Genomic DNA, 83,458 nt, shown 5'->3' on the forward strand with positions numbered 1-83,458 from the left:
CCGCGACGCCGCATGCGCGCTCGACGCGCTCCATCTTCATCGACGAGCACTACCGGCCGAAGGAGATGTGGCGCGAGGCCGGCGGTGCCGCCTTCAACCCGGGCAACTACTACTATGTCGGCGGCAATTCGAAGTTCTTCGGCGCCGTCCTGATCCGTTACCGCAAGGAGGATTTTTCCGAGCTCGAGCATTTCGGCGGCGTCTCGCCGGCCTGGCCGTTTTCCTATGACGAATTCGAGCCATGGTATTCGAAGGCCGAGCAGTTGTTTCGGGTTCGCGGCACGCTGGGCGAAGACCCGACCGAGCCGTTCCATTCGATCCCCTATGCCTTCAAGCCGGTGCCGGACGAGCCGCCGATCGCGCGCGCCCGCGCCGAACTGAAGAGCCTTGGACTGCACCCAGCTTCGCTGCCGCTCGGCGTCGACATCGAGGCCTGGCTGAAAGAAGGCAAGACGGGCTGGGACGCCTTCCCCAACACCGGCCAGGGCAAGATCGACGCCCAGACTGGACCGCTGACGGCGGCGCTCACCGACAAGAACATCCGGCTCGAGACCGGCGCGCATGTCGACTGGCTCGAAACCGCGCCGGACGGCAAGTCGATCGCCGCCATCCACTACACCCAGAACGGCGCCCACAAGACGCTGTCGCCGAAGCTCGTCGTCCTGTCCGCCGGCGCGATCAATTCGGCCGCCATCCTGCTGCGCTCGCCCTCCGCTGCCGGCAACGGCCTCGCCAACAGCTCCGACCAGGTCGGGCGCAATTTCATGAACCACAATTCGAGCGCGATGCTGGCGATCGACCCGCGCCGCCGCAACGATAGCGTCTACCAGAAGACGCTGATGCTCAACGATTACTACCTGTCCGACGGCAAGGACGGCAAGCCGCTCGGCAATGTGCAGCTGCTCGGCAAGATCGACGGCAACATGCTCAAGGCCAATGTGAAGAGGATGCCGAAATTCATGCTCGACTTCATGGCCGGCCACGCCGTCGACTGGTACCTGATGTGCGAGGACCTGCCCGATCCCGAAAGCCGCATCATGGTCGACGGCAAGGAGATCATCATGCAATGGCGGCGCTCCAACATGCAGTCGCTGGATGGCCTGACCAAGGTCATGCGCGAGAACCTTCGCGCCTGCGGCTATCCGATCGTGCTGTCGCGGCCCTTCGACAAGCGCACGCCGTCGCACCAATGCGGCACCGTGAAGATCGGCAACGACCCCGCAACATCGCCGCTCGACCCCTTCTGCCGTGCCTGGGACCATCCAAACCTGTTCGTCGTCGACGGCGGCTTCCTGCCGACATCGGCCGCCGTCAACCCGGCGCTGTCGATCGCCGCGCAGGCGCTGCGGGTTGCCGACTATCTCCGCAGGACGGAGCTTTCTTCATGATAGGCCGGCGCCGCCCCTCATCCGCCTGCCGGCACCTTCTCCCCGTAAACGGGGAGAAGAAGGCTGGCCGCAACGCCGGCACCCACTCTGCAGCTCTGGCGATTGGCGAAGCCGGCGACAAAGGCTTCCTTCTCCCCGTCACTATACGGGGAGAAGTGCCCGGTAGGGCGATGAGGGGCGGCGCTGGCATCCAAAAGGCCAGTCTCCAATGACCCGCCCCGCGGCCATTGTCACCGGCGGCGCGCGTGGCATCGGCCTCGCTTGCGCCGAAGCGCTGGCGGATGCCGGCTTCGACATTTTAATCGCCGATCTTGCGAAGAAGCCTGCAGCCGGACTCGCCGAAAACATCAATACGCGCGGCGCGAAGTTCGCTTACGCCCAATGCGACATCGCTGACCTCGCAAGCCACCCTGCGCTCGTTGATGCTGCAATCAACGCCTTCGCCCGCATCGATTGCCTGGTCAACAACGCCGGCGTCGGCGCCGTGGTGCGCGGCGATCTGTTGGAGCTGAAGCCGGAGAATTTCGACCGCGCTCTGGATATCAACCTGCGCGGTACAGTGTTCCTCAGCCAGGCCGTCGCCAAGGTCATGCTTGCGGCATCCGCAAACGCCGTCCGATCGATCATCACCATCACCTCGGTCAGCGCCGCCATGGCTTCGCCGGAACGTGCCGACTACTGCATCTCCAAGGCCGGGCTTTCGATGTGGGTGAAGAACCTGGCGCTGCGGCTCGCACCCGAAAATATCGGCGTGTTCGAGGTCCGGCCGGGCATCATCCGAACCGATATGACGGCTGGCGTTTCCGCCAAATATGACGCGCTGATCGAGAGTGGGCTGGTGCCGGCAAAACGATGGGGCGAAGCAGGCGATATCGGCACTGTCGTGGCCGCGCTTGCCTCCGGAAAGTTCGCCTTTTCGACCGGATCGGTCATCGATGTCGACGGCGCGCTCTCCGTGCCACGCTTGTGAGGAACCATGGCTGACTACATCATCGTCGGCGCCGGTCCGGCCGGCTGCGTTCTCGCCAACCGGCTGAGCGAGGATCCGTCCAATTCCGTCCTGCTTCTGGAGGCCGGCGGCAAGGACTGGCATCCGCTGATCCACATGCCGGCGGGCTTTGCCAAGATGACCAAGGGCATCGCCTCCTGGGGCTGGTCGACAGTGCCGCAGAGGCACATGAAGGACCGCGTCTTCTGGTACACGCAGGCCAAGGTCGTCGGCGGCGGCTCATCGATCAACGCCCAAATCTACACGCGCGGCAATGCCCGCGACTATGACGCCTGGGAGAAGGAAGAGGGACTGATCGGCTGGGGCTATCGCGATGTGCTGCCCTATTTCAAGCGCGCCGAGAACAACCAGCGCTTCGCGAACGATTTCCATGGCGACCAGGGACCGCTCGGCGTCTCCAACCCGATCTCGCCGCTGCCGATCTGCGAGGCCTATTTTCGCGCCGGGCAGGAAATGGGCATTCCGTTCAACCCCGACTTCAACGGCGCCAGCCAGGAAGGCGTCGGCTACTATCAGCTGACCCAGAAGGATGCGCGGCGTTCATCAGCCTCCGTGGCCTATCTGAAGCCGATCCGCAGCCGCAAGAACCTGACGGTCAGGACCGATGTGCTCGTCACCCGCGTCGTCGTCGAGAAGGGCCGCGCCGTCGGCGTCGAGATCGTCGACAAGCCGGGCGGCGAGAAGACCATATTGCGCGTCGAACGCGAGGTGATCGTCTCGTCGGGCGCGATCGGCTCGCCGAAACTTCTGCTGCAATCAGGCATCGGCCCGGCCGATCATCTGAAGTCGGTTGGCGTCACGCCCGTGCATGACCTGCCCGGCGTCGGCTCCAACATGCAGGATCATCTCGACCTTTTCGTCATCGCCGAATGCACCGGCGACCACACCTATGACAATTACGCCAAGCTGCACCGCACGATGTGGGCCGGCTTGCAATATCTGCTGCTCAAGAAGGGCCCCGTCGCCTCAAGCCTGTTCGAGACCGGCGGCTTCTGGTACGCCGACCCGACCGCCGCCTCGCCCGACATCCAGTTCCATCTCGGCCTCGGCTCCGGCATCGAGGCAGGCGTCGAGAAGCTGAAGAATCCGGGCGTGACGCTGAACTCCGCCTTCCTGCGCCCGCGCTCGCGCGGCACGGTGCGATTGAAGAGCGCCGACCCCGCCGACCACCCGCTGATCGATCCGAACTACTGGTCCGATCCTTACGACCGCGACATGTCGATCAAGGGCCTGCGGCTGGCTCGCGAGATCATGCGGCAGAAGGCGCTGCAGCCCTATGTGCTGCGCGAGGTGCTGCCCGGCCCTGCCCTGCAAAGCGACGCGGACCTTTTCGACTACGCCTGCCGCACGTCGAAGACCGACCACCACCCCGTCGGCACCTGCCGCATGGGGCATGATGCGATGGCCGTGGTGACGCCGGATTTGAGGCTGCGCGGCATCGACGGTCTCCGCGTCTGCGATGCGTCGGTGATGCCGCGCGTTCCCTCCTCCAACACCAACGCGCCCACCATCATGGTCGGCGAAAAGGGCGCCGATCTCATCCTCGGCCGCGAGCCGCTGCCGCCGGCCGTGTTCAAGGGCAATCAGGCGGCATGAGCATCAACGATGATCCGGCATTGCGTCTTTGTCCGCTTTCGCAACGACGTTCCTGAAATCGAGCGCGCGGCGATTCACGCTGATCTCGAAGCCTTGCGCGCCATTATCGAAGGCATGGACAGGGTGCAGTTCAGCGCCAATGTCAGCCCGGAGCCGTTCGGGCGCGGCTTCGACCACGGCTTCACCATCGACTTCCGCGATGCCGCCGCGCGCGACGCCTACCTCGTTCACGAGGCGCATCAGCGCGCCGGCGCGCGCCTGGTCGCCGCGCTCGAAGGCGGCACCGACGGGCTGATGGTCATCGATCTGGAGGTGACGCAAATGTGACCGCTCGCCAGCTCAAATCCGGCGGCCGTCCCGTTCTCTTTTGCCCGCCCTGGAACATATCGTGCTTTCGGGGGATGCAAAAGGAGCACTGCCTTGAACCTCACCCCCGAGCAGAAGAAAACCGTAACCGCATCGTTCCTCGGCTGGACGCTCGACGCTTTTGATTTCTTCCTTCTGACATTCCTGCTCACCGATATTGCCGCTGAATTCCAGACCGACGTGCCGGCGGTCTCCAAAGCACTGTTCCTGACACTGGCGACGCGTTTCATCGGCGCGTTCTTCTTCGGCGTGCTTGCCGACAGATACGGCCGCAAGCCCATTCTGATGCTCAATATCGTCAGCTATTCGGTGATCGGCGCCTTGGCCGCCTTCTCGCCCAATCTCGGCATATTCCTGGCGCTGCGTGCCCTGTTCGGCATAGCCATGGGAGGCGAATGGGGTCTGGGCAGCTCGCTCGCCATGGAATCCATTCCGCCAAGCGCGCGCGGCACGGTCTCGGGCATTCTGCAATGCGGCTATCCGGCCGGCTATCTGCTGGCCGCGGTCGTCTACGGGCTGCTCTACGGGCAGAAGATCGGCGACTTCACCTTCGGTTGGCGCGCCATGTTCCTCCTGAGCTTCCTGCCGGCGCTGATCGTGCTCTTCATCCGCTCGCATGTGCCGGAATCGCCGGCCTTCGTCGAAGGCCGCGCCCAGACGCGGCCCGGCCTTTTAGAAACGTTGCGGAAGCACTGGCGGATCGCGCTCTACGCCGTGGTGCTGATGATGTTCTTCAACTTCTTCAGCCATGGCACGCAGGACCTCTATCCGACCTTCCTGAAGAAGCAGCACGGCTTCGACACGCACACGGTGAGCTGGATCACCATCGTCGCCAATATCGGCGCGATCGTCGGCGGCCTGGCCTTCGGCGCGCTGTCCGAGAAGATTGGCCGAATCAACGCCATCACGCTCGCTTGTGTGATCGCCCTGCCGGCAATCCCGCTCTGGGCCTACACGACCACGCCCTTCATGCTGGCGATCGGCGCATTCATCATGCAGGTCGCGGTGCAGGGCGCCTGGGGCGTTATCCCGGTGCATCTCAACGAATTGTCGCCGGGCTCGGTGCGGGCGACGCTGCCCGGCTTCATCTATCAGGCCGGCAACCTCGCCGCTTCCTATGGCGGTCCCTATCAGGCCGGCATTGCCGAAGCGCCGGGAAGCAGCTACGGCTTTGCGCTGGCCCTGTTTGCCGGCGTGGTCGCCGTCTGCCTCATCGTCGTCATCCGCTTCAGTCCGGAAAAGCGCGGCCAGGTAATGACCGTCCTCGGCTGAGGGTCTGTCTTCAACCCATTCTGAGCGCCGCGACGCCGGCAACGATGCCGAGCGCCGCGGCAGCGCGCCAGACGGTCATCTTCTCGCCCAGCGCCAGCACCGAGATCAGCATGGCAAACAGGATCGAGGTCTCGCGCAGCGACGCGACCGAGGCGATCGGCGCCTTGGTCATTGCCCACATCACGATCCAATAGGCCGCGCCGCTGAGCACGCCGGTGAACAGCCCGGCCTTCCAGTCGCGCGCCAGCACAGGCAGCGACCGCGGCCCGCGAAAGAAGATGCACAGCAAAAGCGCCCACGTCGCATCGCAGACGAACAGCCAGGCCGCATAGCTTTGCGCGGTTGCCGCCAGCCGCGCGCCGCTGCCGTCGGAGAGTGTGTAGCTGGCGATGAAGATCGATGTGCCGAGCGCGAAGCCGACTGCGCGCAGATTGAGCTTCTCCAGATGCGCCCCGCCCCGAAACGACATGACCAGCGTGCCCGCCGACAGAAGCACGATGCCGAGGATGGCGAATGGCGCCGGAACCTCGCCGATCAGGACGATGCCGCCGAGCGCCGAGAGCAATGGCGCGGTGCCGCGCGCCAGCGGATAGGTCTGAGCGAAATCGCCGGCCTTGTAGGCGCCGATCAAGAAAGTGCGGTAGCCCATGTGGAAGATCACCGAGGCGAAGATGTAGGGCCAAACTTCGGCCTTTGGCACCTCGACGAAGGGAAGCGCGACCAGCGCCGCAAAGCCCATGCCGAGCGTCATCAGTGTGATCGACAGGAAGCGGTCGAGATGCACCTTGACCAGCGCGTTCCAGATCGCATGCATGGCCGCCGCCGAAAGCACCGCCAGGACGACGAACAGCGTCATGCCTGCCTCACCTGCCCGCCAGGCCTGACGCGATGCCCGGCATTTCCAGATCGATATCGATCCTGAGCGGGAAATGGTCGGAAGCCACCTCGCCGATATCGGCGCTCACAGAACGCACCCGCCCGGCCAGCATGCCGCCGACGAAGCAATGATCTAGCCGTCGTTTCGCCAGCCTGCCGTCGATGATCTTTTCGTGCGTATGGAAGTCCGGCCCCTGCTCGCTGGCGACGGCCGCGGCATCGACGAAGCCGTCGATATAGGCAGCGCCGCGATGGTAGGGCGTATCACCGACGATGCGCTGGTATTCGGCGCTGCCCGGCTCCATGTTGAAGTCGCCCAGCCAGATCGCCGCCAACGGGTTTTCCGGTTCCGGCTGACCGTTCGACCAGTTGCGCTGCGGCTCGTCGTCGACGCCGCTCCAGGGGCCGCCGTCGGACGGCGCGCGGCGATGTTCGGCAAGCAGGTAATCGATCTGCTCCAGCCGCTCTTCAGCCGCGATATGCGCCAGATGCAACGAAAGCACCCGCACCGGTCCCGCCGGCGTGCGGATCATGCATTCGAGCGCCGCATTGCGGGTGTTGAGCGGCCTCAGCGTCCGCCGCTGCGGCAAAGTGTGCAGCCGCGACCAGACGATCGGCAGCTTCGACAGCACCATCGTGCCGAACTGCCGCCGGCGGTTGACGAGACGGCCATCGCGCTTCTCGCTGGCATCCATGTCGAAGGCGGGGCCGTAGGCCCAGTAATAGCCGGGCAGCAAGCTGGACAGGATCTCGGGCTGGTCGTCTTCGTTGCTGCGCTGCCAATGCCGCTCGACTTCCTGCAGCGCGACGATGTCGGCGCCGTCCACCAGCCTGGCGCAGCGGCTGAGATCGTAGCGCCCGTCGCTGCCGTAGCCATACTGGATATTGTAGCTGATCAGCTTCATTGATTAACCGGCTCACTTCTGGTGATCGCAGTAGCGCCCCGCCCCTTGCGTTGCAATGGACCGGCGGGGCAAGCGGAATAGTCCAGTGGAAATCGGCGAACCGGCGCTCTAATAAGTCGTCAGCGGCTGGAAGCTTCCGGCGGGCGACGCCGCAAGTTCCGACCAGTCGATCTCCTCCTCCAGCCGGTGATAGGCTTCGTCGCCGATCGTGCCGTTGCTGCGCAGTTCCTCCAGCGTGTCGCGCTGCCGCTTGATGGCGTAGAGGCGCAACCGGTCGTATTCCGTCGCGGCCTGCGCGTCGTCGGGATTTTCGGCGATCCGCCGCTGCGCCTCGTACTGTTCGCGCACGACGGCGGCAGCCGACGAGGTCTTGCGGCTCAGCACATCGAGCGCGGCCTGCATGATGGCGACGCGCGCTTCGGCCACCTCGCGATCGATCGTCGTATCGCGCGGGAAATTGAGCCAGCGCAGCAGAACCTTCAGGCTCATGCCTTGCAGCACCAGCGTGCCGAGCACGACCGCGAAAGCGGCAAGCACGATCGGGTCACGCCCGGGAAAGCCGGCCGGCAAGGCAATGGCGGCGACCAGCGTCACCAGCCCGCGCATGCCGCACCAGCCGACAAGCGCGGCACCGGCAAATGTCGGCGCATCCTGCTTTTCTTCCTCGCTGTCGTTGCGGGCAAACCATCGGATGATCGCGACATACCCCGCCACCCAGACGAGGCGCGCCACGATGACGACGGTAAGAACCGTCGCGGCGAAGACGAATGCCTTGCCCTGCCCATCGTCGGCCAGCCGGCCGATGATCGACCGTGCCTGCAGGCCCATCAGCACGAAAGCCAGCACATTGAGCACGAACACCGCCGATTCCCAGACCGAATAGGCGCTGACGCGGCGTCTGGCCGACATGCGGCGCGGCGTGGTGCGCGCGATGGTGATGGCATAGACGACGATGGTGATGATGGCGGAGAGGCCGAGCTTGTCGGCAATGATCCAGACGGCGAAGGTTCCGGCGAACTGCACCACGGTGCTGCTTGCCGCGTCCTCGATGCGTGTCAGCGTGAGCCGCGACACTCGGCCGAACAGATAGCCGGCGATAACGCTGCCGACCGTTGCAAGCAGGATGACGGGCACTGCGTCTTTGAGCATGAGTGTGCCGATGGCGGCTGAAACCGATATCCGGTAGATCAGCAGCGCCGTGGCATCGTTGAGCAGGCTCTCGCCCTGCAGGACGGCAGTCAGACGGTGCGGCACCTTGAACTGATTGAGCACCGCGCTTGCGGCGACCGCATCTGGCGGCGCGACGATGGCGCCGAGCGCGATCGCCGCCGCGATCGGCAGGCCGGCCATCTTCCAGCCGATAAAGGCAACGACCACCGCCGTGAAGACGACCGCGCCAAGCGCCAGCAAGGCAAGCGACAGCCGGTAGCGCTTCAGGTCGCGCAACGAGGTGTCATAGGCAGCGTCGAGCAGCACCGGCGCGATGAACAGCGCCAGCGCCAGTTCCGGATCGATCTCGATCATCGGCGCGCCCGGCACGAAGGCAAGCCCAACGCCGGCAAGCGCCAGCAGCGACGGGTAAGGTACCTCCAGCCATCGCGATACCGCCGTCAGCGCGACGGCGATGAGCAGCAGGACAAGGGTGAGTTCGAACAGCGCCATGGCTCATCGTAGCGGCGAAGCGCGAAGCTTGTCAGTACCCTGAGACAGGATACTGTTGATTTATCCGGCAAACCCGCGCCGCCTCATAGGGGTGCTCGCAGGACATGCCGATGACGGCCGTATATCACCGAGAACCGTCTGGCATGTCTTATCGGCATCAGGACGGGCCAGAGCCGTCAATGCAGAACCAGCATGTCGCCCGATGAGAAGGAGATGTCCGCCTTGTCGCCTACGGCAGGGGGCGGTGTCGCCGAGTTGTTGAAGGTATCGAGCGATACCGTGTTGCCGCCGATGCCGACGCGCACGCGGATGACGGAACCGAGGAAATGCACTTCGGCGATCTCGCCCGACAGGCTGGTGTCGTGGCCGGGCTGGCGCCCCAGCGAGATGGCTTCGGGCCGCAGCGCCAGCGACAGCGTGTCGCCTGACTTCGAGCCGTTGAGCTTGCCCTTGAGCGACACTTCCTGGGCGTTGACTTGCACCTTGCCGGACGCGGCGTCGGTGACCTTGCCTTCCAGCACGTTGAGCGTGCCGACGAAATTGGCGACGAATTTGGTGGCCGGCCGGTTGTAGATCTCGAACGGCGTGCCGACCTGCTCGGCCTTGCCGCCATACATCACCGCGATGCGGTCGGAGATCGACAGCGCCTCTTCCTGATCATGCGTGACGAAGATGGTGGTGATGCCGAGCTTCTTCTGGATCGATCGGATTTCCTCGCGCAGCGACACGCGCACCTTGGCGTCGAGCGCCGACAGCGGCTCGTCGAGCAGAAGCAGCTTCGGCTTCGGCGCAATCGCCCGCGCGAGCGCGATGCGCTGCTGCTGGCCGCCGGAAAGCTGGTAGGGATAGCGGTCGGCCATCTGCGGCAGCTTGATGATGTCGAGCATCTCGGCGACCCGCCTGTCGGCATCGGCCTTCGGCATGCCACCGACCTTCAACCCGAAGGCGATGTTCTGCGCCACCGTCAGGTTCGGGAACAGCGCGTAGGCCTGGAACACCATGCCGACATTGCGCTGATTGGGCTTCAGCCTGGTTATGTCCTTGCCGCCGACGACGATCTTGCCGGCCGAGGGCTCCTCGAAGCCGGCGACCATACGCAACACCGTGGTTTTGCCGCAGCCGGACGGCCCCAGGAAGGAGACGAATTCGCCCGGCTCGACGTCGAGATTGAAGTCCTCCACCACGGTGGTGGCACCGAAGGATTTTCGAACGTGCTGGATGGAGAGGAATGGGTCGGCCATGGCGTGGTTCTCTCGATCAATTTGGGCGGTTCGCCGATTTCGGCGCGAAGCGGGACAGGATCTGGATCAGCGACATGCAGCCCCAGGTGATGGCGAAGGCGATGATCGCAAGCGCAGCCGGCTCATAGGCACGATTGGCGCCGATATTCTGCAGGTAAGGGCCGAATGCCGGCCGATTGAGCAGGCTTGCCATGGTGAATTCGCCGATGACGATGGCGAAGGTCAGGAAGGCACCCGACAGCACCGCGATCAGCACATTGGGCAGGATGACGCGGGTGATGATCGTGCCCCAGCCGGCGCCGAGGATTTGGGCTGCTTCCGTCAGCGTTCTGACATCGATGGTACGAAGGCCGGTGTCGACGGCGCGGTACATGTAGGGTAGCGCCAGCGTCGCATAGCCGATCACCAGCAAGGCGCTGGCGCCGAGATCGCTGGCCAGGAACGGCAGCGGCGAATTCGAGCCATACATACGGATATAGCCGAAGACGATGACGATCGCCGGAATGACCAGCGGCAGCAGCGTGATGAATTCGACGATCGGCCTGATTTGAGGCAATCGGAGACGGATCCAGTAGGCGGCCGGCACCACGATCAGCACGCCGAGAATGATGGTGAAGATCGCGGCGACCACCGAATACAGGAACGTCGCTTGGAAGCGTGGATCGCCGAGCACGACTTGATAGGCGTCGAAGGAATGGACGCCGCGTCGCATGCGCAACGAAAACTCGAACGTTGCCAGCAGCGGGATGAAGAAATAGGCCGTGCCAATACCGAAGACGACCCAGGCCCAGAATTTGCCAGACTTCATTTCAGCCACCTCTCGGAACGGGTCCGGAACCAGATGTAGAAGACATTCGCCAGTCCGGTGATGACGATCATGCCGAAGGCGATCGCGTAACCGAGTTGCGGGTTGTGCAGCACGTCGCCGTTGATCTGCGAATAGAGCTTGATGGGAACGATGTTGAGCTGCGGGCCGGCGAACGCATAGGCCGTTGCGATGGCGCCGAAGGCGTTGGCGAACAGAAGGATAACGGTGCCGAGGAAACTCGGAAACAGCACCGGTATCACCACCATGCGCCAGTACTGCCACTGGGTGGCGCCAAGCGTGGCGGCCGCCTCGTTCCATTCCTTCTTCAAGCCGTCGATCGCCGGCACGATGATCACCACCATCAGCGGGATCTGAAAGAAGAGATAGACGACGATCAGCCCCCACGTGGTCAGGAAATTGAACCCCAGGGCATAGATGTTGAGGTTGAATATGTCGCGCAGCAGCACCGTCACGATGCCGACGCGGCCGAGCGTTGCGATGAACGCAAAGGCAAGCGGCAAGCCGGCAAAATTCGAGGCGACGCCCGAGAAGGTCAGCGTCGCGGAGCGAACCCAGCTGGGCAGGCCGCCGCGCACGATGGCCACGGCAATCGCCAGTCCGGCAAAAGCGCCGACGATGGCCGACCAGAAGCTGATCTTGATCGAAACCCAATAGGAATTGGCGATCGAAGGATCGCTGACCAACTGCAGGACGTTGTCGAGCGTAAACCCGCCTTCCCCGGTCTGAAACGCGCCGATGACGAGATAAAGCGTCGGCATGATCAGGAACATAAGGGCGAAGACGAAGAACGGCGCCACGCCGATCCATTGCGTCGGCAGGCGGAAAGCAGTCGCTTCGGTCGGCGGCGCGGGCTTGGTGGCAATAGACTGATTTGAAAGCGATAGATCGGTCATGTGCCCGGCACCGTCTTCGAGGGAAAGCCGGGCGGCCAGGCGGCCGCCCGGTGCATTTCAAGTCTTTACTTGACGTTGGCGCCGACAGTGGCGTCCCAGTTCTTGCTGATGGCTTCCTTGGCCTTGCCCTGCTCGTCGAGCGTCGGGAAAGCCGCCGAGGCATAGGACTCAGCCGGCGGCAGCTTGGCCAGCACGTCCGCCGGGATCTTGCCGTTCTTGGCGAGATCGTTGAAGCGGATCGGGTGGCAATAGCCCTTCAGCCAGCCGATCTGGCCTTCGTCGGAATAGAGGTATTCCATCCACAGCTTCGCGGCATTCGGATGCGGCGCGAAGGCGCTGATCGCCTGCACATAGACGCCGGCGACGACGCCGGTCTTCGGCACGATCACGTCGACGGGCGGGTTGCCCTTCAGCGTGTCGCGGCCGGCGAGCGCGTTGTAGTCCCAGTTGATCAGGATCGGCGTCTGGCCCTGGGCCAGCGTCGCCGGCTTGCCGACGACCGGAACGAAGTTGCCGGCGGCGTTGAGCTTCTTGAAGAACTCGAGGCCGGCTTTCCCGGCAGCTTCGCCAGCGGCGGCACCCGACGACAGGCCGGAGGCATAGACCGCCTGGATGGCCTGGTTCGACGCGCGCGGGTCACCGGCGAGCGCGACCGAATTGGCGAATTCCGGCTTCTGCAGGTCGGCCCAGTCGGTCGGCGATTCCTTGACCAGGTCCTTGTTCACCATGAACGACAGCACGCCGTAATAATCGCCATACCAGGCACCATCGGCATCCTTGGCGCTGTCCGGGATCGAGTCCCAGGTCGACACCTTGTAAGGCATCAGCAGGCCGTCGGCCTTGGCGGTCGGGCCGAAGGACAGGCCGACGTCGATGACGTCGGGCGCCTGCGGGCCCTTGTTGTCCTTGTTGGCCTTGATCGCCTCGACCTCGTCGCCCGAGCCGGCGTCGGGATTGAGCTCGTTGATGGTGATCCCCGGATACTTAGCCTTGAAACCGTCGATCACTGCCCCGTAGCCACACCAGTCATGCGGAAGCGCGATGGTGGTGAGCTGGCCTTCAGCCTTCGCGGCCTTGACGAGATCGTCCAGCGAATCCGCGGACGAAATCACCGTCGACGCAAAGAGCGCCGCGGCCGAGAGGGAAAGCACTTTCCCCGTGAACTTGAACATGTGTTCTCTCCGTTGAACTGGCGCGTTTAAGCGCCTGCGATGCGGGTATCGTTTTCGTGTGACAGCCGGATGAAGGCTTTTTGAAACCCGATCCCCGCGGCGAAAAAAGTTAACTCTTTTTAACGGACTGTAGCAATTAGCCCGCGCTTAATTTTCCGGCTAATGGTTATTCACCTTGCCCTTTGCCCTCTCCTTCCCCTTTGGAACGTCTCTTCAGTCAACTCTTCGGCATTGAAAGCCGGCTCTCAGACGGAGCCGGCGATCGCATTTTCGAGCAGCGTCAGCGCCGCCTTCTTGGTGAGCCTGACCGGGTTGCCGCCGGCCGTAGGATCGACCACCGCCATGTCGGCGATCAGCGTCTTGCGCTTCTTGTCCATGTCGAGGCCCTTGATCAGGCCGGGCAACGCATGCGGCACCTTGAGTTCCTTGCGCAGCTTGACGATCGCCTTGGCGAAGCCGTCGAAGCCGCCCTTGATGCCGCAATAGGCGGCGAGCCTGGCGATACGCTCGTCGATCGCCTCGCGGTTGAAGGCCAGCACATAAGGCATGAACACGGCATTGGTCATGCCGTGATGGGTGTCGTAGAGCGCGCCGATCGGATGCGACAGCGAATGGATGGCGCCCAGCCCCTTCTGGAAGGCGGCAGCGCCCATGGCGGCGGCGCTCATCATATGGGCGCGGGCAACCAGATCCTTGCCGTTGACGAAAGCCTTGGGCAGGTTCTCGAACACCAGCCGGATACCTTCCACCGCGATGCCGTCGGCCATCGGGTGATAGCCCGGCGCGCAATAGGCCTCGAGACAATGTGCAAGCGCATCCATGCCGGTGCCGGCGGTGATGAAGGCCGGCATGCCGACCGACAGCTCCGGATCGGCAATGACGATCGCCGGCAAAAGCTTCGGATGGAAGATGACCTTCTTGGTGTGGGTCTCCTCATTGGTGATGACGCCGGCGCGGCCGACCTCGGAGCCGGTTCCCGCCGTGGTCGGTACCGCGATGATCGGCGCGATCGCGTCCGAGTTGGCCCTGGTCCACCAGTCACCGACATCCTCGAAATCCCATACCGGGCGCGTTTGCCCGGCCTGGAAGGCGATCAGCTTGCCGAGATCGAGCGCCGAGCCGCCGCCGAAGGCGATGACACCGTCATGCTTGCCCTTCTTGAACACGGCGATGCCGGCCGTGAGATTGGACTCGACCGGGTTCGGCTTCACCTCCGAAAAAACGCCGTAGGGGACCTTGGCGTCGTCGAGGATCTTCAGCGTCGAAGCGACGACCGGAAGTTTTGCCAGGCCCGGGTCGGTGACGAAGAGCGGGCGCTTGATGCCCGCGGCAGCCAGCACGTCCGGCAGTTCCTTGATACGCCCGGCGCCGAAACGGACGGTGGTGGGGTAGTTCCATTTGGAGATCAGCTTGGACATGTCTTGTCTTTCAAAAAGTCAGATTGCTTCGCGCAGGTGATAGGATTTCGGCCGGGTCAGATTGTCATAGCCGATGGCCGAGAGCGCGGCGCCCTTGCCGGTGTCCTTGACGCCGGTCCAGACCAGCGCCGGGTCGAGATAGTCGCAGCGGTTCATGAACACCGTGCCGGTTTCAACGCGGTCGCCGATGGCCACCGCGCGCTCCGTGTCGCGCGTCCAGATCGATGCCGTCAGTCCGTAGGGGCTGTCGTTCATCAGCGCGATCGCCTCCTCGTCATTGCTTACCTTCATGATGCCGACGATCGGCCCAAAACTTTCTTCGCGCATGACGCTCATCTGGTGGTCGACCCCGGTCAGCACTTCCGGCGCCAGATAGGGCGAGCCTGGCCTGTCGTTCTCGACCTTCATGTCGATATGCGCCTTGGCGCCCTTGCGCAGCGCCTCGGCCTTTTGCTCGCGGATCAGGTCGGCGAAACGCGCCTGCGCCATCGGCCCCATGGTCGTCGCCTGCTCCAGCGGATTGCCGACGACATAATTCCTGGTCTCGGCGACAAAACCCTCGACGAACTCGTCATAGACCTTTTCGTGCACATAGACGCGCTCGATGCCGCAGCAGCACTGGCCGGAATTGAAGAAAGCGCCGTCGACCAGATTGGCGACCGCATGATCCATCTTGGCGTCGGGCAGCACATAGGCAGGGTCCTTGCCACCGAGCTCGAGGCCGAGCGTCATGAAGGTGCCGGCCGCGGCCTTCTCGATGGCGCGGCCGCCGCCGACCGAGCCGGTGAAATTGACATGGTCGATCTTGCCGGAGCCGAGCAGCTTCTCGGTCTGGGCGTGGTTCATGACCAGGTTCTGGAACAGCCCCTTTGGCAGGCCGGCCTTGTCGAAAGCCTGTTGGAAGCGCTCGCCGACCAGCAGCGTCTGCGCGGCATGCTTGAGGATAACGGCGCTGCCCGCCATCAATGCCGGCACGATCGTGTTGACCGCTGTGAGATACGGATAGTTCCAAGGCGCGATCACCAGCACGACCCCGAGCGGCACCTTCTTCACATAGCGGCGGAAGCCGTCCTTCGGGTTGGAGGCCAGGACCGGCTTCAGCGCGGCTTCGGCGATCTCGACCATGTAGTTGGTGCGTTCCTTGACGCCGCCGAACTCGCCGCCATAGCGTACCGGCCGGCCCATCTGCCAGGCGATCTCGGGCACGATCTCGTCGGTCATCGCAACCAGGGCTTCCAGCATCGCCAACATGTATTTGCCGCGCTCGACGACCGGCGTCTCGGCCCATTTTTCTTGCGCCGCCCTGGCGCGCTCGACCGCCGCGTTGATCGCCTGGTCGCTCGCGACCGGCCGCTCGGCATAGATCGATCCGTCGATGGGGGATTTGAGTTTGACCGTTTCGGTCATTTCTTCCTCGCAGTTTTACAACAATCGAAAATCACTTGGCTTTGGCGCCGCCCCTCATCCGCCTGCCGGCACCTTCTCCCCGTATAGTAACGGGGAGAAGGGAGAAGCTCCTGCGCGGGCGACCCCCTCTCCCCGTTCTTCACGGGGGAAGGGTAAGGGTGAGGGCGGCGCCGACCCTAACCCAGCCCCCTAGTACCTCTCAAAGCCCCTGTGCAGCTCCCAATCCGTGATGCGGCGGTCATATTCGAACTGCTCCCAGCGGGCGGTGTGCACATAGTGCTCGATCACGTCGTCGCCGAAGGCCTGCTTCAGCATCTTCGACTTCGAAAGTGTCTCGGTGGCGTCGCGCAGCGTCTTCGGGATCTCGGGCAGACGCGAGGCCTGATAGGCGTCGCCAACGAACGGCTTCTGCAGCTCCAGCTTCTCGTCGATGCCGGCAAGGCCGGACGCGATCAGGGCGGCGAAGGCGAGATACGGATTGAGATCGGCGCCGCCGATGCGGCATTCCATGCGGATGCCCTTGGTGCCCTCGCCGCACAGCCGGAAGCCGGCGGTGCGGTTGTCCTCGCTCCACATGATCTTGGTCGGCGCGAAGGTGCCGGCCTGGAAGCGCTTATAGGAGTTGATGTAGGGCGCTAGGAACCAGGTGAATTCCTTGGCGTATTTGAGCTGCCCGGCCGCCCATTGTTGGCCGAGGCTCGACAGCGTCCAGTCGGCCGTCTTGTCGAAGAACAGCGGCGTCTTGCCGTCCGCGCTCCACAGCGAATTGTGGATATGGCTGGAATTGCCGGCCAGCCCGTAATTGTACTTGGCCATGAAGGAGATCGCCTTGCCCTCGGAATCGGCGATCTCCTTGGCGCCGTTCTTCAGGATGACGTGGCGGTCGGCCATCTCGAGCGCTTCGGCATAGCGCACGTTGATCTCTTCCTGGCCGGGACCCCACTCGCCCTTGGAATTCTCGATCGGAATGCCGGCGGCCTCCATCTCGTTGCGAAGCCGGCGCATGACGCCTTCTTCCTTGCTGGTGATGCCGATCTGGTAGTCGCCGATATAGGGCGAGGCGCTATCGAGCCCCTGCCAGTGCTTCTTGCGCGCGGACTCGTAGGTTTCGCTGAACAGATAGAATTCGAGCTCGGAGGCGAAATAGCCGATATAGCCGCGCTCCTGCAGGCGCTTGACCTGCTTCTTCAGGATCGCGCGGGGTGAGTGGGCCAGATCCTCATGCGTGTGATGGTCGAGCACGTCGCAAATGACCAGCGCCGTCTTCTCCAGCCACGGAATGCGCCGCAGCGTCGACAGGTCCGGCTTCATGACGAAATCGCCATAGCCCTTCGACCAGCTCGCCGCCTTGTAGCCCGGCACCGGCTCCATATCGATGTCGCAGGCCAAGAGATAGTTGCAGCCATGCGTTTCGCCATGTGCGGAATCGACGAAATACTGAGCCAGGAAGCGCTTTCCCGCGAGCCGGCCCTGCATATCGACGATGCAGGCCAGCACCGTGTCGATCTCGCCGTTCGAGACCGCTTTCTTCAACTGATCGAACGAGAAATTCCCGGCCATTCCTTTGCCACTCCAGCGCTTGTCGATTAAAAGGGAGAAACAAAACCATGGCCGGCGTTGCGCCGGCCATGGCCATGAAGCGAAGTATCAGTGGCCGGTCTCGCCAACCGCCACTTCGGCTGCCGCAATTTCCGCCTGACGGCGAGCAATATCGGCCCCGATCGGCGGGCCCTTGAACCGCTTGGATTCTATGCCGAACCACAGCACCGCAAGAAGGATGATCAAACCGATGGCATAGTTGATCAAGATATCGAAGGGCGGCTGGATACCCGCGTACATCAACACCAGAACGCCGAGGATGGTGATAATGGCGAACGGCTTGGACCACACGCCCAGGCGGAACGGGCCGAATTCGGTCCAGCTTTTGCCTTCAGCAAGAAGGCCAGCCGCCACCGGCATCGCATAGGACACATAAAGGAACAGGGCACAGCCGGCCGCCAAAGCCGCGAAAGCCGGCGAGTAAAGCGTCGCTGCGACCGAGAGGACGGCTCCGAGCCAGATCGCCGCCACCGGCGTGCGCCATGTCGGGCTGACGGTTTTCCACATGGAGGAGCCGGGCAGCCCGCCATCACGCGCGAAGGCGAATATCATGCGCGAGGTGGAGGTCAGTCCAGCCAGCGCGCAGATGTAGTTTGCTACCACGATCGCGATGGCGATGATGCTCTTCAACCAAAACGGCGCCGGCAGATTATTGAAGAGATTGAACCAGGCGTTCGCGCCGTCCTTGGCAGTCGCCGCCAGATCCGGGCTTGCCAGCACGAAAGAGACGGCCATGACGAAGCCGAAGACCAATGACCAGAGGACCGAATGGATCATGCCGCGCGGCACTGCCACCCGAGCGTTGTGGGTCTCCTCCGAGGTATGGGCGGAGGCATCAAAACCGGTGATGGTGTATAGTGGGTAGAGAAGACCGATCAGGAAGGCGACCAGCGCCGTCCGTGCCGTCGGCACATAGCCGCCACCCGCATCGCCCGTGTTGTTGACGAAAGTGGTCAGTCGCGAAAAATCCCAGCTCGCGCCCCAGATCAGGAACATCGCGGTCAACACCACCGCAACGACCAGGATGAGATAGCCCGAAAAGTCGGTCAGCGCTGTGGTCAACTTGATGCCGAAATGGTTGAATAGCGCCTGCGTCACCGTGATGATCACGACCCCGATCACCTGCTCCTGATAACCCCAAGCCGACACATCGTGGCCGAACACGCCGGCCCAAACGAGGTCCTTGAAGAGCGCATAGACGCCGACATTGACCGAAGCGACAACGAAGATCAGCCCAAGCAGGTTGATCCAGGCCGTCGCCCAACCCCAGCCGCGCCCGCCCAAGATCGACGACCAATGGTAAAGCCCGCCGGCGGTCGGATAGGCCGAACCGATCTGGCCGAGCGAAGCCGCGACCACAAGGGCGAACAGACCGCCTATAACCCAGCCGATGGTCGCTTCGAAACCGCTGCCGGTGGCCATGGCCAGGGGGAACGAGGTGATGCCACCCGCCAGGATGCAAATGATCGAGAAGGAAATGGCAAAGTTAGAGAAGCCGCTCATGCGGCGAGCCAATTCCTGGGCATATCCCATGCTGTGAAGGACTTTTACGTCCTCAGACTTGTCGATTTCTTCAGGTCTCATTTTGGAAGTCCCCTATCTGGTTCTTAGCTGGCCGATTGTACTGACTTTCCCATTGCGCGTTGTCGGGAGCCCCTGGCCTCGTCAGGCTCCAGATTCGAGAATATGCCGGTGAGCAGATCCGCCCATTTTCGCTGCCCGGTCTCGCCGGAGATTTCGTCGTTGCGGATTTCGATCATCGCGCAGGCAAGGCCGCGCGAACGCGCGTGCCGTTCCAGCGTGAAATAGACGCGGTCGGCCGGCGAATAGGGTTCGTTCACGCCGACGGTGACGCCGGAGAGCCGCTGCAGCGCCGATATCAGCGGCGCCGCCAACCGGCGATCCTCGTCATGGATGATGCCTATATGCCATGGCCGGCTCTTGCCCTTATAGACCGGCGTGAAGGAGTGCACCGACACCAGCCGCGTCTCCTGGCCGCGCGCCAGCCGCCCGTCGATGATCTGGGCGATCGTGTCGTGGAACGGGCGCCAGGCAAGGTCGACGCGCGCGGCGCGCTGCTTGTCGGATAGATCTGTGTTGCCCGGGATGGCCGTCGTCTCGCTAATCGGCGGCACGAGATCCGGCGCGTCGAGCGGCCGGTTGCAATCGATGACGAGCCGCGACACGCGGGTCTCGATCAAAGTCGCATCGAGCGCTTCGGCCATGCGGCGGGCGACGGGAAGCGCGCCCGGGTCCCAGGCGATATGGCGCGAAAGCTCCGCAGCCGGCAGGCCGAGCGTCCCGAACTCGGCGGGCAGGACGTTGGAAGCGTGATCGCAGGTGAAGACAAAGGGGCTTGAGCCGCCGGGGTTCGTCACCCTCACGGTTTCAGACGGTGCAAGGCTGGCGGGCCGTGCTCTCTCCATACTGCCGTCCCCTGGGGGCGCTGTATCGAATGTTACGTATTTTGTCTCATTGCGTCCCTATGAATGATTTCATACAGTTTGACCGGCTTTGTCAAACGCGAATTCGGGAAAACGGCGGCGGGGCGGCCAACGGGCGGGGGAAAACCATGATTTCCAGCATTGCCGAACTGATCTCGGACCGCATCGGGACGATGCCGGCCGGCGAGCGCCGCGCCGCCCAGACGCTGATTGCCAACTATCCCTTGACCGGGCTGAAGACAGTCGCCGAATTCTCGGCCGCGGCCGGCGTGTCCTCGCCGACGATCCTGCGCTTCGTGGCCAGGCTCGGCTTCCAGAACTACCCCGAATTCCAGTCGGCGCTGCAGGATGAGCTGGCGGCGCAATTGCAGTCGCCCGCTTCGCGCACGCTCGATCCAAGCTCGGCCGGCGGCGCCATCTCGCCGATGCTCGAGGCAACGCTCGACAACATGCGCGAGACCTTCCGGCACCTCACCGACAGACAGCTGGCAGACATTGCCACGAGACTTGCCGAGCGGCGCGGCAAGACCTTCCTCATCGGCGGCCGTTTCACCGATCCGCTGGCGCGCTACATGGCCGCTCACCTGGCCATCATCCAGCCGGATGTCTATCACCTCGCCGGCCAGGAGAGCATCTGGCGCGACCGGCTGATCGACATGGGCAAGCGCGACGTCCTGGTGATCTTCGATATCCGCCGCTATCAGGAAAGTCTCGTGCGCTTTGCCGAGAAGGCTCACCATCGCGGCGTGCAGATCATTCTCTTCACCGACCAGTGGCTTTCGCCGATCGCCCGCTTCGCCCGACACGTGATCGCCGGACGCACCGCCGTGCCCTCGGCCTGGGATTCGTCCGCCGCACTCTTCGTCGTCGCAGAAACGCTGATCGCCGCCGTGACGAGGCAATTGGAAGCCGCCGGCGCCAAGCGCATGCGCGACCTGGAGAGCTTGCGATAGAGCCGGATGATTTCAGGTCGGACAGACCTGAAATCTGAATCCGTCTCCAAGCCGCCTATATCGACGCGGAGCCGGCCGAGCAGCTACTTTACGATCCTGCCCTCGATCGACCAGCGCGCCGCCAAAAAGTTCAGCACGGCGGCCACCACGACGCCGAGGATCTTGGCCGGCCAGACGCCGACAACCCCCGCCAGTACAGCGATCGACAGGCTCGAAACACCGAGCGAAATCAGCGCCCCGAGCGAGACGAAACGCAGGAAGGACCGATGCAGCCGGATGTCCGGGTCCCGCTCGAACGACCAGAAGCGGTTCGCTACGAAGGAGAATAGCACCGCGACGAACCAGGCACCGACATTGGCGGCCAGAGCCGGCACCACGAGCTTGAGCAGCAGGAAAAATGCGGTGAGATCGATGCCGGTGTTGACCAGCCCGACCAAGGCGAAGCGGACGATCTTGTTGCCGGTCGAACGCCGCGGCTGACCGGCGCTCATGCTTTGCCGTCCATGACGCGCACTCCGGCCCGTTCGAGGCTGGCGCCGAAATCCTCAGAAGTGAGAATCGTGAACTCGACCTCACGCGCGCCCTGCATCGGGTCTCGCGCCCGTAAAATGTCATCGACTTGACCCGGATGACACATGAACACCCCTTGTTCGGGCAAGGTGTCGACCGCCGCGCGCAGCGTCGGACCGAATTTTTGCGGCTGCCGCCAGTCATAGATGCCGCAGAGCGGCGTCATCACGTTAAAGCCGGCCCGCTGCATCGACCTGTTGAAACCCGCGGCCAGCGTGGCGATCGCCGCGATCTTGGCCGCCGCGTCCAGGCCGCCAAGGCTCGGCGCGCCGCGCAGCGCCGGCTTGTGTGCGCTGCCTCCAAACCGGGCGAGCAACCAATTCCGTACCACGGGAAGAAAATGCACGTGCTGGTGCCCGTCGATGTGATCGGGCGGGCCGGCCAGCGCGTCGGTGAAGAGGTCGTACTGGGCGTCGAGCTCGGCATGAATGTCCCGCTCGTCGATGCGCCCGCGACGGACCGGCAGCGCAAGAGAGGCAAGCCCAGGCAATTTGCCGTCTGGCGCCAAACTGGACGAGCCGGTTGCGGCGGTCTGATCGGTGAGGGTCAGGTGCAGCCCGATGGCGGCCCGTTGACGCAACGGCCTGATGCGCGCCGCCGCCTCTTCCCATTCGGCAAACCCGGTCATGCAACTGGTCCCGGTCAGGCGGCCGCGCTCGATGAGGTCGAGGATCGCGCTCGATACCCCCGGCGCAAGTCCGTAATCGTCGGCAATCAGGCGGATCGGCCGCGTCATTTGCCGGGGGCAACCTGCTCGGCGGCATTGCCATGCAGCACGTCACGCACGATATAGACGGGCCGGTCCTTGCTTTCGCTGAGCGTGACCCAGACATACTCGCCGATCAGGCCGAGCAGCGCCAGGTTGAGGCCTCCAAAAAGCACGACGGCGACCATGATGCTGGGGTAGCCAGGCACGGCGATGCCGTAGAACAGCACTTCGAACAGCACCTTCACGCCATAGGCCAGGCCTGCGAATGCCGCGAGCAATCCGATGAGGCTGATGACGCGCAGCGGGATCACGGAAAACGAGGTGAACCCTTCAAGCGAGAACGCGATCAGGTTGAACCTTGTCCATTTCGACGTGCCGCCGCCGCGGTTTTCCGGCGAGTAAAGCACAGCCTTCTGGCGGAAGCCGGCCCAGGCGAACAGACCCTTGTTGAAGCGGCGCTTGTCGCGCACGCTGGTCAAGGCACGCGCCACCGCGCCACGCATGACACGGAAATCTCCGGCATTCTCGGGAATATCGAAGCGCTGGCTGCTGTTGATCAGCCTGTAGAAGAGCCGCGCCAGTTGGCTGCGCCGCCAGCTCCCCTCGCGCCGGTCGTTCTGCGCGTAGACGACATCGATCTGCGGATGCTCGACCAGCTCGCCGATCATCCTCAGGCTGATATCCATGGAATGCTGGAGGTCCGAGTCCATGATCAGGACCATGTCGCCACGGGAATGATCGAGCCCGGCGAGCACCGCCGCTTCCTTGCCGAAATTACGGCTGAGCCGCACGATCTCCCAGGAGCCGGAGAGCGCGGCCGCGAACGTCTCGGCGCTGCCATCGCGGCTGCCGTCGTCGACGAGTATCTTGCGGACCGTCATGCCGAAGCGCTCCGCCACGGCCACTTCCAGCTTGTCGAGCAGCCCGACAAACGCGATAGCGGATTCGGCCTCGTTGAAAAACGGCGCGATGATGTCGAGCATCTCAGCCATGCGCGACGGCCCCGGCGGCAGGCGCCTTCTGTCTGTCTTGCGTCCAGAACCAGCCTACGAGCACGCAGGCGATTATGCTGACGCTGATCGGCCGGAACCACGGGTGGAAAAGATCGTGCAGTTGCAGGTTGGCACTGGTCAGTCCTGTGACGAAGAGGAACGCCGCCAAGAACCAGCACATGGCCCCGGCTCCCTTCTCCCGCCAAAGTAGGGCGATGGAGAGACCGGCAGGCACCGCCACCATGGCGTAAGTGTTCTGCTCGACCCGCGGATTGAAGACGCACATGTAGAATGCCGCGGCGAGGAAGATGGCGAGTCCGCTGATGTTGGCGTCCAGCCTGCGATCGAGCTGGAGCACCAGCCAAAGCGTGAGCAAACCCGCGACGACGCGCACGATCGTCGCGTCAAACTCGGAAATCGGGATGCCAAATCGCATGAAAGGCGCCGTGAAGTCGGCCGGAACGAAGGGGCCGGTCGGGTCCACCGTCATCGAAGTCAGAAGCCGGAAGAAATCATGATATTGCGCGTTGACGTAGTCGCTCGACGCAAAGCCATAGGGTATCGCGAGCGCGACCAGCACCGCCAGCACCAGCACCGGTATCAGCCGGGGACGCAGCGCCCCCGTCAGAAACAGTATGATGATCGCGGTCGGCTTGGCGATGATCGCAAGCATGGCCCAGAAGAAGCTTTCGGCCCGGCGCCCCTCGAGTGTCGACAGTGTAAGGAACCAGCACGCCCCTGTGAGCAGGATCGTCGCCTGGCCATTGCGAAGCGCTGCCAGCGCCACCGGCAAGGCAACAAAAAGACCGAAGGACAGCAGCCATGTCTGTTCCTGGCCGCCAAGCTTGCGCACCTGACGCATTGCGGCAAAGGTCAGGACGCTGAAGCCCAGCATGTGCCACAAGATATTGCCCAGATACGGCCCGAGCTTCAGCAGGGGAACATAGAGGACGGCGAAGGCGGGAGCGTATAGATACCCCATGGCAACTTCGACCTGATACAGCGGTTGGCGATCCAGAAAAGCTTCACTGCCATGCCTGTAGATATGGACCACCGAACGCGCATCGGGCGACCATAGCGCCAGACCAAGCACAAGCAGAAACGACCCGATCCAAAGCCAAAGCCCCAAACGGTCGAAAACCGGCTTGGTTACCATCATAGCGCACCCCGAATTCCGACCAGGACTTTCCCATCGCCGCCTGGTTTTTTACCGCCGGCGAGATATCACATCGAATGGAATAAAACATCCGAACGTGGCTGTTACCGGCGCGAGGCAATGACGGCGCAACAGCGGCTTTTTTCCGCCGCTGTCGGGTTGATCACAGCTTTGTGTTCAAGGCTTTGGTCTGGTCTGAACAACTGCGATCGGCGCTCGATTGCCTCACGGCCTGATGAACACCTTTCCGTTTGGCTTGGCGAGCTCGGCCGGCAGCCTCGCCATCGCTTCGTCGAGGGGCACGACCGCGGTGACGTCGGTCGACCAGCGTCCGTCGGAAAAGCGCTTCTGCGCTTCCAGCACCGCCGGGCCTAGCCTGTCGCGGAACTGGCGCATCCATTCGGCCAGCCAGAACCCTTCGACGCGCTTGTGCTGGAAGATCAGTTGGCCGGGCTCGCGGATCACGGTCGGCTCGGCGTCGAGCCTTCCATAGACGATCCAGCGCGCGCGTTTCGGCATGGCATTGAAGATGGTCGAAGCCAGCAGGCCGGTGACCGCGTCGAGGAAGATGCGCGGCTGCTCGGCCTTTATCGCCTCGCGCAATGTCACCTCGAAATCCGCCGCTTTCTCGTTGAGCACATGGGCGGCGCCGAGCTCCTTCAGCTGTGGAATCTGCTCGTCGCGACGCACGGTGACGATCGGGCGGAAACCTTCCTCCTTCGCCAACCCGATGATCAGCTTGCTGAGCTGGCTGGCGCCCGCGGTCATGATGAAGGATTTCTCGCCCTCCTCTCTGACGATGTCGAACATGGCCAAGGCGGTCAGCGGATTGACGATCATCGCTGCGCCGTCCTCGTCGCGCACGGTGTCGAGAAGCGGAATGCAGGACGCGGCCTCGGCAACCGCATAATCCGCCCATGCGCCCCAGTTCGACACGCCGGTGGCGAAGGCGACGCGTTTCCCTGCAAGGTTCCTTGCATAGGGATCGTCGCCCGTGGCGACGACGATGCCGACGCCTTCGAAGCCCGCCGGCCGGCCCTTTACCCGCGGCTGGCCGTACTGGCCCTTGATGAAGGCGATGTCGGACGGGTTGATCGAGGCGAGGCTGACCTTGATCAGCGCCTGCGAGGGACCGGGCGCCGGCACCGCGATGCTGCCGGGCTGGAGGTAAGGCTCCATCGCCTCCAGCGCGGCCGCCGACGGCGTCCTGGTGTAACCGTCGCCGACAAGCAGCAGACCCCGCATTTGCGAAGGAAGCGTCATGGCCGTCAGACCTTTTCCTGCGTGTATTTCTTCAGTTCCGTGCGCGCCACCTGCCGCCGGTGCACCGCGTCCGGCCCGTCGGCCAGCCGCAATGTCCTCAAATGCGTCCACGAGCGGGCGAGCGGCGTGTCCTGGCTGATGCCTTGCGCACCGAACATCTGGACTGCCTCGTCCGTGACCTTCAGCGCGACGCGCGGCGCCACCACCTTGATCTGGCTGATCCAGGGCGCGGCCGTGCGAGCGTCCCCCTGATCGATCATCCAGGCAGCCTTGAGGCATAAGAGCCGCGCCATCTCGATCTCCATCCGGCATTCGGCGATGATGTCGAAATTGGCGCCGAGCTTTGCCAGCGGCTGGCCGAAGGCCTCGCGCCGCACCGAGCGTTGGCACAGCATCTCCAGCGCCATCTCGGCCTGGCCGATCGCGCGCATGCAGTGATGGATGCGGCCAGGCCCTAGCCGCCCCTGCGCGATCTCGAACCCTCTGCCCTCGCCGAGGATCAGGTTCGTCGCCGCCACCCGTACATTGTCGAATCTCAGATGCATATGGCCGTGCGGCGCGTCGTCGTCGCCATAGACCTGCATGGGCCGCAGCTTGGCGATGCCCTTGCTGTCGGAGGGCACCAGGATCATCGAATGCCGACGATGCTGCGGCTCCTCGTCCGATCCCGTCCTGACCATGACGATATAGATGGCACAGCGCGGATCTCCCGCTCCGGAAGCCCACCATTTTTCGCCGTTCAGCACATAGTCCTCGCCTTGCCGCTCGCAGCGCATCGAAATGTTGGTGGCGTCCGAGGAAGCGACGTCCGGCTCGGTCATCAGATAGGCCGAGCGTATTTTCCCCTCGAGCAGCGGCTCCAGCCAGTCGCGCTTGTGCGCTTCCGAGCCGTATCGCTCCAGCACCTCCATGTTGCCGGTGTCAGGCGCCGAGCAGTTGAAGGTCTCGGCGCCGAGATGCGCCTTGCCCATCTCCTCCGCCAGATAGGCGTATTCGACGGTGGAAAGGCCGTAGCCGCGCTTGGAATCGGTGAGCCAAAAGTTCCACAGGCCGCGCTCGCGCGCCGTCTTCTTCAAGCCGTCCAGGATTTCCGTCTGCCTAGCGGTATAGGCCCAGCGGTCGCCATTCCTGCCGACTTCGGCGAGGAACTCTTCGCCGAGCGGCGCGATCTCGTCGCGCACCATCGCCGCCACGCGCTGATGGAGCGGCTTCAGCCGCTCGGTCATGCCGAGATTCATGTCCGCCATCGCTTCCGGCCTTTCCGAAGATAAACCTTTACCCGTGGCAAGGATGACCGTACTTCGGCTAGCCTTGTCAACGCGAGTCCTTGGGCGAGTCCCGGCCGGCCGGATGCGGAGAAACACGATGAGCTATCTGGACAAGCTGTTCTCGGTCGCCGGCAAGACTGCGCTGGTGACGGGTGCGGCGACCGGCATCGGCCGCATGGTGGCGACCGGGCTGGTGCGCGCCGGCGCTCAGGTGATGATCGCCTCGCGCAAGGGCGAGGATTGCGCAAAAGTCGCCAACGAATTGAACGCGCTCGGCGGCTCCGGCCATGCCGAGGGCTTTGCCGGCGACGTGTCCAGCGAAGCTGGCATCGCCGCTTTAGTCGCCGAGGTCAAGGCGCGCACGGAACGCCTGCACATCCTTGTCAACAATGCCGGCATTTCCTGGGGCGCGCCGCTGCAGGATTTCCCCTACCACGCCTGGGCCAAGGTGTTCGGCGTCAACGTCACCGCCGTCTTCCACCTGACGCGAGAGCTCTTGCCGCTTCTCGATGCCGCCGCGAGCGACGAGGATCCTGCCCGCGTCATCAATCTTGGCTCGGTGATGGGCACCCAGCCGTTGGCCGACGACGCCTATTCCTACGCCGCCTCGAAAGCGGCGGTGCATCATTTGACGCGCACGCTGGCGATCGAGTTCGCCGCCCGCCGCATCACCGTCAACGCCTTTGCGCCCGGTCCTTTCCAGAGCCGGATGACGGCCTTTGCCACCGCGACCGAGGAGCAAGCGAAACATGTTGGTAACCATGTTCCGCTCGGCCGCATCGGCGCGGCGGATGACATTGCCGGCGCAACGCTTTATTTGTGCAGCCGTGCCGGAAGCTATGTCACTGGCGCCATCCTGCCTATCGACGGCGGCCAGTCGGTGCAGCATGGCATGACTTTGTTCAAGGAATAAGGTGCCCGGTTCGAGGAATCGCGATCCGGGCGGGTTGCGGAGGACATCAGTGTGGAACCGATCAGTCTCGATACGCTTCTGGCAAGCGTCGGCAAGGAGGTCGGCGTCTCGCCCTGGCGAACGGTGACTCAGCGCATGATCGATCAGTTCGCCGATGCGACCGACGACCACCAGTTCATCCATTGCGATCCTGAGCGCGCCGCGCGCGAGACGCCGTTTGGCGGCACCATCGCGCATGGCTTCCTGTCGCTGTCGCTTTTGTCGGCAATGACCTTCGAGACCATGCCGCCACTGGAAAACAGCAAGATGGGCGTCAACCACGGCTTCGACACGCTGCGTTTCCTGGCGCCGGTGAAGACGGGCTCGCGCATCCGCACCCGCTTCGTGCTGGCTGACGTCAAGGTCAGGCCGTCCGGCTGGGTGCAGACGGCGCATGACGTGACCATCGAGATCGAAGGCTCGAAGAAGCCGGCGCTGACGGCGCGCTGGCTGACCTTGACGCTGATCGAGCGCCAACCCGAGAACGCATGAGCGGCGAGGCCGGCGCCATAGACCAGGCGGCCCTTGCGCCCTACCTCGAGGCGCATATCCCGGGTTTTGCCGGCCTGTCGGCGATTGAAAAATTCAAGTCCGGGCAGTCCAATCCGACCTATTTTTTGACAGCCGCCAGCGGCCGCTATGTGTTGCGCGCCAAGCCGCCGGGACAGTTGCTGAAATCCGCGCATCAGGTCGACCGGGAATTCCGGGTGATGCAGGCGCTTGCCGGCACGGCGGTGCCGGTGCCGCGCATGCTGCATCTTTCCGGCGAGGACTCCCCGATCGGCCGCATGTTCTACGTCATGGAATATCTCGACGGCCGCATCTTCTGGGATCCGTCACTGCCGGACGCATCCGGCAATGGCGAGCGCGCCGCGATCTACGATGCCATGAATGCGACGCTCGCCGCCTTGCACGATATCGATGTGGACGCCGTCGGACTTGGCGATTTCGGCCGGCCCGGCAGCTATTTCGAGCGCCAGCTCGCGCGCTGGACCAGCCAGTACAAGGCCTCCGAAACCGAAACCATAACCGACATGGACAGGCTGATTGCCTGGCTCGAAACGCATATGCCTGCCGATGACGGCCGCGTCTCGCTTGTCCATGGCGATTACCGGCTGGACAACATGATGTTCGCGCCGGGCGCGCCGAAGATCATCGCGCTGCTCGACTGGGAGCTGTCGACGCTCGGGCATCCCTTCGCCGACCTTGCCTATCAATGCATGCAGTGGCGTCTGCCGCATGCCTCGGGCTTTCGCGGCCTCGGTGGCATCGACCGCGCCGCTGCCGGCCTGCCTTCCGAGCAAGCCTATGTCGAGGCCTACTGCAGACGGCGCGGCATCGAGAAGATCGACAACTGGACCTTCTTCCTCGCCTTCTCCTTCTTCCGGCTGGCGGCGATCTGCCAGGGCGTCTACCGCCGCGCGCTGGACGGCAACGCCTCCAACCCGGAAAAGGCAAGGACCTACGGCCAGGCGGTAAAACTGCTCGCCGCGCTCGCGGTGGAACTGATTGACGAGAACAGCTGAACGCGGAGAAGCCGAGCAATGGGCCGTTTCGATGGGATGACGGTGCTGATCACCGGCGCGACCGGCGGTCTCGGCAGCGGCGCGGCAAAGGCCTTCGCCGCGGAAGGGGCACGGCTGGTGCTCTCCGATCTCGACGAGGCTGCGCTCGGAAGTTTCGCCGCAACGCTCGACACCGAGACCGCTCACCTTGCCGGCAACATCGCCGACGAAAAACTCTCGGAGGATCTTGTGGAGCTTGCCGTTCAAAAGTTCGGCCGGCTCGACATCGCCGTCAACAATGCCGGCATCGTCCACTCCTTCGTACGCCTGCCGCAGGTCACCTCGGAGGAAGCGCGCCGCGTGGTGGAGGTCGACCTGCTCGGCGTCTTCTATGCCATGAAACACCAGATTCCTCAGTTGGAACGGCAATTCAGGGAAAGCGGCAAGGGCGGCGTCATCGTCAACATCGCCTCGGTCGCCGGCCTCTCAGGCGCGCCGAAGCTTTCGGTCTATGCCGCCGCCAAGCACGGCGTCGTCGGGCTGACGCGCTCGGCTGCCGTGGAATACGCCAGCAAGGGCATACGCATCAACGCGGTCTGCCCGGCTCACACCCGCACCGCGATGGTCGACGGCTTCGTGCGTTTCACCGGAGCGCCCGAAGCCGAAGCGATGGCCGAGCTCACGCGCGGCGTGCCGATGAAGCGTGTCGGCGAGGTCGACGAGATCACCACCGGCATCCTGTTCCTCGCCGACCCGGCCAATTCCTTCATGACCGGCCACGCTCTGGCGCTCGACGGCGGCATTGGCGCTATCTGAGCAATTTCAGGAAAAGTGCCTTAGCGGTTTTTCGTCCGCAATTGCGTTAAAACGCAGAGCGCACGCAAGGGAACTGGAGGCGCCCTTGTCCGTTTCCGTACGGCGTATATAATTTCGTCAGGCAACCAATCACAAAGGCAAGCATATATTGGCGCTAAGCGTTCAGAAGCGCCGCGAAAAACAGAAGGCGGAGCTTCGCTCCGAACTGGTCGCGGCGGCTCACAAGCTGGTTCAGGAAGAAGGCTATGAGGGCCTGACCATCCGAAAGCTGGCCAAGCGGGTCGGCTATGCGCCGATGTCGGTCTATTCCTATTTCGCCGACAAGCAGGACATTCTGTTCGCCCTCGCCGAGGACGCCTTCGAAACGCTCGCCCGCCGCATCGAGGAGCACCCCGCCGACGATCCGATCGAGGCGCTCAAGGCGGTGATGACCGAATATGCCGCCTTCGGGCTCGGCAATCCCAATGAATACCGCACCGTCTTTATGACCGAGAAGACCAAGCTGCCTGAAGGACGCAGCTACGCGGACATGGAAGAAGGCAATCCGGCCATGAAGGTGCTGATCAAACGCGTCGAGGCGTGCGTGGCCGCCGGCAGGCTCAAGGGCGACCCGCGCGCCATCGCCACCATGCTGTGGACCGTGGGCCACGGCACGATTTCGCTGTTGATTACCTTTCCCTTCTATCCATTCGGCGACGCCCAGGCCTATGTGAAGCGCATGTGCGATTTCACGCTGACGGGGTTGCAGGCGCAGGATATTCCGCCGCTGACCGCAACGCCCGTCAACTGCTAATCTCTTTGATCGTCGGCTTGCACCGCTTCGCTTGATTTGCGGCGCCGAATTCCTGTGTTCAAAAAAATTTGTCGTACACGTACAGATTCCTCCTTGAATTTCGACTTCATTAACCGTATTTGTACACCGTATCGTACGCGTACGGAAAAGATTGACTGGAGGACGGAAAATGAAGAACACGATCCTTGCTCTCGCCACCGTGCTGGCTTTCTCGGGTACCGCTTTCGCTGGCGCAAGCCAGCCGGCCAAGCACGCCCCCGCGGCTTGCGCTCAGACCAACGCCAGCGTGAAGCTCGACTGCACCTCGACCGGTTCGGTGGAAAAGGCCGACGCCAACAAGACGACGAAGAGCCCGCGGCTCGGCATCGATGTCAGTCCCTGGTTCGTGCCCGGCCTCTGAGCACTATTGGCAAGACTTCGAACGAAAACGGGCGGCATTTGGCCGCCTTTTTCGTTTCTGCCAGCGCCCCTGAGGACCTGCTCGAGCCTATTTCTTGCGCGGTTTCGTTCCTGCCGCGGTCCTGGCCTTATTCTGCTTTGCCGGTCCGCCGGGAATGGAAGTGCTGGTGATCGATACCGGGTCGCTGGCGGGAAATGTGTCCTCGAGGCCTTCCTCGAGTTCCTCTTCCTCGACCTCGTGGCGCCGCTCCTGCTCCAGCGAACGGACTGCAGCTGTCTTCTTGGACGACTTCGGCGCGGATTTGGACGGCATCGGCAATCTCCCTCGCAAGCCGCAGAAACGGCATGGACTGGCGATGGTTCCTTGAAACCGACGCCGCGAAACTCAGTTCGCCGCGTCGCCCGCCGCTTCCGAAAGCAGAGTAAAGACATAGTCCGAGAAGGAACGCCAGCATTCCACCCGGAACGTATCGGCCGCGCTGCGCAGGAGCACGATCTCGGATTTGCCGAGAATGGTGCGCGAGGCAGCACCGACCGGGAAGGCCTCGTGCGACAGGTCCTGCGGGCAACCCGAATTGACCGCCGCTGCGGCCGCCGGCCCGACAACCGAAATCGCGACATTGCGGTGCGAGATGCCGACCGCCGAATGCAGCATTGTCACCTTGGCGCAGTCGGCGAGCGGATCCTTGCCCGCCTCGTCGATGATCATCCATTCGTCGGGCCCGAGCCACAGCGCCGTGCGCCCGTCCCTGGTCGCCGAAGTCTTGGGCTTTGTCGGCAGCGTGAGGCCGAGCGCCTTGGAAAGCGCGGCAAGCGACGCCTGGGGGGCGCGCAGCGAGATGCGTTCAGCCGGCGGCAGCATCTCGACCTTGACGCCCGGCACCGACAGCGTGCGGCCGGCAAGCGCGGGCCGACGCTCGACGGAGGTGGAAGCAGCAGCGGCTTTTGTCTTGGCGGCGGCCTTAGCCATTGAGGCGTTCTCCCTTTTCGTCGACGAACACCATGCCGGTGACTTCCACCTCGATCGTGCCGTTCGGCATCGGCACATAGAGCGTCTGGCCCATGCGGTCGCGGCCGCCAGCGACGAGCGCCAGCGCGATCGAGCGTCCGCAATTCTCCGACCAATAGCTGGAGGTGACGTGGCCGATCATCTTCATCGGGATCGCCTGCTTCGGGTCGGCGACGATCTGCGCGCCCTCTTCCAGCACGACCTTCGGGTCCTTGGTCTTCAGGCCGACCAGCTGCTTGCGGCCCTTGGCTACAAGGTCCGGCCGGGTCAGGCCGCGGATGCCGACGAAATCGGTCTTCTTCTTGCCGACCGCCCAGTCGAGCCCTGCATCGTTCGGCGTCACCGTGCCGTCGGTATCCTGGCCGACGATGATGTAGCCCTTCTCGGCGCGCAGCACGTGCATCGTCTCGGTACCATAGGCGGTCGCGCCATGCTTCTGGCCTTCGGCCCACAGCGCTTCCCACACAGCCTCGCCGTAATCGGCCGGCACATTGACCTCGAAGCCGCGCTCGCCAGTGAAGGACATGCGGAACAGCCTCGTCGGCACGCCGCAGATCCTGCCCTCGCGCACCGACATATGCGGCATCGCCTCGTCCGACATGTCGATGCCTTCGACCAGCGGCGCGATGATGTCGCGCGACTTCGGCCCCTGCACCGCGATCACCGCCCATTGTTCGGTGATCGAGGTCAGCCACACATTGAGATGCGGGAACTCGGTCTGGAGGTAATCCTCCATGTGGTTCATGACGCGCGGCGCGCCGCCGGTCGTGGTCGTCACGTGGAAGCGGTCCGGCGCCAGCCTGCCGACGACGCCGTCATCATAGATGAAGCCGTCCTCGCGCAGCATGATGCCGTAACGGCAGCGGCCGGTTTCGAGCTTCTCCCACGGATTGGTGTAGAGCAGTTCCATGAACTTCGCCGCGTCCGGCCCGACCACCTCGATCTTGCCGAGCGTGGAGGCGTCGAACAGGCCGGCGGCCTTGCGCACCGTCACGCATTCGCGGTCGACGGCGGCATGCATGTCCTCGCCCGCTTTGGGGAAATACCAGGCGCGCTTCCAGTGGCCGACATCCTCGAACACCGCACCTTGCGACGCGGCCCAGCCATGCGTTGCCGTGCGGCGGGTCGGGTCGAACAAGGCGCCGCGCGCGTGGCCGACGATCGAGCCGAACGTCACCGGCGTGTAAGGTGCCCGGAAGGTGGTGAGGCCGACCTGCGGGATCGGCTTGCCGAGCGTCTCGGCGGCGATCGCCAGGCCGTGCATGTTCGACGTCTTGCCCTGGTCGGTCGCCATACCGTTGGTGGTGAAGCGCTTGACGTGCTCGATCGAGTGCATGCCTTCATGCACCGCCTGGCGGATGTCCTTGGCAGTGACGTCGTTCTGGAAATCGACAAAGGCCTTGACCGTCGTGCCCGGGCCGGCACCGGGCGCGGCGCCCAACATACCGCGCGACCAGTTCTCGCCGGCGTCGACCTTGGGCTTGGCGCCCTTGCCAACCTTGCCGTCGGCCTCCTTCGCCGCCTTGGCGCCCGCCGCGTAAGCCTCGTCAACTGAGGCGGCCAGCCCGTCGGTACCGTTGCAGGCGCCGACCGAGACGCAGTCCTGCGCGTAGGTGCCCGGCACGAAGCGCTTGGTCTCGTCGTTGAAGGCGACCTTGCCGCGCGATTGCGAGAACAGATGCACCGATGGCGTCCAGCCGGCCGACATGAGGATCGCGTCAACCGGGATGGTCCGCTCGCCGCCACCATTCTTCGGCTGCACGGTCATTGACGACACACGCAATTTGCCGCCGGCGCTGACCACCGCACGGCCAAAATTGATCTCGATGCCGAGCGCCCTCGCCTCGTCGATCACCGGTCCGGCCGGGTTGTCGCGCAGGTCGACGATCGCCGCGATGTTGATGCCGGCCTTCTTGAGGTCGATCGCGGCGGCGTAGGCGGAATCATTGGCCGTATAGACGCCGATATTCCTGCCGACCGCGACGCCATAATGGTTGAGGTAGGTGCGCGCCGCCGAAGCCAGCATAACGCCTGGACGGTCGTTGTTGGCAAACACCATGTGGCGCTCGATGGCGCCGGTGGCGATCACGACGCGCTTGGCGCGAACCTGCCACAGGCGTTCTCGCGCAAGCTCCCGGCCCGGGCTCTTGAGATGGTCGCTGACTCGCTCGACCAGTCCGACGAAGTTCTGCGCGTAATAGCCGAAGGCGGTCGTGCGCGACAGCACGCGCACATTGTCCATCACCTTGAGCTTCGCGATCGCCGCTTGCGCCCACACATAGCCGTCCTGGCCGTCGATCCTGGCGCCGCTCTCGAAGCGCAGGCTGCCGCCGAATTCGGCTTGCTCGTCGGCGACGATCACCCGCACGCCCGTTTCGGCCGCGGCGAGCGCGGCCGCGATGCCGGCGGCGCCGCCGCCCAGCACCAGCACCTCGCAATGCGCGTAGCGCGCGGCATAGTGGTCGGGATCCGGCTTGTCCGGCGAAACGCCGAGGCCCGCGGCAGCGCGGATCTTCGGCTCGTAGAGGTCCTTCCAGGCCCATTTCGGCCACATGAAGGTCTTGTAGTAGAAGCCGGCCGAAAACATCGGTGATGCGATGTCGTTGACGGCGCCGACGTCGAAGGCAAGCGACGGCCAGCGGTTCTGCGAGTTGGCCGTCAGCCCGTCATAGAGCTCCTGCACTGTCGCCCGCACATTCGGCGTCTTGCGCGCATCGTCGCGCACGATCTGCACCAGCGCGTTGGGTTCTTCCGCGCCGGCCGACAGGAAGCCGCGCGGACGGTGATATTTGAACGAGCGGCCGACCAGGTGCACGCCGTTGGCGAGCAGCGCCGAGGCCAGCGTGTCGCCCTCGATGCCGATATACGGCTTGTCGTCGAAGCTGAAGGAGGCAGTCTTCGCCTGGCTGAGGCGACCGGCGCCGGAAATGCGGAAGGCGGCGTTCATTTTGAGGCTCCCGGCAGCTTCGCGGGCTTCGGCTCGCCGGCCTTGTAGGTCATGACGAACCTGTCGGTGACCGTATCGCGCACCGCGTTGAAGAAGCGGGCGCAGCCATGGATGTGCCGCCAGCGCTCATAGATGACGCCCTTCGGGTTGGCGCGGATGAAGAAGAATTTCTCGAAATCGTCGTCGCTCTCGGCGGCGATGTTGGTCGGGCGCGCAATATGCGCCTCGCCGGCATTGCGGAACTCGAGTTCCGGGCGCTCTTCCTCGCAATAGGGGCAGCGGATGAGAAGCATTTTCGGTGGATCCTACAACTCGCCATGGCCGACGCGGACGCCGGCCGGTTGATCGCAAAGCGGCATAAGGGTCATTTGGCCCATCGTCAGTGCGCCACAGCCGCCGCGGCGGCCTCGTCGATGAGACGTCCCGTGCGGAAGCGCTCAAGCGTGAAGGGCGCGTTGATCGGGTGCGGCTCGTCCTTGGCGATCGTGTGCGCGAAGACGTTGCCCGAGCCGGGCGTCGCCTTGAAGCCGCCCGTGCCCCAGCCGCAATTGACGTAGAGGCCCTGGACCGGTGTCTTCGCCAGGATCGGCGAACGGTCGGGGGTCACGTCGACGATGCCGCCCCAGGAGCGCAGCATCTTCATGCGGGTGAAGATCGGGAACATCTCGCAGATGGCGTCGAGCGTGTGCTGCAATATGTGCAGGCCGCCGGTCTGCGAATAGGAGACATACTGGTCGGTGCCTGCGCCGATCACCAGCTCGCCTTTGTCCGACTGCGAGATATAGGCGTGCACCGTGTTCGACATCACCACGCAAGGCACCACCGGCTTGACCGGCTCCGACACCAGCGCCTGCAGCGGATAGCTTTCGAGCGGCATGCGCACGCCCGCCATGTTCATGATGACGGAGGAATGGCCGGCGGCGACCACGCCGACCTTCTTGGCGCCGATGAAGCCGCGCGTCGTCTCTACCCCGCTCACAGCGCCATTGGCCGCGCGCTTGATACCGGTGACCTCGCAATTCTGGATGATGTGCACGCCGCGCGCCGAAGCGCCGCGCGCATAGCCCCAGGCGACCGCGTCATGACGCGCCGTGCCGCCGCGGCGCTGCAGCGCGGCACCCATCACCGGATAGCGCGCCTCCCTGGAGATGTTGAGCGGCGGACAGAATTCCTTCGCCTCTTCCGGCGTCAGCCATTCATTGTCGATGCCGTTGAGGCGATTGGCATGGATATGGCGCTTGAACACCTGGACGTCGTGCACGTTGTGCGCCAGCATCATGACGCCGCGCGGCGAATACATAACGTTGTAGTTGAGTTCCTGACTGAGCCCGTCCCACAGCTTCAGCGCATGATCGTAGATGCCGGCGCTTTCGTCATAGAGGTAGTTGGAGCGGATGATGGTGGTGTTGCGGCCGGTGTTGCCGCCGCCGAGCCAGCCCTTTTCCAGCACCGCGATGTTGGTGATGCCGTGCTCGCTCGCCAGATAATAGGCCGTCGCCAGGCCGTGTCCGCCGGCGCCGACGATGATGACGTCGTATTCCTTCCTCGGCTCGGGCGACGTCCACTGCTCTTCCCAGCCTCTGTGGCCGCGCATCGCCTCGCGGGCAATGGCGAATACCGAGTATTTCTTCACGTTAAGCCTCGCGCCAAAAATCGCGGATGTCGTTCGGGCCTCTCCCGTCACGCGAGGTGTATCACTAGCGAAACCGCGATGTCATCCTTGCGCTGTTTGCGACGGCGCTTGCCGTTTTGCGCCACGGTCAAAACGAAGCGTCTGCTCTGGCTTCCGAGATTCCGTTCGGCGACACTCCTGCCGCGTGATGCTGGAGGACGACAATGGGTAATGCCTGGTGGAATCTGACCCTGCGCTTCCTGCTGGAACTTGCAGCGCTGCTTGGGCTCGGCATGGTCGGCTGGAGCTTTGCTGTCGGTTTAAGCCGTTGGATTCTTGCCGTCGCCTTGCCGCTCGTCGCGGCGGTGCTGTGGGGCACTTTCGCCGTGCTCAATGATCCGAGCCGGTCGGGTCGAGCTCCGGTGCCTGTGCCCGGCGCCCTCAGGCTGGCGCTGGAACTCGTCATCCTGTGCGGCGGCGCCGCGGGATTCTATCTGACCGGTCACGCGGCCATTGGCATCGTTATGGCTCTGCTGATTGCCTTCAGCTACGCCTTCTCGCTGGATCGGTTGGCTTGGCTGTTGCGGCAGTAGGGCAATGGCGCCTTTGCCGGTTTCGGGTGGCCGCCCTAATCCTCATCTGCGACCAAGCATCCAACCACCGGCAAGCCCGGTACAGAGGAAGGATGCAAAGACATGTTCACCCTTACAAACAAGGTCGCCATCGTCACCGGCGCGAGCTCCGGCATCGGCCGCGCCACCGCCAAACTGTTTGCCGAGCAAGGCGCATCCCTGGTCGTCGCGGCTCGGCGTCAGGCCGAGCTCGACGTGCTCGTCGGCGAGATCGAAGCGACCGGCGGCACGGCAGCTGCGCTTGCCGGCGATGTGAGGGAGGAGGCCTATGCGAAGGCGCTCGTCGAATTCGCCGTCGCAAGGTTTGGCGGCCTCGACATCGCCTTCAACAATGCCGGCGCCGTCGGCGTGATGGGACCGGTGACCGATATGTTGCCAGCCACCTGGCACGAGACGATGGACACCAATCTGACCAGCGCCTACCTCGCCGCAAGGCACCAGATACCGGCCATGCTGGAGCGCGGCGGCGGCTCCCTGATCTTCACCTCGAGCTTCGTCGGCTACACCGCCGGGATGCCGCGCATGGCGGCCTACGCCGCTGCCAAGGCCGGACTGATCGGCCTGACGCAGGTGCTCGCTGCCGAATACGGTCCGCAAGGGCTGCGCGTCAACGCACTGCTGCCCGGCGGCACCGACACGCCCGGCGCAACCACGACCACGCCCGAGGCGCGCGCTTTCGTCGAAGGCATTCATGCTTTGAAGCGCATGGCGCAGCCGGAAGAGATCGCCCGCTCCGCGCTTTACCTTGCCTCGGATGCGTCGAGCTTCACCACCGGAACCGCGCTGTTTGCCGATGGCGGTGTCTCGATCAACCGGACATGATCTATTTTGGCAGACGACAGACATGCCCATCCGCCAAAATGTTGCGATGCGGCCTTGCATTCCCGTTCATTTTGACGATTTTCGTTTCCGTCGAAATCGGACCGGAACGATGCTGCTGATCAGAACCTATGTTGCCCAGAGCGCCATCGAAGGGGTCGGGGTCTTCGCCGCCGAGCCGATCCGTAAGGGCGCTTCGATCTGGCGCCTCGATCCGGATTTCGACCGGCTGATCCCGATGGATAAATATGAGGCGGCGCCGCCGCATCTGCGCGAGTTGCTCGACCGCTATGCCTATCCGAGCCCGGACAAGCCCGGCTTCATGGTTTATGAGGTGGACAATGGCCGCTTCATGAACCATTCGGAGCGGCCGAACACGGATTTCTCGCAGTATGGCGGCGCCACAGCCATTCGCGACATCGCTGCAGGCGAGGAAATCACTTGCGATTATGGTGAGTTTTTCGAGGACTTTGCGCGCCACCATCTGGCGACCGCGTAGCGCGAGCAAACATGCGGGCGCAGCGCTCGGGTTTTTGATCGCCGTTTCGCGCAATCGGAGGTGGACATCCCAGCCTGATTCTGCTATCAGCCGCCACAATTCGCGGTGCAATTCGCCGCGGAGGCATGTCAGCTATGGCTGTTTGCCTAATGATTTCAAACCCGAAGACAGGATTGCCCGTGCAGGTACTCGTCCGCGATAACAACGTTGATCAGGCGCTTCGCGCGCTGAAGAAGAAGATGCAGCGCGAAGGTATTTTCCGCGAAATGAAGATGCGCGGTCACTACGAGAAGCCGTCCGAGAAGCGTGCCCGCGAGAAGGCCGAGGCCGTGCGCCGCGCCCGCAAGCTGGCCCGCAAGCGCGCCCAGCGCGAAGGCCTGCTGCCGATGACCCCGCGCCCGGCTCCGGCTGGTGCCGCCGGCGCATCGCGCTCGCCGCGCTCATAACGCCTATTTTTCGTCCTTTTCGAAGGATACCGAAGGTGGCGCGATGCGGAATCGCCGCCACCTTTTTGTTTATGTATTGGAGCCGGTTCGGAGAGGGAACGGACTGACGGCGCTGCGGCAGTGAGGACAAAGATGAACGCAATTACCGTGGAGCGCAAAACCGCTTTTCGCGGCTTCGCCCTGACGGCGGCCCTGCTTTCGGGTCTGACGCTTGCAGCATGCCAGACGACCCCGACGGGTGAGTTCAACTCGATCGACAAGGCGCAGGCGTCGAGCGAGAACATCTCCTCGCTTTCGGCGGTCATCCTGCGCAATCCGCAGGATCCCGAGGGCTATAACGTGCGCGGCTCGGCCTATGGCCGCGGAGGCCAGTACCAGGCGGCGCTCAAGGACTTCAACCAGGCGATCCAGCTCAATCCGAACTTCTACCAGGCCTATTCGAATCGCGCGCTGATCCAGCGCTTCCTCGGCAATCAGGAAGCCGCTTTGGCCGACTACAACCGCTCGATCCAGATCAACGCCAACTACGACGCAGCCTATATCGGCCGCGGCAATCTCTACCGCAAGGCGGGCCGCACCCAAGATGCCTTCAACGACTTCCAGAAGGCGATCCAACTCGACACCACCGATGCCCGCGCCTACCACAATCGCGGCCTGATCTATCAGAGCCAGGGCCAGCACAAATTCGCCATCGAGGATTTCTCGACCGCGATCTCGCTGGCGCCGGACGCCGCCGAGCCCTACAACGGCCGCGGCCTCTCCTATCTGGCGACAGGCGACGAGGACAACGCCTTCTCCGACTTCAACATGGCCATCAAGCTCGACGGCAAGAACGCCGAGGCCTGGGCCAACCAGGCGTTGATCTACGAAAAGCGCGGCGACAAGGGCAGGGCCGCCAAGTCCTACCGCGAGGCTGTCCACCTTGACCCCAACTACCAGCCGGCCAAGGACGGTCTGTCGCGCACCGGCGGCAACGCCAGCTGATCTCAAGCCGACGCCGGAAGGGTGTATTGCACGGCGCCTAGGCGTCGTTCCCGGTCGCCGTCGGCGGCCGCGATGATGCGCTGCGGAGGCGCCGATAGCGATCCGTTAACCGCCCAGGGCAATGCGTTAACCCTTGCCATGTTCGCGTCAAAGTTTCGGCGGAACGCTCCGTGCACCTCGATCGTTTAAGCCGGGGCCAAGATTTTCGCGAAAGGGACTTTCCAATGATCAAGACACTTGCCTGTGCCGCTGCCGCGCTTGCCGCCACGGTCCTCGCTTCTCCGGTCAGCGCCGGCACGCTCCGGCTCGGCACGCTCGATTGCACCATCGACGGCGGTGTCGGCTATGTCATCACGTCGAACAAGGGCGTCTCCTGCGTCTTCCGCCCCTCCCATCACGGCCCGGCCGAGATTTATACCGGGATGATCTCCAAGCTTGGCGTCGACGTCGGCAAGACGCATCAGGGCCAGCTCGTCTGGGCGGTGCTTGCCGCCACCCGCAGCCATGACGCGGGCGATCTCGCTGGCAGCTATTACGGCGTCAACGCCGAGGCGAGCGTGGTGACCGGCGGCGGCGCCAACGTCCTGGTCGGCGGCTTGGACAGCGCCTTCATGCTGGAGCCGCTCAGCGTCCAGGCACAGACCGGCCTCAACCTGGCCGTCACCGTAGCGTCGCTGGACCTCGTCCACTCCTATAAGTGAGCCCTCGGCTTTCAAATTCATTGCGCCGCACTCGGCCCGGAACATCTGTTCCGGGCCGAGTGCTTTGGAAAGCCGGATCCCTTCGGCGCAAATGGTGGCTTGCCTCGAAATCCGCGAAAAAGCCTCTTGAGCTCAACTGCGCTTGAGGTTCTACAAGCCCTGCCGAACTGGATCTTGCCCCTCGTTCGCAACGCGGATGAGGTGCGCAAAACAAGCAGGAGATCGGCGTGACGGCAGCGAGCGGCAACAAGGTGGCCAGCAACAGGGTGGCCAGCAAGAGGGTGGCCAGCAAGAGGGTGGATTGGCGGGCGCTGTGGGCGAGCGGCGATCTGGCGCGCTTCTGCTTCGTCAGCCTCGGCATCCTGTTGCATGCCACAAACGAGACGATGGTGGCGACGGTGATGCCCGCCATGGTCGGCGAACTGGCGGGCGTGCAGCTGGTCGGCTGGTCGCTGGCGATCTACGAGCTCGGCGCGATCGTCGCCGGCGCCGCTGCGGGCCGGCTGGTCAGTTATGTCGCCCTGCGCTCCAACATGATGGTCGCGGCCCTGCTCTATGCGACCGGCGCGCTGATCTGCGCCGCGGCGCCTTCCATGCCGTTGTTCCTCGTCGGGCGACTGGTCGAAGGGCTTGGCGGCGGCGCGCTGGTATCGCTGGCTTTCGTCTCGGTCGAGCGCCTGTTTCCACGCAACATCTGGCCGCAGCTCTTCGGCATCATGTCCGCGATCTGGGGCGTCGCCGCCTTCAGCGGCCCGATGCTCGGCGCTCTCATGACCGAATTCCTGTCGTGGCGCTGGGCTTTCGGCGTATTCACCTTCGGCGGCGCGGCGATGGCGCTGGCAAGCTTCGTCGTGCTCACGCCTGAAGCGAGGAAGCCGCAGGCGAGCAGCGGCAAGGCACCGCCCTTTCCCTATCCCGCGCTTGCCTGTCTCGCCCTCAGCGTCGTGCTGATCGCCGCCGCCGGCATCGATATCGCCCTGTTGCGCTCGTCGCTGCTCCTCTTCCTCGGCCTGATCGGCCTGGCGCTTTTCTTCCACGTGGATGCGCTTAGACCGCAATCCCGGCTCTTCCCGTCGCCTCTGTTTTCATGGCGCTCGCCGCTTGGCAGCGGCATGACGATGGTTGCGGCTTTCTCCGTGGCGACCTGCACCTTCACCATTTACGGGCCGCTGCTTCTGACCACGTTGCACGGCATTCCGATCCTGACCACCGGCTACATCATCGCCGCAGAATCGATCGCCTGGTCGATCCTGTCGATCCTCATCGCCAATGCACCGCTGGAGCGCGAGAGGCTGATCATCGTCGTCGGCGCCTTGATGATCGCCTCCGGCCTCGCCGGCTTCGCCTACACAATCCCGGGAGGCTCGATCCCGCTGATCCTGCTCTGCGCCCTTTTGCAGGGCGGCGGCTTCGGCGTTTGCTGGCCCTTCCTCACGCGCGTCATCGTCGCCTCGGCCCGCGACGGTGAGCAGACCATCGCCTCGGCCGCCGTGCCGACCATGCAGCGCATCGGCTATGCCGTAGGCGCAGCGCTTGCCGGCATCGTCGCCAATGCCAGCGGCTTCTCGGAAGGTCTGAACCGTGGAGCGGCCGCAGGCGTCGCCAGTTGGCTGTTTCTGGCATTCGTGCCCCTCGGCGTGTTCGGCTGCCTGGCGGCGCTGAGGATATTTTCAGCGACAAACCGGCCGAGATTGGCAGCGGGTTGACGGGGATGTCAGGGCGGCCGCGGCCGAGGCGCCGGCTTGCCGCTCGGGCTCAGACGACGACAGTCTGCTGCAGCCGCTCGGCAATCAGCGCGGCGAGCCGCGCCGCCACTTCGTCCTTGCCCATTTCCGGCCATTCCTCGACGCCGGTCCTGGACACGATGCGCACCTTGTTGCGGTCGCCGCCCATCACGCCGGATGGACCGATGCCACTTTCGTGCGAGACGTCGTTGGCAACGATGAAGTCCGCGCCTTTCTTTTTCAACTTGGCCTCGGCATTGGCGATCAGATCCTGCGTCTCGGCGGCGAAGCCGACGACGAGGCTTGGTCGCTCCGCGTGATGGCCGATGCCGGCGAGGATGTCGGGGTTCTCGACCATCCGCAGCGAAGGCGGTCCCTTGCCCGCAACCTTCTTGATCTTCTCGCCGGCGGCGTTTTCCGTGCGCCAGTCGGCGACGGCGGCAACAAACACGGCGGCATCCGCCGGCAGCAGGCTCTCGACCGCTTGCTTCATCTGCGCGGCCGTTTCGACGTGGGTGGTCGCAACACCGGCCGGATCGGCAACGGTGACCGGGCCGGAGACAAGCCTGACATCGCCGCCGAGCTTAGCCAAGGCGGCCGCGATGGCATGGCCCTGCTTGCCGGACGAGCGGTTGGCGATGTAGCGCACCGGATCGATCGGCTCATGCGTCGGGCCGGAGGTGACGATGATCCTGCGGCCGGCAAGCGGTTTCGGCTTCTCGTCGAGCATCGCCTCGATCGCGGCGACGATCTCCAGCGGCTCGTCCATGCGGCCCTCGCCCACTTCATTGCTTTCGGCCATCTCGCCCTTGGCGGGGCCGACAAAGGCGACGCCGTCCTTCTGCAAGGTGGCCCGATTGCGCCGCGTTGCCGGATGCCCCCACATCTTCGGGTTCATCGCCGGCGCCATCAGCACCTTCTTGTCGGTGGCCAGAAGCACCGTCGAGGCAAGGTCGTTGGCATGACCGTTGGCGAGCTTCGCCATCAGGTCCGCGGTTGCCGGCGCAACGACCAGCAGGTCGGCCTCGCGCGACAGCCTGATATGGCCGACATCGTGCTCGTCATTGCGGTCGAACAGCTCGGTGAAGACATGGTCGGCCGAAAGCGCGCCGACCGACAGCGTGGTGACGAATTCCTGCGCGGCCGACGTCATCACCACCCGCACCGAAGCGCCCCGCTCGCGCAGCCGCCGGATCAGATCGAGCGCCTTGTAAGCCGCGATGCCGCCGCCGATAATGAGCAGGATGTGCTTTCCGGAGAGCGAGCCTCGCGAAACTGATTTCGCGGATGCGGTGACAACTGGCGCCGCCTGCTCCTTTGAGCCTGTCAGCGCACGCAGCTTTTCTTCGATCTGACCGATGCGGTCGGCCTGCCCTGCCCGGCCTTCGACCGCGGCGCGTATCATCGCTCGTGCCTGCTCCTCCATCGAGCAGCCATTTTCGGCCGCGAGTTGCCGGAGCAGGTCCTTGACCCCGTCATCCAGATTGCGGATCGTGATGCTGGCCATGTGATTGCACTCGCGTGAGGTGGCGCTTGCAATGATAGCAATGCAATCAATCGGCGACAAGCCGTGTGGCGGTCAGAGCAATTTCCATGCTACGTAGATCAGCGTCAGCGCGATCACCCACAGCGCCACGCGGCCGGAGCGGGTGTGGCGCGCTTCTGCTCTCCCTATCGCGCGCGCGGTCGCTTCGTCGAAGCGCAGGCCGTTTTCCGCCATCAAATCGATCTCGCGCGACAGCCGCTCGGTGCGTGCCACAAGATCCGGCGCCTGCCTTGCCAGCGACACAAGGGCTCTGCCCGCGTCGCGCGCGTCGGTGAGCATGCCGCGCGGGCCGAGATTGCCCGCGATCCAGTCGCTGACCACAGGCTCGGACGTCTTCCACATGTTGAAGGCCGGATCGAGCGTGCGGGCGACGCCTTCGACAACCACCATGGTCTTCTGCAAAAGCACCAGCTCAGTCCGCGTCGCCATATCGAACAGCTCGGTGACTTCGAACAGCAGCGTCAGCAGCTTCGCCATCGATATGGTCTCCGCCGACTGGCCGTGGATCGGCTCGCCGATGGCGCGGATCGCCTGCGCGAAGGCCGAGACATTGTGCTGGCGCGGCACGTAGCCCGCCTCGAAATGCACCTCGGCGACGCGCTGATAGTCGCGCACGATGAAGCCGTAGAGGATCTCGGCGAGGAAGCGCCGCTCCTTCTTGCCGAGCCGGCCGGCAATGCCGAGATCGACCGCGACGATGGTGCCGTTCGCCTCGACGAACAGATTTCCGGGATGCATATCGGCATGGAAGAAGCCGTCGCGCAACGTGTGCCTGAGGAACGACTGGACCAGATTGGCGGCGATCGCCTTGAGGTCGTGGCCGGCGTCGGCAAGGCCGGCGAGATCGTTCATCTTGATACCGTCGATCCACTCCATGGTGAGGACATCGCGTCCGGTCCGCTCCCAGTCGACCGCCGGCACGCGGAAGCCCGGATCGTCCTTGGTGTTCTCGCCGAGTTCGGAAAGCGCGGCTGCCTCGAGCCTCAGATCCATCTCGATTCTGGTGGTCTGTGCCAGCGTCTCGGTCACTTCGACCGGGCGCAGGCGACGCGACGCGGGGATGTATTTCTCCTGCAGGCGGGCGGCAAGGAAATAGCTTTCGAGATCCTGGAAGAAGCGGTGCCGCACGCCGGGCCGGATAACTTTCACCGCCACCTGCGAAGCGCTACCCTCGCGCACGATTTCGGCGCCGTGCACCTGCGCGATAGAGGCCGCCGCCACCGGTTCGCCGAAGCTCGAATAGAGATCGTCGATCCTGCGACCGAGCGAGGCTTCGATCGCATGGACCGCCTCCGCTCTCGGGAAGGTATGCATCTTGTCCTGCAAAAGCGCGAGGTCCAGCGCCATGTCGTTGCCGACGACATCGGGCCGCGTCGCCAGGAACTGGCCGAGCTTGACGTAGGAAGGTCCGAGCCGCACCACTGCCCGCGCCAGCCTGTCGCCCCGCTGATAGCTCAGCGCCCGGCGGCGGGTGAAAAGCCGCGCCACGCGCCAGCCGAATTTCGGCATTCCGGAAAGCTCTTCGCCCGGCAGCGCCGCGACGACGCCCTCGCGGACCAGCACCCAGCCGGCCCTGGCGAGCCTGAAGGCGGCAGCGACGCTGCTCATAGCGCTGCCTGCTTCAAAGCGGCCTGCTGCAAGGTGCCGCGCCTCAAAGCTTCCAGCCGGAATGAAGGGCGGCGATGCCGCCCGAATAGTTGCGGAAGGTGACGCGGTCGAAGCCGGCGCGGGTGATCATTGCTGCGAAATTCTGCTGGTTGGGGAACTTGCGGATCGATTCGACGAGATAGGAATAGGGCTCGCCATCGCCGGTCACCGCCTTGCCGATTTTGGGGATGGCGTTGAACGACCAGGCCTCATAGGCCTTGTCGAGCAGCGGCATGTCGACCTCCGAGAACTCCAGGCACAGAAACCGTCCGCCCCGCTTCAGCACCCGATAGGCTTCGTCAAGAGCGACCTCGATGCGCGGCACGTTGCGTATACCGAACGCAACCGTATAGGCATCGAAGCTGTCGTCCTCGAACGGCAATTCCTCGGCATTGGCCTCGACGAAGTCGGTGCTTGCGGCAAGCCCCAGCTTCTCGGCGCGGTCGCGGCCGACGGCCAGCATCGAGCCGTTGATGTCGAGCACCGTGGCATGGGCCTGGCGCTGGCTGGCCTCGATGATACGAAAGGCGATATCGCCGGTGCCGCCGGCGACATCGAGCACCTTCCAGCCTGCCTTTTTGGGAGGATTCAGCCAGGCGACCATCGCGTCCTTCCACAACCGATGCAACCCGGCCGACATCAGATCGTTCATCAGGTCGTATCGATTGGCCACCTTATGGAAGACGTCGTTGACCAGGGGCTGCTTCTCGCCTTCCCCGACCTTCCTGAAACCATAGGAGGTTTCCATGCCGCCCGCGGCCGTGGTTCTCTCAACCGACATTATTTTGATCCGCCATAAAACCGGCGGGACCATAGCCGATCGATGGTGCCGACGCTATTGTCCAAGGCGCGGTTTTCGGCCGCGCCTTCAAAACCCGGCAGGGAAAGGCCACGCATGATTTTCCGGCCAGAATCTGCGCGAGAGCAGCACATCGGACGGGATGACCGCATGATTTTGAAGGCCGAACTGCACTGCCACATCGAAGGGGCGGCGGCGCCCGAGCTCGTCGTCGCCCAAGCCCGCAAATACGGCAAGGACCCTTCGCCCTACATCCGGGACGGCTCCTTCGTCTGGCAGGACTTCACCTCGTTTCTCGCGGCTTACGATTTCGCTTCCGACCTGTTTCGCACGGAGGAGGACTATGCCCGCCTCGCCGACTACTATCTGACCAGCCTCGCCCGCGACGGTGCCATCTATTCCGAGATTTTCACCTCGCCGGACCATGCCAAAAAGGCCGGCCTGTCGCCAAAAGCCTATACGGATGCGCTGGGCGAAGGCATGACCCGCGCCAAGGCCAAGACCGGTATCGAGGGCCGCATGATCGTCACCGGCGTGCGCCATGTCGGGGTCGAGGCGATCGAGCAGGCGGCGCGCTTCGCGGCACGCTGCGGCCACCCGCTGGTGACCGGTTTCGGCGTCGCCGGCGACGAGCGCATCGGCGACTTCGAGGATTATGTGCGCGCCTTCGAGATCGCGCGCGAAGCGGGTCTCGGCATCACCATCCATGCCGGCGAGCTGATGGGCTGGGAAAGTGTGGCGGCCGCCCTCGACCAAATCCGCCCCTCCCGCATCGGCCACGGCGTTCGCGCCATCGAGAACCCTGACCTGGTCCGCCGCATCGCCGCCGAAGGCGTGGTGCTGGAATGCTGCCCGGGCTCCAATATCGCGCTGAAAGTATTCGACAGCTTCGCCGACCATCCCTTTCCGGCGCTGCGCGCAGCCGGCTGCAAGGTGACGCTCAACTCCGACGACCCGCCCTACTTCTGGACCTCGCTGAAGCGCGAATACGATATCGCCGCCGAGCATTTCGCCTTGAACGACAAGGCGCTCGCCGGGATCACCAGAACGGCTATCGAAGCGGCCTTCGTGGACAAGAAGACCAAGGCGGTGCTGCTAAGCCGGTTGGACGCGAAGGTGCGGTGAGTGAGTAGGGGAGTAGGGGAGTAGTCGGTAGTCAGTAGTTATGCATTTGGCCGAGCGCGCATAGATCGGTTGAAGGCCGGAGCTTTCCCCGAGGCGAGGACTCGCAAATCGGCTCACTATTCACTACTCACTACTGACTACTGACTACTGACTACTACCCCGAACCAGTCGGAGCACATCATGCAGGGCGTCACCGTCGTCGACCATCCCCTCGTCCAGCACAAGCTGACCATCATGCGCAAGAAGGAGACCTCGACGGCCGGCTTCCGGCGGCTGCTGCGCGAGATTTCGCTGCTGCTCGGCTATGAGGTGACCCGCAATCTCGAGCTGACCACGACCATGATCGAGACGCCGATCGAGGAGATGGAGGCACCGACGCTGGAAGGCAAGAAGCTGGTCTTTGCTTCGGTGCTGCGCGCTGGCAACGGCCTGCTCGAGGGCCTGCTCGACCTGGTGCCGGCCGCACGCGTCGCCCATATCGGCCTCTACCGCGACCACGAGACGCTTGAAGCGGTCGAGTATTTCTTCAAGGCGCCGAGCGATCTTGCCGACCGCCTGGTGATCGTCGTCGATCCGATGCTGGCGACCGCGAATTCCGCGATCGCCGCGATCGATAAGCTGAAGGGGCGCGGCGCCACCAACATCCGCTTCCTCTGCCTGCTTGCCGCCCCCGAAGGCATCGAGCGCTTCACCAAGGCGCATCCGGACGTGCCGATCTTCACCGCCTCGATAGACCGGCAGTTGAACGACAAGGGTTACATCATGCCGGGCCTCGGCGACGCCGGCGACCGCATGTACGGCACAAAGTGAGCGCCGTTCTTAACTGGCCGTTTACGCAAGCTTGCGGTTCCCCACACGCGTTAAAGTCGCACACACCATATCGGCATAAGGATGCAGGCCTTCGGGAGCAATTCCAGCAAAAGTGTGAAGCGGTTTTCCTTTCGGGATTGCTCCAAACCAAAGGGATAGAGCGGTTCAACGTTTTCGTGAAACGGTGAAAACGCTTTAGGGGCATCCATGCTGCGCAAGCTTCTCATCCTCGGCATCTTTGCCGGAACTTCGGCTTCTATTCCGATCGTCTATCAGGCTAACCCGCATCTGGTGGACGGGCTCCTGGAATCGGTCGTCGCCCCGCAGCCGGCGGCCCCGGAGGCTCAGCCCCTGGTCAATCTCGCTTCGGTCCCGAACAAACCAGCCGCGCCGATGCCGCTCGGCCGCCAGGTGCTGGTCAACGCCGATGCGCGCGGCCACTTCACGTCGCAGTTCAAGCTCAATGGCCGCCAGATCGATGGCATGATCGACACCGGCGCGACGCTGGTCGCCATCAACACCTCGACGGCGCGCAGGATCGGCGTCTCGCTCAATCCGTCCGACTTCAATCGACAGGTGAACACCGCCAACGGCGCGGTAAAGGCCGCCGTGGTGACGGTAGACCACCTGCAGATCGGCAAGATCTCGGTCGATAACGTCCAGGCGATGGTGCTCGACGACAGGGCGCTGCAGACCAACCTGATCGGCATGAGCTTCCTGCAGCGGTTGCAGAAATACCAGGTCCAGGACGGCTCGCTGCTGCTCGTTCAGTAAATCCGACGTAAACAATTCCAGGAAAAGTGCGCAACGGTTTTCCGTCCGGAATTGCGTCAGCCACAAAGGATAGAGCAGTTCACCGTTTCCGCGAAACGATGAACTGCTCTAGCGCGGCAGTATCCGCCTGAGCACGGTCTTTTCGGCGGGCGGTTTGGAACCGCCGATCGCATAAGCAGCTCGCACGGCCGCCGCCGCTGCCTCGGCCTCCGCATTGGTACGGGCATGCACCAGCGCCAGTGCCTCGCCCGGGCGCAGCTCGGCGCCGACCGGCAACAGCCGGGTCAAGCCGACGGCATGATCGATCGTGTCGTCCGGACGGGTACGGCCGCCACCGAGCGTGACGACGGCAAGCCCGATATCGCGCGTGGCGATGCCGGTCACGAACCCATCCTGTTCCGCCTTCACGGCCAGTTCGACGGGCGCAGTCGGCAAATATTTTTCCGCGTTCTCGATGAAATCGGCGGGACCGCCAAGTGCGGAAACCATTCGCGCGAAGACGGCCGCCGCACGGCCTCCGGCAAGCGCTTCGGTGGATCGCCTGATGCCGTCCTGGTTGGACGAGACGAGCCCCGCCGACTGCAGCATCTCGGCCGCCAGCGCCAGCGTCACCTCCTCCAGCCGCCGGTCGCGATATCGCCCGGTGAGGAAATCGACGGCATTCTTCACCTCGACCGCGTTGCCGGCGGCCGAGGCCAGCGGCTCGTTCATGCCGGTCACCAGCGCTGAGGCGCTCAAGCCGGCGCCATTGGCGACCTCGACCAGGCTGTTCGCCAGAGCGACGGCATCGCGCGACTTCTCCATGAAGGCGCCGTTGCCGACCTTGACGTCGAGCACCAGCGAGCCCAAGCCCGCGGCAAGCTTCTTCGACAGGATCGAGGCGGTGATCAGCGGGACCGATTCGACCGTTCCGGTGACGTCGCGGATCGCGTAGAGCCTGCGGTCGGCCGGCGCGAGATCGGCGGTCTGGCCGATGATGGCGCAACCGGTCTCGAGCACCGTCTTGCGGAAAAGCGCCACGTCCGGCTGGCTGGCATAGCCGGGGATGGCATCCATCTTGTCCAGCGTGCCGCCGGTGTGGCCGAGCCCGCGGCCCGAGATCATCGGTACACAGGCGCCGCAGGCCGCGACGATCGGCGCCAGCATCAGCGAGACATTGTCGCCGACGCCGCCCGTGGAATGCTTGTCGGTGACAGGGCCCGGCAGGTCGGACCAGTCGAGCACATCGCCGGAATCGCGCATCGCGATCGTCAGCGCCACCGCTTCCTCGCGGCTCATGCCGTTGAGGAACACGGCCATCGCGAAAGCGCCGACCTGGCCCTCGGAGATGATGCCTGCCGTCAGCCCCGCGACGAAGGCCGCGATCTCGTCGGCCGAGAGCTTGTGGCCGTCGCGTTTGCGGCGGATGATCTCCTGCGGCAGCATCAGTCGGGCAAGCCGTCCTGGAAGACGCGCCGCAGGATCGTCGCCAGCCGCGCGCCGCCGATAGGCGCCATATCCTTGGTTTCCTGGTGCGAGAGCTCCGCTCCGGTCATGCCAGCCGCCAGGTTGGTGATGACCGAGCAGGCAGCGACCTTGAGCCCGAGGAAGCGGGCAAGGATGACCTCCGGCACGGTCGACATGCCGACGGCGTTGGCACCCATGACGCGCGCCATGCGGATCTCGGCCGGCGTCTCGAAGCATGGCCCGGAAAACCACATATAGACGCCCTGGTGCAGCGCAGTTCCCGTTGCCTTCGCCGCTTTCTCGATCGCGCCGCGCAAGCCGGCGTCATAGGCCTCGGTGAGGCCGACGAAGCGGCGGTCGCTCGGCTCGCCGATCAGCGGGTTGGAGCCGGAGAAATTGATATGGTCGGTGATCAGCATCACCGAACCCGGCCCCATTTCAGGATCGACGGAGCCGGCGGCATTGGTGAGGATCAAATGCGAGATGCCGATGCCGGCAAGCACCTCCAGCGCCGGCCGCATCGCCGCGGCATTGCCATGCTCGTAATAATGCGCGCGCCCCGACAGCATCAGCACCGGCGTGCCGGCGAAATGCCCGGCAACCACCTCGCCGGCATGGCCGGAAACACCGCTGCGCGGGAAGCCTGGCAGTTCGGCATAGGAGATGCGCCTGGTATCCTTGACCTGGTCGACCAGCCCGCCCAGGCCCGAGCCCAGCACGAGCGCCGCGGTCGGCGCCAGTCCGTCCAGTTTCTCGACCAGATGATCCAGCGCTTCCTTCATTTCAACCCGCTCTTCATTTCAAGATGTCGCCCCTGAAGCCGTAGGGCAGCATGTCGCCCATGGTCACCGTCTCGGCCACGCCGGCGTTGTCGCAGAGATAAAGCTTCGTGTCCGGCCGGCAGAATTCCGCCAGCCGCTGCCGGCAGCCGCCGCATGGCGAGCATTTGGCCATGCGTTCGGCGATCACCGCGATCTCCACGATCCTGCCGCCGCCGCCCATGATGTAATGGCCGAGCGCCGTCGTCTCGGCGCACCAGCCTTCCGGATAGGATGCCACCTCGATATTGGCCCCGGTGAAGACGCGCCCGTCCTCGGTACGCAGCGCTGCCCCCACAGGGAACTTCGAATAGGGCGCATAGGCCTTTGCCATCGCCGTCTTCGCCGCCTCGAAAAGATCATGCGACATCCGGTTCTTCTCTCCCACGATCTTGTTCAAATACCGGTCGCCGCCGCACGAAAATCCCGCCCCGGCATTCTTCGACCTCAGCGTTCCTTCACATAAGGCACGCCGCCGGCGCGCGGCGGGATGGCTTTGCCGATGAAGCCGGCGAGCAGGATGACGGTCAGCACATAGGGCAGCGCCTGCATGAATTGCACCGGCACCTTGCCGATGATCGGCAGCGGCGAGCCCTGTAGGCGGATCGCCGCAGCATCGAGGAAACCGAACAACAGGCAGGCGAACATGGCGTTGACCGGCTTCCATTTGGCGAAGATGAGCGCGGCCAGCGCAATATAACCCTTGCCCGCAGTCATGTCCTTCACGAAGCCGCCATTCTGCACCATGGAAAGATACGCGCCGGCGACGCCGGTGAGGATGCCGGTGCAGATCAGCGCGCGGTAGCGCAGCCAAGCGACCGAGATGCCGGCGGTGTCGACCGCGGCCGGGTTTTCGCCGACCGCGCGCATCCTGAGACCGAAGCGGGTGCGAAACAGCACCCACCAGGTGAACGGCACCATGGCGAAGGCGAAATAGACCAGGATCGAATGGCCGGAGATCAGCTCGGCATAGATCGGGCCGATGATCGGCACGTCCTTGATCGCCTCGGCGCCGGGCCAGACGATCGCCTCGAAGCGTTCGGCCGGCTGCAGCGCCGGCGTGCGCCCGCCCTGCTGGAACCAGGCCTGGCCAAGGATGATGGTCGATCCGGCAGCGATGAAATTGATCGCCACGCCGGAGACGATCTGGTTGCCGCGATGCGTGATCGAGGCGAAGCCGTGCACCAGGGCGAAAGCGACCGAGATCAGGACCGCCGTGCCGAGGCCGATCAGCGCCGAATGGAAGACGGCGGCGGCCGATGCGCCGGCAAAGGCGCCGACCAGCATCTTGCCTTCCAGCCCGATGTCGAAGATGCCGGCCCGTTCCGAATAAAGACCCGCCAAGCAGGCGAGCAGCAGCGGCACCGAAAGGCGGATGGTCGAATCCAGCACCTGGATGATGGCGTTGAACATGTCCATCTCAGGCCCCCTTACCGTTCACTGCCTGCATGCCGACCGATTTCGGGCTGACCGAGGCGAACAGCGCCTGGATGTAAGGCCTGAACATGTGTTCGAGCGCGCCGGCGAACAGGATGACCAGCCCCTGGATGATGACGATCATGTCGCGGCTGATCGCCGGCATCTCGAAGGCAAGCTCCGCGCCGCCCTGGTAGAGCATGCCGAACAGGATCGCCGCCAGGACGATGCCGACCGGATGCAGCCTGCCCATCAACGCGACCGCGATGCCGACATAGCCGGCGCCGGACACGAAATCGATCGCGACATTGTGCTGGTCGCCCATCACCGGGTTGAGCGCCATCATACCGGCCAGCGCGCCCGAGATCATCATCGCGGTGATGATGATGCGGGTTTCCGATATGCCGGCGTAGCGCGCCGCCTTCGGGCTGTGGCCATAGGTGCGCATCTCATAGCCGAGCCTGGTGCGCCAGATCAAAAGCCAGACCAGGAAGGCCATGACCAGCGCCAGCAGGAAGCAGATGTTGAGGGGTGCGGAACGGATCTTGGCGCCGAACAATTCGATGATCCAGTTGAGCTTCGGCAGCTCGGCGCCGGCGAGGAAATTGCGCGTCTGCGGCGCCTGCGAGCCGGCCGGCTTCAGCGCACCGACCAAGAGATAGACCATCACCGAGGCGGCGATGAAGTTGAACATGATGGTGGTGATGACGATGTGCGAGCCGCGCTTGGCCTGCAGATAGGCGGGGATCAGCCCCCACAGCGCGCCGAACGCCGCCGCGGCCACGATCGCGATCGGAAAGATCGCCCACCAGGGCAGCACGCTGTCGAGGCTCAGGCAAACGAGCGCGATGCCCAGGCCGCCTATATAGGCCTGCCCCTCGGTACCGATGTTGAAGAGGCTGCAATGTGCCGCCACCGCCACCGACAGCCCGGTGAAGATGAAGGTCGTGGCGTAGAAGAGCGTGAAGGCGATGCCTGTGCCCTTGCCGAAGGCGCCTTCGACCAGGATGACGGCGGCACGGAACGGATTTTCGCCGACCAGCATGACGACGAAGCCGGCAACGATGAAGGCAACCGCCAGGTTGATCAGCGGAATCAACCCATAATCGGCCCAGGCAGGCAGCTTGGCGTAAGGCGTGCTCATTCGGCGGCCTCCTGGTGCTCGACGCCGGCCATCAGCAGGCCGAGCTCGCCTTCGGTCGCGTCAGGGCCGCGCTCGCCGACGACACGGCCGGCGAACATTACCAGGATGCGGTCGGACAGCGAGCGGATCTCGTCGAGCTCGACCGAGACCACCAGCACCGCCTTGCCCTGGTCGCGCATGGCGATCAGCCGCTTGTGGATGAATTCGATGGCGCCGACATCGACGCCGCGCGTCGGCTGGCCGACGATCAGCACGCCGGGATCCTGCTCCATCTCCCTGGCCAGCACGATCTTCTGCTGGTTGCCACCGGAGAAGTTCGCCGTCTTCAGCCGCGGATTGCCGGGGCGGATGTCGTATTTCTCGATCTTGTCCTTCGCGTCGGCCATGATGGCATCGACGTCGAGGAACGGCCCCTTGAGGTACCGCTCGTCGTCGTGGTAGCCGAGGATCGAATTCTCGTTCTCCTCGAAGGCGAGCACCAGCCCGACATGGTGGCGATCCTCCGGCACGTGGGCAAGCCCACGGTCGCGCAATTCGCCGGGATCGGCCTTGCCGGTAAGATCGATCGGCTTGCCTTCCAGCATCACCTCGCCGGAAACCGCATGCCGGATGCCGGAGATTGCCTCCAGCAGTTCGGACTGGCCGTTGCCGGCCACGCCGGCGATGCCGACGATCTCGCCGCCGCGCACGTCGAAGGAGACGTTGTCGACCATGGTGACGCCGCGCGAATCCTTCACCGTCAGGTTCTTGACCGAGAGTTTTACGGCGCCAGCGTCCGACTGGCCCTTCTCGACCCGCAGAAGCACGCGCCGGCCGACCATCAGCTCGGCCAGTTCGCCGACCGTGGTCTCCTTCGTCACCCGGGTCGCCACCATCGTGCCCTGGCGCATCACCGAAACCGTGTCGGTGATCGCCATGATCTCGCGCAGCTTGTGCGTGATGAGCACGATGGTTTTTCCTTGATCCTTCAATTGCTTGAGGATGCGGAAGAGGTGGTCGGCCTCGGCCGGCGTCAACACTCCCGTCGGCTCGTCGAGGATCAGGATCTCGGCGCCGCGGTAGAGCGCCTTGAGGATTTCGACGCGCTGCTGCAGGCCGACCGGCAGCTCTTCGATGACGGCGTCGGGATCGACCTCGAGCCCGTATTCGCGCTCCAGCCGGTCGAGTTCCGAGCGCGCTTTGGCGATGCTGCTCTTCAGCAGCACATCGTTTTCGGCGCCGAGGATGACGTTCTCCAGCACCGTGAAATTGTCGACCAGCATGAAATGCTGGTGCACCATGCCGATGCCGAGCGCGATGGCGTCGTTCGAGGTGTTGATCGACACCGGCTTGCCGCCGACATGGATCTCGCCGCTGTCGGCCTGGTAGAAGCCGTAGAGGATCGACATCAGCGTCGATTTGCCGGCGCCGTTTTCGCCGACGATGCCGTGGATGGTGCCGCGCGCCACCTCCAGGTTGATATCGCGGTTGGCGCGCACTGCGCCAAAGCTCTTGTTGATGCCTATGAGCTCGATTGCGGCTTGCGCCATGCAGCCTGTTCCCACTGTTATTTTTTATCGCTTGGTCAAAAGGCCTAGCATGATGCCCCGCTTATGCCAATCGGCCGTTCACTCTCGACAAATCGCCGCGCCCTTGTCAATTTCGAACCTGAGCAAGTTCCGCAAAACTGTCCACGGTTTTGCGATCAGAACCTGCGAGAACCAACAGGGCCTAAGCAGATATTCGGGCATCCCACGAATATCTGCTTGGGTGGAGGCTTCACATTCGAAGGGTCGGTTTTGCATGGCCATGCCTGACGATCGGTTGACGACGCTGGAAATCCGCGCCGCCGAGCAGGAAAAGACCATCGAGGAACTGTCCGGCCAGATCGCCGAACAGTGGAAGGTGATCGAGCGCATGGAGCGCAAGCTCGCAGCCCTCGCCGACCGTTTCCTGGAATTGGAGGAGCAGACCGCCTCCGACGTGCCGGTGACCAAGCCGCCGCATTGGTGAGAAGCCATGGGGAAAGACGGCCATGTCCAGTGAAAGCGACAATGTCGCCAGGGCCGGCGATTATGTCTTTGGCCTGATGAACGACAGGGAACGCGCCCGCGCCGAGCGCGACCTCGAGATTGATCCCGCCTTTCGCGACACGGTGCTGCGGCTGGCCGAGCGCTTGCGCGCCTTCGATCCCGCGGCACCTGAAGGGCGCGACAATCGCTGGGAGCTGGTCACGCAGCGCCTTGCCGAATTGCCGCAGATGCAGGCACGGCTCGCCGGCATTGCCGCCGAGGCCGAACCGCCGCCGCCGATGATCCACCGGCTCGAGCGCAAGCCCTATCGCGTCGGCCTCCATCCGCGCGGCAGGCTTGGCTTTGTTATTGTGCTTGCCCTGCTGGCCGCCTTTGCGCTCGGCTATCTCGCCGGCACGCTATAGCTCATGCGACATGAGAAGCATCGGCGCGCCGTCCTGCTCGAAGGTCTCGACCGCCGTCCATCCAAGCGCCTCGTAGAAGCCGCGCGCCTGCCAGGTGTAGAGATAGAGCTTGCCGATACCGGCCGAGACAGCATGAGCCTCAACGGTTCTGACCAGCGCCGTGCCAACGCCGCTGCCGCGATATCCATCCTCGACGATCAGCCCGGCCAGCCATGGCGAGAAGTCGTGCGGCGAACTGATTTCGCTGCGGACGAGCAGGCAGCTCCCGATCGGCCGGCCACGGTCGCGCGCAACGAAGGCTGCCTCGGAGCCGTCGCCGGCGATCAACCCGCGCAACCCGGCCATGTCCTCGTCGAGTGTCCGGTCCGTGCCTTCGAAGAAAGCCGCGAGGCGAAGCCCCGCGATTGCTTCGACGTCGCCTTCAGCCATGGCCTCGATCGTCGGCCGCATCGTTCCCTCTCCAAAGCGAAACCGCCGGGCGTTGGCCCGGCGGTTCAAACCTTGCTTCAGCCGCAGATCAATACGGGCAGGCGTTGTCGGTGGTGTAGTCGTGCACCTGGACCTTGCCCGAGATGATGTCGGCCTTGGCCTTTTCGACGGCCGCCTTCATCTCATCGGTCACCAGCGCCTTGTTGTTGTCGTCCATGGCGTAGTCGACGCCGCCTTCCTTGAGGCCGAGATTTTCGACGCCGCCTTTGAAGGTGCCGTTCTTGCCGTCCATGAAGGCATTGTAGACGGCAACGTCGACGCGCTTCAGCATCGAGGTCAGCACCTTGCCGGGCTGCAGGCCGTTCTGGTTGGAATCGACGCCGATGCCGAGCTTGCCCGCATCCGCCGCCGCCTGGAGCACGCCGACGCCGGTGCCGCCGGCAGCCGCGTAAACCACGTCGGCGCCCTGGTCGATCTGCGTCTTTGCGATCTCGCCGCCCTTGGCCGGGTCGTTCCATGCGGCCGGCGTGTCGCCGGTCATATTCTGGATGACGTCCGTCGCGCCGGCCGACTTGGCGCCGCCGACATAGCCGCATTCGAACTTGCGGATCAGCGGGATGTCCATGCCGCCGACGAAGCCGACCTTCTTCGACTTCGACGCCATCGCCGCCAGGATGCCGACGAGGTAGGAGCCTTCATTCTCCTTGAACACCAGCGAGCGGACATTGGGCAGGTCGACGGCATCGTCGATGATGGCGAAGTTGAGATCGGTATATTCGGCCGCGACCTTCTTCAGCGCGTCCTCCCAGGCAAAGCCGGCCATGACGATCGGGTTGCGGCCGTCCTCGGCGAAGCGGCGCAGCGCCTGCTCGCGCTGCGAGGCGTTGGAGACCTCGAATTCGACATAGGCGATGCCGGTTTCGGCCTTGAACTTCTCCGCGCCATGATAGGCGGCCTCGTTGAAGGATTTGTCGAACTTGCCGCCCAGATCATAGAGGATGGCCGGCTGGACATCCGCGGCGAAAGCCGGAAGAACCATTGCGGTTGCGGCCAGAAGGCCGAGAACGATACGTTTCATGTGATCCACACCCTGTCGGTTATTTTTCCGTTATGCGCCGCCTGCCCGCCCGGTTCTCCGGCAGGCTTGCGGTGCCAGGCAGGAAGTGTTTTGCCCCTCCCGCTCGCGGTCAATCTGGCACGGCGCGAAACAAAATTCACGTGGAATTTTGACCTGTTGGAAAAAGCGGTTACCGGCGATTTCGCCGTGGCCGTCCGTCCGCAACAGCGTCAAAACAAGAGCCTTCAGGGACTTGGGGCGAATTCCGCGCCGCGGCGCTTGCGCCGGTAGCCGATGGCGTAGAGCAGGAAGGCCAGCACCGCGAAAACAGCAAAACCTGGTTGTGCGAGCACCCATGCGACGGCGCCGTCCCAGACCAGCGGGCTTGCCTTGGTGCGCACGAAAGTCTCGAAGGCCGCACGGGTATCGGGCGAGACCGCGAGCCAGCTTGCATTGAGCGGCGTCAGCACCAGCGAGGAGGCTGCGACCGAGCGTGTCGTATCGATCACCGCCATGATCACCGAGATCGACAGCGCAACCATGGCTGCCAGCCGAAAGATGAAACGCAACATCGACGCTCTCCCCGGGAACGCTCCCGCCTGCCCCGTAAACCGACATAGAGCGTGCGTGGTTTCCGCGCAATCGCGGCCCGTGAAATTAGCGAGCCCGCGCAGGCTTGCGCCGGTTCACCCGCCAGATGGCGAAAATGCCGCCGGCGACCGCGCCGACGATCAGGCCGCCCAGGCCGACAAAAGCCGCGAAAAATCCGCAGGCGCCCTCGAAACAGCTCATATGCGTTAGGTTCGCTATCAGCGAACCGGCGAAGAAACCGGCGCAGGCGCCGATCGCGCCGCCAAGGATGATGCCGAGCAGCGCGGCAAGGATCGAGACGAAGACCGGCGGCCGCTCGGTCTCCGGATTGGCGTAGATCGTCTCGGCGCCGGCCCCGTTGCGCAGCAGGTAAATGCAAAGTAGGCCGATGGCGATCTCGGCGACGGTGAAGCCCAGCGCCTCGGCCGAGAAGACGAAGTCGGACACGAGCAACACATAGGCCTGGCGCACCAGGAGCCAGATGATGATGGCGATCTGCCAGATCGTGTAATGGCGAGGAAAGCGGGCCGACCGGTTGAAGGCAAGGCCAAGCAGGTACAGCCCCCACAGGATGGTGATGACGCCGCCCGTAAGGCCGCCATAGACCAGGAAGAACACGCTGTCGGGCAGGCTGAAGTCGCCGATCAGCCGCCAGGAGGAGATCAGCCCGTAGGCCGACAGCCCCATAACGATGACGAGCCACGCCACCGGGATGAGGGAAAGCCCGCCGTCCGGCCGCCCCGCGGGTTGCTGGTCGATCGATGCCATGTCGGGACGATGCCCCTCGCCCAGGCAATTCCGGGAAAGCCGCCTGGCGACTTTCCGGCGGGAATTGCAAAAAACCGAACCGGCAATTCCAGGGAAAGCTCGCAAGCGTCCGCCGGGACTGCATGAAACAAGATTTGGCGCAGTCGACAGCCGAGCCGAGGCGAAGTCAAGCGTCGCCGGCGCGCCGCCATCGGCCTGTGCACATCATTCGAACGCATCGCCCCCTGAACCCGCCTTTGCGCCCATACACGGCAAAAGCCGCGGCAATGCCAATATGGCTTGGCATTCGCTTTAGGATCGACTAGATGAGCCCCGCGCCTGTTTGCCTAGACGGCTAGCGGTGCCGGGAAGGGTTGCCTGCCGGTTGAGGGCACACCAGATATCTGTTGAGGACTTCCCATGGGAGCATCTCCCCAACCCGCGCGGCAAAACCGGCCGACGCGAGATGCCAAGACGGAGAGGTGGCCGAGTGGTTGAAGGCGCACGCCTGGAAAGTGTGTTTACGGGAAACCGTAACGCGGGTTCGAATCCCGCTCTCTCCGCCATTAACTTCATTGATTTCTATATTTTTTCGGAGCAGGCCGAGTTTTCATGCTCGACCAGGTGATATCTGAAACGGTCGCGAACGAATTCGTTGAAGAACTGCCCTTTTGAGAAGGCCGCCTTGAAAGCCGTGTAGACCTCGGGTCCTACGTCCTCATAGTCATAGCGCTTGCCGGTCGGGACGAACCATACCGAGAGGACCCGCCTCGACGGATCGTAATGGATAGCCCGGATCGCGGTGGAAGGCATGTGCCGCCTCCTGCTTCCAACGCTTAATTCTTCGTGCGCCGCGAGGTTCCGCCGTGCCGGCTTGCACAAGGGGCCCGATTGCCTATCTGAGCCGCATGACATCATTGAAAAACCGAGCTGCCGGCGACGCTTTCCAGGGCGATCTGTTCGGTGGGCCTGCAAGCCAGCCGCCCATGCCCGTGGGCTTCTCCTACCAGCCGGATCTGATTGCCCGCGACGAAGAGCACGAGCTGGTCCGTCATATCCGGGGCCTGCCCTTCAAGCCGTTCGATTTCCACGGCCATCTTGCCAACAGGCAGGTCGTCGGCTTCGGCTTGCGCTACGATTACGAACGCCGCCAGGTCGTGGAAGCGCCGCCCATACCGGACTTCCTGCTGCCGCTTCGCGCCAAGGTCGCCGCTTTTGCGTGCATCCCCGCAACAGAGTTCGCGCAAGTGCTGATCAACGAATATCGCCCGGGCGCGGGCATAGGCTGGCATCGGGACAAGCCGCATTTCGAGCTGGTCGCCGGCGTTTCCCTGCTGGCGTCCTGCAGCTTCCGGCTGCGCCGCAAGAACGGCGCGGCGTGGGACCGTGAAACGATCAAGGTCGAGCCCAGATCGCTCTACCTCATGGCAGGCCCGGCCAGGCACGAGTGGGAGCACAGCATTCCGCCAGTCGAACGCCATCGCTATTCGGTGACGTTGCGGACAATGCGGGCTCTTTAAGCAGCCGCGCCGGCGATTATCCGGGAACCATCGCCGGGCGCCAGGGTTGTGTCGTCAGATTTTCCAGATGGAAAGGAAAGACGATGCGCATGTTGACGATGGTCCTGACGCTGTCGGCAATGGCATTGGCGCAACCCGCTTCCGCTCAACGCGCCGATCCGCAGCCGCCGCAAGCGACGCCCCCTGCCCAGGAACCCATCCCCGGCCAGCCGCAGCCCGGCCAGGACGATGCCGCCCAGAACGTCACCAACATCGTCGTGGTGGCGATGGAGGACCTGCCCTCGGAAGTGAAGGCGCAGGCCGAAGCCATAGTCACCAGGACGACCGCCAAGGAACTGGCCAAGCTGCAGAACTCGGTCGACGCCTCGCCCGAGGCGACGTCGGTTCTGCATGCGAACGGACTGAATTCCTCGCAGGTCGTTGCCGCCAACATCGACGGTGACGGCACGCTGACGCTGATCATCCAGACGACGGCTTGACCTTTGGGGGCATGACGCAGCCGAACGGCGGCCGACGGGCCGCGGTTCGCCTTCGATCCTCACTCTTGCGGAGGCTGTCATGACCGAAGCCGCGGTCCGCAACTTCATGCTCAACTTCGGGCCGCAGCACCCGTCGGCGCATGGCGTGCTCAGGCTGGTGCTGGAACTGGACGGCGAGATCGTCGACCGCGCCGATCCGCATATCGGCCTGCTCCATCGCGGCACCGAGAAGCTCATCGAATACAAGAACTATCTGCAGGCCCTGCCTTATTTCGATCGGCTCGACTACGTCGCGCCGATGAACCAGGAGCATGCCTTCTGCCTTGCCGCTGAAAAGCTGCTCGAGCTGTCCGTTCCCCGGCGCGGCCAACTGATCCGCGTGCTGTTTTGCGAGATCGGGCGGCTCTTGTCGCATCTTCTCAACGTCACCACGCAGGCCATGGATATCGGCGCCCTGACGCCGCCGCTATGGGGTTTCGCCGAACGCGAGAAGCTGATGGTGTTTTATGAACGCGCCTCAGGCGCGCGTATGCACGCGAACTATTTCCGCGTCGGCGGCGTCCACCAGGACCTGCCGGAAAAGCTGCTCGACGACATCTGGGATTTCTGCGATCCGTTCCTGAAGGTCTGCGACAATCTCGAGGGCCTGCTCACCGACAACCGCATCTTCAAGCAGCGCAATGTCGATGTCGGCGTGATCTCGCTCGACGACGCCTGGGGCATGGGCTTCTCCGGCCCCATGGTGCGCGGCTCGGGCGCCGCCTGGGATCTGCGCAAGGCGCAGCCCTATGAATGCTATCCCGAAATGGATTTCGACATCCCCATCGGCAAGCACGGCGACTGTTACGATCGCTATCTGGTGCGCATGGAAGAGATGCGCCAGTCGGTGCGGATCATGCGGCAGTGCCTGGAAAAGCTGCGCTCATCCGATGGCCGGGGCCCGGTCGCGGTGCCCAACCAGAAGATCACGCCGCCGCCGCGCGCCACCATGAAGCGCTCGATGGAAGCGACCATCCATCATTTCAAGCTTTATACCGAAGGCCACCGCGTGCCGCCCGGAGAGGTCTATGCCGCGGTCGAGGCGCCGAAAGGCGAGTTCGGCGTCTATCTGGTCTCGGATGGCAGCAACATTCCCTATCGCTGCAAGATACGCGCGCCATCCTTCGCCCATCTCCAGGCGATGGATTTCCTGTCGCGCGGGCACATGGTGGCCGATGTCGCGGCGATCATCGGCTCGCTCGACATCGTGTTCGGCGAGATCGATCGCTGACGCGGAGGAGAGCCCGGCGCCTCTCCTTCGTCTGCGTCAGCCAGCGAGCCCGACGCGATCCCGCCGACGGAACCGCTCTAGCGCATGAACACCGCTCTCAGCCACGCAAGAATGCCGGCGCCCGGGGAGATCGCCGCGCGCACGCGCGAGGCCGCCCAGCGGGCCGGCATGTTGGCGCCGACATGGCAATGACAGACGACTTCATGCAGCTGCCAGTCGCTCATTTCGAAGAAGCGCTTGGCTTCGCCGTAAGTGTCGTCCCGCAGGCCTTGCGCGCGGAAGATCGGATCCTCGAAAGCGATGGTGATCGCCGAGCCGTCGATACGCATTCTTTGGCGCACATCGGCTGAGGCGTATTCGGTGCCCGCCAGCGCCGTGAGGCGGCGGCCGGGATTTTGTTCAAGAAGCTGCGCCCAGCGCTCGAGGCGCTGACCGCGATTGGCGATGAGAGCCGGTGCTTCGGTGTGAACGTCGGCAACGGCGTTGATCTGATCAAGGGTTTGGTGCTTCACGGCCGTCTCCTGTGTCGGCAGATGGCCCCCGTCCACAACGGGATTTAAGGCGCCGACAGACGCCGGCAAGAGCCGAAACAGGCAGGTGGAATCATTTGATCATTGTCTGCCGCCGTCGCGCGCCGCGATCGTGTTGGAACCATCCGCGGGCGTGGCCGTTCTGCCAGCTTGCGCCGCCGATCGCTCCAGACGAAGCGTCTGAATGCAGCGATCACTCCATCAGTTCAGGTCGGGCAGGACATCCCCGTTTTTGGGATTCGCAGCAGGCCTTGCCAAGGCATCGAACGGAAGGAAAACGCGATGGCCATTCTCCCCAATCCGGACCCATCTCCCACGCCCGTGCCCACGCCGCCGCCCATCCCGGAACCGAAACCGGTGCGCGAGCCGGAGCCGGATCGGCTGCCCGACGAGGAGCCGATCCCCAATCCCGATGAGAATGACGCGCCGCCCAGGCATTCCGCAACCAGGCGGCGCCGGATTTGAACGGCTCGCGGGAGGCGCCTGATGCGCCTCCCGCAGCCTGATCATTCCCCGCGCATCGTCGCCTGGAAGGTCGGCAGGTGCTTCTTCTGCGCCTCGATCATGCGTTCGCGGTAGACGCCGTAGATGACGTCGGTGTCGTGCAGCGTCACGCCCGCAATGGTCGGCGAGGCGAAGACCGGCAGCTCGATGCCGCGCTTCGACAATTGCTCGGCCGTGCGGGCGAGCAGCTCATGCGCCATGATCATCGCCAGCACCGTCGACGAGCCCGACACCGGACGGCTCCAGCCTTCGATCGGCACCACCGCGTCCTCGATCGGCGAGCAGGTGTCGATGACGAGGTCGGCGGCGTCCGCCAGGCGCTTGCCGGAGGAATGCGTGGCCGGCTTGTCGAGATTGTTCTTGCTGGTGACCGCTACGACGAAGATGCCGCGCTTCTTGGCATAGAGCGCGGTGTCGATGCCGGAGGAATTGCGGCCGCTATGGCCGAAGATGATGATGGAATCACCCTTGTTCAGCGGCTGATGGTCGAGGAACTTCTCGGCATATTTCTCGGTCCGCTCCAGCCACAAAAGCTCGCGCACGCCGCCGGCGCCGAGCACGTTGTGCCACATCACGCGCGGGTCGGTCAGCGGATTGAAGCCGACGAAGCTGCCATAGCGCGGGAACATCTCCTGCGCCGGCAGCACCGAATGGCCCGAGCCGTAGAGATGGACGAGCCCGCCGTTTTGCAGCGTATCGGCGAAGCGGCTCGCCGCCCGGCCGAAGGCTTCTTCATTGGCCTTCGATGCCTGTTCGATGAGGACGGCGAGACGGGGAATGTAGAGATCGGACACTTCGGTACTCCTGTTGATCGTGTCAGCTTCTGGTGTTTGGGAGACGGCCGGCGCGCAGCGTCGAGCGTATCTCGTAGCGGTCGCCGCGCATGATCGAGACGGTGAATTCGAACGGGCCGCGCTCGTCGATGGTGATGCGCTCGACGACGAAGGCGGGACTGCCCGCGGGCAGGTCGAGCAGCTCGGCGTCGGCGGCGCTGACCGCGCCGACGCGGTAGTTCTCGCGCGCCTCGGCCGGCACGATGCCGTACTGACGCTCCAGCGCCTCGTAGAGCGAGCCCTTGAGCAGGCCGGCATCGAGAAAGCCCGGCACGCGCGCGGCCGCCAGTTGCGCCGTCTGGATGCCGATCGGCTCGTTATTGCCGAGCCTCAATCGCCGGATCCGCACGACAGGGTCGCCCTCCTCGATCTCCAGCGCGCCGGCCGCCGCCGCACTCGCCGTCGTCAGGCTGCAGTCGAGCAGGCGCGAGCCGGCGACCACGCCGATATTGCCCATTTCCTGGGTGAAGGAGGTGAGCTCGCGCGTGCCGGCGACCAGCGTCGCCGAGCGCACGAAAGTGCCCCTCCCATGCTCGCGCCTGAGCAGTCCGCTTTCCTCAAGATTGCGCAGCGCGTGGCGAAGCGTGATGCGGCTGACGCCGAATAGCGCGCAGAGCCGGTCCTCGGCCGGGATCTGGTCGCCGGTCGCCCACTCGCCGCTCTTGACGATGGCGCGGATCGCCTCCTCGACCTGATACCAGAGCGGCTCCGGCCGCCTGCGGTCCGGCTGCTGAAAGCTCGCTTCGCTCATCGGATCTGTCTCCACCCGCTTCCCGCCTGTCCGGCAAGCGCAGCACCGACCAGGCCGGCGCGGGGGCCGAACAATCCAGGCCTAAGTTCGATGCCGCGCAGATGCGGCGGCAATTGACGCCGTAGCGCCGCGAGCAATGGCGGCGCAATCACATCTAGCGCGTCGGCCAGGCCGCCCGAGACCAGGATGACGCCTGGATCGAGCAACCCGACCGCGCCGGCCAGCACCGTGCCGAGTTGGCGCGCCGGCACATCGAGCAGGGTCTGCGCGGCAAGCTGGCCTGCTTTGGCGGCGGCGATCAGTTGGCTGCCGTCGGCCAGTCCGATCTGTGCGGCAAGGGCGTCCAGCGCACGGCCGGAGGCGACACGTTCCAGCCAGCCGCTGCGATCCTCGCCGTGGTCCCTGACGTCGGCGCTGGCCCAGCCGAAGGAGCAGGCGCCGCCATGCGCGCCGGCGACGATGCCGCCATTGGCCAGCACCGCCGAGCCGATGCCGGTGCCGATGGCCAGCAGGATCGCATCGGAAACATCCTTGGCCGCGCCGTGCGCCGCTTCCGCGAGCAGCGCGATCTGCGCGTCATTGCCGACCGCCACGCGAAGGTCGGGAAACAGCGCCGCGACGTCGACGCCGTCGAGCCAAGGCAGATTCGGTATCCAGCGGCATGCGGAGCCCTCGACAAGTCCCGGCACGGCCAGCCCGAGCGCTTCGGCCTCGCCTGCGGCCGCAAGCGTGCGGACGCGCGTCACGAACGCGTCGAGGCTCGGCGGCGCCGGCTCACGGACCTGGGGCACGAGGGCGCCGATATCGCCCGTATGGACCGCGGCGCGCAGATTGGTGCCGCCGAGATCGATGGCGAGGATCCGTGTCATGTATGGCGGCTCCGGTCAGCATTTCTTCAGATGTCATTATAACGACATGATGCCGCTCGCAAGAGCCACAAAGACGTCGACGGCTACCCTATTGATCGGCGATCGGCCAGGAAACCGCATCTTATCCTGCTGATCTATTTACGCAATCTGAATGGATCGACATCATCGAGTTTTTCATTTGCAAGCATGATCCGCACGTTCGTGTGCGAGAGGGCTTGCGCCTTTGCTGAAAGTTGTCATAACGTCATCCACTCTGGTATGGCTTATGTGGAGGACGCCGATGTCGCTTGCCTGGATCTCGAAGCTTGGATTCGCCGCGGGGCTCATTGCGCTGCCCGCGACCGGCTGGGCGCAATCGGTCAACATCTCCTACCTGACGCATTGGTCGCCGGAGACGGTGGCGCTGCTCGAAGCGGCGGCCAAGGATTTTTCCAAGCAGCACCCGGATGTCGCCGTCACCGTGCGCGCGGTTCCGTTCGGCGATCTCTTGACCACGTTGCGCTCGCAGGGCGGCTCGTCCGATGGTCCGACGATCGGCGGCATCTACGATCTGTGGCTGCCGGAACTGGCAAAGGACAAGCTCGTCGCCCCCGCTCCCGATGCGGTGGCAGCCGAGGTGAAGAGCGCCTGGCCGGCGGGCGTCGTCAGCGCCGCCTCGGTCGGCGGGACGCTCTACGGCATTCCGAACGAGATCGACGTCTACGCGCTGAACTATAACAAGGCGCTGTTCAAGGAAGCGGGCATCGCCGCTCCGCCCAAAACCTGGGCCGAACTCAAGGACACCGCCGCGAAGCTGACCGACAAGGCCAAGGGCCAGCAGGGCTTCGGCATGATCAACTCATGGGCGGCGGGCGTGGTCCATCCTTTCGCCTCGCTGCTCGTCTCCAATGGTGGCAACCTGGTCAAGGATGGCAAGCCGGCGCTGGACAGCTCCCCGGCCGGCGAAACCTTCGCGCTCTATGAAGACTTGATAAAGTCCGGCGCGAGCAATCCGGCGATGGCAACGGCGGACGCCAACACCACGGGCCCGTTCCTCGACAATTTCGTCTCCGGCAAGACCGGCATGATCATCATGGCCAACTGGTGGGAAAGCGCGCTCAAGACCGGCATGGGCGACAAGTTCGCAAACATCGCCACCGCTCCCATCCCTGTCGGCCCAAGCGGCGACAAGCCGCATTCGATCTCCTATTCCTGGATGACCGTCGTCAACGCCAAGGCGGCCGAAGCCGAGCAGAAGGCGGCCTGGGAATTCCTCGCCTGGCTGAACAGTCCGAAGTCCGGCAAGAACGGCGCTTCGGCCATGTCCGACATCTTGATGTCGATGGGCATCCTGCCGTCGCGCACTTCCGACATCGAAGCGCACAAGGACAAGCTCGGCTCGGAGTTCCTGTCCGGCTATGTCTCCGTGCTCGCCGATGCGCGGCCTTTCCCGGTCGTGCTCGGCGGCCAGGAGTTCTCGGAATCCCTGCAGCAGACGCTCGAGGCGTTGCAGTATGGCCAGGTCTCGGCCAAGGATGCGCAGGCGAACGCTCAGGCCGACGCCACGTCGATCCTGGAGCGCGCCGCCAAGTAAGTTCGGGTCGCTGACCGGAAGCAGGTGAATGGCCAAAGCTTTTCGTGCCTCGGCGGGCATCATGCTTGCGCCCGCCGTGACATTGATCGGCGTGTTCGTGCTGTTGCCGATGCTGCTCACCATCTGGCTGTCCTTCCAGGACTGGTCGACGCAGACGCCCTTTTCCGAGGCCAGCTTCGTCGGCCTCGGCAATTTCCACGAGATCTTCGGCCCCACCTCGGTCGGCCATGACTTCAAGACGGCGCTCCTCAACACCGCGATCTACACCGCGCTGTCGGTCGTCCTCATCCTGCCGCTGTCGGTCGTCTTCGGGCTGCTGGTCTATCAGCGCGAGGTCGCCGGCGGCACGGCGCTGCGCACGGTGCTGTTTTCGACCTACATGGTGCCGATGATCGCCGTGGCGCTGGTCTGGTCGAAGCTCTATTCGCCGAGCGAGGGTCCGCTCAACCAGTTGCTCTGGCTGGTCGGCATTGGCCCGCAACCCTGGCTCTCCTCGCCCCGGTCGGCATTGATCTCGATCGTGCTCCTCAATGTCTGGCAGCAGGTCGGCTATTTCACCGTATTGGCCATCGCCGGGCTGACGCAGATCCCCGGCAGCCTCTATGAGGCGGCGACGCTCGACGGCGCCAACGGACGCGAGCAGTTCCGATTCATAACCCTGCCCTTGCTTCGCCGCACGCTGCTGTTCAGCGCCGTCATCGCCATCATCAATGCGGTGCAGGTGTTCGAGCCGGTGGCGCTGATCACCCAAGGCGGGCCGGTCGGCTCGACCAATGTGCTTACCTACCATATCCGCCGCGTCGGCATCGAACGCGCGCAGGGCGGACTGGGCTCGGCCATGGCGGTGATGCTGATGCTGTCACTGATCGTCTGCGTCTCGGCGCTGTTTGCCTTTGCCAATCGCAAGGACAGCGAATGAGCGCTCCAACCCGATCGCTCACCCGCAAGCGCCCTTCGGGCCGCAAGGCGCTGCTCGCGACCGCAATGCTTCTAGTCGCCGTCGCCTCCGCCTTCCCGCTGGCCTGGATGGTTCTCTCCAGCCTGAAGACGCCGGCCGAGACCATGCAGGTGCCGCCGGTCTGGATCCCGCATACGCCGACCCTGGAGGCCTATGGCAAGGTCGCCGGCGTGATCAATGTCGGACGCTCGATGTGGAATTCCTTGGTCATCGCCACGATCACCACCGCCGGCATCCTGGTCACCAGCACGATGGCCGGCTACGCCTTCGCCAAATATTCTTTCCCCGGCCGCTCGCTGCTCTTCTCGCTGCTGATCGCCACCATGTTCCTGCCGCCGATCGTGACGCTGATCCCGCTCTACCGCATGGTCGGCTCGATCGGGCTGAGCGCCAGCCTTGCCGGCATCATCGTGCCCAACCTCGCCAACGCCTTCGGCATCTTCCTGATGCGCCAGTTCATCGCCGGCGTGCCGGACGAGTTGATCGAGGCCGCCCGCATGGACGGCGCTTCCGAGCTGCTCATCCTGTTCAAGATCGTGGCGCCGAGCGTGGCGCCGGCCATCGCGGCGCTGGCTCTGTTCGCCTTCGTCTATCACTGGAACAGCTATCTGTGGCCGCTGACCGTGCTGCAGGGCAACGCCGACGCCTATCCGATCGTCATCAGCCTCAGCCGGCTGCTCAGCTACAACCGCGGCGCCGTCAACACCGGCCTGGTGATGGCCGGCGCCACGCTCGCCGTGCTGCCGCCGCTCATCCTCTTCGTCTTCCTGCAGCGCTTCTTCGTCGATTCGATCGTCGGCTCGGCAATCAAGGGGTAGCTTGCGAGAGTCGCTCAGCCAGCCTCATCGACATTCGGCAATTCAAGCGCGGAACGCAGTAAGCCGCGATCCCGGCGGTAGAGAGTAGAATATGTGATCGGCTCCAACAAATCGGCGTGAGGCCGGAAATCCGCGATGCGCTTGTTGAAGGGTATGGTCCCGCAGCCTGGAACCAGACAATCCCGATTTCCCTTCGGACAGCGGTTGAAGGAGCAAAGCCGGCCAAGGTAACGGTCAGTGCCGGGCTCGAACAGGAAGACGTCGAGCTGATGGTCAGCGACACTGATGCCAAGCCCGGCCTCGAACGCCTGCCGCAGCGCCGCGGCGCCCTTACGGCGCAACTCGCCAAGCCGGTGTTGCGAGTCGACCCAGACAGCGAGGTCGAGGTCGCTGCATTCATGCCAAACTTCGATACGCGCGCGGCGGAAGTCGCTGAACCTCGGAATCTCCTTCCAGAGTGGTTTTGCCACTGATCCTATGACAGCGATCGCCTCGATCTCGGGGAACGCCATCCAGGACTGCGTGACGACATCGGCCGCTTGGCGGAATTCGCGCTGGCGCCGCAGGAGGTAACGGTTCTGCTCTTCGATCTGCGCGCGCTTCATGGTTAACCGAGGCAGCTTCATCCAACTGCGTTTGCGGCCATCGGAGACTGAGTTCGGCAAAGCCGTCAAGAGTGCGACTGTCCTCACCCAAACCTCGCCGCCGTCCAAGCCCCTCCCGCCGCGTTCGACTCCACCGCGGCGGCAACAAACTTCACGCCGCGCGCGCCGTCGACCACGTCGGGTACCTGCGCCGCGCGCCCGGCGTCTACGGCACCGCCCGAGCGATGCGCGCGGATGATCTCGGCGGCGTCGCGGTAAAAATTGGCGAAGGCCTCGATATAGCCCTCGGGATGCGCCGCCGGCATGCGCGAGACGCGCCGGGCTTCCGCCGTCGAGCCATGGCCCCCGCGCACCAGGGTGCGGGTTTCCTCGCCATAGGGCGAGAAGCGCAGTTCCTCCGGCCGCGATCCAAACCATTCGAGCCCGGCCTTCTCGCCATAGATGCGCACCGAAAGGTCGTTGTAGTGGCCGGGCGAGGTCTGGCTGGCGAGGATCGTGCCGCGCGCCCCGCCCGCCCAGCGCAGCAGCACATGCGCGTTGTCGTCAAGCCGCCGTCCCGGCACGGCGGTGAAGAGGTCGGCCGAAACCGCCTCGGCCTCGAAGCCGGAGACGAAGCTTGCCAGGTTAAAAGCATGTACGCCGATATCGGCGAGCACCGCCGACTGTCCGGCGCGCGCCGGATCGGTGCGCCATTCCGCCTGCTTCTGGCCCTCGGCGTCGATCGGCCTGGTTAGCCAGTCCTGGATATAGGCGCCATGCACCGACACGATGCGGCCGAGCTCGCCCGCCGCCACCATTTCGCGCGCCTGGCGCACCATGGCATAGCCGGTATTGTTGAGCGTGACGACAAAACGGCGCTGCTTCGCTTTTGTCAGCGCAACCAGCGCCTCGGCCTCGGCAAGCGTCGTCGACAGCGGCTTGTCGCAGATGACGTCGATGCCGGCCTCGAGGAACGCGGTGGCGATCGGCGCGTGCAGATGGTTGGGCGTGACGATGACGACCGCCTCGATGCCGTCGGCTCGCGCCGCTTCGGCCTTCGCCATGGCGTGGTAGTCGGCATAGCTGCGCTCCGGCGCGATGCCGATCTCCGCGGCGGAGGCGGCTGCGTTCTCCGGATCGGAGGACAGCGCACCGGCGACCAGCGCGATCTGGTCGTCGAGCCGCATCGCCAGCCGGTGCACGGCGCCGATGAAGGCGTTGCGGCCGCCTCCGACCATGCCGACCCGCAGGCGTTGACGCGAGGTTCCGTCGGCAGTTGCATAGACCATGACTGCGATTCTCCCAAGGTTCGGCATGCCGGCCGGCGCGGATGTTTTCGAAATGATATTTCTATTTTTTGTTTTGTAAAACGATTGTGCCGCGTTAGCTTTTTAACCCTAGGACCAGGCGATCGGGCGCTTCCGGAGGACAGGATCCGATGACGCATCCGACGGTTGGGTCACGATGAGGCGTATTCCTATGAGCGGCCATCGCGGAGCGGCTGACGAACCGTCCACAGATAGTCTGGAGACGGCGGCAAGAAAACGGAGCCGTTCGCTGGCGGCACTTGGCTACACGAAGCCGCAAACGCACGAGGAATTGCGGGCGGTGCTTGCGTCGGGAACCGTGCATTTCCCGAAGCGGCTTCGCCAGGTGGCGATCTTCCTCTGGCAGCATCCGAGCGAAGTGGCGTTGGGCACGATCGCGCAAGTGGCGGACCAGGCCGGCGTGCAGCCTTCGACCCTGGTGCGCTTCGCCCAGATCTTCGGCTATTCGGGCTTTTCCGATTTCCAGCTCCTGTTCAAGGACCGCATGAAGGGCTCCTGGCCGGACACGCAAGGTGGCCAGGACAAGGCCGCGGAGCCGAACGCCAACCTGCATTTTCTCAACGGCATGGTCGGTGCCTGCCAGGCCTCGCTCGGCCGCATCGGCAATGATTTCGATATCGTCGCTTTCGAGACGATGGTCGATCACCTGGCGGCGGCCGAGCTGATCTATGTCATCGGCAGCAAGCGCGCCTTCCCCGTCACCACCTATCTGTCGCTGACGCTGTCGCAGCAGGGCGTGCGCAACGTGCTGGTCGACAATGTCGGCTCGACCGCGCTCGACCAGGTCGGCTGCATCACGCCGCGCGACGCGGTGCTGGCTGTCTCCTTCAGCCCCTACAACTCGATCACGCCCGATCTTGTTGCCGTCGCGCATGAGCGCAAGGCGCGCATTCTCACCATCACCGACAGCACCTTTTCGCCGCTGGCAAAACTCTCCGACACCTGGCTTGAAGTGGTCGAGCAGGACTTCGGCGGCTTTCGCTCGCTTGCCGCCTCGCTCGCGGTTGGCATGGCGTTGGTCCACGGCGTCGTCGCGCAGCGGACAGGCTGACAAGAGCAATTCCAGGAAAAATATGAGCGGTTAAGTTCGGCGTCTTCGCCGTAACCTTCCGTCCGGAATTGCGAAAGACAAGGAGATAGAGCGGTTCACCGGTTCCATGAAAACGGTGAACCGCTCTAGCACGATTGACTAAAGAGAACCGTCGTTCCATATTTGGAAAAATGGAAACTTTGTTCCGGGAGGAGGAATGGAGGTTCGTCTCGACGGCAAGGTGGTGCTGGTCACCGGCGCGACGCAAGGCATCGGCCGGGCGATCGCTGAGATACTTGCGCGCTCCGGCGCCGCCGGATTGCTGATCACCGGGCGGGACCAGAAGCGTGGCAATGCTGTCACCGCCGAACTCTCGGCCATGGGCACTCCCGTCGCCTTCGCTGCTGCCGATCTCGGCGATCCCGAGGCCCCGGCGCTGCTGGCGCAAGCCTGCATCGACCACTTCGGTCGTATCGACGGCCTGGTCAACGCCGCCGGCCTGACCGATCGCGCCTCCTTTATCGACGCCAGCCTCGACGATTGGGCATCGCTGTTTGCCGTCAACGCCCGTGCGCCCTTCTTCCTGATGCAGGCGGCAATCGCCGATATGAAGAAACGCGGACAGGGCGGCTCGATCGTCAACATCCTGTCGATCAACGCGCATTGCGGCTCGCCGGAGCTTGCCGTTTATTCCGCCACCAAGGGCGCGCTGGCGACGCTGACCAAGAACGCCGCCAACGCCCACCGCTTCGACCGCATTCGCGTCAACGGCATCAATGTCGGCTGGACCGACACCCCGGCCGAGCGCGTCATGCAGGCCGAGACGCTCGGCCACGGTCCGGGCTGGCTCGACGCGGCCAATGCGACGCAACCCTTCGGCCGGCTTTTCTCCGTGACCGACATCGCCAATCTTGCCGTCTTCCTGCTTTCCGACGCGGCGGGCCCTATGACCGGCGCGCTGATCGACCAGGAGCAATGGGTGATCGGAGCCAATCGGTGAGCGCCGAGAAGCTCAGCCCTGCCCTGCTCGGCCGATTGCCGTTAGAGGTCCGCAAGCCGGCTTACGACCGCGCTGCGCTGAAGCCAGGCATCGCCCATATCGGCGTCGGCGCCTTCCACCGTTGCCATCAGGCCGAATACACCGACGATCTTCTGGCGAAGGATTTCGACCGCTGGGGACTGGTCGGCATCAACATTCGCCCTCCCCTGCTGGCCGGCACGCTGGGGCGCCAGGACGGTCTCTACACGCGGCTCATCCGCCAGAACGACGAGGTCGAGGCGCGCGTCATCGGCAGCATCGTTCGCGTCGTCGACAGCCAGGACAGCGCGGCGCAGGCGCTGGATGTGCTCGCCTCGGCCGACATCGCGACGGTCACCATGACGGTGACCGAGAAAGGCTATTGCCACATCCCCTCGATCGGCGCGCTCGACCTCGACCATCCCGATATCGTGCACGATCTCGCCAGCCCCGAGACGCCGCGCAGCGTTCCCGGCATTCTGGCAAAGGCGCTGGAACTGCGCATGGCCACGCATAGCCGGCCGGTGACGCTGTTGTCCTGCGACAACATCCCGACCAACGGCATCATCCTCGGCAATGTCGTACGCACATTCGCCGAACGGCGCGGCGGCAAGCTGGCGGACTGGATCGAAGCCAATGTCGCCTTTCCCTCGGCCATGGTCGACCGCATCGCGCCGGCGACGACCGAGGCCGATATCGACGCCGTCGAGCAGCGCTTCGGCTACCGCGACAGCGCCGTGGTCGTCGGCGAGCGCTTCCGCCAATGGGTGATCGAGAACCGCTTCGCCGGCCGCGCCCCCCGCTGGGACATTGTCGGCGCGACCTTCGTCGACGACGTTACGCCATTCGAGCATCTCAAGATGCGTGTGCTGAACGGGGCCCAGACGACGCTCAGCTATCTCGGGGTGTTGGGCGGCTTCGAGCACACGTTCGAGACGATGGCCGACCCGCTTCTGGCCCGTTTCGTCCGGCGCATGCTGACCGAGGAAACATTGCCGACGCTGACGCCCGTGCCCGGCATTCAGCCGGCGGCCTATGTCGAGCAGAGCCTGTCGCGCCTCGCCAACACGGCGATCCGACATCGCAACCACCAGATCGCCACTGACGGCTCGCAGAAGATCGTGCAGCGCCTGCTCAACCCGATCCGCGAGCGGCTGGCGAAGGGCGGGAGCATCGCGCTCCTCTCGGTGCCGGTCGCCGGCTGGATGGCTTATCTGATCAAGGCTTCTTCCCGCTTCGGCCGCGCCTGGCAGGTGTCCGATCCTTTTGCCGACAAGATCGCCGCCATCGCCGACCGCATCGGTGCCGACAGCAAAGCGCTCGTCGATTCGATCCTCGCCATCGACGCTATCTTCGACCCGGCCTTGGCCGCCAACGCCAAATTCCGTGCCCATGTCGTCGCCGGGCTCGATGGTTTGCTTTCGGGCGATCCGATGGGCTTTGTCGGACAGGTCTGCGCTGGGCCAACCGATGCGCGGTTGAAGCAGCCGGCGCGATCTGCATAGTTAGCAACCGGGAGGGATCATGAAGCTTGGACTGCTGACAGCACCATTCCCCGACACGCCGCTCGGCCAAGTCGCCGACTGGGCGTGCTCGGCCGGCTTCGAGGCGCTGGAAATCGCCTGCTGGCCGAAGACTTCCGGCGCCAGCCGCCGCTACGCCGGCACCAGCCATATCGACGTGGACGTCCCGGCCGCTGAGGCCAAGGACATCGCGGCCGAGCTCGCTGGCAAGGGACTGGCCGTCTCGGGTCTCGGTTTCTATCCCAATCCGCTCCATCCCGACCAAGCGCATCGCGAAGCGGTGATCGACCATCTGAAGAAGGTGATCGTGCTTGCCAGCCGCATGGGCGTGCCGCTCGTCAACACCTTCTGCGGCGGCGATGCTTCGAAGACCATCGATGCCAACTGGGAGGATGCGCAGAAAGTCTGGCCGGCGATCATCGCCCATGCCCGCGAGCACGGTGTAAAACTCGCCTTCGAGAACTGCCCGATGATCTTCAGCTATGACGAATGGCCGGGCGGGCACAACATCGCCTACTCGCCTTATGCCTGGCGCCGCATCCTGGAAGCCTGGGGCGGCGATGTCGGCATGAACTTCGATCCTTCGCATCTCGTCTGGCAGATGATCGACAAGGAGCGCTTCATCCGCGAGTTCGGCGCAAACATGCTGCATGTGCATGCCAAGGACCTGATGATTGATCATGATGGTTTGTACGAGCGCGGAATCCTTTCGGCTGGCATAGGCTGGCAGGTGCCGCGCATGCCGGGGCTTGGGGACATCGACTGGAGCAGGATTTTTTCGGGCCTCTATCGGGCCGGCTATGACGGGCCGGTCGTCATCGAGCATGAGGACCGGCGCTTCGAGGGGACGGATGAAAAGGTCAAGCGCGGTTTCCTGCTGGCCCGCGACGTGCTGCGCCCCTTCATCAAATGACGAAAGCTTGGCTCCGACTGAATCAGAGCCTGGAACCGAACTGAAAAGATCAATGTGGAGGAGTACTGAAATGAAAAGACATCTGACCGTGGCCTCGCTCCTTGCCGGCGCCGCGCTGCTTGCCTCGGTGGGCGCCTCGGCCGCCGCCGGCAAGTACACGATCGGCATTTCCAACACCGTGCAGGGCAATGGCTGGCGCGAGGAAATGATCTGCGCGATGAAGGCGCAGGCGCTCGCATCCGGCGAGGTGGCGAAGCTCAACATCGCCCATCGCAACACCGATGCCGCCGGCCAGCTCGAGGACATCCGCAACCTGATCAGCGCCAAGGTCGACGCCATCGTCGTCAACCCGGCCGATCCGGCAGGCATCAAGGCCGGTCTCGAGGAAGCGACAAAGGCCGGCATCGTCGTCGTCGCCGTCGACCAGGCGGTGACCGAGCCGTCCGCCTACATCATCTCCAACAACCAGGAACAATATGCCTATCTCGGCGCCAAGTGGCTGTTCCAGCAGATGGGCGGCAAGGGCGAGGTGCTCTACATGCGCGGCGCCGCCGGCGCTTCGGCCGACTCGGATCGCGACAAAGGCTTCAAGAAGGCGCTCGCCGAATTCCCCGACGTGAAGGTCGCGCAGGAGGTCTTCACCGGCTGGCAGCAGGATCAGGCCAAGCAGCAGATCCTGTCCTTCCTCGCCACCGGCACCCCGATCAACGGCATCTGGACCTCGGGAATCGACAACGTCATCGTCGACGCGCTGGTCGAGCAGCAGGCGCCGATGGTGCCTGTGGTCGGCGCCGACAATGCCGGCTTCGTCGGTCAGTTGAGCTCGGTCAAGGGCCTGGTGGGCGCGGCCGTCACCAATCCCGGCTCGATCGGCGGCGCCGGCGTGACGCTGGCGCTCCAGATCCTCGACGGCAAGAAGCCGGCGCAGCAGACCGTCCTGGTCGAGCCGCAGCTTTGGGAAAACGCCACCGACGAAGGCAAGGCCAAGCTGAAGAGCGTCGTCGACCCCTCGCTCAGTCCCGAATGGCCTGTCTCGATCTCGATCCCGGATTGGACGACCTACACCAAGGATCAGATCATCGCCTGCAAGGGCCCGGGCGAGTAAGGGACGACGCCTTCTGCCTTCTCCCCTCGTGGGAGAAGGTGGATCGGCGCATAGCGCCGAGACGGATGAGGAGTGTTCCAGGGAACGCCAACGTCTCACGCCGCTGGAACACCCCGCGCCTTCGACCACACCTTCTCCCACAAGGGAAAAGGGGAGTCGGTTGCTTCAGCCACCGCCTGCATTAATTTCTGGAACGAGAACCACACCATTTGACAACAAACCCGTTGCCGCAAAGCCCTCTCCTCGACGCCACCGGCGTAGCGAAGAACTATGGTGCGGTTGCCGCGCTGCGCAACGCCTCGCTGTCCGTGTTGCCGGGCGAGGTGCACGCGCTGATGGGCGCCAATGGCGCCGGCAAGTCGACGCTGGTGAAGATCCTGACGGGTGCGATCAAGGCGGACGCCGGGCGCATCCTGATCCGCGGCCAGCAGCTCGATGTCCGCTCGCCCGCCGCCGCCCGCCGCGCCGGCCTGCTGCCGGTCTACCAGGAACCTTCGCTGATCCCCGACCTCGATGTCCTATCCAATCTGCGGCTCACCGGCACGCCGATCGAGCCGTTCCGTGCATGGGTGCGCGAGCTCGGCATTCCCGACCTCGATATCCGCGAGACGGCGCGTCATATCCCCTTGGCCATCCTGCGCGTGCTCGACTTGGCGCGCGCGCTCGCCGTCGAGCCCGACGTGCTTCTTCTCGACGAGATGACCGCCGCACTACCGGCGAACCTCGCTGAGAAAGTACTGGAAGTCGTGCGCCGCCAGGGCGACGCCGGCCGCTCCGTCATCTTCATCTCGCACCGTTTCGTCGAGATCTCCGCGCTCTGCGACCGCGCCACCGTGCTGCGCGACGGCGCAACCGTCGGCGTCGTCGACATCGAGCCGGGCATCGAGGAAAGAATAGTCGAGATGATGCTCGGCACCCGCATCGAGAAGACGCGCGTCGCCGCGCGCGCGGCGAATGAAGGGGCGGTTGCCGGCGACGGTCGTCCGCGATTGTCGGTCCGCAACCTGCAGCTAGGCACCAAGCTCAACGACGTCTCCTTCGATCTCGCCAATGGCGAGGTCGCCGGCGTCTTTGCACTCGAAGGTCAGGGCCAGGACGAGCTCTTCGCCGCGCTTGCCGGCTCGATCCGTCCGACCGGCGGCAGCATCGACGTCGACGGCGCGCCGGTCAAATTCTCGCATCCGAGCGACGCCATCCAGGCCGGCATCGCCTATGTGCCGGGCGACCGCGCCGAGGCCTTGGCCATGCAGCGTTCGGTGCGCGAGAACATCGCGCTGCCCTTCAGCGCAGCGCCGCGCAAATGGGGCCCGATCCGCATGCGCCGCGAGCAGGTGGTGGTGTCCGGCGCCATCGGCAGGTTGCAGATCGACACCCGCGCCCAAGGCGAAGTGCAGCGCCTGTCCGGCGGCAACCAGCAGAAGGTGACCATCGCTCGCTGGATCGCCGCCAACGCCCGCACCATCCTTTGCTTCGACGCGACGCGCGGCATCGATGTCGGCACCAAGCAGGAAATCTACAAGCTGCTGCGCGAGCTCGCCGGCCAGGGTAAGTCGGTGCTGTTCTACACATCCGAGATGGAAGAGGTGCAGCGTGTCTGCGACCGGGTCATCGTCATCTTCGGCGGCCGCGTCGTCGACACTTTCCAGGTCGAAGAAGCCGACGAAGCGGCATTGATGCGGGCCGCCTACGGCCTGCCGCGCGGCGCCAGGGCGGATGTCGGCATCCTTGCCGAGGTCAAACCCGGTTCCAGCGCCGAGGCCGCGTCATGAGCCGCTTCTTGCGCAACCAAGGCTGGGTGGCAGGCCTGTTCGCCCTGCTGATCTTTGTCTTCGTCGTCACCAAGCTGATCCAGCCGGGCTATGGCAGCGGCGACTTCGGTTCGCTGGCGCGGGCGGTTCTGCCTTACGCCTTTGCCGTCGCGGCCCAGACCGTCGTCGTCATCGCCGGCGGCATCGATCTGTCGGTCGCCGCCATGATGGCGCTGACCAGCGTGACCGCTGCCTCGATGATGAACGGCGCCGGCGAGGAATATGCATTGTTCGTCGTGCCCTTCGTGCTGGCCATGGGGTTGGTGCTCGGCGCGCTGAACGGCGTGCTTATCGTCGTCACGCGCGTGCCCGACATCGTCGTCACCTTGGCCATGCTGTTCGTGCTGCAGGGCGCAGCGCTGCTGGTGCTTGGTGCTCCCGGCGGCGCCGCCGCCGAGTGGCTGAAGGCAAGCGTCATCGGCACCGCGCCCATCCCCGGCCTGCCGGACTGGGCCGACGCCTGGGTTCCGAAGGCCCTGGTGCTGCTCGTCGTCTGCCTCTGCATCGTGTGGATTCCGCTCAGGCGCTCGCGGCTTGGCCTCTCCATCTATGCCATCGGCAGCGACGAGCTCGCCGCCTTTCGCAGCGGCGTGCCGGTGGCGCGCACCAGGATCGTCGCCTATGCGCTCTCCGGCCTGTTCGCCGCGATGGGCGGATTGTCTCTCACCATCAGCACCGGCATCGGCGCGCCCATTCCCGGGCCTTATCTGCTCGCCAGCGTCGCCGCCGTCGTGCTGGGCGGCGTCGCGCTCGGCGGCGGCAAGGGCGGCCTGCTCGGGCCGATCATCGCCGTCTTCGTGCTGCGGCTGGTGCGCACCGATCTGACGCTTCTGGCCATCGATCCGAACGTTACCGCCATCATCGAAGGCGCGATCATGGTTGCGGTCGTGATGTTCGGCGCCTTCGTCACCATCCGCGGCCGTCCGGTGGGAGCAACGCCATGACCGACATCGCGACCATGCCCCAGCCGGTCTCCTTCGGGCGCCGCTTGAAGCGCTTCATGGCGGACCGGCCGCTCATCCCGCTGATCATCCTTTTGATCGTCCTCGTGGCGATCCTGCAGGTCCTGCGTCCGGGCATCGTCAACGAGCGCTGGATCGCCAACACGGCGAAATTCGCCATCCCGCTGGCGATCCTCGCCGGCTGCCAGACCATGACCATGCTGACCGGCGGCATCGACCTTTCGGTCGGCACCGTGGCGACGATGAGCGCCTTCATCATGGCGACGCAAATCGTCAACCAGGATCCCGCGGTGGCTTTCCTGCTGGCCATGCTGCCCGCCGTGCTGATCGGCTTCGTCAACGGCATCGGCGTCGGCGCGTTTCGGGTGCATCCGCTGATCATGACGCTCGGCACCAGCCTGATCGGCACCGGCTTCCTGCAGGTCTACCAGCGCACCGTCATCGCGTCCGGCGCGAAAATCCCGGATTTCCTCAACTGGTTGGGCACCGGCCTCACCTACGGCTTTCCCAACGCGCTCTTCCTGTTCGTGCCGGTGGCGGTGCTGATCGTCTTCATGCTGAACCGCACCGGCTTCGGCCGCCTGCTCTATGCCGTCGGCGACAATGAACGCGCCGCGCGCCTGTCAGGCGTCCGCTATTGGCAGGTGATCACGGCGCTCTATGTCCTCTCCAGCCTGCTCGCCGGCATCACCGGCCTGCTCTATATCGGCCTGATCAAGGCGCCCTCGCTGTCGCTCGCCGAGCCGCTGGTGCTGCCTTCGGTAGCGGCGGCCGTCATCGGCGGCACCTCGATCTTCGGCGGTCGCGGCGGCTACACGGGCACCATCGTCGGCGCGCTGATCCTGACCGTGCTGACGACGCTGCTCACCATCCTGCAGATGCCCGAAGGCGGCCGCCGCATCCTGTTCGGTTTCATCGTGCTGTTCGTGACGGCGGCGTATTTGAGGATCATCGAGGATCGATAAAACGGGTCGCGACGGGCACAGCTCACTCAGCCGCTTGCACTCGGCGCGACTCGATGATCGCCCTGATCTCCGAGCGGCATGAGCCGCAATTGGTGCCCGCGCGCAGCGTCGAGCCGATCGCTTCGAGGCTGTCGCATCCCGCGGCGACCGCCGAAGCGAGCTGGTTGGCGCCGACATGGAAGCAGGCGCACACGACGCGCCCGATCGCAGGCATGGGCACCGGCGAGCGACCGGACAGAAGCGCGTGCCTGTCTGTAGCCGAGAGCGGCTGGCGCGTGGCGAGCAACGACACCAGCCAGTCGCGCATGGGCAACTGGTCCGGAGCGGCGACCAGCAGGGCTTCGGCCATGGCGCCGCCTTCCTCGATGGCGGCGGCGCGATAGGCGAGCCCGCGACGGTCGGTGTATTCCAGGAGCTGATCCCGTCGCTGCGCGCCGAGCAGCTTGCGCGCCAGGAGAATGCCCTGGTCCGGCGGCTCGGTTCCGGTGAGCTCGTAAACCCATCCGCCCTCGACAGCATGCCGGCTCCAATGGACGAAACCGGTCGGCCTGAGATCGCGCCGCGTGATGAGCACACCCGCCCAGCCAGCCTCTTCCCGCGCGATCCTGGCGGGGACATGCTTGAGCTCCGGCTGGCCGGAATGCGGATCGGTGACCGGTGAGGACAAGAGGCCGGCTGCTGCCCTGGCCGCGAACTGGCCGCTCCAATGCATGGGCATGAAGGCTTGGCCGCGCCGCTGTGCGTCGGCCACGCGCACCCTGGCGCGGACAAAGCCGAAGCGGGTTGAAAGATGAGCGAGATCGCCATCCTTGAGCTGATGCGCGGCCGCGTCCGCCGGATTAAGATCGACCGCGGGCTCCGGCGCATTCGCCATCAAACGCGGCACGTTTCCGGTGCGCGTCATAGTGTGCCACTGGTCGCGCAGCCGGCCGGTGTTCAAGGCAAGCGGATAGTCCGCGTCGACCGTGAAGGCCGTCGCCTCCTGCCGCACCGGCACGAAACGCGCGCGGCCGTCTTGTGTCGGGAAACGGCCATCGGAGAAAAGTCTCGTCTGCTGCTCGTATCGCTCCGACGCGGGCCAATGGCGCGGCGCGAAGGCGGAATAATCTTCATCGCTGAGATCAGCCACACCGCCAAGGTCGAACAGACGCTTGCCGTCGTTCTCGAAGGCGGAGAGCGCTGCATGCTCGCGGAAGATCGCGGCCGGCGTCCGGTAGGCGAAGGCCTCGCCAAAGCCCATGCGCGCGGCGACCTCGCAGATGATACGCCAGTCGGCTTTCGCCTCGCCGGGCGGCGGCAGGAACGGCCGCTGGCGCGAGAGGCGCCGTTCCGAATTGGTGACGGTGCCGTCCTTCTCACCCCAGGCGGCGGCCGGCAGCAGCACGTCGGCATAGCGCGTGGTGTCGGTGCGGGTCACGTCGGAGACCGCGACGAAATCGCATTTGGACAACGCAGCGCGCACGCGCGAAGCGTCGGGCATCGAGACGGCGGGATTGGTGCCCATGACCCACAAGGCCTTGACGCGGCCGTCCGCGACCGCCTGGAACATGTCCACGGCTTTCAAGCCGCCGCGCCGCGCGACGTTCGGCGCATTCCAGAAGCGGGAAACCCGGTCGATATTGGCCTCGTCTCCGAAATCCATGTGCGCGGCGAGCTGGTTGGCAAGCCCTCCGACCTCGCGCCCGCCCATGGCGTTCGGCTGTCCGGTGACCGAGAACGGCCCCATGCCGGGCCTGCCGATGCGGCCGGTGGCGAGATGGCAGTTGATGATGGCGTTGACCTTGTCGGTCCCGTGCGCCGACTGGTTGACGCCTTGGCTGTAGACGGTCACCGCTCGCTCGGTCTCGACGAAGAGATCATAGAAGGCCTGGACGTCGGCTGCCGCCAGCCCGCAGCCCTTTGCCACGCGCGCGACCGACGGCGCATCGGCACCGGCCAAGGAAGCTGCGGCATCAAAGCCCGCTGTATGGTCGCGGATGAAACCGGCATCGGTCTTTCCGGTATGCGCGAGATGCGCGAGCAGCCCGTTGAACAACAGCACGTCCGTGCCCGGATCGAGCGCCAGATGCAGGTCGCATTCGTCGGCGGTTGCGGTGCGGCGCGGGTCGATGACGACGATCCTGGTTCCGCGTTCCTTTCGCGCCGCGAGCATGCGCTGATAGAGCACCGGATGGCACCATGCGGTGTTGGAGCCGGTGAGCACGATGAGGTCGGCGCACTCGAAATCCTCATAGACACCGGGAACGAGGTCCTCGCCGAAAGCGCGGCGATGACCGGCGACGGACGACGCCATGCAGAGCCGTGAATTGGTGTCGATATTGGCCGAGCCGATGAAGCCCTTCATCAGCTTGTTGGCGACGTAATAGTCCTCGGTGAGCAACTGGCCGGAGACATAGAAGGCGACAGAGTCCGGGCCGTGCTCGGCTACAGCCTGCGAGAATTTCGCGGCCACAAGGTCGAGCGCTTCGTCCCAGCTCGCCGGCCTGCCGCCGATTTCCGGCTGCAGCAAGCGGCCTTCGAGGCCGA

General features: G+C 64.4%; 83 protein-coding genes and 1 tRNA gene (1 of these 84 cut by a window edge). 40 read left to right on the forward strand and 44 right to left on the reverse strand.

All coding sequences use genetic code 11. The features are described from left to right. From LB520_RS06015 to LB520_RS06035, 5 genes are all read left to right on the forward strand, one after another. Nucleotides 1-1,388, forward strand: the 3' portion of a protein-coding gene (locus LB520_RS06015) for a GMC oxidoreductase (protein ID WP_224636805.1). It extends 115 nt beyond the left edge of the window; the window shows 1,388 of its 1,503 coding nt (coding positions 116-1,503); the start codon falls outside the window, past its left edge; the stop codon is at nucleotides 1,386-1,388. Nucleotides 1,389-1,596: 208 nt separating this feature from the next. Continuing rightward, nucleotides 1,597-2,358, forward strand: a complete 762-nt coding sequence (locus tag LB520_RS06020; protein WP_224636806.1) for a 3-ketoacyl-ACP reductase — start codon at nucleotides 1,597-1,599, stop codon at nucleotides 2,356-2,358. A gap of 6 nt (nucleotides 2,359-2,364) precedes the next feature. Beyond that, nucleotides 2,365-3,993 (forward strand): GMC family oxidoreductase, encoded by a 1,629-nt coding sequence (locus LB520_RS06025; RefSeq protein WP_224636807.1) that lies wholly within the window; start codon nucleotides 2,365-2,367, stop codon nucleotides 3,991-3,993. A gap of 9 nt (nucleotides 3,994-4,002) precedes the next feature. Beyond that, on the forward strand, nucleotides 4,003-4,320 hold the full coding sequence (locus tag LB520_RS06030; RefSeq protein ID WP_224636808.1) for a Dabb family protein: 318 nt from the start codon (nucleotides 4,003-4,005) through the stop codon (nucleotides 4,318-4,320). A 93-nt stretch (nucleotides 4,321-4,413) separates the two neighbouring features. Further along, nucleotides 4,414-5,631, forward strand: coding sequence for an MFS transporter (locus tag LB520_RS06035; RefSeq protein ID WP_095766301.1), 1,218 nt, complete (start codon nucleotides 4,414-4,416; stop codon nucleotides 5,629-5,631). Between the two features lie 10 nt (nucleotides 5,632-5,641). On the opposite strand, the gene LB520_RS06040 is transcribed toward LB520_RS06035, so the two are convergent. The 12 genes from LB520_RS06040 to LB520_RS06095 form a co-directional block, all read right to left on the reverse strand. Further along, nucleotides 5,642-6,487: an EamA family transporter gene (locus LB520_RS06040; protein ID WP_095766300.1), complete on the reverse strand. Its 846-nt coding sequence runs from the start codon at nucleotides 6,485-6,487 to the stop codon at nucleotides 5,642-5,644. A gap of 7 nt (nucleotides 6,488-6,494) precedes the next feature. Further along, a complete protein-coding gene (locus tag LB520_RS06045; RefSeq protein ID WP_224636809.1) occupies nucleotides 6,495-7,412 on the reverse strand; it encodes an endonuclease/exonuclease/phosphatase family protein in 918 nt (305 codons plus the stop codon). Between the two features lie 108 nt (nucleotides 7,413-7,520). After that, nucleotides 7,521-9,074 (reverse strand): cation:proton antiporter, encoded by a 1,554-nt coding sequence (locus tag LB520_RS06050; protein WP_224636811.1) that lies wholly within the window; start codon nucleotides 9,072-9,074, stop codon nucleotides 7,521-7,523. A gap of 176 nt (nucleotides 9,075-9,250) precedes the next feature. Further along, nucleotides 9,251-10,315: an ABC transporter ATP-binding protein gene (locus tag LB520_RS06055; protein WP_224636813.1), complete on the reverse strand. Its 1,065-nt coding sequence runs from the start codon at nucleotides 10,313-10,315 to the stop codon at nucleotides 9,251-9,253. Nucleotides 10,316-10,331: 16 nt separating this feature from the next. After that, nucleotides 10,332-11,123, reverse strand: a complete 792-nt coding sequence (locus LB520_RS06060; RefSeq protein ID WP_095766296.1) for an ABC transporter permease — start codon at nucleotides 11,121-11,123, stop codon at nucleotides 10,332-10,334. Beyond that, nucleotides 11,120-12,037 carry an ABC transporter permease gene (locus LB520_RS06065; RefSeq protein ID WP_095766295.1) on the reverse strand — a complete coding sequence of 306 codons (918 nt, stop codon included), beginning with the start codon at nucleotides 12,035-12,037 and terminating at the stop codon, nucleotides 11,120-11,122. Before LB520_RS06065 ends, LB520_RS06060 begins: the two co-directional genes overlap by 4 nt. A 65-nt stretch (nucleotides 12,038-12,102) precedes the next feature. After that, nucleotides 12,103-13,209, reverse strand: a complete 1,107-nt coding sequence (locus LB520_RS06070) for an ABC transporter substrate-binding protein (RefSeq protein ID WP_095766294.1) — start codon at nucleotides 13,207-13,209, stop codon at nucleotides 12,103-12,105. 245 nt (nucleotides 13,210-13,454) lie between these two features. Then, nucleotides 13,455-14,627 (reverse strand): iron-containing alcohol dehydrogenase, encoded by a 1,173-nt coding sequence (locus tag LB520_RS06075; RefSeq protein WP_224636814.1) that lies wholly within the window; start codon nucleotides 14,625-14,627, stop codon nucleotides 13,455-13,457. A gap of 18 nt (nucleotides 14,628-14,645) precedes the next feature. Then, complete coding sequence (locus LB520_RS06080) at nucleotides 14,646-16,034, reverse strand: aldehyde dehydrogenase family protein (protein ID WP_224636817.1); 1,389 nt, start codon at nucleotides 16,032-16,034, stop codon at nucleotides 14,646-14,648. A 189-nt stretch (nucleotides 16,035-16,223) separates the two neighbouring features. Further along, nucleotides 16,224-17,594, reverse strand: a complete 1,371-nt coding sequence (locus LB520_RS06085) for a glutamine synthetase family protein (protein WP_224636819.1) — start codon at nucleotides 17,592-17,594, stop codon at nucleotides 16,224-16,226. 87 nt (nucleotides 17,595-17,681) lie between these two features. After that, nucleotides 17,682-19,217, reverse strand: a complete 1,536-nt coding sequence (locus LB520_RS06090) for an amino acid permease (RefSeq protein WP_095766291.1) — start codon at nucleotides 19,215-19,217, stop codon at nucleotides 17,682-17,684. A 23-nt stretch (nucleotides 19,218-19,240) separates the two neighbouring features. Further along, nucleotides 19,241-20,059: an N-formylglutamate amidohydrolase gene (locus LB520_RS06095; protein WP_224626525.1), complete on the reverse strand. Its 819-nt coding sequence runs from the start codon at nucleotides 20,057-20,059 to the stop codon at nucleotides 19,241-19,243. Nucleotides 20,060-20,205: 146 nt separating this feature from the next. Here LB520_RS06095 and LB520_RS06100 point away from each other — a divergent pair, with 146 nt between their 5' ends. Beyond that, nucleotides 20,206-21,030 (forward strand): MurR/RpiR family transcriptional regulator, encoded by an 825-nt coding sequence (locus LB520_RS06100; RefSeq protein ID WP_224603301.1) that lies wholly within the window; start codon nucleotides 20,206-20,208, stop codon nucleotides 21,028-21,030. 83 nt (nucleotides 21,031-21,113) lie between these two features. On the opposite strand, the gene LB520_RS06105 is transcribed toward LB520_RS06100, so the two are convergent. The 6 genes from LB520_RS06105 to LB520_RS06130 form a co-directional block, all read right to left on the reverse strand. Further along, a complete protein-coding gene (locus tag LB520_RS06105; RefSeq protein ID WP_095766288.1) occupies nucleotides 21,114-21,521 on the reverse strand; it encodes a GtrA family protein in 408 nt (135 codons plus the stop codon). Next, nucleotides 21,518-22,336: a ChbG/HpnK family deacetylase gene (locus LB520_RS06110; RefSeq protein WP_224636821.1), complete on the reverse strand. Its 819-nt coding sequence runs from the start codon at nucleotides 22,334-22,336 to the stop codon at nucleotides 21,518-21,520. The genes LB520_RS06105 and LB520_RS06110 overlap by 4 nt, the downstream gene beginning before the upstream one ends. Next, nucleotides 22,333-23,301 carry a glycosyltransferase family 2 protein gene (locus LB520_RS06115; protein ID WP_095766286.1) on the reverse strand — a complete coding sequence of 323 codons (969 nt, stop codon included), beginning with the start codon at nucleotides 23,299-23,301 and terminating at the stop codon, nucleotides 22,333-22,335. Before LB520_RS06115 ends, LB520_RS06110 begins: the two co-directional genes overlap by 4 nt. Next, nucleotides 23,294-24,460 (reverse strand): glycosyltransferase 87 family protein, encoded by a 1,167-nt coding sequence (locus tag LB520_RS06120; protein ID WP_224636823.1) that lies wholly within the window; start codon nucleotides 24,458-24,460, stop codon nucleotides 23,294-23,296. The genes LB520_RS06115 and LB520_RS06120 overlap by 8 nt, the downstream gene beginning before the upstream one ends. 222 nt (nucleotides 24,461-24,682) lie before the next feature. Next, nucleotides 24,683-25,720 carry a zinc-binding dehydrogenase gene (locus LB520_RS06125; protein WP_224636824.1) on the reverse strand — a complete coding sequence of 346 codons (1,038 nt, stop codon included), beginning with the start codon at nucleotides 25,718-25,720 and terminating at the stop codon, nucleotides 24,683-24,685. A gap of 5 nt (nucleotides 25,721-25,725) precedes the next feature. Then, complete coding sequence (locus tag LB520_RS06130) at nucleotides 25,726-26,967, reverse strand: acyl-CoA dehydrogenase family protein (protein ID WP_224636825.1); 1,242 nt, start codon at nucleotides 26,965-26,967, stop codon at nucleotides 25,726-25,728. Between the two features lie 118 nt (nucleotides 26,968-27,085). Between LB520_RS06130 and LB520_RS06135 the strand changes: the two genes are divergently transcribed. The 6 genes from LB520_RS06135 to LB520_RS06160 all read left to right on the forward strand — a co-directional run bounded on the left by LB520_RS06135 (nucleotide 27,086) and on the right by LB520_RS06160 (nucleotide 31,454). Continuing rightward, nucleotides 27,086-27,901 carry an SDR family oxidoreductase gene (locus LB520_RS06135; RefSeq protein WP_224543437.1) on the forward strand — a complete coding sequence of 272 codons (816 nt, stop codon included), beginning with the start codon at nucleotides 27,086-27,088 and terminating at the stop codon, nucleotides 27,899-27,901. Nucleotides 27,902-27,952: 51 nt separating this feature from the next. Further along, nucleotides 27,953-28,432 (forward strand): MaoC family dehydratase, encoded by a 480-nt coding sequence (locus tag LB520_RS06140; protein WP_095766281.1) that lies wholly within the window; start codon nucleotides 27,953-27,955, stop codon nucleotides 28,430-28,432. After that, nucleotides 28,429-29,466, forward strand: coding sequence for a phosphotransferase family protein (locus tag LB520_RS06145; protein ID WP_224543440.1), 1,038 nt, complete (start codon nucleotides 28,429-28,431; stop codon nucleotides 29,464-29,466). The genes LB520_RS06140 and LB520_RS06145 overlap by 4 nt, the downstream gene beginning before the upstream one ends. A gap of 18 nt (nucleotides 29,467-29,484) precedes the next feature. Further along, nucleotides 29,485-30,261, forward strand: coding sequence for an SDR family NAD(P)-dependent oxidoreductase (locus LB520_RS06150; RefSeq protein ID WP_224543441.1), 777 nt, complete (start codon nucleotides 29,485-29,487; stop codon nucleotides 30,259-30,261). Nucleotides 30,262-30,409: 148 nt separating this feature from the next. Further along, complete coding sequence (locus tag LB520_RS06155; protein ID WP_224543442.1) at nucleotides 30,410-31,054, forward strand: TetR/AcrR family transcriptional regulator; 645 nt, start codon at nucleotides 30,410-30,412, stop codon at nucleotides 31,052-31,054. Between the two features lie 169 nt (nucleotides 31,055-31,223). Further along, a complete protein-coding gene (locus LB520_RS06160; RefSeq protein ID WP_224636826.1) occupies nucleotides 31,224-31,454 on the forward strand; it encodes a DUF680 domain-containing protein in 231 nt (76 codons plus the stop codon). Nucleotides 31,455-31,541: 87 nt separating this feature from the next. On the opposite strand, the gene LB520_RS06165 is transcribed toward LB520_RS06160, so the two are convergent. From LB520_RS06165 to LB520_RS06185, 5 genes are all read right to left on the reverse strand, one after another. Beyond that, a complete protein-coding gene (locus LB520_RS06165) occupies nucleotides 31,542-31,766 on the reverse strand; it encodes a hypothetical protein (protein ID WP_224636827.1) in 225 nt (74 codons plus the stop codon). 72 nt (nucleotides 31,767-31,838) lie between these two features. Next, a complete protein-coding gene (locus LB520_RS06170; RefSeq protein ID WP_224636828.1) occupies nucleotides 31,839-32,423 on the reverse strand; it encodes a sarcosine oxidase subunit gamma in 585 nt (194 codons plus the stop codon). After that, entirely contained in the window at nucleotides 32,416-35,409 is a 2,994-nt protein-coding gene (locus tag LB520_RS06175; protein ID WP_224636829.1) for a sarcosine oxidase subunit alpha, read from the reverse strand. Before LB520_RS06175 ends, LB520_RS06170 begins: the two co-directional genes overlap by 8 nt. Then, nucleotides 35,406-35,702 (reverse strand): sarcosine oxidase subunit delta, encoded by a 297-nt coding sequence (locus LB520_RS06180; RefSeq protein ID WP_140541913.1) that lies wholly within the window; start codon nucleotides 35,700-35,702, stop codon nucleotides 35,406-35,408. The genes LB520_RS06175 and LB520_RS06180 overlap by 4 nt, the downstream gene beginning before the upstream one ends. Before the next feature lie 86 nt (nucleotides 35,703-35,788). Beyond that, nucleotides 35,789-37,042: a sarcosine oxidase subunit beta gene (locus LB520_RS06185; protein WP_224631095.1), complete on the reverse strand. Its 1,254-nt coding sequence runs from the start codon at nucleotides 37,040-37,042 to the stop codon at nucleotides 35,789-35,791. A gap of 203 nt (nucleotides 37,043-37,245) precedes the next feature. Here LB520_RS06185 and LB520_RS06190 point away from each other — a divergent pair, with 203 nt between their 5' ends. From LB520_RS06190 to LB520_RS06220, 7 genes are all read left to right on the forward strand, one after another. After that, nucleotides 37,246-37,614 carry a YrdB family protein gene (locus LB520_RS06190; protein ID WP_224543449.1) on the forward strand — a complete coding sequence of 123 codons (369 nt, stop codon included), beginning with the start codon at nucleotides 37,246-37,248 and terminating at the stop codon, nucleotides 37,612-37,614. Nucleotides 37,615-37,716: 102 nt separating this feature from the next. Then, the gene (locus tag LB520_RS06195; protein ID WP_224636830.1) at nucleotides 37,717-38,475 is read left to right on the forward strand and encodes an SDR family oxidoreductase; all 759 of its coding nucleotides are present in this window, start codon (nucleotides 37,717-37,719) and stop codon (nucleotides 38,473-38,475) included. Nucleotides 38,476-38,584: 109 nt separating this feature from the next. Next, complete coding sequence (locus LB520_RS06200; RefSeq protein ID WP_095766271.1) at nucleotides 38,585-38,971, forward strand: SET domain-containing protein; 387 nt, start codon at nucleotides 38,585-38,587, stop codon at nucleotides 38,969-38,971. A 179-nt stretch (nucleotides 38,972-39,150) separates the two neighbouring features. After that, nucleotides 39,151-39,417, forward strand: coding sequence for a 30S ribosomal protein S21 (gene rpsU / locus LB520_RS06205; protein ID WP_027165252.1), 267 nt, complete (start codon nucleotides 39,151-39,153; stop codon nucleotides 39,415-39,417). A gap of 132 nt (nucleotides 39,418-39,549) precedes the next feature. Continuing rightward, a complete protein-coding gene (locus tag LB520_RS06210) occupies nucleotides 39,550-40,401 on the forward strand; it encodes a tetratricopeptide repeat protein (RefSeq protein ID WP_224636831.1) in 852 nt (283 codons plus the stop codon). Between the two features lie 224 nt (nucleotides 40,402-40,625). Beyond that, complete coding sequence (locus LB520_RS06215) at nucleotides 40,626-41,102, forward strand: DUF992 domain-containing protein (protein ID WP_140541919.1); 477 nt, start codon at nucleotides 40,626-40,628, stop codon at nucleotides 41,100-41,102. A gap of 281 nt (nucleotides 41,103-41,383) precedes the next feature. After that, complete coding sequence (locus tag LB520_RS06220) at nucleotides 41,384-42,808, forward strand: MFS transporter (protein WP_224636878.1); 1,425 nt, start codon at nucleotides 41,384-41,386, stop codon at nucleotides 42,806-42,808. A 49-nt stretch (nucleotides 42,809-42,857) separates the two neighbouring features. Here the strand turns inward: LB520_RS06220 and coaBC are convergent, their stop codons facing one another. The 3 genes from coaBC to ubiE form a co-directional block, all read right to left on the reverse strand. Then, a complete protein-coding gene (gene coaBC, locus LB520_RS06225; protein ID WP_224636832.1) occupies nucleotides 42,858-44,333 on the reverse strand; it encodes a bifunctional phosphopantothenoylcysteine decarboxylase/phosphopantothenate--cysteine ligase CoaBC in 1,476 nt (491 codons plus the stop codon). 72 nt (nucleotides 44,334-44,405) lie between these two features. Beyond that, nucleotides 44,406-45,980 carry a 2-polyprenylphenol 6-hydroxylase gene (gene ubiB / locus LB520_RS06230; RefSeq protein ID WP_224636833.1) on the reverse strand — a complete coding sequence of 525 codons (1,575 nt, stop codon included), beginning with the start codon at nucleotides 45,978-45,980 and terminating at the stop codon, nucleotides 44,406-44,408. 43 nt (nucleotides 45,981-46,023) lie between these two features. Continuing rightward, a complete protein-coding gene (ubiE, locus tag LB520_RS06235) occupies nucleotides 46,024-46,800 on the reverse strand; it encodes a bifunctional demethylmenaquinone methyltransferase/2-methoxy-6-polyprenyl-1,4-benzoquinol methylase UbiE (protein ID WP_224636835.1) in 777 nt (258 codons plus the stop codon). A gap of 168 nt (nucleotides 46,801-46,968) precedes the next feature. On the opposite strand from ubiE, the gene LB520_RS06240 reads away from it, so the two are divergent. From LB520_RS06240 to LB520_RS06250, 3 genes are all read left to right on the forward strand, one after another. Continuing rightward, the gene (locus LB520_RS06240) at nucleotides 46,969-47,943 is read left to right on the forward strand and encodes an adenosine deaminase (RefSeq protein WP_224636837.1); all 975 of its coding nucleotides are present in this window, start codon (nucleotides 46,969-46,971) and stop codon (nucleotides 47,941-47,943) included. A 180-nt stretch (nucleotides 47,944-48,123) separates the two neighbouring features. Then, nucleotides 48,124-48,753 carry a uracil phosphoribosyltransferase gene (upp, locus tag LB520_RS06245; protein WP_027165262.1) on the forward strand — a complete coding sequence of 210 codons (630 nt, stop codon included), beginning with the start codon at nucleotides 48,124-48,126 and terminating at the stop codon, nucleotides 48,751-48,753. Nucleotides 48,754-48,960: 207 nt separating this feature from the next. Beyond that, nucleotides 48,961-49,527: a TIGR02281 family clan AA aspartic protease gene (locus LB520_RS06250; protein WP_224636839.1), complete on the forward strand. Its 567-nt coding sequence runs from the start codon at nucleotides 48,961-48,963 to the stop codon at nucleotides 49,525-49,527. Between the two features lie 108 nt (nucleotides 49,528-49,635). Here LB520_RS06250 and deoA read toward each other — a convergent pair whose 3' ends face one another. The 6 genes from deoA to LB520_RS06280 all read right to left on the reverse strand — a co-directional run bounded on the left by deoA (nucleotide 49,636) and on the right by LB520_RS06280 (nucleotide 55,880). Continuing rightward, complete coding sequence (gene deoA / locus LB520_RS06255) at nucleotides 49,636-50,952, reverse strand: thymidine phosphorylase (protein ID WP_224636840.1); 1,317 nt, start codon at nucleotides 50,950-50,952, stop codon at nucleotides 49,636-49,638. Continuing rightward, nucleotides 50,952-51,755 (reverse strand): purine-nucleoside phosphorylase, encoded by an 804-nt coding sequence (locus LB520_RS06260; RefSeq protein WP_224636841.1) that lies wholly within the window; start codon nucleotides 51,753-51,755, stop codon nucleotides 50,952-50,954. Before LB520_RS06260 ends, deoA begins: the two co-directional genes overlap by 1 nt. A gap of 13 nt (nucleotides 51,756-51,768) precedes the next feature. Beyond that, on the reverse strand, nucleotides 51,769-52,161 hold the full coding sequence (cdd, locus tag LB520_RS06265) for a cytidine deaminase (RefSeq protein ID WP_095766692.1): 393 nt from the start codon (nucleotides 52,159-52,161) through the stop codon (nucleotides 51,769-51,771). A gap of 77 nt (nucleotides 52,162-52,238) precedes the next feature. Next, complete coding sequence (locus LB520_RS06270; RefSeq protein WP_140846328.1) at nucleotides 52,239-53,210, reverse strand: ABC transporter permease; 972 nt, start codon at nucleotides 53,208-53,210, stop codon at nucleotides 52,239-52,241. Between the two features lies 1 nt (nucleotide 53,211). Next, on the reverse strand, nucleotides 53,212-54,351 hold the full coding sequence (locus tag LB520_RS06275) for an ABC transporter permease (protein WP_224636842.1): 1,140 nt from the start codon (nucleotides 54,349-54,351) through the stop codon (nucleotides 53,212-53,214). Then, nucleotides 54,348-55,880, reverse strand: a complete 1,533-nt coding sequence (locus tag LB520_RS06280; RefSeq protein WP_140846326.1) for an ABC transporter ATP-binding protein — start codon at nucleotides 55,878-55,880, stop codon at nucleotides 54,348-54,350. The genes LB520_RS06275 and LB520_RS06280 overlap by 4 nt, the downstream gene beginning before the upstream one ends. A gap of 253 nt (nucleotides 55,881-56,133) precedes the next feature. Here LB520_RS06280 and LB520_RS06285 point away from each other — a divergent pair, with 253 nt between their 5' ends. Together LB520_RS06285 and LB520_RS06290 are read left to right on the forward strand one after the other, a co-directional pair. Then, on the forward strand, nucleotides 56,134-56,343 hold the full coding sequence (locus LB520_RS06285; protein ID WP_140901446.1) for a SlyX family protein: 210 nt from the start codon (nucleotides 56,134-56,136) through the stop codon (nucleotides 56,341-56,343). Nucleotides 56,344-56,365: 22 nt separating this feature from the next. Continuing rightward, nucleotides 56,366-56,767: a hypothetical protein gene (locus LB520_RS06290; RefSeq protein WP_095766258.1), complete on the forward strand. Its 402-nt coding sequence runs from the start codon at nucleotides 56,366-56,368 to the stop codon at nucleotides 56,765-56,767. Here the strand turns inward: LB520_RS06290 and LB520_RS06295 are convergent. The 4 genes from LB520_RS06295 to LB520_RS06310 all read right to left on the reverse strand — a co-directional run bounded on the left by LB520_RS06295 (nucleotide 56,762) and on the right by LB520_RS06310 (nucleotide 59,612). Next, the gene (locus LB520_RS06295) at nucleotides 56,762-57,217 is read right to left on the reverse strand and encodes a GNAT family N-acetyltransferase (protein WP_140846324.1); all 456 of its coding nucleotides are present in this window, start codon (nucleotides 57,215-57,217) and stop codon (nucleotides 56,762-56,764) included. The two genes, LB520_RS06290 and LB520_RS06295, sit on opposite strands and share 6 nt — an antisense overlap. 67 nt (nucleotides 57,218-57,284) lie before the next feature. Beyond that, nucleotides 57,285-58,274 (reverse strand): BMP family protein, encoded by a 990-nt coding sequence (locus LB520_RS06300; protein WP_095766256.1) that lies wholly within the window; start codon nucleotides 58,272-58,274, stop codon nucleotides 57,285-57,287. 224 nt (nucleotides 58,275-58,498) lie between these two features. Then, on the reverse strand, nucleotides 58,499-58,825 hold the full coding sequence (locus LB520_RS06305; RefSeq protein WP_224636843.1) for a hypothetical protein: 327 nt from the start codon (nucleotides 58,823-58,825) through the stop codon (nucleotides 58,499-58,501). Between the two features lie 85 nt (nucleotides 58,826-58,910). Further along, nucleotides 58,911-59,612 carry a hypothetical protein gene (locus LB520_RS06310; RefSeq protein ID WP_224636844.1) on the reverse strand — a complete coding sequence of 234 codons (702 nt, stop codon included), beginning with the start codon at nucleotides 59,610-59,612 and terminating at the stop codon, nucleotides 58,911-58,913. Nucleotides 59,613-60,067: 455 nt separating this feature from the next. Here LB520_RS06310 and LB520_RS06315 point away from each other — a divergent pair. Then, nucleotides 60,068-60,157, forward strand: a tRNA-Ser gene (locus LB520_RS06315). Nucleotides 60,158-60,173: 16 nt separating this feature from the next. On the opposite strand, the gene LB520_RS06320 is transcribed toward LB520_RS06315, so the two are convergent. Beyond that, nucleotides 60,174-60,404 (reverse strand): KTSC domain-containing protein, encoded by a 231-nt coding sequence (locus LB520_RS06320; RefSeq protein ID WP_224636845.1) that lies wholly within the window; start codon nucleotides 60,402-60,404, stop codon nucleotides 60,174-60,176. 95 nt (nucleotides 60,405-60,499) lie between these two features. Here LB520_RS06320 and LB520_RS06325 point away from each other — a divergent pair, with 95 nt between their 5' ends. The 3 genes from LB520_RS06325 to LB520_RS06335 all read left to right on the forward strand — a co-directional run bounded on the left by LB520_RS06325 (nucleotide 60,500) and on the right by LB520_RS06335 (nucleotide 62,860). Beyond that, a complete protein-coding gene (locus tag LB520_RS06325) occupies nucleotides 60,500-61,111 on the forward strand; it encodes an alpha-ketoglutarate-dependent dioxygenase AlkB (protein WP_095766252.1) in 612 nt (203 codons plus the stop codon). 83 nt (nucleotides 61,112-61,194) lie between these two features. Further along, nucleotides 61,195-61,590, forward strand: coding sequence for a hypothetical protein (locus tag LB520_RS06330; RefSeq protein ID WP_095766251.1), 396 nt, complete (start codon nucleotides 61,195-61,197; stop codon nucleotides 61,588-61,590). A 79-nt stretch (nucleotides 61,591-61,669) separates the two neighbouring features. Next, nucleotides 61,670-62,860: an NADH-quinone oxidoreductase subunit D gene (locus LB520_RS06335; RefSeq protein ID WP_140846319.1), complete on the forward strand. Its 1,191-nt coding sequence runs from the start codon at nucleotides 61,670-61,672 to the stop codon at nucleotides 62,858-62,860. Nucleotides 62,861-62,937: 77 nt separating this feature from the next. On the opposite strand, the gene LB520_RS06340 is transcribed toward LB520_RS06335, so the two are convergent. Beyond that, a complete protein-coding gene (locus tag LB520_RS06340; RefSeq protein WP_095766690.1) occupies nucleotides 62,938-63,372 on the reverse strand; it encodes a hypothetical protein in 435 nt (144 codons plus the stop codon). Nucleotides 63,373-63,672: 300 nt separating this feature from the next. On the opposite strand from LB520_RS06340, the gene LB520_RS06345 reads away from it, so the two are divergent. Then, a complete protein-coding gene (locus tag LB520_RS06345; RefSeq protein ID WP_095766249.1) occupies nucleotides 63,673-63,855 on the forward strand; it encodes a hypothetical protein in 183 nt (60 codons plus the stop codon). A gap of 41 nt (nucleotides 63,856-63,896) precedes the next feature. Here the strand turns inward: LB520_RS06345 and LB520_RS06350 are convergent, their stop codons facing one another. The 3 genes from LB520_RS06350 to LB520_RS06360 are packed head-to-tail and all read right to left on the reverse strand — an operon-like array spanning nucleotide 63,897 to nucleotide 66,347. Further along, entirely contained in the window at nucleotides 63,897-64,688 is a 792-nt protein-coding gene (locus tag LB520_RS06350; protein ID WP_224636846.1) for a sugar isomerase domain-containing protein, read from the reverse strand. Nucleotides 64,689-64,710: 22 nt separating this feature from the next. After that, entirely contained in the window at nucleotides 64,711-65,478 is a 768-nt protein-coding gene (locus LB520_RS06355) for a GntR family transcriptional regulator (RefSeq protein WP_140846317.1), read from the reverse strand. Further along, nucleotides 65,475-66,347 carry an ROK family protein gene (locus tag LB520_RS06360; protein WP_224636847.1) on the reverse strand — a complete coding sequence of 291 codons (873 nt, stop codon included), beginning with the start codon at nucleotides 66,345-66,347 and terminating at the stop codon, nucleotides 65,475-65,477. Before LB520_RS06360 ends, LB520_RS06355 begins: the two co-directional genes overlap by 4 nt. 280 nt (nucleotides 66,348-66,627) lie before the next feature. Here LB520_RS06360 and LB520_RS06365 point away from each other — a divergent pair, with 280 nt between their 5' ends. The 3 genes from LB520_RS06365 to LB520_RS06375 are packed head-to-tail and all read left to right on the forward strand — an operon-like array spanning nucleotide 66,628 to nucleotide 69,696. Next, a complete protein-coding gene (locus LB520_RS06365) occupies nucleotides 66,628-67,920 on the forward strand; it encodes an ABC transporter substrate-binding protein (protein WP_224636848.1) in 1,293 nt (430 codons plus the stop codon). 28 nt (nucleotides 67,921-67,948) lie between these two features. Continuing rightward, on the forward strand, nucleotides 67,949-68,839 hold the full coding sequence (locus LB520_RS06370) for a carbohydrate ABC transporter permease (protein ID WP_224636849.1): 891 nt from the start codon (nucleotides 67,949-67,951) through the stop codon (nucleotides 68,837-68,839). Further along, a complete protein-coding gene (locus LB520_RS06375; protein ID WP_224636851.1) occupies nucleotides 68,836-69,696 on the forward strand; it encodes a carbohydrate ABC transporter permease in 861 nt (286 codons plus the stop codon). Before LB520_RS06370 ends, LB520_RS06375 begins: the two co-directional genes overlap by 4 nt. Before the next feature lie 14 nt (nucleotides 69,697-69,710). Here the strand turns inward: LB520_RS06375 and LB520_RS06380 are convergent, their stop codons facing one another. Beyond that, nucleotides 69,711-70,301, reverse strand: coding sequence for a hypothetical protein (locus tag LB520_RS06380; RefSeq protein ID WP_224636852.1), 591 nt, complete (start codon nucleotides 70,299-70,301; stop codon nucleotides 69,711-69,713). An 83-nt stretch (nucleotides 70,302-70,384) separates the two neighbouring features. Beyond that, nucleotides 70,385-71,569: a Gfo/Idh/MocA family protein gene (locus tag LB520_RS06385; RefSeq protein WP_224636853.1), complete on the reverse strand. Its 1,185-nt coding sequence runs from the start codon at nucleotides 71,567-71,569 to the stop codon at nucleotides 70,385-70,387. 190 nt (nucleotides 71,570-71,759) lie between these two features. On the opposite strand from LB520_RS06385, the gene LB520_RS06390 reads away from it, so the two are divergent. From LB520_RS06390 to LB520_RS06425, 8 genes are all read left to right on the forward strand, one after another. Then, nucleotides 71,760-72,659: a MurR/RpiR family transcriptional regulator gene (locus LB520_RS06390; protein WP_224636854.1), complete on the forward strand. Its 900-nt coding sequence runs from the start codon at nucleotides 71,760-71,762 to the stop codon at nucleotides 72,657-72,659. Nucleotides 72,660-72,855: 196 nt separating this feature from the next. Then, complete coding sequence (locus LB520_RS06395; RefSeq protein ID WP_224636855.1) at nucleotides 72,856-73,638, forward strand: SDR family oxidoreductase; 783 nt, start codon at nucleotides 72,856-72,858, stop codon at nucleotides 73,636-73,638. Beyond that, on the forward strand, nucleotides 73,614-75,161 hold the full coding sequence (locus LB520_RS06400; protein ID WP_224636856.1) for a mannitol dehydrogenase family protein: 1,548 nt from the start codon (nucleotides 73,614-73,616) through the stop codon (nucleotides 75,159-75,161). The genes LB520_RS06395 and LB520_RS06400 overlap by 25 nt, the downstream gene beginning before the upstream one ends. A gap of 19 nt (nucleotides 75,162-75,180) precedes the next feature. After that, nucleotides 75,181-76,092, forward strand: a complete 912-nt coding sequence (locus LB520_RS06405) for a sugar phosphate isomerase/epimerase family protein (RefSeq protein WP_224636857.1) — start codon at nucleotides 75,181-75,183, stop codon at nucleotides 76,090-76,092. Nucleotides 76,093-76,144: 52 nt separating this feature from the next. Continuing rightward, complete coding sequence (locus LB520_RS06410; RefSeq protein WP_411962454.1) at nucleotides 76,145-77,197, forward strand: ABC transporter substrate-binding protein; 1,053 nt, start codon at nucleotides 76,145-76,147, stop codon at nucleotides 77,195-77,197. Between the two features lie 224 nt (nucleotides 77,198-77,421). Next, entirely contained in the window at nucleotides 77,422-78,966 is a 1,545-nt protein-coding gene (locus tag LB520_RS06415) for a sugar ABC transporter ATP-binding protein (RefSeq protein WP_224636879.1), read from the forward strand. Next, the gene (locus LB520_RS06420) at nucleotides 78,963-79,949 is read left to right on the forward strand and encodes an ABC transporter permease (RefSeq protein WP_224636858.1); all 987 of its coding nucleotides are present in this window, start codon (nucleotides 78,963-78,965) and stop codon (nucleotides 79,947-79,949) included. The genes LB520_RS06415 and LB520_RS06420 overlap by 4 nt, the downstream gene beginning before the upstream one ends. Continuing rightward, the gene (locus LB520_RS06425; RefSeq protein ID WP_224636859.1) at nucleotides 79,946-80,932 is read left to right on the forward strand and encodes an ABC transporter permease; all 987 of its coding nucleotides are present in this window, start codon (nucleotides 79,946-79,948) and stop codon (nucleotides 80,930-80,932) included. The genes LB520_RS06420 and LB520_RS06425 overlap by 4 nt, the downstream gene beginning before the upstream one ends. 22 nt (nucleotides 80,933-80,954) lie before the next feature. On the opposite strand, the gene LB520_RS06430 is transcribed toward LB520_RS06425, so the two are convergent. Further along, nucleotides 80,955-83,458, reverse strand: a 2,504-nt coding sequence (locus LB520_RS06430; RefSeq protein WP_224636860.1) for a nitrate reductase, incomplete at its 5' end; no start/stop codon positions are given.

It is taken from the genome of Mesorhizobium sp. CA12 (assembly GCF_020165255.1).
Lineage (GTDB): Bacteria > Pseudomonadota > Alphaproteobacteria > Rhizobiales > Rhizobiaceae > Mesorhizobium.

Bases quoted from the DNA above. Each gene is read 5' to 3' on its own strand.
- LB520_RS06310 (WP_224636844.1), bottom strand. From the start codon at position 59,612: ATGGCATCGATCGACCAGCAACCCGCGGGGCGGCCGGACGGCGGGCTT.
- LB520_RS06345 (WP_095766249.1), top strand. From the start codon at position 63,673: ATGGCCATTCTCCCCAATCCGGACCCATCTCCCACGCCCGTGCCCACG.
- upp (WP_027165262.1), top strand. From the start codon at position 48,124: ATGCAGGGCGTCACCGTCGTCGACCATCCCCTCGTCCAGCACAAGCTG.
- LB520_RS06100 (WP_224603301.1), top strand. From the start codon at position 20,206: ATGATTTCCAGCATTGCCGAACTGATCTCGGACCGCATCGGGACGATG.
- LB520_RS06210 (WP_224636831.1), top strand. From the start codon at position 39,550: ATGAACGCAATTACCGTGGAGCGCAAAACCGCTTTTCGCGGCTTCGCC.
- LB520_RS06115 (WP_095766286.1), bottom strand. From the start codon at position 23,301: ATGGCTGAGATGCTCGACATCATCGCGCCGTTTTTCAACGAGGCCGAA.
- LB520_RS06025 (WP_224636807.1), top strand. From the start codon at position 2,365: ATGGCTGACTACATCATCGTCGGCGCCGGTCCGGCCGGCTGCGTTCTC.
- ubiE (WP_224636835.1), bottom strand. From the start codon at position 46,800: ATGTCGGTTGAGAGAACCACGGCCGCGGGCGGCATGGAAACCTCCTAT.
- LB520_RS06200 (WP_095766271.1), top strand. From the start codon at position 38,585: ATGCTGCTGATCAGAACCTATGTTGCCCAGAGCGCCATCGAAGGGGTC.
- LB520_RS06135 (WP_224543437.1), top strand. From the start codon at position 27,086: ATGAGCTATCTGGACAAGCTGTTCTCGGTCGCCGGCAAGACTGCGCTG.
- LB520_RS06050 (WP_224636811.1), bottom strand. From the start codon at position 9,074: ATGGCGCTGTTCGAACTCACCCTTGTCCTGCTGCTCATCGCCGTCGCG.
- LB520_RS06320 (WP_224636845.1), bottom strand. From the start codon at position 60,404: ATGCCTTCCACCGCGATCCGGGCTATCCATTACGATCCGTCGAGGCGG.
- LB520_RS06385 (WP_224636853.1), bottom strand. From the start codon at position 71,569: ATGGTCTATGCAACTGCCGACGGAACCTCGCGTCAACGCCTGCGGGTC.
- cdd (WP_095766692.1), bottom strand. From the start codon at position 52,161: ATGTCGCATGATCTTTTCGAGGCGGCGAAGACGGCGATGGCAAAGGCC.
- LB520_RS06300 (WP_095766256.1), bottom strand. From the start codon at position 58,274: ATGAAACGTATCGTTCTCGGCCTTCTGGCCGCAACCGCAATGGTTCTT.
- LB520_RS06085 (WP_224636819.1), bottom strand. From the start codon at position 17,594: ATGGCCGGGAATTTCTCGTTCGATCAGTTGAAGAAAGCGGTCTCGAAC.
- LB520_RS06420 (WP_224636858.1), top strand. From the start codon at position 78,963: ATGAGCCGCTTCTTGCGCAACCAAGGCTGGGTGGCAGGCCTGTTCGCC.
- LB520_RS06395 (WP_224636855.1), top strand. From the start codon at position 72,856: ATGGAGGTTCGTCTCGACGGCAAGGTGGTGCTGGTCACCGGCGCGACG.
- coaBC (WP_224636832.1), bottom strand. From the start codon at position 44,333: ATGGCCAGCATCACGATCCGCAATCTGGATGACGGGGTCAAGGACCTG.
- LB520_RS06080 (WP_224636817.1), bottom strand. From the start codon at position 16,034: ATGACCGAAACGGTCAAACTCAAATCCCCCATCGACGGATCGATCTAT.
- LB520_RS06150 (WP_224543441.1), top strand. From the start codon at position 29,485: ATGGGCCGTTTCGATGGGATGACGGTGCTGATCACCGGCGCGACCGGC.
- LB520_RS06195 (WP_224636830.1), top strand. From the start codon at position 37,717: ATGTTCACCCTTACAAACAAGGTCGCCATCGTCACCGGCGCGAGCTCC.
- LB520_RS06335 (WP_140846319.1), top strand. From the start codon at position 61,670: ATGACCGAAGCCGCGGTCCGCAACTTCATGCTCAACTTCGGGCCGCAG.
- ubiB (WP_224636833.1), bottom strand. From the start codon at position 45,980: ATGAGCAGCGTCGCTGCCGCCTTCAGGCTCGCCAGGGCCGGCTGGGTG.
- LB520_RS06145 (WP_224543440.1), top strand. From the start codon at position 28,429: ATGAGCGGCGAGGCCGGCGCCATAGACCAGGCGGCCCTTGCGCCCTAC.
- LB520_RS06160 (WP_224636826.1), top strand. From the start codon at position 31,224: ATGAAGAACACGATCCTTGCTCTCGCCACCGTGCTGGCTTTCTCGGGT.
- LB520_RS06240 (WP_224636837.1), top strand. From the start codon at position 46,969: ATGATTTTGAAGGCCGAACTGCACTGCCACATCGAAGGGGCGGCGGCG.
- LB520_RS06380 (WP_224636852.1), bottom strand. From the start codon at position 70,301: ATGAAGCGCGCGCAGATCGAAGAGCAGAACCGTTACCTCCTGCGGCGC.
- LB520_RS06045 (WP_224636809.1), bottom strand. From the start codon at position 7,412: ATGAAGCTGATCAGCTACAATATCCAGTATGGCTACGGCAGCGACGGG.
- LB520_RS06065 (WP_095766295.1), bottom strand. From the start codon at position 12,037: ATGACCGATCTATCGCTTTCAAATCAGTCTATTGCCACCAAGCCCGCG.
- LB520_RS06170 (WP_224636828.1), bottom strand. From the start codon at position 32,423: ATGGCTAAGGCCGCCGCCAAGACAAAAGCCGCTGCTGCTTCCACCTCC.
- LB520_RS06260 (WP_224636841.1), bottom strand. From the start codon at position 51,755: ATGAAGGAAGCGCTGGATCATCTGGTCGAGAAACTGGACGGACTGGCG.
- LB520_RS06280 (WP_140846326.1), bottom strand. From the start codon at position 55,880: ATGGCGCAAGCCGCAATCGAGCTCATAGGCATCAACAAGAGCTTTGGC.
- LB520_RS06060 (WP_095766296.1), bottom strand. From the start codon at position 11,123: ATGAAGTCTGGCAAATTCTGGGCCTGGGTCGTCTTCGGTATTGGCACG.
- LB520_RS06130 (WP_224636825.1), bottom strand. From the start codon at position 26,967: ATGGCGGACATGAATCTCGGCATGACCGAGCGGCTGAAGCCGCTCCAT.
- LB520_RS06355 (WP_140846317.1), bottom strand. From the start codon at position 65,478: ATGAGCGAAGCGAGCTTTCAGCAGCCGGACCGCAGGCGGCCGGAGCCG.
- LB520_RS06330 (WP_095766251.1), top strand. From the start codon at position 61,195: ATGCGCATGTTGACGATGGTCCTGACGCTGTCGGCAATGGCATTGGCG.
- LB520_RS06070 (WP_095766294.1), bottom strand. From the start codon at position 13,209: ATGTTCAAGTTCACGGGGAAAGTGCTTTCCCTCTCGGCCGCGGCGCTC.
- LB520_RS06275 (WP_224636842.1), bottom strand. From the start codon at position 54,351: ATGAGCACGCCTTACGCCAAGCTGCCTGCCTGGGCCGATTATGGGTTG.
- LB520_RS06040 (WP_095766300.1), bottom strand. From the start codon at position 6,487: ATGACGCTGTTCGTCGTCCTGGCGGTGCTTTCGGCGGCGGCCATGCAT.
- LB520_RS06180 (WP_140541913.1), bottom strand. From the start codon at position 35,702: ATGCTTCTCATCCGCTGCCCCTATTGCGAGGAAGAGCGCCCGGAACTC.
- LB520_RS06270 (WP_140846328.1), bottom strand. From the start codon at position 53,210: ATGGACATGTTCAACGCCATCATCCAGGTGCTGGATTCGACCATCCGC.
- LB520_RS06175 (WP_224636829.1), bottom strand. From the start codon at position 35,409: ATGAACGCCGCCTTCCGCATTTCCGGCGCCGGTCGCCTCAGCCAGGCG.
- LB520_RS06125 (WP_224636824.1), bottom strand. From the start codon at position 25,720: ATGACGCTTCCTTCGCAAATGCGGGGTCTGCTGCTTGTCGGCGACGGT.
- LB520_RS06390 (WP_224636854.1), top strand. From the start codon at position 71,760: ATGAGCGGCCATCGCGGAGCGGCTGACGAACCGTCCACAGATAGTCTG.
- LB520_RS06360 (WP_224636847.1), bottom strand. From the start codon at position 66,347: ATGACACGGATCCTCGCCATCGATCTCGGCGGCACCAATCTGCGCGCC.
- LB520_RS06410 (WP_411962454.1), top strand. From the start codon at position 76,145: ATGTGGAGGAGTACTGAAATGAAAAGACATCTGACCGTGGCCTCGCTC.
- LB520_RS06325 (WP_095766252.1), top strand. From the start codon at position 60,500: ATGACATCATTGAAAAACCGAGCTGCCGGCGACGCTTTCCAGGGCGAT.
- LB520_RS06305 (WP_224636843.1), bottom strand. From the start codon at position 58,825: ATGTTGCGTTTCATCTTTCGGCTGGCAGCCATGGTTGCGCTGTCGATC.
- LB520_RS06110 (WP_224636821.1), bottom strand. From the start codon at position 22,336: ATGACGCGGCCGATCCGCCTGATTGCCGACGATTACGGACTTGCGCCG.
- LB520_RS06405 (WP_224636857.1), top strand. From the start codon at position 75,181: ATGAAGCTTGGACTGCTGACAGCACCATTCCCCGACACGCCGCTCGGC.
- LB520_RS06365 (WP_224636848.1), top strand. From the start codon at position 66,628: ATGTCGCTTGCCTGGATCTCGAAGCTTGGATTCGCCGCGGGGCTCATT.
- LB520_RS06120 (WP_224636823.1), bottom strand. From the start codon at position 24,460: ATGATGGTAACCAAGCCGGTTTTCGACCGTTTGGGGCTTTGGCTTTGG.
- LB520_RS06190 (WP_224543449.1), top strand. From the start codon at position 37,246: ATGGGTAATGCCTGGTGGAATCTGACCCTGCGCTTCCTGCTGGAACTT.
- LB520_RS06105 (WP_095766288.1), bottom strand. From the start codon at position 21,521: ATGAGCGCCGGTCAGCCGCGGCGTTCGACCGGCAACAAGATCGTCCGC.
- LB520_RS06090 (WP_095766291.1), bottom strand. From the start codon at position 19,217: ATGAGACCTGAAGAAATCGACAAGTCTGAGGACGTAAAAGTCCTTCAC.
- LB520_RS06290 (WP_095766258.1), top strand. From the start codon at position 56,366: ATGTCCAGTGAAAGCGACAATGTCGCCAGGGCCGGCGATTATGTCTTT.
- LB520_RS06250 (WP_224636839.1), top strand. From the start codon at position 48,961: ATGCTGCGCAAGCTTCTCATCCTCGGCATCTTTGCCGGAACTTCGGCT.
- LB520_RS06165 (WP_224636827.1), bottom strand. From the start codon at position 31,766: ATGCCGTCCAAATCCGCGCCGAAGTCGTCCAAGAAGACAGCTGCAGTC.
- LB520_RS06375 (WP_224636851.1), top strand. From the start codon at position 68,836: ATGAGCGCTCCAACCCGATCGCTCACCCGCAAGCGCCCTTCGGGCCGC.
- LB520_RS06075 (WP_224636814.1), bottom strand. From the start codon at position 14,627: ATGTCCAAGCTGATCTCCAAATGGAACTACCCCACCACCGTCCGTTTC.
- LB520_RS06030 (WP_224636808.1), top strand. From the start codon at position 4,003: ATGATCCGGCATTGCGTCTTTGTCCGCTTTCGCAACGACGTTCCTGAA.
- LB520_RS06095 (WP_224626525.1), bottom strand. From the start codon at position 20,059: ATGGAGAGAGCACGGCCCGCCAGCCTTGCACCGTCTGAAACCGTGAGG.
- deoA (WP_224636840.1), bottom strand. From the start codon at position 50,952: ATGCTGCCGCAGGAGATCATCCGCCGCAAACGCGACGGCCACAAGCTC.
- LB520_RS06370 (WP_224636849.1), top strand. From the start codon at position 67,949: ATGGCCAAAGCTTTTCGTGCCTCGGCGGGCATCATGCTTGCGCCCGCC.
- LB520_RS06055 (WP_224636813.1), bottom strand. From the start codon at position 10,315: ATGGCCGACCCATTCCTCTCCATCCAGCACGTTCGAAAATCCTTCGGT.
- LB520_RS06295 (WP_140846324.1), bottom strand. From the start codon at position 57,217: ATGCGGCCGACGATCGAGGCCATGGCTGAAGGCGACGTCGAAGCAATC.
- LB520_RS06425 (WP_224636859.1), top strand. From the start codon at position 79,946: ATGACCGACATCGCGACCATGCCCCAGCCGGTCTCCTTCGGGCGCCGC.
- LB520_RS06400 (WP_224636856.1), top strand. From the start codon at position 73,614: ATGGGTGATCGGAGCCAATCGGTGAGCGCCGAGAAGCTCAGCCCTGCC.
- LB520_RS06285 (WP_140901446.1), top strand. From the start codon at position 56,134: ATGGCCATGCCTGACGATCGGTTGACGACGCTGGAAATCCGCGCCGCC.
- LB520_RS06020 (WP_224636806.1), top strand. From the start codon at position 1,597: ATGACCCGCCCCGCGGCCATTGTCACCGGCGGCGCGCGTGGCATCGGC.
- LB520_RS06215 (WP_140541919.1), top strand. From the start codon at position 40,626: ATGATCAAGACACTTGCCTGTGCCGCTGCCGCGCTTGCCGCCACGGTC.